The organism is Streptomyces sp. NPDC032126 (genome assembly GCF_055580085.1).
In genome coordinates this window covers 283,137-393,376 of record NZ_JBVIMA010000005.1, presented here as the reverse complement: position 1 = coordinate 393,376, position 110,240 = coordinate 283,137, and the positions used below count along the sequence as shown (strand labels likewise).

Below are 110,240 nucleotides of genomic sequence, written 5' to 3'. Positions count from 1 at the left end.
GTACACCCGCCCGGCGTCCGGCCGAGTGCCCAGCGCGCGCCGGGCCCACTCCCGCGCCGGGCCGTCCGCCGGTCGAGGGCCGCGGCCGCGCGCCGGCGCACAACGCGGTGCGGCGCGGGTACTCGGACGGCACACCAGGGAGGGAGGCCGACCGTCATGCCCCCAGCCGCCACACCCGCCACGCCCTCTGCCGCGGACCCGCGCGAGGGGCGGCGTGCCGCCGTGCACGCGGCCCGGGTGCGCGGACGGATGTCCGAGCCGGACGACGAACCGGACCTCCTGGGCCGCTATCTCGCCGCCATCGCCGCGACCCCGCTGCTCAGTGCGGAGGAGGAGGTGTGGCTCGGCCGCCGTATCGAGGCCGGGGTGGATGCCTTGCGCGAGCTGGAGCAGGCCGACACGGGCGAGCCCGCGCTGTCGCCGCGCCGGCGCCGGGAGCTGGAGGAGACGGCCCGCGACGGACAGGCGGCGAAGGACCACATGATCCGCGCCAATCTCCGGCTCGTCGTCGCGATGGCCCGACGGCACGCGCGTCGCGGGCTGCCGCTCCTCGACGTCATCCAGGAGGGCAACCTCGGTCTGATCCGCGCGGTGGAGAAGTTCGACCACACCAAGGGGTTCAAGTTCTCCACGTACGCCACCTGGTGGATCCGCCAGGCCATCGAGCGCGGGCTGGCCCGGCAGGCCCGTACGGTACGGCTGCCGCAACAGGTCGTGGAGGAACTGCACCGGCTCGCCAAGGTCGAACGGCGGCTGCGGCTGACCCACGGCCGTGAGCCGACCGTCGGGGAGATCGCGGCGGAGAGCGTCCTGACCGAGGAGCGGATCGTCTGGCTGCGCCGGGTCGGACGGGAGGCGGTGAGCCTGGACACGCCGGTGGACGACACCGGGGAGACCGTGGTCGGCGACCTCATCCCCGACACCGAGGTGCTGCGGGCCCCCGAGATCGCCGAATTCCGTGCGCTGGCACAGGAGTTGAGGGAGGCGGTCGGTGCGCTGGGGCCCCGCGAGGCGATGATCCTCAGCCTGCGCTACGGCCTCCACGACGGCCATCCCCGCACGCTTCAGCAGGTCGCCGAGCAGGTCGGTCTGACCCGTGAACGCGTGCGCCGGCTGGAGAAGCAGTCCCTCGCGCATCTGCGGCGGCCCGAGACCCGGGAACGACTGGTGGACTGGGCGGGGTGACCCCCAGGGCCGTGCACCGCCTGAGGCCTCCGTTCACCGGCACCCCGGACCCCGTGCCCCCGCCGTATATCGTCGTCCGATATCGAGGTCCGTAACGGATGGCGTTGCGGCGGGCGAGGAGCCGGGAGATGACGGACGGGACGGCGGCCGGGGCGACGGGCGGGGAGCGGGACGTCGTGCCGCGGGTGGGTCTGGCGACCATCGCCCGCGAGTGGGGGCGGATCGGCTGCATCGGCTTCGGCGGCCCGCCCACCCACATCGCGCTGCTCCGGCAGCTGTGCGTGACGCGCCGGGGATGGATCTCGGAGGCGGAGTTCGAGCACGGGATCGCCGCGGTGAACCTGCTGCCCGGCCCGGCCTCCACCCAGCTGGCGATCTTCAGCGCGTGGCGGCTGCGCGGCGCGCTGGGCGCGGTGGTCGGCGGCGTGTGCTTCATCGTGCCGGGGCTGGTGCTGATCCTGGCGCTGGCCGCGCTGTTCCTGGCCGGGGACCCGCCGCTGTGGGTGCGCGGAGCGGCGGCCGGGGCCGGGGCGGCGGTCGCCGCGGTGGCCGTACAGGCCGCGTCCGCACTGGTGCCGGCGAGCTGGAAGCGGGCCCGGGGCCGTGCCTCGACCCGGGCCCGCTGGATCGGATACGCGCTCGCGGGTGCCGCGGCGGCGGTGCTGACGGGGCCCTGGCTGGTCCTGGTGCTGGTGGCCTCGGGGCTGCTGGAGGTCGCCGTCCACGCGCGGCGCGCCGGGGCGGGTGCCGGCCGGCCGGCCGCCTGGCCGCTGGCGGTGGCCGCCCCGGCGGTCGGCGGGCTGGGGGCGCTGACCTGGGTGGCGTTCAAGGTCGGGGCGCTGTCGTACGGCGGCGGTTTCGTGATCATTCCGTTGATGCGGGGCGACGCCGTGGACCACTATCACTGGATGACCGACGCCCAGTTCCTGAACGCGGTCGCGCTGGGCCAGATCACCCCGGGGCCGGTGGTGCAGACCGTCGCCGTGGTCGGGTACGCCGCCGCCGGGGTCGGCGGGGGGCTGCTGGCCGCGGTGGCGGCCTTCACACCGTCGTTCCTGATGGTGATCGCGGGCTCGCCGCGCTTCGACGCGATCCGTACGAACGCGCGGGTGCAGGCGTTCTTCGGCGGCGCGGGCCCCGCCGTGATCGGCGCGATCGCCGGCTCGGCGATCCCGCTGGCGCTGGCCCTGTCGGAGGGTTGGCAGTACGCGGTCCTGGCCGCCGCCGCGCTGTGGCTGCTGCTCGCCCGCAGGGGTGTCGTGAGCGCCCTGCTGGGGGCGGGGGCGCTCGGGGTCGTGGCGGCGCTGGTGGGCTGGCCGGTGCCCTGATCCTCAGGCGCGGGTTCCGGCGCCTTCGTCGCCGAGCAGCTCGCGGGCCAGTTCCGCCAGGGCCCTGCGGTCGTCCGCCAGGGCCTGCTTCCCGGCCTCGGTCGCCCGGTAGACCCGCCGGGTGCGTCCCTCGACGACCCGCTGCTCGGAGACGAGCAGTCCGTCGGCCTCCAGCCGGTGCAGCGTCGGGTACAGGGTGCCGGGGCTGATGCGGTAGCCGTGGTGGGCCAGTTCCCCGGTCATCCAGGCGCCGTGGATCTCGCCCTCGGCGGCGTGGTGCAGGATGTGCAGCCGCACGGCGCCCCGTTGGAACTCCCGCACGCCGCCCACCTCCGAGCCGCCGTACCTCCGGCCGTGACGCAACCGATATCGGTCCACGATTCTATGCCGCGGGTGCCGTCCCGCCCCGGCCCAGCGCGCCTCACACCGGGTCGGGCGGGCCCCGGCGCCGGCCTCCACGAACCGGCGCCGGACGTCTACGATCCGGCGCCCGCGTCCACGAACCGGCCCCTTGACTTCGAGAGCGCTCCAGCACCTAGCGTCGGCGGCGTAGTCGAGGACCGGGTGAACGGAGACGGGCATGCGGGTGGGCGTGCACATCAACCAGTTCGGCACCTCCGCGGGCGCAGCCGCCCTGGGGGCCGAACTCGCCGCGGCCGGAGCCGCCGCGGAGGCGGCCGGGGTGAGCCGGCTGTCGGTCATGGACCACTACTTCCAGATGGAGTTCAACGGCGGCGCCGAGGAACCCATGCTGGAGGCCTATACGACCCTCGCCCACCTCGCCGCCCACACCTCCACGGTCCGCCTGGGCGCCCTGGTGACGGGAGTGACGTACCGGCATCCGGGCCTGCTCGCCAAGATCGCCACCACGCTCGACGTGCTGTCCGGCGGCCGGGCCTGGCTGGGCGTCGGCGCGGCCTGGTACGACCGCGAGCACGCGGGGCTGGGCGTGCCGTTCCCGCCGCTCGCCGAGCGGTTCGAGCGGCTGGAGGAGACGCTGCGGATCTGTCTGCGGATGTGGGACCCGGGGGAGAACGGCCCGTTCGAGGGCAAGCACTACCGGCTGGCGGAGACACTGTGCGTCCCGGCCCCGGTGAGCGCGCCGCACCCGGAGATCCTGATCGGCGGCGGGGGAGAGAAGAAGACGCTGCGGCTGGTGGCCCGCTACGGCGACGCGTGCAACCTGTTCGCCTCCTCGCCCGAGGAGGTGCGACACAAGCTGGAGGTGCTGCGCGGGCACTGCGACAGCGAGGGCCGTGCCTACGACACGATCCTCAGGACGATCACCTACACCGGCGACACGGCCGACCGGGGCGATCTCGACGGCTTCCTGCGGGACATCGCCGGCTACGCGGGGCTCGGTATCGACACGGTGATCCTCGCCCCGCGCCTGGGCGAGACCGCCGCCTGGATCGAGGGCTTCGTGGCACCCGCCGTCGAGCGACTGGCGGAGCTGGCCTGAGCCGAGCGCGGACAGGGTCGGCCCGGGGCAGGGCGAAGGGGGCCGGAGCGCGGTGCTCCGGCCCCCTTGTCACTCCTGGGCTACGACACTCAGGCGGCGACGGCCTCGTCCGCGTGGCCGTGCAGTCGGGCGATGACCTCGGTCAGCTGGGCGGCGACCTCGGCGTCGTCGACCGGGTGGGTCTCGGCGAAGCGGGTCACGGAGCCCGGGATCGAGAGCTTGAGGTCCTCGATCACCTTGCCGCCGGCGATGCCCACGGCCTTGCGGGCCTCGTCCTGCGCCCATACTCCGCCGTACTGGCCGAAGGCGGTGCCGACCACGGCGACGGGCTTGCCGCCGAAGGCGCCGGCGCCGTACGGGCGGGACAGCCAGTCGATGGCGTTCTTCAGCACGGCCGGGATGGTGCCGTTGTACTCGGGGGAGAAGAGCAGGAAGGCGTCGGAGGCCTGGGCGGCCTCACGCAGCTTGGCGGCGGCCGCCGGGACGCTGCCCTCGACGTCGATGTCCTCGTTGTAGAAGGGGATCTCGGCCAGGCCCTCGAAGAGCACGACCTCGGCGCCCTCGGGAGCGAGCTTGACGGCCGCCTCGGCGAGCTGGCGGTTGTGCGAACCGGCGCGGAGGCTGCCGACGAGCGCGAGGATGCGGACAGACATGGGAACTCCAAGGGGCTGAAACATCGCTGTTACGATCCGGACCGGGGTCCGTTTAGCTTTCTAGCACCCTAACCGGACCGCGGTCCAGTTTTGTTCCCGATGCTTTACGCTGGCTTCATGTCCAGCCCCCTGCCGCCCTTCCCGAAGCCCCAGGAGCCCGTCGACGCACAACCCTTGCTGGAGGTGGGCGCCGGCCCCGACGAGCCATGCCTGCGTGCCGACGCCGCCCGCAACCGCGCCCGGCTGCTGGACGCCGCCGCGCGGCTGATCGCGGAGCACGGCGTCGCCGGCGTGACCATGGAGGCGGTGGCCTGCGCGGCCGGGGTCGGCAAGGGGACCGTCTTCCGGCGCTTCGGCGACCGCACCGGACTGCTGATGGCGCTGCTCGACCACTCCGCGCGCACGCTCCAGGCCGACTTCCTCGGCGGTCCGCCGCCGTTGGGCCCCGGTGCGCCCCCGCTCGAACGGCTGGAGGCGTTCGGCGTGGCCGTGCTCCGCCGCTCGGCCGAGCGGCTCGACCTGGAACTCGCCGCCCAGCCGGACCCCGCCCGCCGCTTCTCCCACCCCTCGCTCCGGGCGCTGCAGCTCCACGTCACCCTGCTGCTGCGGCAGATCCTGCCGGACGCCGACTGCGAGCTGCTCGCCCAGACGCTGCTGGGCGCTCTCGACCCCGCCCTGGTCCATCACCTCACCCGCCAGTGCGGGATGCCCCTGGAGCGGCTGGAGAGCGGCTGGCTGGACCTGGTGCGGCGGGTCACGGGGGCGCGGACGCGGGGCTGAGCGCGGCGCTCGGTCGAGCACCGCGTGATGATCGTGTTCGCGCCACCGCGGGCGCGTTTCGGGTTCTCCGGCGGGAATCCGGTCGCCGCTTCTGCCAAGATGCCGTCGTCATGGTGCAGATACCGAAACCGCCCGCGCCGACGCCGCCGCCGGCCGCCCGCTCCGTGCCCACCAGCGCCGATGTCGCCCGCTTAGCCGGGGTGTCCCGCGCGACCGTCTCCTACGTCCTGAACAACACCGGCGCCGTACGGATCAGCGAACCCACCCGCCGCCGGGTCCACCAGGCCGCCCGTGAACTGGGATACGTCCCGCACGCCGCCGCCCGCAGCCTGCGCGCCGGGCACAGCCGGATGGTCCTGATGCCCGCCCCGTCGGTCCCCGCCGGCCCGCTCTACAGCCAGTTCGTGCACGACTTCCAGCAGGCCCTCAGCCGCCTCGACTACACCGTCGTCCAATACGGCGCCAGCGGACTGCACGGCGACGAGGCCGCCCGCGCCTGGGCCGAACTCAGACCCGTCGCCGTCCTGGTGCCCGGTCCCGGTATCGGCCCCGAGGGCGTCGCCGTCCTCAAGCGCTCCGGCGCCCGGGCCGTGGTGATGCTCGGCCCCGAGCGCGTCGAGGGCGCCCACACGCTCTTCCTCGACCACGAGGGCGTCGGCCGGGAGGCCGCCCGCCATCTGTACGCCCGCGGCCGCCGCCGCATCGGCGTGGTGGTGCCCCAGGAGCGCGGCATGAACATCTTCTCCCTGCCGCGCCTCGAAGGCGCCCGCGCCGCCCTCACCGGCACCGACGCCACCGTCACCCGGCTCGACCTCGCCTACACCGAGGAGTCCGCCGCCGCCCTCGCCGCCCGCTGGCCCGAGCTGGGCCTGGACGCCGTGTTCGCGTTCAACGACGAGTACGCCATGCTGGTGATGAGCGCCCTGCGGGACGCGGGCGTCCGGATACCCGAGGAGGCCGCGGTCGTCGGAGCCGACGACCTGCTGCTCGGCCGGCTGGTGCGGCCGAGGCTCAGCACGGTCCACATAGAACTGCCGTCCGGCCGTGAACTGGCCGAACTGGTCGACCGCGCGGTGCGCGCCCCGGGCGCCGTGCCCGAGTCCCGCGCCCTGCTGGCGGCCGCGGTGGTGCACCGCGACTCCAGCTGACCGCCCGAGGGGGTCCCCATGCGCACGACGGTCGGCATCATCGGCGGCGGCCCCGCCGGACTGTTCCTCGCCCGCGCGCTGCACCGCGCGGGCATGGACTGCGTCGTGCTGGAGAGCCGCACCCGGGCCTACGTCGAACAGCGCCAGCGCGCCGGGATGCTGGAGCAGGGCACCGTCGACGCCCTGCGTGAGGCGGGCGCCGCCGAGCGCCTGGACGCCGAGGGGCTGGTCCACCGGGGCATCGAGCTGCGCTTCGAGCGCGAACGCCACCGCGTCGACTTCCCCGCCCTCACCGGCGGCCGCACGGTCACCATCTACGCCCAGACCGAGATCGTGAAGGATCTCATCGCCCTCCAACTCGCCGCCGGGCCACCGCTGTTGTTCGAGGCGGAGGCCCTCGCCGTCGAGAAGCCGGAGAGTGAGTCACCCGTCGTGCGCTTCCGGTACCAAGGCCGGGAGGAGACCCTGACGTGCGACTGGGTGGTCGGCTGCGACGGCTTCCACGGCATCTCCCGTGACGCCTTCCCGGCCGGCGTCGGCCGGTCGTACGCGCATGACTACCCGTACGCCTGGCTCGGTGTGCTCGCCGAAGTTCCGCCGTCCTGCGAGGAGTTGATCTACGCCCGGCACGCGCGCGGCTTCGCCCTGCACAGCATGCGCTCCTCGCGGGTCTCCCGGCTCTACCTCCAAGTCCCGGTCGGCACCAGCCCCGACGACTGGTCCGACGAGCGCGTCTGGGACGAACTCGCCGTCCGGTTCGCCGTCGACGGCGACTGGACCCTGCGCCGCGGGCCCATCACCGCCAAGTCCGTGACCCCGATGCGCAGTTACGTCCACGAACCGCTGCGGTACGGGCGACTCCTGCTCGCCGGGGACGCGGCCCACATCGTCCCGCCCACCGGCGCCAAAGGGCTCAACCTGGCCGTCTCCGACGTCCGTCTGCTCGCCCGCGCCTTCGCCGGGCTCCGCGCCGAGGGTTCCACCCGGCTGCTCGACCGCTACTCCGAGCTGTCCCTGAACCGTGTGTGGCAGGCCACCCGTTTCTCGGACGACATGACTAGGATGTTGCACGCTCAACCAGATGGGGACGCGTTCGACCACCGGATGCAGCTCGCCCGGCTGCGCCGCATCACCGCGTCCCGCCACGCCGCCGCCGAACTGGCCGCCAACTACACGGGGCTCCCCCTCCCCACGTGAGCCCCGCGGGTCACCGAACGGAGAGCCGTCATGCCGTTGCTCGACCGCAGGACCTGGCAGTCCCGACCCCTGTCGGGAGCCGAATACGCCGTCACCGAGCCCGCCACCGGCGACACCCTCGGCACGGTCACCCTGGCCACCGCCGACGATGTCGCCCCCGCCGCCGAGGCCGCCCGCGCCGCACAGCGGGAGTGGGCCCGCGCCCCCCACTTCGTCCGGGCCGCCGTTCTGCGCAAGGCCGGCGACCTCTTCGCCGCGCACGCCGGTGAACTGCGGGAATGGCTCGTGCGCGAGTCCGGCTCCATACCCGGCAAGGCCGACTTCGAACTGCATGTCGCCGCCCAGGAGTGCTACGAGGCCGCGGCCCTCGCCTCCCGCCCGGCCGGGCAGGTCCTGCCCAGCGAGGCGCCCCGGCTGTCGTACACGCGACGGGTGCCCGTGGGCGTCGTCGGGGTGATCTCCCCGTTCAACGCCCCGCTGATCCTGTCCATCCGCTCGGTCGCCCCGGCCCTCGCCCTGGGCAACGCGGTCGTGCTGAAGCCCGACCCGCGCACGGCGGTCTGCGGCGGGCTCTCCCTCGCCGCCGTCCTCGCCGAGGCCGGGCTGCCCGAGGGCCTGTTCCACGTCCTGCCGGGCGGCCCCGACACCGGCGCCGCCCTGGTCGCCGACCCGCGCGTCCCCGTCATCTCCTTCACCGGCTCCACCGCGGCCGGCCGGGCCGTCGGCGAGGCCGCCGGACGCCACCTCAAGCGCGCCCACCTCGAACTGGGCGGCAACTCCGCCCTGATCGTGCTGGAGGACGCCGACCTCGACGCCGTCATCTCCACGGCCGCCTGGGGATCCTTCTTCCACCAGGGCCAGATCTGCATGACCACCGGCCGCCACCTCGTCCACCGCTCCCTCTACGAGGAGTACGTCGAACGGCTCGCCGCCAAGGCCGACTCGCTCGCCGTCGGTGACCCGCACCGCGACCAGGTGCACCTCGGCCCGCTCATCGACGACGGCCAACTCGCCAAGGTGCACGGGCTGGTGGAGTCCAGCACGGCCGTCGGCGCCAAGCTCGCGGCGGGCGGCACGCACGAGCGGCTCTTCTACCGGCCGACGGTCCTCGCGGGCGTCGACGACCACAGCCCGGCCTACGCGCAGGAGGTGTTCGGCCCCGTGGCGCCCGTCCGTGCCTTCGCCACCCCCGACGAGGCCGCCACGCTCGCCGCCGAGAGCGCCTACGGGCTCTCCCTGGGCATCGTCACCCGCGACACCGCGCGGGGCCTCGACCTCGCCGAACGCATCCCCACCGGCATCGTGCACATCAACGACCAGACGGTGAACGACGAGGCCGTGGCGCCCTTCGGCGGGGTCGCCGCCTCCGGCACCGGCGCCCGCTTCGGCGGCGAGGCCAACCTGGAGGCCTTCACCGACGTCCGCTGGACGACAGTGCGCGCGGACGTGGCGACCTACCCCTTCTAGCGCTCGCCCTTACGCGGACTCGGCCCCGGACTGCTGCGCCGCGATCTTCTGGCGTACCTCGTCCATGTCGAGCTTGCGCGCCTGCCCGATGACATCCGCCAGCGCGGCCTCGGGCAGCGCGCCCGGCTGTGCGAAGATCGCCACCTGGTCGCGGACGATCATCAGCGTCGGGATGGACTGGATGCCGAAGGCCGCGGCCAGCTCCGGCTGCGCCTCGGTGTCCACCTTGCCGAAGACCAGATCGGGGTTGGCCTCGGCGGCCTTCTCGTACACCGGGGCGAACATACGGCACGGCCCGCACCAGGACGCCCAGAAGTCGATCAGGACGAACTCGTTGTCCGTGACCGTCTGGTCGAAGTTCTCCTTGGTCAGCTCCACGGTGCTGCTCATGCGTGATTCCCTCTTCCCGGTGCTTCCAGCCAGGCGCTTCCCGGCATGGGACGAAGCCGTCCGCACAACACGGCCCGCGTGCGGCGTATTCCGCCTCCCTACCCGTGTGGCCTCCCGACACACCACCCACCAGACTGACCCCATGACGGAAACGGAAACCATCGCGTACGACGTCGTGGTGCTCGGGGCGGGACCCGTGGGGGAGAACGTGGCCGACCGCACGCGCGCGGCCGGACTGTCCACCGCGGTCGTGGAGAGCGAACTGGTCGGCGGCGAGTGCTCCTACTGGGCCTGCATCCCCAGCAAGGCGCTGCTGCGCCCGGTGATCGCCCGCGCGGACGCCCGCCGCGTCCCCGGCCTGCGCCAGTCGGTGCAGGGTCCCCTCGACGCCGCCGCGGTGCTCGCCCACCGCAACTACTACACCTCCGACTGGAAGGACGAGGGCGCCGCCCAGTGGCTGGAGAGCATCGGCGCCGACCTCTACCGAGGTCACGGCCGCCTCACCGGCCCCCGTACGGTCGCCGTGGGCGACACGGTGCTCACCGCCCGGCACGCCGTCGCCGTGTGCACCGGCAGTGACGCCGTACTGCCCGACCTGCCCGGACTGGCCGACGTCAAGCCGTGGACCAGCCGCGACGCGACGAGCGCGCAGCACGTGCCCGGCCGGCTCGTCGTCGTCGGCGGGGGAGTCGTCGCCACCGAGATGGCCACCGCCTGGCAGGCCCTCGGCGCGCGGGTCACCGTCCTCGTCCGCGGCAAGGGCCTGCTGAACCGCATGGAGCCCTTCGCCGGGGAACTGGTCGCCGAGGCCCTCACCGAGGCCGGCGCGGACGTGCGCACCGGTACCTCGGTCGAGTCGGTCACCCGGGAGAACGGCACGGTCGTGGTGGTCACCGACCACGGCGACCGCATCGAGGCCGACGAGATCCTCTTCGCCACGGGCCGCTCCCCGCGCACCGGCGACATCGGCCTGGAGACGGTCGGCCTGGAGCCCGGCGGCTGGCTGCCGGTCGACGACAGCCTCCGGGTGACCGGCAGCGACTGGCTGTACGCGGTCGGCGACGTCAACCACCGCGCCCTCCTCACCCACCAGGGCAAGTACCAGGCCCGCATCGCGGGCGCCGCCATCGCCGCCCGCGCCTCGGGCGTACCGCTCCTGGAGTCGGACCCCTGGGGCGCGCGCACCGCCACCGCCGACCACCACGCCGTCCCCCAGGTCGTCTTCACCGACCCGGAGGCGGCCGCCGTGGGTCTGTCCCTCGCCGAGGCGGAGCAGGCCGGGTACCGGGTGCGTGCCGTGGACGTGGAGATGTCCTCCGCGTCCGGCGCGGGCCTGTACGCCGACGGCTACCGCGGCCGCGCCCGCATGGTCGTGGACCTCGAAGAGGAGATCCTGCGCGGGGTCACCTTCGTCGGGCCCGGTGTCGGTGAGCTCATCCACTCGGCGACGGTCGCGGTCGCCGGCCGCGTCCCGATCAGCCGTCTGTGGCACGCCGTCCCGTCCTTCCCGACGATCAGCGAGGTCTGGCTGCGGCTCCTGGAGGCGTACCGGGACAACTGACCCCTCGGGCCAGGGTCGTTGCTCACAGGCCGGTCGGCCTCAGGGTGAACCAGTGCTCGTCGATCAGGACATGGACGAGGTCGGGTCCGGCGGTGGTCAGAGCGGTCACCGCCCCCGGCAGCGGCACGACGAGGGGGTCGCGATCGGGGTGGCCGGGGTCCCAGACGCGCAGGGTGTGATCCCCGCAGACGGCGACGACGAGATCCTGGCCGGGGCGGGGCAGCGCGGCCAGCTGGGTCAACTCCGTGCCGTCGTGCGCCAGTTCGCCCAGATAGCCCTTGTGCTCGCCGCCCCGCAGGTCCCACAGCTCCAGGGCGTACCCGATGTACTCCGGCTCCAGCACGGGCACCACGAGCTGCCAGTGCCCGGAGGCCGCGCCCACCGCCACCGGGTACAGGTCGAGCACGGGCACATAGGCCGTGTCGCCCAGGTGCACGGCCGTGCCGCCCGGCGGGCGGTGCAGCAGCACGGTCCCGCCGTCCGTGACCCCGGCGACCAGCGTCCGGCCCCGCGGGCGAACGCAGGGCACCGCGCGAAAGGCGGGTGCCGCCGCCGGACCGTCGAGGACCTCCACCCGGTCGCCCGGCAGCCACAGCACGGCGCCGGGCGGGGCGTCGCGGTAGCTCGCCACCAGGGCGGTCGACCAGCCGGGCGCGTGGGCGGTCCGCAGGGCTTCCACGCGCCCTTCGAGCCGCTTGAGCGCCGCCACCGACTCCCCTTCGGTGATCTCCTCGCGGGTCTCGGCGTCGACGAGCCGCAGCCGACGGCCGCGGTGCTCCACCAGGACGACCAGCGCCCGCCCGTCGGGCAGCACCAGCGGGGCCAGGTGGTCGAGCCGCTGCCCGGCCGGCCACAGCTGTTCCCGCACCCGGCCCTGGGCGTCCGTCAGCCACGCGCCACCCCTGGTGCCCGCCACGGCCAGGGTCCACGGCAGCCCGTCGAGGGGCTGCGGGAAGGCCGCGACACGGCGGGCCCGGCGGTCGTCGTAGTCCGGCTGGTCGACGGGACCGCCGCTGTCGGACGCCCACAGCCGTACCGCCCCGTCCCACCCGGCGGAGACGAACAGGTCCCCGCCCCGGCCGCCGCGCAGCGGGACGACGGCGTACGACCCGCCCGAGACCATGCGGTGCCCCTGCGTCCGCCCTTGCAGCCCCTCCCAGTCCACCGGCACCAGATGGGTTCCCGTACCCGCCCTGGAGTCGAACTCCTCCGGCAGCGCGGACATCCGGTTGGTCAGCACCCGTCGCGGCGACCCGGCGTACGGATCGACGACGGTGATCCGCGACCCCCGGCCCGCCACCGCGAGCAGCGGCCGACCGTCCCGCCCGGTGAACGGCGACAGCGCCCGCACCCCGCGCACCTTCCCCGGGATCACCTCCCGAAGGGCGAGCCGCGCCACGTCCCACACCCGCACCGTGCCGTCCTCCCCACCGGACGCGGCGAACGTCCCCTCGTCCGACGACCCGAGGAAGGCCAGCGCGTAGACCGTCCCCGTGTGCCCGCGCAGCACCCCCGCGGCCTCGGGCCCGTCCGGCGCGTCCACGTCCCAGCGGCGCACCGCGCAGTCGGCGCCCGTGGACAGCAGGAAGCGGCGTCCGTCGGGCAGCCGTACCGGGGCCAGCGCCGTCACCCGTCCCACATGGCCCCTCAGCACGGTCGCGCTCCAGTCGTCGGTGCGCCACAGCCGTATCGAACGGTCCTCGCCCGCCGAGACCAGCAGCGGCGGCCCGCCGCCCTCGACGGCGGTCAGGCACAGCACCGTGTCCGAGTGGCCGCCCAGCACGGTGACCCGGGCACCGGTGGCCAGGTCCCACACATGCAGCTCGCGACCGGCCGCCGCCACCAGCAGCCGGCGCCCCTCGGTGTCCGTCAGCCGGGTCAGCGCGGTCACGGTCTCGCGCGGGCCGCTCAGCACCATCCGCGTCTCGCTGGTGTCCGGGTCCCACAGCCGGACCGTCCCGTCACCGCCCGCCGAGGCGACCGACTCCCGTCCGTCACCCATGTCGACGGCCTGGAGAGCGAGCACCGGGCCCGAATGCCCGTGCAGCACCACGCTGAAGTCGTTCGGCGCGGTCGAGGCGGCCTTCAGCACCGCCGGGACGGCGGTGTGCGCCCGGAACCGGTCGATGAGGCCGGGCTCCTCGAACATCGCCGTCATCAGCAGCGTGCTCAGCCGCTCCGGCGGCGACTGCGCGGGCAGCCGGTGCGCCGCCCGCAGATACAGCCGGGCCACCGGCAGGGTGAACCGGCCGGGCAGGGACCGTACGGCGGCGGCGGTGCGCGTCGGGTCGGCGCTCACGAGGAAGCCGAGATCCCGCATCACCTCGGGCAGCTGCCCCGCCGCCAGCGCGTGCGCCGCGAGATGCCGGCGCAGATAGGGGTGGGCGGACCGCCAGGCGGCGGGCCCGGGTCCGGGCAGCGTGGCCAGCAGCGCCCGGGTGATCCGGGTGTGCGCGTCCCACGGCGAGGTGCCCCGGAAATGGTCGATCAGCGCCTGGTGGTAGAGCCGGTACACGGTCTGGCCCGACTCGCCCGACTCCACGACATGGAATCCGGCGTGCTCCAGCACCCAGGCGACGTCCTCGTCCCCGTACTCGACCGCACGGCCCGACAAGGCCCCCGCCAGCACCGGCCACAGGTCCCGGCGGGGCAGCCCGGCCCCCTCGGCCCAGGCCAGCGGGCGCAGCAGGTCCCGCAGCCGCTCCGGGTCGGGGGAGCGCGCGAACTCCTCGTCGAGTACGGCCGTGAGGTTGCCGGCCAGCAGCCGCTGCACGTCGGCCGGCCCCGCCGGGCCCCCGGACCGCGCCGCCGCACCCAGCACGGCACGGGTGGCGACCCGGGCGTACAGGAAGATCCCGCCGCTCGCGTCGGCGATCCGCCGCGCCCAGTCCCGGGCGAGCGCGTCCCGGCCGCGCAGCGGGGAGTGCTCGGCGCCCAGCAGCCGCCGCAGCGCGTACGCGGTGAGGTCGGCGCGGGTCTCGGGCTCGTCGTCGAGGACCGCGGTCTCGTCGGGGGCGAGCGCCCGCAGCAGCGGGCCGGTGGCGGCGGTGACCGTCGCGCCACCGGCCCGGTGCGGGCGGGTACCGACCAGCACCCGTACACCCGGCAGCTCGGCGAGCGGGCGCAGCAGGTCGGCGGCGATCGGCACCGCCTCGGCCGCCTTCGCCTCGTCCAGCCCGTCGAGGACCACCGTCACCCGTCGGCCCAGCTCGCCGACCTGCCGTACCACCTGCGCCGCCGTCAGCCAGCCGTCGCCGCGCGCGGGCAGGTCCAGGGCGTCGGCGACGGCCCGCAGACAGTCGTCGAGGTTCTTGTTGCGGCAGGACAGCGCGAGGTCGACCGAACCCAGCGGGGGCAGCGCCGAGTTGGGCGTGTCGTGGAGCGCGCCCTCGTCCTCGGCGATCCGCCGCAGCGCGGGCACGGAGAGCGTGGCGATCCGGCCGAGGAGCGCGGACTTGCCGGTGCCGGGTGAGCCGGTGACCGCGAACAGCCCGCGTTCGGCGTGCTCCAGCCAGTCGAGGACGCGCCCCAGCAGCCGCTCGCGGCCGCAGAAGTACCAGCCCGTCTCGCCGACCTCGATGCCCCGGGCCGAGAGCACCAGATGCCGGTCCACGTCCGCCGCCCGCAGCCGCCGCAGCCGCTTCGTCTCCACGTCCTCGTCCGGCACGGTGGCCGACGGATGCAGCGGGTTGCGCAGCGCCGGGACGGGCGCGCCCCGGGCGACGAAGACCGGCGCGGCGTCGCGGTCCGCCATGACGCGTGCCATGGCGTCGGCCAGCTCGTCGGACCGGATGGTCGCGTCGTGCTCGGTCCAGCGCCGGTCCTCGGGGCCGTGCCGCACCACGTGTTCCAGGGCCTCCGCGAACACCCCGTCCTCGGCGCTGTCGTAGCCGCGCGCCGAGGCGATCACCGCGAACCGCCGCTCCGGCCCCGGGGTGCTGCTGTGGTCCAGTACCGCGCACAGCTCGGCGGCGACCCGGGAGGCGGCGACGCCGCTGGCACAGCAGTCGAGGAGGATCAGCACTTCGTCGAAGTCCCGGTGCGCCAGGAACCGCGCCAGGGCCTTGGTGGTGAGCGCGCTCAGGTCGTCCAGCCGGGTGCCCGGGGAGTCGGCGGTGATCAGGAAGTGCTCGCCGGCGTCGACACAGCCGTGCCCCGTCCAGTACAGGACCAGCCGGGAGCCGCCGGCGTGCCAGGCCCGCAGCCGCCGGGTGAGGGTGAGCAGATCGCCGCCGTCGGCCAGGTCGGGCAGCTCATGGCCGTACCCCAGGGACCGGAACAGCCGGAGCAGCCGGTCGACGCTCGCGGGCACATGGCGCAGCCGGGGCCAGCTCTGGTCCTGGTACTCACCGACTCCGACCAGGACGAAACTGCCGTCGTCCGTCATGCGCGCCACCGCACTGTGGTGCTCCCCGTCGCCGTGCCCCCTGGCGTCCCGGTCAGGTCCTAGCATGTGACCTGCCGTCAACCAGGCGCATATTACGGCGGATCGGGCTACGGGGGGAATCGGTGCCGACACTTCCGGTGACGGACCTGGTCGTGGTGCTGCCCGGCATCATGGGCAGCGTCCTGGCCAAGGACGGGCGCCAGGTCTGGAACCACACGCTCGCGGTGGCCGGCCGGCACGCGCTGTCCGGGCTGGACGGGGTACGGGCGCTGACCCTGCCCCGGGACATCGGGGACGCCGACCCCGGCGACGGCGTCGAGGCCACCGGCCTGATCGAGGGCCTGCACATCCTTCCGGGCGTCTCCGCGATCGACGGGTACGGCACCCTGCTGGCCTTCCTGGAACGGCGGTTGGGCCTGTCCGAGCGGGCCGGCAACCTCCTGCCGTTCCCGTACGACTGGCGGCTCTCGGTCCGGCTGAACGCCCGCCGGCTCGCCGCCCGGGTGGAACCGGCGCTCACCGCCTGGCGGGAGCGCTGCGGAGATCCGGCGGCGCGCGCGGTGTTCGTGGCCCACTCGATGGGCGGCCTGGTGGCCCGCTACTACCTGGACGTCCTCGGCGGTCGCGCGCACACCCGCACCCTGGTCACCATCGGCACGCCGTACCGGGGTTCGGTGAACGCGCTCACCACACTGCACGGGGGAGTGGCCCCGGGGCTGGGCCGGCTGTCCGAGCCGTTCACCCGGCTCGCGCGCTCCCTGCCGTCGCTGCACCAACTGCTGCCGACCTGGCGCTGCCTGGCCGACGCGGACGGTGGGCGCTCGGCCCTGGACGGCGCCCGCGTCTCCGGCGTCGACACCGGCCTGGCCGCCGACGCGCTGCGCCTCCACGAGGAGTTGGACCGCGCCGACGGCGACGGCTACGCGCTGCACGTCTTCGGCGGCTACCGCCAGCCCACCCGCCAGTCCGCGCGGCTCACGGCCGACGGCCTCGACGGCCGGCGCGAACTCGACGGCACCGACCACTTCGGCGACGGAACGGTCCCCCGCTTCTCCTGCTTCCCGGCCCAGTCGACGGACGACTCGACCGTGCGCTTCTTCGCCCAGAAGCACGGGGCGCTGCAGAACGAACGGGCCCTGCTCACCCAGCTGGAGGCCCTGCTCACCGCGCGCGATCCGCGCGCGTTCCTCGACGGACGGCGGGAGTTGACCGTCGACGTGCCCGAGGTCGCCGATGCCGGCGAGTGCCCGGTGGAGGTGACGGCCGACGACGACCGGCTGCCGCTGTCCGTCGGAGCGCAGGACGTCGAGACGGGCCGGACCGTCCCGCCCAGAACCCTGCGCAACCACGGCGACGGCCGCTACGGCACCCGCCTGACCCTGCCGTCCCCGGGAACCTGGCGGGTGAGCGTGGGGGACCGGGTGAACGCCGGGCGCGTGCACGAGGTGACCAGCATCGTGCTGGCGGGCGGCCCGTAGCGACGGTGCGTCAGGGCCGGAGCGGGTCCGGCAGGTCGAATCCCAGGGCCGCCGCGGCCTGTTCGGGCGTCGGCTGGGCCCAGCGCTCGGCCATCGCCTGGCCGGAGGAGAGCGAGCGCAGCTCGGCCCGGTCGAGGTAGAGCAGTCCGTCCAGGTGGTCCGTCTCGTGCTGGACGATCCGGGCCGGCCACCCGTCGAACTCCTCGTCCACCGGCCGTCCGTGCTCGTCCGCACCGGTCAGCCGTACGCGCGCGTGCCGCGCCACCACGGCCTGCCAACCCGGCACGCTCAGGCAGCCCTCGAAGAACGCGGCACGGGCCGTGCCCACGGGTGCGTACGAGGGGTTCACCAGCACACGGAACGGCTGCGGCACCCGCCCCCGGGCCACCCGTACCTCCTCCGGCACCGTCGCCGGATCCTCCATCACCGCGATCCGCAGCGGGACCCCCACTTGGGGGGCGGCCAGCCCGACGCCCGGGGCCGCGTGCATGGTGATCCGCAGGGCCTCGACGAAGCGAGCGAGGAGCGCGGGGCCCAACTGGCCGTCGTAGCGCTCGGTTCCGGCGCGCAGCACGGGGTCGCCCGCGGCGACGATGGGCAGGGGGCCGCCGGGGGCGAGGAGTTCCTCGACGCGGTCGGCAAGGGACGTACGACTGCGTGGTGATGACATCGAGCCAGCATGCCACGGGGAGGGGCGGGGCGAGCGATGAACGTGTGGCGCAGGTCACTTGAGGGGGCGGGAACTCGGCGGGGATCCGGTCCGACCACTGGTGCGTCCCGGTCCCCACTCTGGAGAACCCCCGATGACCACCGTCTCCTCGATGCCCACCGACGAGGCCCCGCCACCCGCGGCCGCGCCGGCCCCCTCCCCGTCCCGCCGCATGTGGGCCCCGCTGCGGCCCCTGGTGCTGCGGCTGCACTTCTACGCCGGCCTGCTCGTGGCCCCCTTCCTGCTGGTCGCCGCCGTCACCGGACTGCTGTACGCCGGCTCGTTCCAGGTCGAGAAGTGGGTGTACGCCCATGAGATGACCGTGCCGGCGGGCGGCACCGAGCTGCCGATCTCCCAGCAGGTGGCCGCGGCCCGCAAGGCACACCCCGAGGGCTCCGTCGCGGCCGTGCGGCCCTCCCCGGAGGCCGACGCCAGCACCCGGGTACTGCTCTCCGGCGTCGAGGGGGTCGACCCCGAGCACAAGCTCGCCGTGTTCGTCGACCCGTACACCGGGGAGGTGCGCGGCGCGCTGGAGCAGTACGGGTCGACCGGTGCGCTGCCGCTGCGCACCTGGATCTCCGGGCTCCACCGCAACCTGCACCTGGGCGAGACCGGCCGCCTCTACAGCGAGTTCGCCGCGAGCTGGCTGTGGGTGATCGCCGGAGGCGGGCTGGTGCTGTGGTTCTCCCGCCGGCGGGCGCTGCGCACGGTGCGCGGCACCGGCGGGCGGCGGCGCACGCTCGGCCTGCACGGCACCCTCGGCGCGTGGGCGGCCGGCGGCTTCCTCTTCCTGTCCGCGACCGGACTGACCTGGTCGACGTACGCCGGGGCGAACATCGACGACCTGCGGGCCTCACTGCGGCAGTCCACCCCGTCCGTCTCGGCGTCCCTGTCCGGCGAATCGGGCGGCCCGGGCGGCTCCGGCGCTTCCGGGGACCCGCACGCCGAGCACGGCGGGGGCGCCCCGGCCGGCGGCGCCACGCGGGGCGCCGGCCTCGACGAGGTCCTCGCGGCCGCGCGCGCCGAAGGGCTCGGCGACCCCGTGGAGATCGTGCCGCCCGCCGACACCGGAACGGCGTACGTGGTCAAGCAGGTGGGGCGCAGCTGGCCCGAGAAGCAGGACGCCGTCGCCGTCGACCCGGCCACCGGCAAGGTCACCGACGTCCTGCGGTTCGCGGACTTCCCCGTCCTCGCCAAGCTCACCCGCTGGGGCATCGACCTGCACACCGGAACCCTGTTGGGCCTGGCCAACCAGATCGCCCTGATGCTGCTCGCGCTCGCCCTGATCCTGCTGATCGTGTGGGGCTACCGCATGTGGTGGCAGCGCGGCCGGGGTTCCGCCTTCGGCCGGCCCGTCCCGCGCGGGGCGTGGCAGCGGGTTCCGCCGTACGTCCTGGTGCCGCTGATGGCGGCGATCGCGGTCCTCGGCTACTTCCTGCCGCTGCTCGGCCTTCCGCTGGCGGGCTTCCTCGTCGTGGACGTGGTCCTCGGCGAGATCGCCCACCGCAAGGGCCGGCGCGTCTCCGGCTGACCCCGCGCACCCGTCGGGCCCGGCCTCCTCGTCGTGGAGGCCGGGCCCGCGTGGGTCTCGCCGGGTCAGATCTGTTCGAACTCGCCCGCCAGGGCCGAGGCGATGCGCAGATGCGACGCCGCCTCGTCGGCCCGTCCCTGGCGCTGGAGGGTGCGGCCCAGCATCAGCCGGGCGTAGTGCTCCACCGGGTCGCGTTCGACGATGACCCGCAACTCGGCCTCGGCGCGGACCAGCTGGGCCGAGTGGTAGTAGGCGCGGGCCAGCAGCAGCCGCGGTCCGGTCTGCTCCGGAACCTCCGCGACCAGCGCGTGCAGGACGCGGGCCGCGGCGGCGTAGTCCTTGGCGTCGAAGAACATCCGCGCCCGCTCCCAGCGCTCCGCCGGCGTGCCGTGGTCGTAGTACGTGGTGCTGGGGGCGTTGTATGTCGTGTCCACTCGTGACCTCCTTCGGCGCCGTCAACCCCGACTGTTGGTTGAATATTCCACCAACAGTTTCCCCGGGGGTCTGCCGCTCGGGGTCAGGAGGTCAGCGCGGCGAGTTCGGCGTTGGCGCGCTCGGTGACCAGGGCGAGGACACGGCCCGCCGCGGCCAGGTCCTCGGCGGGGATGCCGCCCCAGACCCGGGCGCTGAGCGGAGCGGTCTCGGCGGCGATGGTGGCGAGCAGCTCGCGTCCGGCGTCCGTGGGGCGAAGGTGCGGTCCGTCGGCGACGAGCAGCTCCTGGGCCAGCAGGTCGTCGACGGTGGCGCGGACCTCCGCCTCGGCGGCCTTGAGCGAGCCGCGCACCTGGGCGACGAGCTCGTCCGGCGTCTGCGGGGCGTCCGCGGTGATGGCGGCCCGCAGGGTGACCTGCTCCTGGAAGGTGGCGCCGTACCGGGCCAGGACGTGCTCCAGGACGCCGCGAGCGGCGTAGTGGGCGAGAGCGAGGGCGCGGGCGTCGGCGATGGGTGCGGTGGTGGTCATGTCGTCCCCTGAGTGCTGTCGTCGTTGCGTGGGTGTTCGTCGCGTGGGTCGTCGTCTGCGGCTGGATCGAGGGGTGCGTCGAGCAGGGCGGTCAGCTCTTCGGTGAACGCCCGCGTCCGTGGGTCGTCGAGCCCGCCGAGCGGTCGCAGCAGCCGCTCCAGCAGGTCGTGGACCACGGTGATGGCCTGCCGGGTGACGTCCTGGCCCCGCTCGGTGAGGGCGAGTTGCACGGCACGCGGGTCACGGGGGTCGCGGGTGCGTTCGATCAGGCCGGCCGACTCCAGGGTGCGCGCCAGCTTGGAGACGTACAGCGCCTCCAGGCCGGTGTGGTCGGCGAGCCGGCGCTGGCTGGGCCGTTCGCCGGTGCGCTGCATGCCGTGCAGTGACGCGACCAGGGAGTACTGCGCGTGGGTGAGTCCGAGCGGGGCCACCGCTCGGTCCACCGCGACACGCCACTTGTTGGCGAGCCGCCACACCAGGAAGCCGGGCGTGGGGCCCGGGGAAGCCTTGCTCATGAGGAATAGAGTACATGGCTACTATGTCCATGGCTACTATTTGATCGGCGTGGGACGGACTGACGTAACGGCCCCGGCGGGACTAGGTTTGTCGGCATGAGCAATCTTGATCGCGAGGCGGTTCCCGCCGTGTGCGGCGGCCGGGGTTTCGTCGTGGCGGAACCGGTGCGCGAACTTCTCAGCCCGCGCCGGGTGCAGCTCGGCGAGTCCACCGAGGTCCGCAGGCTGCTGCCCAACCTGGGCCGCCGCATGGTGGGCGCCTGGTGCTTCGTCGACCACTACGGCCCCGACGACATCGCCGACGAGCCCGGCATGCAGGTGCCGCCGCACCCGCACATGGGCCTGCAGACGGTGAGCTGGCTGCACGAGGGCGAGGTGCTCCACCGCGACTCCACCGGCAGCCTTCAGACGATCCGCCCGCGCGAGCTGGGCCTGATGACCTCCGGCCGGGCGATCAGCCACTCCGAGGAGAGCCCGCGGCCCCACGCCCGCCTCCTGCACGGCGCCCAGCTGTGGGTCGCCCTGCCCGACAGCCACCGGCACACCGACCCGCACTTCGAGCACCACGCCGACCTGCCGGTCGTCACCGCGCCCGGGGTACGGGCGACGCTCATCCTGGGCTCCCTCGACGGAGCGACCTCGCCGGGAACGGCGTACACCCCGATCGTCGGCGCCGACCTGACGCTGGCGCGCGGCGCGGACGTACGCCTGCCGCTGGAGCCGGACTTCGAGTACGCGGTGCTGTCCATGTCCGGCGAGGCACATGTGGACGGCGTGCCGGTGCTGCCCGGCTCGATGCTCTACCTCGGCTGCGGCCGCACCGAACTCCCCCTGCGCGCCGAGTCGGACGCGGGCCTGATGCTCCTGGGCGGCGAGCCGTTCGAGGAGGAGCTGATCATGTTCTGGAACTGGATCGGGCGGACACAGGAGGAGATCGTCCAGGCCCGCCAGGACTGGATGACCGGCACCCGCTTCGGCGAGGTGAAGGGCTACGACGGGGAGCCGCTCCCTGCTCCCGCCTTGCCGGCGACGCCGCTGAAGCCGCGGGGAAGGGTCCGCTGACCTGCGGGAACGTATCCGCGGTGGAAGGTGAGTCGGCCTACGACGAGGCGGGCAGGTCCGGGGAGCGCAGCACGAGCAGGGTGATCTCGCTGGGGGCGAAGACGCGGAACGGCGGGCCCCAGAAGCCGGTGCCGCGGCTGGTGTAGAGGAGGGTGCGGGCGCCGTGGCGGCTGAGGCCGGCGAGGGCGGGCTGGTCGATGCCGACGAGGTGGTGGAAGGGCCAGATCTGGCCGCCGTGGGTGTGGCCCGAGAGCTGGAGGTCGATGCCGGCGGCTGCCGCCCGGTCGATGAACTTGGGCTGGTGGGCCAGGAGCAGGACGGGCAGCTCGGGGTCGGCGCCGTCCAGGGCGCCGGCGAGATCGGAGCCGTGGCCGGCCAGGCCGGAGGACTCGGCGGTGACGTCGTCCACGCCGGCGACCACGAGGGTGTCGCCTCCGCGTTCGAGCAGCAGATGGCGGTTGCGCAGCGGCTCCCAGCCCAGCTCGTCCATCAGGTCGACCCAGCCCTGGGCCTCGCTGTAGTACTCGTGGTTGCCGGTGACGTAGACGCGGCCATGGGTGGCCCGCACGGTGGCGAGGGGGGTGGCCTGGGCGCGGCGGCGTTCGGCGGTGCCGTCCGCGATGTCGCCGGTGTGGCAGACCAGGTCGGCCTCCAGGGTGTTCACCGTCTCGCACACCCGTGCCGACCAGCCGGCGCGGTCGAGCGGGCCGTAGTGGGTGTCGGTGACGAGGACGACGCGGAGGCCGTCCAACCCCGCGCCCAGCCGCGGAAGTCGCACGTCGAGTCTCCGCACCCGTGGGACGCGGCGGGCCTCCGCGTACCCCCAGGCGAGCAGCACGGCGGTCACGCCGAGGACGGCCCATGTGACGATGCGGGCCCGGTCCTGACTCTCGCCGACACCGGCCACGGTCAGGGCGAGCCGCAAGAAGACGCCGAGCAGAACGGACCAGGTGAACAGCACCCAGCTCGTGCCCAGCAGGGTGTCACCGATGATCGCCGCACCGTCCTGCTGGCGCCGGCCGTGGCCGCGCACCATCGCGAGCGGCATACCGACGAGGCCGAGGACGAACAGCACGGTGCCGACCGGCGTGACGGGCAGCGGCCAGTGCTGGCCGGTGTACAGGAGCACCCAGCAGGGCACGGTCCACAGCAGGACGGGGGCGATCAAGGGAAGGTAGCGCATCAGGCGATGCAGTCGGCTCTGCCGCGGAGCCGGCGCGTCGCTGTCGGCGGGTCGGGTGTTGCTGGTATCGGTCACGCTTCGCCTCCCTGACAGGCTGCTGTCTCGCGCAGGGTATCCGGTCGCCGTTGCGCTTTCCCCTCCGCATTGCTACGACTCCGGAGCGTGAACCGACGGTCGGTGCAAAGGACTTGAGCGTCCGTGCCGGGGGCTCCGGCACCACCGGGCCCCCGGCGCCGCTCCTTCCGTGTTACCGGCGGCTCCATTTCTGGTTGCTGCCGCCGTTGCAGGTCCACAGCTCGACGAGGGCACCGTTCGCGGTGGAGCCTCCGGTCACGTCCAGGCACAGACCGGACTGGACGGCGGTGATGGTGCCGTCGCTGTTGAGATTCCACTGCTGGTTGGTGCCGCCGGTGCAGTCCCAGATGACGACCTTGGTACCCGGGGAGGTTCCGAAGCCGTAGGCGTCGAGGCACTTGTTTCCGTAGACCCGCAACTCCTTGGCGGAGGTGGGGGTCCACTGCTGGTTGGTGCCGCCGCCGCAGTCCCAGATCGCGGTCTGCACGCCGTTGGTGGTGCTCGCGCCGGGCACGTCCAGGCAGCGGTTGGAGCCGACGCCGCGCAGTACGCCGCCGCTGCCGCCTCCGGGGTTGGTGCCGGTGCCCCAGCCCCACTGGAGGCGGTCGAGTCCGGACCGGTTGTTGAGGGTCAGGGACAGGTTGGTGCCGCTGCCGTTCAGCGAGGTGATGGCGCAGGAGGCGTTGTCACAGGGACCGGGGCCCTGCGTCTGGTTGGTCTCCTTGACGCCTGTCCACAGGACGGAACCGATGCCGAGGCTGCGTACGGTGTCGCTGATGGCGTAGAGGTAGGAGATGTTGTTGGTGCCGTCCTTGGGGCCGTTGTAGTCGACGCCGGTGTTCATCGGGACGCCGAACTCGGTCAATACGGTGCGATCGGCATAGCCGCACAGGTTGTCGGTGAACTCCTTGACCCAGTCGGCCTCGGTGGTGTGGGAGATCCCGAACATGCTGTAGATGTGGAGGGACAGCAGGGTGCCGGACAGCCGGGAGTCGGCGCCGACGGCGCACAGGTTCTGGTCGGACCACAGGCCGGGGACGATCACGTGGTCACGGGGGAGGCTGGGGTAGTGCGCCAGCCAGCCGGCCTCGAAGTCGGTGAGGTCGGTGGCGTTGTAGCCGTACGGCTCGTTCATGATGTCGAAGTAGAAGTTGCTCTTCGCACCGTACTTGTTGATCATCGTGTCCCACATCGCGTAGAACGACGCGGTGTCACTGACCTTTCCGTTCTGTAGCCACGGCGCGACGATGACCTTCATGCCCAGCGCGGTGGCGGCGTCCAGCGCCGCGGTGTAGCTGCCCCACCAGGTTCCCGAGGTGGTCGCCGCGTTGAATCCCATGCGGACGGTGTTGGCCCCCAGTCCCTGGAAGCCTTTGAGGATGGCCGTGGACTTCGTGTACGTGGTGGCGTAGTCGTCCGACGTGGACAGGCCGACGGGGATGTTCGGGCCGGTGATGAAGTTGTCGTTGGGGTCCGCCCAGTTCACTCCGTGGAACTGGCTGGTGGCCGACGCCGTCGTGGCGGCCTGCACCGGAGTGGCCGCGCCGCCCGCCAGCAGTCCCAGCAGCGCCAGGGCTAAGACCGTCACTCCGGCGATCAGGCGCCGGGCCGGCAGGAGGCGGCCGCGGTGGGTGCCCGGCCGTCTTTCCGGGGCGGGGGAAGCGTTCTTCCGGTGGCGAAGCAGCCGTGTCGTCGCGACATTCACGAAGCCTCCTTGGTGTGGTGTTGCTTTGCGTTCAGTTCTGTCAGACGCCGTGCAGCTCGCGTGTGTACGGTCCCGCCGATGGCGCCGATCGATTGATTGGATGAATGCGGCGGGGTGCGTCCAGGCGACCTGCAGGGTGCGACCGAGCGTGCAACTAGCCAGAACCAGGAAGAGATTGCCTGCGGCGAACCAGAGGGTCAAGAGGTGCCGCACACAATGATGTGAGCAGACATGGGATCTATCGCTCCGGTCGGGCGTTCTTGTCTGGGCGCGTTGGGATCCGCGCGGGAGAGAGATGTCGACTTCCTTGGCAAGGGTGCCCTGCTTGGCGCGTTCGATTGTGTGCCCTCTTGGCTACTCGGCACGCTCCGCCGACGGGCGCATGCGGCCGCGGGCTGCTCGGCGTTCGAGCTTGCGCTGTTCCGCCGTAGCCCACCGTTCGGCGCGGGCCGGGTCGACGGTCGTGCCGTGGCCGACGTGGAGCCGGGCGGGCTTGAGGGCGAGCATCGCGCGGAGGCTGGCGAGGTTGGCGAGCGGGTCGTCGTGGAACGGCGGGTTGGCGGGGCGGCCCTTGAGCAGGCCCATGAAGGAGTTGGCGATCAGGTCGCCGGCCACCAGTTCCCCGTCGTCGGTGAGGACGGAGACGGAGCCGGCGGTGTGGCCGGGAGTGGGGATGATCCGGCCGTTGACGCCGAAGTCCGCGAGCCCCGTCTCGCCGTGGACCAGGAGGTCGGGCTCGAAGGGTTCGGCCTGTTCGTGGAGCTTCGGGTTTCGGGCCATCAGCCGTCCCATCGGCCCGGTGGGCAGATACGGTTCGCGTACCCGGCCGCTGCGGTAGGGGCCGAGGTCGGCGGCGTGGGCGGCGATCGGCGCGTCGGTGAGGCGGCGCAGTTCGGCGGCGGAGCCGTAGTGGTCGATGTGGCCGTGGGTGACGACGATGAGGCGGATGTCCTGCGGGTCGACACCGTGGGCGGCGACCTGTTCGGTGATGCGCCGGCCGCTGCCGGGGGTTCCGGCGTCGACGATGACCGGGTGACGGCCGAGCAGTAGGTAGGCATTGACGGCGTGCCGCCCCAGGACGGGGATGGGGATGATCTTGGTGCGGGGCAACGGCGTGCTCCTCGGGGGAGGGAGTGATGGGGGCTCATCGGGCGGTGGCGTGGGGGCGGAACCGGCGCCGGTATTCGGCCGGGGTCGCGCCCAGGCGGCGGCGGAAGGCCCGGTGCAGGGTCTCGACCGACCCGAGTCCGCTGGCGGCGGCGATGTCGGGCAGGCTGCGCGAGGACTCCTCCAGGAGACGGCGGGCCGCCTCCACCCGGACCGCCTCCAGGTAGTCGGCCGGTGTGCGGCCGGTGCAGTCGCGGAAGACCCGGGCGAAGTGGCGCACGCTCAGGTTCAGGCGGGCGGCCATGGCCTCGACCGGGATCCGCTCGGCGAGGTTGTCGTCGATCCAGCGGCGGAGTTCATCGATGCGGTCGTCGGCGCTCGCCTGGAGCGAGAGCGGCACGCTGAACTGCGTCTGGCCGCCAGGGCGTTTGACGTACATCACCATGGCGCGGGCGGCGTCGAGGGCGACCGTCGGTCCGTGGTCCTCGGCCACCATGGCGAGGGCGAGGTCCATGGCCGCGGTCACGCCCGCGCAGGTCCAGATCTGCCCGGCCCGGATGAAGATCGGCTCCGGGTCGACCGCGATGTCCGGGTGCTGGGCGGCCAGTTGGTCGGCGGTGAGCCAGTGGGTGGTGGCGGGCAGGCCGGTGAGGAGCCCGGCCTCGGCGAGCAGGTGGACGCCGGCGCACACACCGCCGACGCGGCGTGCGGCCGGGGCCGCCGTGGCCAACCATGTGACGACGTCCTGGTCGACGACGGCCTGGTGGCGTCCGTCGGCGTGATCCAGGGCGCCGGCCACGAGGAGGGTGTCGATGGCCGGTCCCACCTCGGCCAGCGACCGCGCCGCGATCAGGCTGATCCCGGCGGCGGTGGGCAGCGGGCCGGCCTGGGCGGCGGCGATCTCGACGCGGTATCCGGGTGCGTCGCCTTCCACCAGGCGGGAGGCGACGGAGAAGACCTCCGCCGGGCCGGTCACCTCCAGCAACTCGACTCCGGGGAAGGCGGCGATGACGACGGTGCGCGGTTCGGGCATGCCCCGATCCTTCCGCCGCCCCGGTCATGTCCGCAATGACGGGGTTCTGTCAGATTCGGTCATCCGCTAGGCGAGGGTGCGGCGATGCGAGGAGGTCACCGCCTGCGGGTCACGGCGGTGACCGCCGCCGCGACGGTCGCCCGGAGTTGCTGGGCATCCGCCCCGGCGCGGGAGCGCAGGTTCACACCGTGCGCGAGGAGCGCCAGGATGTCGGCCGCGGCTCCGGGGTCGACTTCTTCGGCGAGTTGCCGCCGGCGTCGGGCCGAGAGGAGCGCGGTGTGCAGGGCGTCGCGCAGCCGCTGGTGCTGGCGGTCCAGGAGGGCGCGCACCTCGGGGTCGCTGTTCTCGGTGCCGGCGTGCGCGTTGGAGACCATGCAGCCCCACCGGGCGTACTCGCCGGTGCAGCGGGTCTCGATCAGGGCGGTGAAGAAGTCGGTGACGGCCGGTAGTCCGCGGTCGTCCTCTTCGAGGCGGCTGAGGGGCGGCCGGGAGCGGTTCTGGACGTAGCGTTCGAGGGCGGCGCGGTACAGCTCCTGCTTGCCGCCGTAGGTCGCGTACAGGCTGGAGCGGCTGAGCCCGGTGGCGTTCACGACGTCCTGGATCCCGGTGGTGGCCACGCCCTGCCGCCAGAACAGCCGTACCACGGTGTCCAGGGTCGCGTCGGGGTCGAAGTGCTTGACGTCCGGCATGCGGTCTCATTCCGTCATCTTGAACTGATGGTTCCAAGATATCGCCTCGCCCATTGACGTGGAGTGCACCGCCCTCGCTATCTTGAAACGACCATTCCAAGATGATCCCTCGTGAGGAGACCCGTGAGCGTCAACGCCGAACTGCGCGCCTTCTTCGACAGCCGCCGGCAGCAGATCCCCGCGGACGTCCGCGCCGTCATGCAGCGCGCGGCCCGCGAGCTGGCCGCCTCGGGCCAGGCGGACGAGGCTCTGACCGTCGGCGCCAAGGCCCCGTCCTTCAGCCTGCCATCGGCCACCGGGGAGACCGTCGCCCTGGACGAACTGCTCGCCGACGGGCCGGTCGTGCTGACGTTCTACCGCGGCGCCTGGTGCCCCTACTGCAACATCGCCCTGCGATCCCTCCAGCAGCACCACGACGCCATCACCGCCCGCGGTGCCCGTCTGGTAGCCGTCTCGCCGCAGACCCCCGACGAGTCCTTGTCGCACGCGGAGAAGAACGAGCTGGCCTTCGACGTGCTCAGCGACATCGGCTGCGAAACCGCCCAGCGGTTCGGCCTCGCCTTCGACCTGCCGGACGACCTCGCCGCCGTCTACGAGGGCCTCGGTATCGACCTCCACCGCTCCAACGCCGGCCACGCCCGCACCCTGCCGATCCCCGCGACCTACGTCATCGACCGGGACGGCGTGATCCGCTGGGCCTTCGTCGACTCCGACTACACCACTCGCGCCGAACCGGCCGACATCCTCATCGCACTCGACAGGCTGGGCTGACAGCGCCGCCCCCAAGGGCGTCGCCCGGAGCACCGTCAGGTCGTGCAGCGGCAGGGTGGGTGTCATCAGGTCGTAAGCCCCGAACGCGTACTGCGCTCACCCTCTCCGTGTCCGCAATGCAAGACCCGTCCGGGAAGGCATTGACCGACACGGTGGACCTCTGCTGAACTCCCGTCCTATGAACCCGCGCGTGGACCTCACTCGGCGGCGCCACATCGATCTGGCGCACGCCTCCAGCGCGTCGTGTTGTCGCTGACGCGGCAAGGGATCGTCGTTTCCTTCTTCTGAGGGCTCCCCTCTCCTTCTCCCTCTCATCTGCTTCCCGTATGAGCCGGGAACTCGTATGAGCCGGGAGCCCCTTCGCGTACGCCGTCGCCGCTGCTGAGAACGCCGCTGCTCCGTGCGGTCGATCCGTGCCGCGCGGCTCCACACCCTTTCACCCAACTCGCCGTCCCCCAGCACCCCTTGGTGTGCCCATCCGCCCGGGAGGGATCCCCTCATGTCCCCATCCATCCGTAAACTCACCGCCCGCATCGGCGCGGTCGTCGAGGGCGTCGACCTCACGGCGCCCCCCGACGTCCCGACGGTCACGGCGCTGCGTGACGCCCTCAACGAACACAAGGCGATCGTCTTCACCGACGTCGACCTCGACAACGCCGGTCAGGAGCGCGTGGCCAGGTGGTTCGGCGACCTCACCACCGCCCACCCGAACGTGCCGGCCACCGACGGCACCACGCACGTCCTCGCCGTCGACAGCGCGACGTCCAAGGCCAACGAGTGGCACACCGACGTCACCTTCGTGGTCAACCCGCCGCAGCTCACCACGCTCCGGTCCATCGTGACCACGCCCTACGGCGGCCAGACCCTCATCGCCGACGCCGGTGCGGCCTACCGCGACCTGCCCGCACCGCTGCGCGCCCTCGCGGACACGCTGCGCGTCGTGCACACCAACCAGTACGACTACGCGCGCCCCGCGGCCGCCACGGCCGAACGACAGGAGTACGACCGCGTCTTCGTCTCCACGCCCTACGAGACCGAGCACCCGGTGGTGCGGGTGCATCCACTGACCGGTGAACGCGGCCTGTTCATCGGCGGATTCGCCAAACGGATCGTCGGCCTGCCGAGCGCGGACTCGGCGGACCTGCTGCGCATCCTGCAGTCGTACGTGACCCGTCCGGAGAACCTCCTCACCTGGACCTGGTCCCCGAACCAGCTGCTGATCTTCGACAACCGGATCACCCAGCACTACGCGGTGGACAACTACGACGACCACCCGCGCCGCCTCAACCGGGTCACGGTCGCGGGAGAGGTGCCGACCGGTGTCGACGGCCGCCGCAGCGTGCAACTGGTCGGCGACGCCTCGCACTACAGCAGCGCGTCGGCGGTGGCGGCATGACCGAGCTCAGCCTGAAGGCTCCCGCCGTCACCGGCGGCCCGCACGCCACGCCGACGGGCGTGCGGGAACGCGAGGTCTTCCTGCCGCGCGACGCCCGCCGCCGGACGCCGCTCAGCGCACTCCGCGACCGCCTGCGCTGGCCGCTGGGCATCTACACCACCCCGGTCGCGATCCTCCTCGCCTGGGAGATCCTCGCCCGGGCCGGAGCGGTGTCGAAGACCTACGCCCCCGCGCCGACGTCGATCGCGAAGTCCGCCGCCGATCTGTGGCGACAGGGCGTGCTCGGCCCGGACTTGGCGATCTCGCTGCAGCGGGCCGGCATCGGTCTCGCGATCGGTCTGACCGTGGGCATCGTCACCGGTGTGCTGGGCGGGCTGCTGCGCAGCGGCGAGTACCTGTTCAACGGCGTCGTCCAGGTGCTCAACACGATCCCCCTCCTCGCCGTACTGCCGCTGATGATCGTGTGGTTCGGCATCGACGAACTCACCAAGGTGCTGCTGATCTCCTTCGGCGCCGGCGTCCCGATGTATCTCAACCTGTTCGCGGCGATCCGCGGTGTCGACCAGCGGCTGATCGAGATGGCGCGCACGACGGGCGCCGGGAACTGGCGCCTGGTGACGCGCGTGCTGGTGCCCGGAGCCCTGCCCGGGTTCCTGGTCGGCCTGCGGTTCTCCCTGGCGTACAGCGTCCTCGGCCTCGTCGCCGCCGAAACGGTCAACGCCGACAAGGGACTCGGCTTCCTCATCACTCAGGGGCAGACCTACCTCCAGACCAACCAGGTCTTCGTGGGATTGGTGATCTACTCGCTCCTCGGTCTGCTCGCCGACCAGTTCGTCCGGGCTCTGGAACGGGTGCTGCTGCGGTGGCGACCCGGATATGAGGCGTCATGAGCGGCACCATCGCGTCGGAGCCCCGCCGGCGAACCGGAGCCGTCGTCGAGCAGGTGGTCCGCCGGTTCGGTGACCGGGTCGTGCTCGACCACCTCGATCTCACCATCGCCGACGAGGAGTTGGTGATCCTGCTCGGCCCCTCCGGCTGCGGCAAGAGCACCCTGCTGCGGCTGCTGGCAGGGCTCGACCGGCCCGACGGCGGGCGCGTGGAGGTTCCGGCACGGCGGGCGATCGTCTTCCAGGCCGACCGCCTGCTGCCCTGGCAGCGGGTCCTGCGCAACGTCACGCTCGGCCTGCACGGCCCCGACGCGGACGAGCGGGCCCGCGAGGTGCTCGCCGAGGTCGGTCTCCCGGGCCGTGAGAAGGCATGGCCCAAGGAGCTCTCCGGCGGCGAGGCCCAGCGGGTGTCGCTCGCCCGTGCACTGGTGTCGGAGCCCGAACTCGTCCTGCTGGACGAGCCGTTCGCCGCTCTGGACGCCATCACCCGGCTGCGCATGCACGACCTCGTCCGCGCGCTGCGCAGCAAGCACCACGCGGCCATGCTGCTGGTCACCCATGACGTCGACGAGGCGATCGCCCTGGCGGACCGCGTCGTCGTCATGAGCAACGGCCGCATCGGCGCCTCGCACGAGGTCGGCCTCTCCGCCGCGGACCGCGAGTCGAGCGCGGCCCGCGAGGAGCTCCGCGCCCGCCTCCTGGGCGACCTCGGCCTCGCCGGACAGCACTGACCTTCCCGAACACCCTCACCCAGCACAGAAAGACACGACAACCCATGCGAAAGAGAACGACCAGACTCATCGGCGCCGTCGGTTCGCTCACCCTGGCGGGTACGCTCGCCGCCTGCGGATCCTCCTCGGACTCCACCCCGCCGCTGAGCAAAGCCGTCGACGCGAGCGAGGCCCAGCACCCCGAGTGGAGCAAGTACACCTTCACCATCGGCGACAACGGCGGTGACGGCAGCCAGGAACTGGCGCGGATCACCGGCGCGTTCGACAGCGCGCCCTACAAGGTGAAGTTCGCCCGCTTCACCTACGGCCCGCCGCTCGTGCAGGCCGCCGCCTCGGGCGACATCGACCTCGGCAGCGTCGGCGACGTGCCGCCGATCACCGGCGCCGCGAAGGAGTACGGCTTCAAGGTCGTCGCGGTCAACCGCTCGCTCACGCCCACCCAGTCCAACGAGAACATCATCGTTCCCAAGGGATCGTCGCTGACGTCGCTCAAGGACCTCAAGGGCAAGAAGATCGCCGTCCCGCAGGGCAGTTCGGCCCACGGCCTGGCCCTCAACGCACTCAAGAGCGTCGGCCTCACCCCCAAGGACGTGAAGCTGGTGTTCCTGGACCCGGCGGCCGGCGCCACCGCGTTCAACACCGGCAAGGTGGACGCCTGGTCGATCTGGAATCCCCAGTCCGCGATCGCGGTCAAGAACGGCGCGCGCATCCTGGCGAAGGGCCTGCCGCCGATCGACCAGACCAGCAGCTACTACGTCGCCAGCGAGAAGTCGCTCGACGACACGACCAAGCGGGCGGCGCTCACGGACGTCCTGAAGCGGCTGGCCAGCGAGTTCGCCTGGGCGATCAAGCACGAGGACAAGTACGCCGAGGCCCTCGCCAAGGAGGAGGGCATCCCGCTCGACGACGCCAAGGCCTCCGTCAAGGCGTTCGAGACCCGCGTGACACCGGTGGAGACGTCGGACATCGCGGCCGAGCAGAAGCTCGCCGACGCCTTCCTGGAGGCAGGCCAGATCACCAAGACGGTCGACGTCAAGTCGATCACCGACAACCTTCTTCCGGCCGGCTACGACAGCTCCAAGCTGAAGGTCACCTCATGAGCGCTCCACGACGTCAACTCCATCTCAACGCCTTCCTCATGGAGGCGGGCCACCACGAGGCGGCATGGCGGCTCCCGCACAGCAACCCCCGCGCCGACTTCGACCTGCGGCACTGGATCGAGCTGGCACAGCTCGCCGAGAGCGCCAGGTTCGACTCGCTGTTCCTGGCGGACGGCCCGGCCCTCATCGGCACCGGCGAGTTCCGGCCCCCGGGCCAGCTCGAACCACTGACGCTGCTCACCGCCCTGTCCCAGGCGACCAGCAGGATCGGCCTCATCGCGACCGTGTCCTCGACCTACAACGAGCCGTACAACCTCGCCCGCCGGCTCGCCTCCGTCGACCACGTCAGCGGCGGCCGCGCCGGCTGGAACATCGTCACCTCGGCCGGCGCCGACGAGGCCGCCAACTTCGGCCTCGACGACCGCCCCGGCCACGCCGAGCGCTACGCCCGGGCGGACGAGTTCCTGAAGGTGGCCAAGGCGCTGTGGGACAGCTGGGAGTCCGAGGCCGTCGTCGCGGACAGGGCCACGGGACGCTACGCCGACCCCGCGCGCCTGCACCGGCTCGACCACCGGGGCCGCCACTTCAAGGTGGCCGGCCCGCTCAATGTCGAGCGACCGCCGCAGGGTTACCCGCTGCTCGTCCAGGCCGGCTCCTCGGAGGACGGCAAGGACTTCGCGGCCCGCCACGCCGAGGCGATCTTCACCGCCCACACGACGTACGAGCGCGCGGCCGGCTTCTACGCCGACATCAAGACGCGCACCAGGGCGGCGGGCCGCGACCCGGACGGCGTCATCGTCCTGCCGGGCATCGTCCCGTACATCGGGTCGACGGAGGAGGAAGCACGGGCGCTCGCGCGGCAGTTCGACGAGCTGCGCGTCCCGGAGTACGGACTGCGCCAGCTGGCCGCCGTGTTCGAAACCGAACCCTCCGTCTTCGAACTCGACGAGCCCCTACCGGACTTCATCCTCGCCCGGCCGAAGCTGGAGGGCTCACAGAGTCGTTCCGACCTGATCATCGAGCTCGCGGTGCGCGAGCGGCTCACGGTCCGCCAGATCATCTCCCGGCTCGGGGGCGGCCGCGGCCACTTCGAGTTCGTCGGCACGCCCGAGCAGGTCGCGGACGTGATCATCACCTGGTTCGAGGGCGGTGCGGCGGACGGCTTCAACATCATGGCGCCCGCGCTGCCGTCGGGCCTGGCGGCCTTCATCGAGCACGTGCTGCCGATCCTGCGCGGCAAGGGTCTCTTCCGAGAGGAGTACGAGGGCACGACGCTCCGTGAGCACTACGGGCTGCCGGTCCCCGCGAACCAGTTCCATGACTGACCCGCCTTGCCGGCCCGACCGGCTCCCCGGGCCCGGTCCGCGCGCGACTCCCGCCGCTTCCCCAACCTGAAGCGGCGGGAGTCCGCCCGCGCGCCCGCGCACGTCACGAGAGGAAGGCCCACGACGCCGGCGGGGCCGGTGGGCGTCCGCGATGCGGGACGGCCCTCTTGACGTCGATGCCGGGTGGATCGACACTCACTGTGGGAATCCTAGTGAACAGGTAGGGAAACATGAGGCGCCTGGAGTCGGTCACCGTCCGCGTGATCCGTTCGCCTCTTCTGACCTCCCGCCGTCACATCGATCTGCTGCGCGTCTGCAGCGCGATCAGGTCCCAGGGCTGAGCCGCGCCCGTCCCGTGCCGGCGGCGCCCCGCGAGCAGGGCTCGCACCCGCCCGGCGCCCACGGCTGAGCCGTGCTCCCTCGAAAGACGTCGCTTCCGCCGCGCGTACGTCCGCGCCCGCTCCCGGGGAGAGTCATGACCGTCACACCGCTGGCCGCCCACGCCTCCGACCGACCCGCACCCGCCTTCCGGGGCCGGATCGGCCGGGACGCGCGCAGCGGCCACTACGCCGTTCCGGGCCGCTACCGCCTGCATCTGTCGACCGCCTGTCCCGACGGCCTGCGCATCGCCATCACCCATGGCCTGCTCGGCCTGGACACCATCTGTCCCGTCACCTTCCTGCCGCCCGTCCCCGACCGCCCCGAGGGCGGCCACTCGGCGCTGCGGCCGCTGTACGAGGCCAGCGCCCACCGGTACGCCGGTCCGGCCGTCGGACCGGTGCTCAGCGACGACTGGTCCGGACGGATCGTCAGCACCCACGCCCCCGACATCATGCGCGACCTCGACCGCCGGTTCGGCGGTGACCGTCTCCCGCTCTACCCGTGCGGCGCGGAGCCGGAGATCGCGGAGGTCGAGCGGATGTGCGCGGGGGGCGTCGAACAGGCGGCGCAGCGCGCCGGATCGGCCGGCGGCGAGCCGACGGAACGCGGCCTGGCGCTGACGACGCTGCTGGAGACGCTGGGCGCCCTGGACCGCGGGCTCGACGGACGCACCTATCTGATGGGCGATCACATCACTGCGGCCGACGTCGAGTTGTGGGTCACCCTCGTCCAGCTCGACACCGTGCACCGTTACCATTTGGACGCCTCCGCCGTCCAGGGCATCGCCGGCCACCCCGCCCTGTGGGCCTACGCCCGCCGCCTGGCCGCCCACCCGGCCTTCGGCACCCACCTCGACCTCGACGGCATCCACCGCCGTCACCACGCCCGCTGCCAGGGCCTGGAGGCGGCCGGAGCGGCCGTCCAGATCCTGGACTGGGCGGCACACTCGACCCCTTGACCGTTCCACCTGGTGGACCGGCGTTGACATGTGTTCGGGCCATTGACTTAACTACGGCCCAGAACGGTCATGAGTGTCGGCGACAAGCCCTGGCTGGCTGACCGGCAACCCTCGCATCGCGGTGGGGTGCCCCAGGTGACGACCGGACCGAAGACGCTTCGGTAAGCGCGAGGCCCACAGGGCCGGAACAGTGACGGTGACTCCATGTACGCAGCTCCCAGAACGGCAGCACGCCGCTCTCCGGGCTGCGTACGGCCGTACGCGAACCCCCTCGTCGCCGATCGTGCCGTCGATCTGCTCCGCGTGAACAGCGCACTGTGTACCGCACCGGGCCGCGCCCGCTGTCGGGGCTGACACCTCCCCGCAGTCCCCGCACCCCCTGACGAACACCGCCCGCGCGGTGTGCCGTTGTCCTCCTCGCCCCGGGTACCTCGCCGTCGTTCGCGCTCCCGCGCGCCGTCGCGCTGCCGGGGTGTTCCCACCCAGCCGGAGCCCACCATGAGTGAACCCCCTGGCGCCACCGTGACCCTCCCCGAGGCACGGCCCGCCGACGAACCGCCGAAAGCCCTCACCGCCCAGCGCGTACTGCCGCTCCGACGGCCGGGACGTTGGATCGCCACCGCGGTCGTCCTCGTGCTGGTCGCCCAGTTCGCGCACGGACTGGTCTCCAACCCCTTCTACCAGTGGGACCGCTTCGGCTACTGGTTCCTGCGGCCGAACATCCTCGACGGACTCCTCATCACCCTCGAAGTCACCGCCTACAGCGCCGTGCTGGGTCTGGCCGGCGGCATCCTGCTCGCCCTGGCCCGGCTGTCGAAGAGCCCGGTGCTGCGCGCGGTCAGCTGGACCTACGTGTGGGCGTTCCGCTCCATCCCGCTCATCGTGGTGCTGATCTTCCTCTACAACTTCAGCGCCCTGTACAAGACGCTGAGCATCGGTGTCCCCTTCGGCCCGGCCTTCTTCAGCTTCGACGAGTCCCGGCTCGCCACCGACATCGCCGTCGCCGTCGTCGGCCTGAGTCTCAACGAGGCCGCCTACGCGGCCGAGGTGGTCCGCGGCGGCATCCTCTCCGTCGACCAGGGCCAGCACGAGGCGGCCTCCGCCCTCGGTCTGCCGAAGGGCTACCAGTTCCGCAGGATCGTCTTCCCGCAGGCGCTGCGCTCCATCATCCCGAACTACGTCAACCAGCTCATCGGCCTGATCAAGGGCACCTCGCTGGTCTTCTACGTGTCCCTGCTCGACCTGTTCGGCACCGCGCAGTCCATGGGCTCCACGTACCCCGGCGACATCGTGCCGCTGCTGCTGGTCGTCACCGTCTGGTACCTGATCCTGACCAGCGTCGTCTCCGTCGTCCAGTTCTACGTCGAGCGGTACTACGCCCGCGGGGCCACTCGCACCCTGCCGCCGACGCCGCTGCAAAAGCTCCGCACCGGTCTCACCGACCTGCGGGCCCGTATCCGCCGGGAGGCCGCCGTATGACCGCCAAGACGCTCGACGCCCTGGCGGACGTCGAGGCCGCCACCGTCGAGGTCCACGACGTGCACAAGTGGTACGGCACCCACCGCGTGCTGAACGGCGTCGACCTGACCGTCCGCCCCGGCGAGGTCACCGTGATCCTCGGCCCCTCCGGTTCCGGCAAGTCCACCCTGCTGCGGGTCATCAACCACCTGGAGAAGCCCGAGATCGGCTACGTCAGCATCAACGGCGAGCTGATCGGGGTGAAGCGGCAGGGCGACCGGCTGAAGGAGCTCAGCGAGCGGGCCATCCTCACCCAGCGCGGCCGGATCGGGTTCGTCTTCCAGAACTTCAACCTGTTCCCGCACCTGACGGTCCTGGACAACGTGGCCGCCGCCCCGGTCGCCACCGGCCGGCTCGGCAAGCCCGAGGCCCAGGCACTCGCGCGGGAACTCCTCGGCCGGGTCGGTCTCGCCGACAAGACCGGCGCCTACCCGCGCCAGCTCTCCGGTGGCCAGCAGCAGCGCGTGGCCATCGCCCGCGCGCTCGCCCTGCGCCCCGGCGTCATCCTCTTCGACGAACCCACCTCGGCCCTCGACCCCGAACTCGTCGGCGAGGTCCTCGCCGTCATCAAGGACCTGGCGACCAGCGGCACCACCCTCGTCATCGTCACCCACGAGATCGGCTTCGCCCGCGAGATCGCCGACCGGGTCGTCTTCATCGACGGCGGCAGGATCATCGAGCAGGGCCCGCCCTCCGAGGTCCTCGACCGGCCCCGGCACGAGCGCACCAGGGACTTCCTCAGCAAGGTCCTCTGACCCGCCGCACCCCTCGACCTCCCCCCACATCGTCCTCACCACCTCCAGCGACAAGGAACAGCCATGTCTGCCCACTTCACCCGACGCAGCCTGATACGCGGCATCACCGCGGCGACCGCCGTCGCCTCCCTGGCCACCGGGCTCGCCGCCTGCGGTGGCGACAGCGACGCGGCCACCGCGGCGAGCGACACCGCCGGCACGGTCACCGTCGGCCGGCTGTCCAACGGCGCCGCCAAGGAGACCACCCTCACGGTCTCCGAGGTGGACTCCATCAGCGCCGAACTGCCCGACGCGATCAAGAAGAGCGGCAAGCTGGTGATCGGCTCCGGCACCCTGCCCTCCGGCGCTCCGCCGCTCGGCTTCGTGGGCAGCGACCAGAAGACCCTCACCGGCTCCGAGGTCGACCTGGCCCGGCTCGTCTCGGCCGTCCTCGGCCTGCAACCCGAGGTCAAGCGATTCACCTGGGAGAACCTCTTCGTCGGCATCGACAGCGGCAAGGTGAACGTCGGCTTCTCCAACATCACCGACACCGAGGAGCGCAAGCAGAAGTACGAGTTCGCCTCCTACCGCAAGGACGACCTCGCCTTCGAGACGCTGAAGTCCTCCCCGTGGACCTTCGACGGGGACTACAAGGCTCTCGCGGGCAAGACCGTCTCCGTCGGCGCGGGCACCAACCAGGAGCGGATCCTGCTGGAGTGGAAGAAGAAGCTGGAGAGCGAGGGCAAGAAGCTCACCATCAAGTACTTCCAGGACAACAACAGCCTCTACCTGGCCCTGAACAGCGGCAAGATCGATGCCTACCTGGGCCCCAGCCCCAACCTCTCCTACCACGTCACGCAGACCGCGAGCACGCCCAACGCGACCAGGATCGCGGGCCAGTACTCCGGCGCCGGCGCGAGCCTCCAGGGGCTGATCGCGGCCACCGCGAAGAAGGGCAGCGGCCTCGCGAAGCCGCTCGCCGACGCGATCAACTACCTGATCAAGAACGGCCAGTACGCCAAGTGGCTGGCCGCCTGGAACCTCTCCAACGACGCTCTGCCCACGTCCCAGATCAACCCGCCCGGACTGCCGCTCGACAACTCCTGACCATCGTGCGCGGGGGACTCCGCCGCCGCCCCACGGCGGAGTCCCCGCGCCGGACACCCGACCCCCGCGGGCCGGCGATCCCGTACGGACCTCCAGGAAGGCATCCTCGTGTCCTCAACTCCCCCTGCTCACCTCCACCTTGCCGTCGCCCTCGACGGCACCGGCTGGCACCCCGCCTCCTGGCGCGAGCAAGTCGCCCGTCCCCGTGACCTGTTCACCGCCGCTTACTGGGCGGACCTCGTCGCCGAGGCCGAGCGCGGGCTGCTCGACTTCGTCACCTTCGAGGACGGACTCGGCCTGCAGTCCTCGCGGTACGGCGAGCCGGACGGCCGTACCGACGAGGTACGGGGCCGCCTCGACGCCGTACTGATCGCCTCCCGTATCGCGCCCCTCACTCGGCACATCGGCCTGGTGCCGACCGTGATCGCCACCCACACCGAGCCGTTCCACATCTCCAAGGCGATCGCCACCCTCGACTACGTCAGCACCGGCCGCGCCGGGCTGCGGGTGCAGATCACCGCCCGCCCGCATGAGGCCGACCACTTCGGCCGCCGTACCTTCCCGCCCATCGACCTGGAGGAACTCCAGAGCCCGGCCGGACAGGAACGGCTCACCGAACTCTTCGACGAGGCCGCCGACTACGTGGAGGTCGTGCGCCGGCTCTGGGACAGCTGGGAGGACGACGCCGAGATCCGGGACGTGGCCACCGGCCGCTTCATCGACCGGGACAAGCTGCACTATATCGACTTCGAGGGCCGGTTCTTCAGCGTCAAGGGCCCCTCCATCACCCCGCGACCGCCGCAGGGGCAGCCCCTCGTCACCTCCCTCGCTCACCAGACCGTCCCCTACCGCCTGGTGGCCCGCCAGGCCGACGTCGGCTACGTCACCCCGCACGACGCCGACCAGGCCCGCGCGATCGTCGCCGAGATCCGTGCCGAGCAGGAGGCGGCCGGGCGTGCCGGTGAACGGCTCCATGTCTTCGGCGACCTGGTGGTCTTCCTCGACGAGGACCGGGCGGCGGCGGAGGACCGCCGCGCCCGCCTGGACGCCCTCGCGGCAGAGCCGTACACCAGCGACGCACGCGTCTTCGCCGGTACACCCGCCCAACTCGCCGATCTGCTCCAGGAGTTCGCGGGGGCGGGGCTGACCGGATTCCGGCTGCGGCCCGCCGTGGCCGGGCACGACCTGCCCGCCATCACCCGGGGCCTGGTCCCCGAACTCCAGCGCCGGGGCGCCTTCCGTACCGCCTACGAGGCCGACACCCTGCGCGGCCTGCTGGGCCTGACCCGCCCCGCCAACCGCTACGCAGCCGCCGCAACCGCCTGAGCCGGAAGGACCGCACCGACATGAGCAAGCCGCTGAAGCAGATCCATCTGGCCGCGCACTTCCCGGGCGTCAACAACACCACCGTGTGGAGCGCCCCGGAGGCCGGCAGCCATATCGAGTTCAGCTCCTTCGTCCACTTCGCGCAGACCGCCGAACGCGCCAAGTTCGACTTCCTCTTCCTCGCCGAGGGCCTCAGGCTCCGCGAACAGGGCGGGAGGATCTACGACTTGGATGTAGTCGGCCGCCCCGACACCTTCACGATCCTGGCCGCGCTCGCCGCCGTCACCGAACATCTCGGCCTCACCGGCACCATCAACTCCACCTTCAACGAGCCCTACGAGGTCGCCCGCCAGTTCGCCAGCCTCGACCACCTCTCCGGGGGGCGTTCCGCCTGGAACGTGGTCACCTCCTGGGACGCCTTCACCGGCGAGAACTTCCGCCGCGGCGGTTTCCTGCCGCAGGAGGAGCGCTACTCGCGTGCCAAGGAGTTCCTGGCCACCGCCAACGAGCTGTTCGACTCCTGGCACGGCGACGAGATCCTCGCCGACCAGGCCACCGGCACCTTCCTGCGCGACGCGAAGGCCGGCTCCTTCGTCCACACCGGTCAGCACTTCGACATCCACGGCCAGTTCAACGTCCCCCGCTCACCACAGGGACGTCCCGTCATCTTCCAGGCCGGCGACTCCGACGAGGGCCGCGAGTTCGCGGCCGCCGGCGCCGACGCCATCTTCAGCCGGTACGCCTCCCTCAAGGAGGGCCAGGCCTTCTACACGGACGTCAAGAACCGCCTCGCCAAGTACGGCCGCTCCCACCGCGATCTGCTGATCCTGCCCGCCGCCACCTTCGTGCTCGGCGACACCGACGCCGAGGCGGAGGACCTGGCCAAGGAGGTGCGCCGGCAGCAGGTCAGCGGCGCCACCGCCCTCAAGCACCTGGAATTCGTCTGGAACCGGGACCTGTCGGCGTACGACCCGGAAGGGCCACTGCCCGACATCGACCCGGACGTCAGCGACGACCACATCTCCAAGGGCCGCGCGCAGGTGCGCATGTACCGGGACCCGCTGGCCACCGCGCGCGAGTGGCGGGAGCTGGCCGCCGCGAACGGCTGGTCCATCCGCGACCTGGTCATCAACACCGGCAACCGGCAGACCTTCGTCGGCTCCCCGGAGACCGTCGCCCGCACCATCAACGACTACGTCCAGGCCGACGCCAGCGACGGCTTCATCCTCGTCCCGCACATCACCCCCGGCGGCCTTGACCCCTTCGCCGACAAGGTCGTGCCACTGCTCCAGGAGCAGGGCGTGTTCCGCACCGACTACGAGGGCACCACCCTGCGCGACCACCTCGGCCTCGCGCACCCGGACGACGTCCGGGACGGACGGGCGGCGTCGTGAAGCCGATCGATCCGCCGGAAGGGCCGGCACATCGGCCGCCCTGTCCTCGACGGCACCCGAGCACCCGCGACGGCCTCCTCTGATCCCTGCCGACGACCGCAGACGACCGCAGACGACCGCAGACGAACGCCGACGAACACCCTTGATCGGAGCCTCTCGTGTCCCTCACCTTCCACTGGTTCCTGCCGACCAACGGCGACAGCCGCCACGTCGTCGGCGGCGGCCACGGCACCCCCGCCACCGCGTCGGGGCGCGACCGGCCGCCCACGGTCGCCTACCTCAGCCAGATCGCCCGCGCCGCCGAGGACCTGGGCTTCGTCGGCGCGCTCACACCGACGGGAGCCTGGTGCGAGGACGCGTGGCTGACCACCGCGATGGTCAGTCAGAACACCGAGCGCCTGAAGTTCCTGGTCGCCTTCCGGCCCGGCTTCGTCTCACCGACGCTCGCCGCGCAGATGGCCGCCACCTTCCAGCGGCAGACCGGCGGACGGCTCCTGCTCAACGTCGTCACCGGCGGCGAGAGCCACGAGCAGCGGGCCTACGGAGACTTCCTCGACAAGGACGCCCGCTACCGCCGTACCGGCGAATTCCTGGAGATCGTACGAGGGTTGTGGGAGGGCAGGACCGTCGATCTGCGCGGCGAACACCTCCAGGTCGAGGACGCGCGGCTCGCGCGGGTGCCCGACCCGGTCCCCGAGGTGTACTTCGGGGGCTCCTCGCCGATCGCGGGAGAGGTCGCCGCCAAGCATGTCGACGTCTATCTGACGTGGGGCGAGCCGCCGGCCGCGGTCGCCGAGAAGATCGCGTGGGTGCGGGCGCTGGCCGAGAAGGAGGGCCGTCGCGTCCGTTTCGGCATCCGCCTGCACGTCATCACCCGTGACACCTCCGAGCAGGCCTGGGCCGAGGCGAACCGGCTGCTGGACGGCTTCGACCCGGAGGCGGTCAGGGCCATCCAGGCGGGCCTGGCCCGCAGCGAGTCCGAGGGCCAGCAGCGCATGCTCGCCCTGCACGGCGGCGGCAGCCGTGACCGTCTGGAGATCCACCCCAATCTGTGGGCCGGTATCGGCCTCGTGCGCGGCGGCGCCGGCACCGCCCTGGTCGGCAGCCACGACGAGGTCGCCGAGCGGATCGAGGAGTACCACGCCCTCGGCATCGACGAGTTCGTGCTCTCCGGCTATCCGCACCTGGAGGAGGCGTACTGGTTCGGCGAGGGCGTCCTGCCGCGGCTTCAGGCGCGTGGCCTGTGGCGGCACCCGTACGCACAGCAGGCCGCCTCCTCCACCCAGGTGCCCTTCGCCGGCGCGGGGAGCCCGCGATGAGCTGGTGATCGGCGGGCTCGAACTCGCCATCGGGGGACGCGAATCAGCCGGAGCGGCCCCGCTATCCCTAGTTTTCCTATCGAATTACTAGGGAAGTGTTGACGGTGGTCGAAGAGGAGAGTGAGGATGATGAAGCCGACGCCTCACTGCGCGCCGCCGCACTCCGGCGCCGCCTCGCCGGACACCGCGTCGGCCTGGGTCCCCCTGAAGGAAGACGCCATGACAACAGCACTGAGGTGCGCCGACAGCCGCGGTCGCGTGAAGCGGGCCCGGGCATGACGGTGACGGCCGACGGGATCACCGACGCGGGAGCCGGGCAGACCGACTGGCTGCACGTGGCCCGTGACACGGCGGACGACCTGTCGACGGACGTGGTCGAGCGCGAACAGGCCGGCAAGGCACCGTTCGACGAGGTCGCGCGGCTGCGCGAGTCGGGGCTGCTGACGTTGCTGGCCCCGGTCGAGCTGGGGGGCGGGGGTGCGGACTGGCGCACCGCCTACGCGGTCGTCCGGACCGTCGCCGCCGCCGACGGGGCCATCGGCCATCTGCTCGGCCACCACTACGTCCTGTCCCACAGCGCCCGCTTCTTCGGCGGCCCCGCGTGTGCGGCCCGGATCGAGCGGGAGTCGACGCGGGGGCAGTGGTACTGGGGAGGCGGTATCGCCTCGCACGAGCCGCCGCTCATCCTGACGCCGACGGCGGACGGCTATCTGCTGAACGGCTATCAGAGGTCCGCCACCGGCGTCGGCATCGCCGACCGGCTGGTGGTCCGAGCCGCCCGGTACGGCACCGGTGAGCCGCTGGCCGTCCTCGTCGACCCCACCCACCCGGGTGTCGTGAGCGCCGGCAGCGGGGACACCTTCGGCCAGCGGCTGGCGACCGGCGGCGGCGTGGAGTTCGACTTCGTGCCGGTCGCGGCGGACGATGTGCTCGGCTCCCTCTCGCCGGACGAGGGCGTGCTGTCGCCCTTCGCCTCTCTGTCCGCGCCGACCGCCCGTCTGGTCTCCGTCCAGTTCTGTCTCGGCGTGGCCGAGGGCCTGCTGGCAGAGGTGCGCGAGTACGGAAGGGGCATGCGGTCCGCCTGGCAGCCCTTCTCGCCCCAGCCCTGGCCGGACAGCCCGCCGCAGGATCCGTACGCGCTGACCGCGTACGGCGAGCTCGCCGTCGTCGCGCGGGCCGCGTCCGCCCTCGCCGAGCAGGCGGTCGACGCCCTGGCGCGCGGGCTCGTACAGGGCGAGGACATCGACGACGAGGAGTGCGCGGAGATCACGGTCCTGGCGAGCGTGGCGGAGTCCGCCGCCGTCCGGGCGGCGCAGGAGATCACCACCCGTGCCCTGGACGTCATCGGCTCCGACGCCGCCTCCTCCCGGCACGGCTTCGACCGCTTCTGGCGCAACGCCCGGACGCACACCCTGCGCGAGCCCGTGGCCGTCCGGCTGCGCGAGGTCGGGGACTACTTCCTCAACGGCGCGCACCCGCCGTTCACCCTCCCCGCCTGACGGCTTGAGCGGTGACGGGGGGACACGGCGGTGATGGATAATCGGGGCATGCGGATCTCGGCGCGGGCGGACTATGCGGTGCGGGCGGCCCTGGAGCTGGCCGCGGCGGGGGACGACGCCTCGCTCAAGGCCGAGGCGATCGCGTCCGCGCAGGGCATCCCGCACAAGTTCCTGGAGGGCATCCTCGGCGATCTGCGCCGGGGCGGTCTCGTGGTCAGCCAGCGGGGCGGCAAGGGCGGCTACCGGCTCGCCCGCCCGGCGGACTCGATCGCCATCGCGGACGTCATCCGCGTGGCGGACGGCCCCCTGGTGTCGGTGCGCGGGGTGCGCCCGCCCGAGCTCTCCTACGGGGGCCCCGCGGAGTCTCTGCTGCCGCTGTGGATCGCGGTACGGGCCAACGTCCGCAAGATCCTCGGCGAGGTCACCCTGGCGCACGTGGCCGCGGCCAAGTTGCCCGACGAGGTCCTGAGCCTCGCGGAGGACCCCGAGGCCTGGACGAATCCCTGACCGTCCGGCCCGGGCATGTCATCAGCGGACGGGGGGATCCATCGTCTTCTCGGCACGGCCGGAAGGCTCCCAGGAGGGTGATGGCGTCGCCTCGGCGCCTCCTGGGAGCCCATCGGGTCCGGTGTTCGGTTACTGCGCTCCGAGGCCCGCGTCGTCGACCGCGGTCTTGCCCTCGGCCTTGAGGACCTTGTTGAGGAGCGTCAGGTCGTAGATGCCCTTCAGGTCGGGCTTCTTCAGCAGACCGGCCGTGACCGCGTGCTCCGCCTCGGTGTTGAGGGTGGAGGCCAGCGGGTCGTCGAGGAAGGTGACGGACTTCCAGGCCGGGTCGAGGACCTTGGCGGGCAGTTCCTTGCCGGACAGCTCCTTCAGCGCCGCGTTGGCGGACGCCTTCGCTCGGTCCGGGTTGGCGTTGATCCACTCATTGGTCTTCACCGAACCGCGCAGGACGGCCTCGACGACGTCCGGGTGCTCCTTGAGGAACTTCTGCGACACGATGATGTTCGTGATCACGAACTTCTTGTCGGGCCACAGCGTCGACTCGTCGAGCAGTACCTTTCCGCCCTCGGCCACCAGCTTGGACGCGGTCGGCTCCGGCACCCAGGCGCCGTCGATGGAGCCGGACTTGTAGGCGTCCGGGGTGATCTTGTTGTCGGTGCGGACGACGGAGACATCGCCCTTGCCGCTCTCGGCGTCGACCTTCCAGCCCTGCTCCGCGATCCAGTTGAGGAACGCCACGTCCTGGGTGTTGCCGAGCTGAGGAGTGGCGATCTTCTTGCCCTTGACGTCCTTCAGGGACTTGATCTTGTCCGGGTTCACGACGAGCTTCACACCGCCGGACGCCGAACCGCCCACGATGCGCAGGTTCTTGCCGTCGGACTTGGTGTAGCCGTTGATGGAGGGGGAGGGGCCGATCCAGCCGATGTCGATGGACCCGGCGTTCAGCGCCTCGATCTCGGAGGGGCCGGCGTTGAAGGTCGAGGCCTTGATCGTGGTGCCGCCGAGCTCCTTCTGGAACAGGCCCTCCTGGACGCCCACCAGGGCGGTGGCGTGGGTGAGGTTGGGGAAGTAGCCGATCTTCACCTCGTCGGCCGAGAGCTTCTTGGCGCCCGCCGCGGCCGCCGGGGTCTGCTTGCCGTCATCGGTGGAACTGGAGCCGTAGCCGCAGGCGGTGAGCAGCAGGGGGAGTGCCGCTATGGCGGCGAGGGTGCGCAGGGTGGTGAGCGGTCTTGCGGCAGACACGGGGTCGTCCTCTCAGGGCAGGAGAATGATCAAGGAGGTGTGGGGAGTGGCGTGCTGAGGTCTCGGGCCGGTCGACAGATGGCCGTGGACGTACGGCCGAAGTCGATGTGGCGACGCGAGGTCAGCACGGGCAGCACCCGGTCCGCGCAGCTCAGCGCTCCCATGGCCACCCCCTGATCCCTAGTTTTCCTACCTGGCTGGTGGGGATCGTGGCAGAACGCGGCGCCCATCCCAAGAGGGCGTTCATATGGTGGACGCGACTATCTCAAATGTCGGGATGGGTGGTGATCGGCCCAGCGTGCCGGCGGTTTTCGGCGGGACGGCAGAATGCCCGCATGACCCTTCTCCGTTGTGCAGTGCTGGACGACTATCAGGGCGCCGCCCTGACCCTGGCGGACTGGAGCCCCCTGGCCGGCCAGGTCGAGGTGCGGACACTCCGCGAGAACATCACCGACGAAGACAAGCTCACCGCCGAACTCGCCGACTGCGAGATCGTGGTGGCCATGCGGGAGCGCACGCCCTTCGGCGCGGACCTCCTGCGCCGGCTGCCCCGGCTGCGTCTGCTGGTGACCACCGGCATGCGCAACGCCTCCATCGACCTCGCCGCCGCGTCGGCCCAGGGCGTGACCGTCTGCGGCACGGCGAGCAGTCCCACCCCGCCGGTCGAACTGACCTGGGCGCTCCTCCTCGGCCTCGCCCGGCACCTCCCCGCCGAGAACCGGGCCCTGCGCGAGGGCGGCCCGTGGCAGTCGACCGTCGGCCAGGACCTGCACGGCCGGACCCTGGGCCTGCTCGGGCTCGGCAAGATCGGCACCCGGGTCGCCCGCGTCGCCACCGCCTTCGGCATGGAGGTCCTCGCCTGGAGCCAGAACCTCACCGCCGAGCGGGCGGCCGAAGCCGGAGCCCGACTCGCGGACGGCAAGGCGGACTTGCTGCGCCGCAGCGACTTCGTGTCCGTCCACCTCGTCCTGTCCGACCGCACCCGCGGGCTGCTCGGCGAGCCGGAACTGCGGGCGATGCGCCCGCACGCCTACCTGGTCAACACCTCCCGCGCCGCCGTCGTCGACCGGTCGGCGCTGCTGCGCGCGCTGAACGAGGGCTGGATCGCGGGGGCCGGCCTCGACGTCTTCGAGACCGAGCCCCTGCCCGCCGACGACCCGCTGCGCACCCTGCCGAACGTGCTCGCCACCCCCCACCTCGGCTATGTCACCGAGCGCAACTACCGCACCTTCTACACGGAAGCGGTGGAGGACATCACCGCGTTCCTCGGGGGTGCTCCCGTACGACGACTGGCGTAGGGAGTTCGCCCCGTGCGTCCCCCTTGTGTCCTTACAGGCTCAGCGCGTCCTCCGCGTTGTTCACCCACGCGGTCACGGAGTTCTTGTCCGGCGAGACGTACAGGCCGGGCGTCGACGCCTTGAGCGGTTTCTGCTCCAGGTCGGACTCCGTGTCCATGGTCATCGCGATGGAGCCGACCGTCTTCCCCTTGCCGTCGTGGGCGCCGCCCATCAGGCCGGCGTAGGCCGACGCGCCCGGCTCCAGCCGCAGCGCGTCCTCGATACCGGGGGCGGGGCCGCGCTGCGTGGCCTGTCCGTCCAGGTCGCCGAAGGTGACGATCGGGTGGCCCAGCACCCGGCACGCCTTGCCGCTCTTGTTGGTGATCTTCAGCAGGTAGCTGCTGGTGGTGGGCTCCGCCAGGTTCGCCGTGAACGTCACGTCGTACGTGCTGCACGGGAAGACGTCGTAGTCGTCCGGGGTGCCGCCACCGCTGCCGCCGGAGGGCTTCGCCGGCTTGGACGACTTCGACGACTTCGACGGCTCGGACGACTTCGCCGGCTTGGGCGGTGCGGCCGGCTTGGCCGGTGCCGAGGACGTGGTCGTGGACGGACTCGCGGTGGGCGTGGTCGTGCCCGATCCGCCCGCGGCGTCGTCCCCGGTCGGCCCGCAGGCGGTCAGGGCCGCCGCCAGCGCGGACGCGGCGGCGAGGACGACGGCGGTTCTGCGTACGGTGCTCATGTGTGTGATCCCCCGATGGAAATGGCGTGGGTCGTTCGGTCCGAACACCAGATTCCCTCGGGAGTTTCACAGCTTGGTGACAGGATCTCGCTGACTCGATCACCGTTCCGGCAAGGGCTTTCGGCCTGTCACCAGGGGTTTGCTCAGTCAGATTGACCGAAACCCCGCCCGCCGGTGCTACGGCTTGCGTCCCACCCCGCAGTACGCGTCGACGGCTACCGCGGGACCGGCCGGGTCGTCGGGCCGCCACTCGGTCACCTGCACGATGCCCGGGTCCAGCAGGTCGAGCCCGTCGAAGAACCCGGCGATCTCCCCGATGCTGCGCACGTAGTACGGCACCGCGCCACTGGCGTTGTAGGCCTCCGACGCGGCGATCATGCCCTCGCTGGTCGCGGTGCTGTCGCTGATCACCAGGTGGCTGCCCGACGGCAGGCCCGCCAGCAGCCGCCGCACCAGGTCCCGGGCCTGCGAGTGGTCGGCGACATGGCCGAGGGTGTTGAGGATCATCAGGGCGACCGGGCGGGAGAGGTCCAGGGTCCCGGCTGCGGCCTTGAGGATGCCCTCGGGGTCGTAGAGGTCGGCGTCCAGATACGCGGTCCGGCCCTCGCGGGTGCTGGTGAGCAGGGCGTTGGCGTGGGCCAGGACGACCGGGTCGTTGTCGACGTACACGATCCGGGCGTCCGGTGCCGTGCGCTGGGCCACCTGGTGGGTGTTGTCGGCGGTCGGCAGCCCGGTGCCGATGTCCAGGAACTGGCGGATGCCCGCCTCGCCGGCCAGATGGCGCACCGCTCGCCCTAAGAAGTGCCGGCTGGTGACGGCCACGTCCACGAGGCCGGGGAAGATCTCCTTGATGTGGTCCCCGATCTCGCGGTCCACCTCGTAGTTGTCCTTGCCGCCGACGAAGTAGTTCCAGAATCGGGCGGAGTGGGGCTTGGAGGTGTCGATCCGGGCGCGGGCCGCCGCGGCGTTGGAGTCCGGCATGGTTGGCTCCCATGAAGTGCTGTTGATCATTGGAGCGACCACCCTAGGACAACTTCCGCCGAGGGAAGGGAAGTTGACGCTTCATCCAAGAGTGGACCTCGGGTTTTGGCCAAAGCCTGTGCGGGGTGTCGTCAGCGGCTCGCGGGGACCGCGCTGCGGCCGACCGACGCGGCCAGCTTGCGCAGCCGGCGAAAGTCCAGCCGCGGGGACGCCTCCGGCACGCCGGGCCGGTCGCGGGGGACCCGGACGCGCAGCGCTCCGGCCGCGATGTGGCAGCGGACGGGAGCGGGCAGCCGTACGGCCTCTCCGTCGATGCCGACCTCCAGCTCCGCGCGGTCGCTGTGCACGACCACCTCGCGGGCGGTCAGCAGCGCGAGCCGCTCCGGCTCCGGATGCAGCAGCAGACCGGCGGCCTCGGCGGCGCTGTCGACCCGCAGGCCGAGCACCCCGAGCAGGCCGGAGTCGAGCCGCTCGCGGCGGCCGAGGCCCAGCGGGTCGTCCGTACGGTAGGCGTTGTTGCTCACCAGCACCGCGTGCGGATCGGCGAGCACCCTTCCCGAGGCGTGCGCGGTCAGGTGCGGCCCGCTGCGGCGGGTGAGCAGATCGGGGAGCAGCTCCAGAGCCGTGCCGATCTTGTCGCCGCGGTAGGCGGGGCTGCGGATGACCTCCGCGTACGCGCCGAACGACGCGTTGTTGACGAACGGGTGGCCGCCCGCGAAGCCCAGGTCCACGTGGAGTTCCACACCGTCGGTGAGCGCGTCGAGGCACGCGGCCGGGTCGTCGCGGTCCAGGCCGAGGTCCATCGCGAAGTGGTTGCGGGTGCCGGCGCTGATGACGAGGAAGGGGATGCCGTACTCGGCGGCCACCGAGGCGACCAGGGCCTGGGTGCCGTCGCCGCCGGCCACGCCCAGCAGATCGGCGCCCTCGCGCACGGCGGTGTGGGCGAGGGCGACGACGTCCTGCGGGCGGTCCGGGTCGAGCAGGTGCACGCGCGCGCCGAGCGCCTCGGCCCTGCCCACGAGCCCGAACCGGTCGACCTTCCCGTCACCGGAGCGCGGATTCATGATCAGGAAGGGCCGGGCGGGCGGCGGCGTCCGGTGTTCCTTCGGTCCGCGCAGGCGGCGGCCGGCGCTGTGCAGGGCGTACCGTCCGGTCCAGACGGCCAGGGCCCACAGCAGCACGGACGCGACGAGGGACCAGAGGAAGACGGTCACGAAGAGGTAGACGACGGCGGCGGGCGTGGCCAGGGCCACCGCGGCCGCCGCGACCCGGGCGGGGCCGCGGTGCGACAGGGCCCACCACGCGGCGCCCGCCGTCACCGCCACGCCGCCCAGCCCGGCGACGACGAGCAGGACGCCCGCCGTCCCGCCGTAGCCGAGCGGCAGCAGCACCGCCAGGGCGGCGGCGCCCAGCGAGACGCGGGCCGCCCACTGCTGACGCAGATGGGCCCGACCGCTCAGGTCCACGTTCACGGGTCCTCCTTCAGTTGTCGGCGACATGCTAAGAGAGCGCGGGCCGCGCCGTCCGGTTCGGGATCTTGCCGTCCACCCACTGCTGGACATAGAGTCCAGTCATCAGACGAAGAGTCCAGTCGAGGGGCGTATGGCGGACGACAAGGCCCTGGAGGCCGAGCGGGACGCGATTCTCGGGGCGCTGCGACCCGTCGTCGACGGCGTCGCGGCGACCTTCGGGCCGCTGTGCGAGGCGGTGCTGCACGACTACCGCCGGCCCGAGGCGTCCGTCGTCGCCGTCGCCGGACAGGTCACCGGACGGGCGGTCGGCGGCGCGATGAGCGAGATCGGCATGCGCCTCCTCGCCCGCGGCGACCAGGCCGCCGACGAGCTGAACTACGTCACCCGCACCGACGGCGGCAAGCTGATCAAGGCGTCGACCATGGTGCTGCGCGACTCCACCGGCGCGGTGTTCGGCGCCCTGTGCGTCAATGTCGACGTCACCGCGGTCGACCAGGTCCACGCGCTGCTCGGCGCGCTGGCCGGCACCGCCGCACGGGCCGCCGAGACCCCCGTGACGACCTTCGGCGACGACATCGACTCCGTCGTCGACGCCCTCGTCGGCCGGCATCTCGACCGGCACGACCGGACCTGGGCCGCGCTCGACCGGGAGCGCCGCGTCGCGCTGTTCCGCGGCCTGGACGAGCACGGCGTGTTCGCCGTACGGCGGTCCGTCGAGCAGGTCGCGGCCCGCCTCGGCATCTCCCGCGCCACCGCCTACACCTACCTCGCGCAGGCCAGGGCCACCGACCCCGAAGGAGCACCGTCGTGACGACCGCACCCCCGCCGATCACCCTGGGCGACGTCCGGGACGCCGCCGAGCGGCTCCAGGGCGTCGCCCACCGCACCCCCGTCCTGCGGTCCCGCACCCTCGACGCCCGCGTCGGCGCCGAAGTCCTCCTGAAGTGCGAGAACTTCCAGCGCGTGGGCGCCTTCAAGTTCCGCGGCGCCTACAACGCGGCCTCCCGGCTCACGCCCGACCAGCTCGCCCGGGGCATCGCCGCCTACTCCTCCGGCAACCACGCCCAGGCCGTCGCCCTGGCCGCCCGGGAACTCGGCACCACCGCCGTGATCGTCATGCCCGAGGACGCCCCGCGCTCCAAGCGGGAGGCGACCGCCGGATACGGCGCCGAGATCGTCACCTACGACCGCTACAGCGGCGACCGCGTGGCCATCGGCAAGGCCCTCGCGGCCGAACGGGGCCTGGCCCTGATCCCGCCCTACGAACACCCCCACGTCATGGCCGGGCAGGGCACGGCCGCCCTCGAACTCCTCCAGGACGCGGGCGAGCTGGACGCCCTGGTCGTGCCCGTCGGCGGCGGCGGGCTGATCGCCGGCAGCGCCACCGCGGCCAAGGGACTGCGGCCCGGCATCCGGGTCGTCGGCGTCGAGCCGGAGGCCGGCGACGACACCAGGCGGTCCCTGGAGGCCGGGCGGCGGATCTCCGTCCCCGTGCCGCGCACCATCGCCGACGGCCAGGCGCTGGACACGCCCGGCGAGCTGACCTTCGAGGTCAACCGGCGGCTCGTCGACGAGGTCGTCCTGGTGAGCGACGACGAGATCCGGGACGCGATGCGCTTCGCCTTCGAGCGCCTGAAGATCGTGCTGGAGCCGAGCGGCGCCACCCCGCTCGCCGCCCTGCTCTTCGGGCGCCTCGGCCCGCTTCCGCGCCGGGTCGGTCTGATCCTGTCCGGCGGGAACGTCGACGCCGAGCGCTTCGCGCGCCTGTGCGGGGCGTGAGCCCTTCGCCCGAATGGCGGCTCCGAGTGGCCGGGCGGACGATGAGGAGGTAAAGGCGGACCGTGCGGCACAGCCGGGAAGGAGGAGCGTCATGCTGGAGGTAAAGACGCTCGACAAGCCGGACGAGCGACGTGATTTCCCCCGGGGCCACCTGGAAGTGGTCCACCTGACGGGCTGCGACTTCGCCGTGGCGACCTTCGAACCGGGCTGGAAGTGGTCCGAGTCCCTCGCCTCGATCGCGGGCACGTCCAGCTGTCAGATGAACCACAACGGCTACATCGTCCAGGGCCGGATGCACATCCGCATGGACGACGGCGGCGAGCAGGAAGTGGGCCCCGGCGATGTGTTCGTGTGCTCGCCCGGACACGACGCGTGGGTCGTGGGCGACGAACAGTGCATCGCGTACGACTTCGAGGGGCAGACGGCCAAGGAGTACGGGAGGGCGACGGACTGACCGACGGCCGCTTCCGGCGCAGCCGTAGGCGCCGGAGCCCCGGTCACGGTCACACGGGGAGCAATCTCCCGACGAGAACGCCGAGTTGGCGCGCGTTGCGGCACTCGTGCATCGCGACCAGCTCGGCGTAGTCGGGTGCCGCCGAGTCGCCCGTGCCCCACAGCGCCCGAGGCTCCGGGTTCAGCCAGTGGACGCGCCGCGCCCGCCGGGCGATCTCCCGTACGGCGGCCAGGTTCGGGTCGCTCATGTTCGTCCGGGCGTCGCCGAGCACGAACACCGTGGTCCGCGGGCCCAGCGTCGTGGCGTACCGCTCCGCGAACTCGCCCAGGGAGACGCCGTAGTCACTGCTGCCGTGATAGCCGGTGATGGCCGCCTCCGCCCGGATACGGGCGCCCAGACCCGCCGGGTCGGCCACGCCGTGGTCGAGGAGACGGGTCACCTCGTCGATCCGGTTGACGAACGCGAACACCCGCACCTTGCTGAACTGGTCGTGCAGCGCCTGCACCAGCAGCATCGTGAAGTCGGAGAACCCGGACACCGAGCCCGACACATCGCACAGCAGCACCAGTTCGGGCCGGCCGGGCCGGCGCCGGCGCAGCACCGGGCGCATCGGCACCCCGCCCGTGGAGAGGGAGCCGCGCAGGGTGCGGCGCAGATCGACGCTGCCGCGCGCGGCCCGGCGGCGGCGCGCGGCCAGCCGCGTGGCCAGCTTGCGGGCCAACGGCTGGACGGTGCGCCGCAGTTCGGCCAGCCGGTCCTGCCCGGCGTACAGGAAGTCGACCCGGTCGGCGGTCGGCGCCACCGCCCGCCGCGCGATCTCGTCCCGGTCGCGCCGCTCGGCCACCCGCCGGCGCGCCTCGATCGCGACCAGCGCCCGGAAGGCGTCGATGCGCCGCCGTATCTCGTCCTCCAGCAGCCGGTCCGCGAACCCGGTACCTCCTCCGGCGCGCGCACGGACGTCGTCGCGCACCCGTGCCAGCAGCGTCTGCGGCCGCAGTCGTTCGAGGGTCTGGTACGACGACCAGCCGTCCCCGCCCGGTGAACTCCCGTAGCCTCCCATGGCGTCGACGGCCTCGATCGCCAACTGCCCCATCAGCGCACGGTCGTTGGCCGCGAGGGCTTCCGCGAGGCGGTCGCGCAGGTCGTCCCGGTCGCTGGAACCGCCCTGGGGCGCGCCGACGGCACGCGGGAAATACAGGTCGAAGACCGCGTCGAACACCTGCCGTTGACCGGCCGTGTGCAGCAGGGTCGCGGCCAGCCCCTCGCGCAGCAGCGCGCGGTCCGCGAACCCCAGGGCCTCGACCGCCTGGGCCGCGTCCACGGTCTCGCCGGTGCCGACGCGCACGCCGTGGGCGCGCAGGGCGGCGACCAGTCCGGTGAGCCGCGCGGTGGTGTCCGCCGCGCCGGCCGCATCCGTCACAGCGCGTCCAGGTCGAGCTTGGCGGCCGCCTTGAGGACGTCGTCCTGGTGCTTGAGGATCACGCCCAGGGTGTCGCGCACCACGGCCTCGTCGAGCGTGTCGGCGCCGAGCGCGAGCAGGGTGCGCGCCCAGTCGAGGGTCTCGGCGACCGACGGCAGCTTGCGGAGGTCCATCGCGCGCAGCGCGCCCACCACCCGCACCACGGACGCGGCCAGCGCCGCGTCGATGCCGGGCACCTTCAGCCGGACGATCCGGCGCTCCAGCTCCTCGTCCGGGAAGTCGATGTGGAGGAAGAGACAGCGGCGGCGCAGCGCCTCCGACAGCTCGCGGCCGGCGTTGGAGGTGAGGACGACGAAGGGGCGGCGGGTCGCGGCGATGGTGCCCAGCTCCGGAACGGTGACCTGGAAGTCGCTGAGGATCTCCAGGAGCAGCCCCTCCATCTCGACGTCCGCCTTGTCGGTCTCGTCGATGAGCAGGACCTTGGGGTCTTCGCCCCGGATGGCGGTCAGCAGGGGGCGCGGCAGCAGGAACTCCTCGCTGAAGATGTCCGTGCGCGTCTCGTCCCAGCTCTCGTCGCGGCCCGCGCTGATGCGCAGCAGCTGCTTGGCGTGGTTCCACTCGTACAGCGCGCGGGACTCGTCGACGCCCTCGTAGCACTGGAGCCGTACCAGCCGGGCGTCCGCCACCTGGGCCACGGCCTTGGCCAGTTCGGTCTTGCCGACCCCGGCGGGGCCCTCGACCAGGAGCGGCTTGCCGAGCCGGTCGGCGAGGAAGACGGTCGTCGCGACCGCCGGGGAGGCGAGATAGCCGGTCTCGGCGAGGCGGGCGGAGACGTCGTCGACGGATGTGAACAACGGGGCCTCCCGGTGGTGAGGACACGACGGCGGCCGGCCGCCGCACGACGGCCGGACACCTATCTAAGCGCTTGTTCACCGAGTCTGTCACGCGGTATCGGACCATGGCCGGCGTCTCGGCGCCCCCGCCGTCAGCGGAACGCCGCCGCGTTGCGCCGGGCCCACTCCGCGAAGTCGCGCGGGGCCCGGCCGAGGACGCGCTCCACATCGGGGCTGACGCGCCGCTCGGCGGGCGTCGGCTCACCCAGCACGGCCAGCGTGGTCTCGACGACCGGTTCCGGCATGAACGCCAGCATCTGCGCCCGTGCCTCCTCCCGGGTCTGCTCCACGAACCGGACCGGCTCCCCGAGTGCCTCCGCGATCGCGGCCGCCCGCTGCCGGGGCGTACGGCCGACCGGCCCGGTCAGCTCGTAGACCGCCCCCGTGTGTCCCTCCTCCCGCAGGGCGACGGCCGCGACCTCGGCGATGTCGGCCGGGTCGACGCCGGGCAGCGCCACGTCGGCGAAGGGCGCGGCGACCGTGCGACCGCCGCGCACCTGCTCCGCCCAGGCGAAGGCGTTCGAGTGGAAGCCGCCCGGCCGCAGGATCGTCCAGTCCAGGCCCGACTCCCGCACCGCGTCCTCGACGGCCCGCATCAGGCCCCCGTGCGACGGCGACTCCGGACGGGTCACCACCCCCAGCGAGGACAGCAGCACCACCCGGCCGACCCCGCCCGCCTTCGCCACGTCGAGCACATCGCGCGGCCCCGGCAGCGCGCCCGCCCCTCCGTCGTGCAGGAACAGCGCGTCGGCGCCGTCGAACACCGGCCGCAGGCTCTCCGGATCCGTGAGGTCGGAGCGTACGGTCCGTACCCCGTCCGGCACCTGGGCGTCCGAGATGCCCCGGGACGTCGCGGTCACCCGCTCGCCCGCCGCCGCCAGGATCCGCACCAGCTCCCGGCCCACGTTCCCGGTCGCCCCCGTCACCACGATCATGAGTAACTCCCTTGTGTACAGCATCGATTGACGGCCCATCAGGAGTGGGCCGGGGCGGTTTCCCGCCGCCGTCACCGACGCTAACATCGGGCGTATAGTAGGTACCTAGAGGAAAGTGACTTCCCTCGGAGGGACCCACGGCCATGACCACCCACGCCAAGCCGACGGCACCCGCCGCCACCGACCCCGAGCTGGCCTGCCCCATCGCGCCCGTGGTGGACATCGTGTTCAGCCGCTGGACCACCCCGATCCTGTGGACCCTGCACGCCCACGGCCGCCAGCGCTTCGTCGAACTGGAGCGCGGAATCCCGAACATCACGCCCAAGGTCCTCACCCAGCGGCTGCGCCAGCTGGAGCGCGACGGCCTCGTGGTGCGCACCTACCACCCCGAGGTCCCGCCCCGCGTCGAGTACGAGATCAGCGAGCTCGGCCTCAGCCTCGCCCCCCTCTTCGCGCACCTGGCCACCTGGGCCACAGACAACCTGGGCAGGGTCGAGCGGGCGCGACGGGAGTACGACGGGGAGCCGGCGACCGGCTGAAGGTCCCCTCGGCCCGGGGCTCCCCGTCCCTCCGCTCAGCCGACCAGCACGACCTCCAGCGTGCGCGGCCCGTGCACGCCCTCCACCCGGTCCAGCTCGATGTCACTCGTGGCCGACGGCCCCGAGATCCACGTCAACGGCCGCGTCGGGTCGAGGCGTTCGAGGGCCTGCGGCACCGAGGACACCACCTGATCGGGCACCCGGACGACACAGATGTGATGGTCCGGGACGAGCGTGATCCGGCGCCGGCCCTGGTCGGGCGAGCCGTCGAGCACGAGGGTGCCGGTCTCCGCGATCGCGAGCGCGCAGCCCGTCACCACGCTGTGCACCCGGTCGAGTTCGCCCGGGGTGCTCTCGGCACGGTCGTCGATCCGGGTGGGCCCGCCGGCCGGCAGCCACTGCGGGGGCAGCCCCGACGGCACGAGCACCGTCTCCGCATCCCGCTCGGCCAGCAACCGCCCGATCAGGGACGGCAGTTCGTCCGCCGTCGTACGGTGCACGACCGCCCGGTAGTCCGCCAGATTCTCCGCCAGCAGGTCGATCGTCTCCTCGACGCTCCGCTCCCCGTGCTGCCGCAGATAGGCGCGCTCGACCGGCCTGTCCGCGCCCGGCGCGTCGGCCAGGGCGCGTCGCACCCGGCCGAGGATCCGTTCCCTGCTGCTCACCGCACACCGTCCTTGCCGCCGTTCGTACGCTGCCACCAGTCCCGGAAGGGCTCCGCCGGCAGGGCCGGCAGCTCCCGGGTGCCGCTCCACGCCCGGCCGGGGCCGGGCAGCGAGCGGGGATGGAACCGGCGGGTGCGCGAGGCCAGCCGCTGACCCGTGCGCAGCGCCCCGGGACGCGCGAACGCCCAGCGGGCCGCCCGCATCGCCGCCCGTTCGGCCGCGTGACCCCTCGCGGGCTTCAGCACGACCTTGTTGCCGTCCCGCGTCACCGGCCCGCCCTGCGCGACCCGCTCCCGCAGATGCACCAGCACCTCGGGGATGTCGATCGCCACCGGGCAGACCTCGTAGCACGCCCCGCACAGCGACGAGGCGTACGGCAGCGAGGCGTCGATCTCGCTGGCGGTGCCGCGCAGTTGGGGGCTGAGGATGGCGCCGATCGGGCCGGGGTAGACGGAGCCGTACGCATGGCCGCCCGCCCGCTCGTAGACCGGGCACACGTTGAGGCACGCCGAGCAGCGGATGCAGCGCAGGGCCTGGCGGCCGACCTCGTCGGCGAGCGTGTCGGAACGGCCGTTGTCGAGCAGCACCAGATGGAAGGTCTGCGGCCCGTCGCCGTCGGTCGTCCCCGTCCACATGCTCGTGTACGGGTTCATGCGCTCGGCCGTCGAGGAGCGGGGGAGGGTCTGGAGGAACACCTCCAGGTCCTGCCAGGTCGGCACGATCTTCTCGATGCCGACGACCGAGATCAGGGTCTCCGGCAGGGTCAGGCACATCCGCCCGTTGCCCTCGGACTCCACCACGACCAGCGTGCCGGTCTCGGCGACCATGAAGTTGGCGCCGGAGACACCGACCTTGGCCCGCAGGAACTTCTCCCGCAGGTGCAGCCGGGCGGCCTCGGCGAGTTCGGCGGGCGTGTCGGTGAGCCCCTCGGGCGCCGGGCGGCCCCACGCGCCCATCTCGCTCGCGAAGATGTCCCGGATCTCGCCCCGGTTGCGATGGATGGCGGGGACCAGGATGTGGGAGGGCCGGTCCTTGCCCAACTGCACGATCAGCTCGGCGAGATCGGTCTCGTAGGCGCGGATGCCCTCCGCCTCCAGGGCCTCGTTGAGCCCGATCTCCTGTGTCGCCATCGACTTGACCTTGACGACCTCCGACTCGCCGGTCGCCCTGACCAGTTCGGCCACGATCCGGTTGGCCTCGTCGGCGTCCGCCGCCCAGTGGACGGTGCCGCCCGCCGCCGTGACCGACTCCTCCAACTGCACGAGGTAGCGGTCGAGATGGCGCAGCGTGTGGTCCTTGATCCGCTTGCCGGCCTCGCGCAGCTCCGCCCAGTCGGACACCTCCGCGACGGCCTTCGCCCGCTTGGCGCGGATGGTGTGCGTGGCGTGCCGCAGATTGCCGCGCAGGGTCTCGTCGCGCACCGCCTCGTGCGCGGCCGTGGGAAACGCCGGCATCCCGAGATACGTCCCGCTCATGCGGCCGGTTCCTCCTCCGTGCTCGCCAGGATCTCCGCGATGTGCACCGGGCGCATCCCGCTGCGCAGCCGGGCCATGGTCCCCCCGATGTGCATCAGACAGGAGTTGTCGGCCGCGCACAGCGTCTGCGCGCCCGTCGACTCCGCGTTGCGCACCTTGTCCGCGCCCATCGCCGCCGACACATCGGCGTTCTTCAGCGCGAACGTGCCGCCGAAGCCGCAGCACTCCTCCGCTCCCGGCAGCTCGACCAGCTCCAGCCCCTTCACCGCCCGGAGCAGCCGCCGGGGCCGGTCGCCGAGACCCAGCCCGCGCAGCCCGTGACAGGTGGGGTGGTAGGTCACCTTGTGCGGGTAGTAGGCGCCCACGTCCGTCACCCCCAACACGTCCACCAGGAACTCCGTCAGTTCGTACGTCTTCGGCACCACCGGCGCCAGCGTCGCCGCGAGAGAGTCCCCGCGCCCCTCGGCCCGGGCCCGCTCACCCATCCGCGGATACAGCTCCCGCACCATCGCCCCGCACGAACCGGACGGCGTGACGATCGCCTCGTACGCGCCGAATACATCGGAGAAGTGACGCGCCAGCGGCTCGGCCTCATGGCGGTAGCCAGTGTTGTAGTGCGCCTGTCCGCAGCAGGTCTGGGCCATCGGGAAGTCGACGTCCACACCCAGTCTGGTCAGCAGTTTCACCACGGCACGGCCGGTGTCCGGATAGAGCGTGTCGTTGACACAGGTCAGGAACAGAGCGACACGCATCGCGGCTCCTCGGGATCGATCATCGGATGAAAGCAGCCTAGCGGCGCGGGCGGGGCGTGGGGGAGACCCGTCTCACCGTGCGGCGAGCCGCGCCTCGGCCGCGCGCCACCGCTCGGTGCCGCCCTGCGGTTCGTAGCGGGTCAGCGGCTGCGTGCGGGCCAGCAGCCGGCGGGTGTCGGCGAGATCGCCGACGATGCCATGGGCCCGGGCCTGCACCAGGACGTTGCCCAGCGCGGCCGCCTCGGTCGGGCCCACCGTCACCGGCAGCCCGCAGGCGTCGGCCGTGAGCTGGCACAGCAGCGCGTTCCGGGTGCCGCCGCCCACGATGTGCACGACGTCCACGGGATGTCCGGCCAGCCGCTGGGCGTCCTCGATCGCCCGCCGGTGCGCCAGCGCCAGCGAGTCGAGGATGCAGCGGGTGATCTCGCCCCGGCTCTCCGGCACCGGCTGCCCCGAGGTCCGGCACGCCTGCGCGATCCGCTCGGGCATGTGGCCGGGGGCGAGGAACGCGGCGTCCCCCGCGTCGACCACCGACCGCAGCGCCGGCGCGCCCGCGGCCTCCCGCAGCAGCGTTCCCAGATCGGGGTCGCCCCAGGCCCGTACGCACTCCTGGAGCAGCCACAGGCCCATGATGTTGCGCAGATAGCGGACCGTGCCGTCCAGCCCCAGCTCATTGGTGAAGTTCGCGGCCCGGCTCTCCTCGGTGAGCACGGGAGCGTCCAGCTCCAGGCCGGCCAGCGACCAGGTGCCGGTGCAGATGTACGCGAATCGCTCGCCGGCGGCCGGGACGGCGGCGACCGCCGACGCCGTGTCGTGCGACCCGACGGCCGTCACCGCAACGGGACCGGTCAGCCCTGTCTCGTCCAGCACCTCCGGCCGCAACAGACCTGCGGGATCGCCCGGTTGCCGCAGCGGCGCGAACAACCCCAGGTCGATCCCGAGCCGTTCGGCGATGCCGTACGACCATCCGCGCGTCCGGGGATCGATCAGCTGGGTCGTGGAGGCATTGGTGAGCTCGGTGCCCTGTTCCCCGGTCAGCCAGTACGAGATCAGGTCCGGGATCATCAACAGGCGCCGCGCGCCGATCAGCTGATCGGCCGTCAGCTGGTACAGCGTGTTGAAGGGCGCGTGCTGGAGCCCGGTCGCCGCGTACATCTCGGCGGCCGGCACCGTCGCCCACACCTTCTCCGCCACGCCCTCGGTGCGGGCGTCCCGGTAGTGCACCGGGTTGCCGAGCAGCGCCCCGTCGGCGTCCAGCAGGCCGTAGTCCACGGCCCAGCTGTCGATGCCGACGGAGTCGACGCGCCCCGCCTCCCGAAGCCCGTCCAGCACCCCCGCGTACAGCCGCAGGATGTCCCAGCGCAGCCCCTCCGGCAGCCGCACCGGCCGGTTCACGAACCGGTGCGCCTCGGTCAGCTCCACCGAGTCCGGGCCGACCCGCCCGACCATCACCCGGCCGCTGGAGGCGCCCAGATCGACGGCGGCGTACGACTTCACGAGCGCGCTCACCGCAGGAAGGCGGCCGCGACGCCGGCGTCGACGGGGATGTGCAGCCCGGTCGTGTGGGTGAGGTCCCCGCCGGTCAGCGCGAACACCGCGTTGGCCACGTGCTCGGGAAGGACCTCCCGCTTGAGGATGGTCCGCTGGGCGTAGAACTCGCCCAGCTTCTCCTCCTCGACGCCGTAGGTCGCGGCCCGCTGGGCGCCCCAGCCCCCGGCGAAGATCCCGGAGCCGCGCACGACACCGTCCGGGTTGATCCCGTTGACACGGATCCCGTGCTCGCCCAACTCGGCGGCCAGCAGCCGCACCTGGTGGGCCTGGTCCGCCTTGGTGGCGGAGTAGGCGATGTTGTTGGGGCCGGCGAAGACGGCGTTCTTGGAGGCGATGTAGACGATGTCACCGCCCAGCGCCTGCGCGATCATCACCCGGGCCGCCTCCCGCGAGACGAGGAAGGAACCACGCGCCATGATGTCGTGCTGAAGGTCCCAGTCCCTGGCCGACGTCTCCAGCAGCGGCTTGGAGATGGAGATCCCGGCGTTGTTGACGACGAGGTCGACCCCGCCGAAGGCGAGCACGGCGGCCTTGAAGGCGTCGGCGATCTGCTCCTCGGACGTCACGTCGACGGTGACGGCGACGGCCTTGTCGGGCCCGCCCAACTCCTCGGCCACGGCGGCCGCGTTCTCGGCGTCGAGGTCGGCGACGACGACACAGGCGCCCTCGGCGACGAGCCGGCGCGCGATGGCCTTGCCGATCCCGCTGCCCGCGCCCGTCACCAGGGCGACCCGGGTCGCCAGCGGCTTCGGCTCCGGCATGCGCTGAAGCTTGGCCTCCTCAAGTGCCCAGTACTCGATGCGGAACTTCTCGGACTCCTCGATCGGCGCGTACGTGGACACCGCCTCGGCACCGCGCATCACATTGATCGCGTTGAGATAGAACTCGCCCGCGACCCGGGCGGTCTGCTTGTCCTTGCCGAACGAGAACATGCCCACCCCGGGGACCAGCACGATCGCCGGGTCGGCACCGCGCATCGCGGGGGAGTCGGGCAGCGCGTGCCGCCGGTAGTAGGCCGCGTACTCCTCGCGGTACTCGGCATGCAGCTCCTTCAGCCGTGCTACGGCCTCCGCCACCGGCACGGACGGCGGCAGGTCCAGCACGAGCGGGCGGACCTTGGTGCGCAGGAAGTGGTCGGGGCAGGAGGTGCCGAGCGCGGCGAGCCGCGGGTGCTCGGCCCGGGCGAGGAACTCCAGCACGGGCTCGGAGTCGTCGAAGTGCCCGACCTGCGGCCGGTCCTGGGACGCGAGGGCCCGGATGTACGGCGCCAGCGCGGCGGCCCGCTCCCGCCGCTCGTCGTCCGGCAGGGCCTCGTACCCGTCGAGGACGGTCCCGAACGGCTCGGCCTTCCCCTTCTCCTCAAGGAAGGCCTCGGCGGTCCGGATGATGTGCAGCGAGTTGCGTTCGCACTCCTCGGCGGTGTCGCCCCAGGCGGTGATCCCGTGCCCGCCGAGGACACACCCGATGGCCCGGGGGTTGGCCGCCTTGACGGCGGCGATGTCCAGCCCGAGCTGGAACCCGGGCCGCCGCCAGGGCACCCACACCACGTCGTCCCCGAAACACTCGGCGGTCAGCTTCTCCCCGTCGGCCGCGCAGGCGAGCGCGATCCCGGAGTCGGGGTGCAGATGGTCGACGTGCGCGGCGTCGACGAGCCCGTGCATGGCGGTGTCGATCGAGGGCGCCGCCCCACCCTTCCCGTGCAGGCAGTAGTCGAACGCGGCGACCATCTCGTCCTCACGCTCGACACCGGGGTACACGTCGACGAGCCCGCGCAGCCGATCGAGCCGCAGCACGGCGAGCCCGGCCTCGGTGAGGGTCCCCAGGTCACCCCCGGACCCCTTGACCCACATCAACTCGACGTCTCCGCCGGTCACGGGATCGGTGCCGGTGCCCTTGGCGGACGCGTTCCCGCCGGCGTAGTTGGTGTTACGGGGGTCGGCACCGAGGCGGTGAGACCGGGAGAGGAGGGCAGCAGCCTCGGGATGTACAGCCATGACGTCCAGTTCCTTCTCAACAGAGGGTGAGTGCATGTCCCTAGGGGCGCGGGGAACTGCGCGACCAGCCACAACCGGCCCGCACCCCGCAACGAAACAGATCCAGGCAGACGCTCACGCGCCCCAACCGGCCTGCTCCCCACCAACCCGCTCAGCAACGATCCGCTCGCCCCACCCGGACCGCGCATACGCGACAAGGGGCTCGGGATCCAACCCCATCTCCTCACGCACCTCCCGAAGCAACGGCCGCACATCGGTGTTGTACGCATCCATCACCACGGCATTCGCGCCCAGCACATCCCCGGCAGCCTGCGCCTCACTCAACGCCACCCGATCAACAAGGAGAGCCTTGGCCGTGGCTTCCTGCACATTCATCACGGACCGGATGATCGCCGGAATCTTCGCCTCAATGTTGTGGCACTGATCGAGCATGAACGCCACCTCGGAGGTGAACCCACCCCCACGCACGACCTCGTACATGATCCGGAACAGCTGGAAGGGATCAGCCGCCCCCACCATCAGATCGTCGTCCGCGTAGAACCGTGAGTTGAAGTCGAACCCGCCGAGCTTCCCCTCCCGCAGCAGCGTCGCGACGATGAACTCGATGTTGGTCCCCGGAGCGTGGTGGCCCGTGTCGACCACGACCTGCGCCTTCTCCCCGAGCTTCAGACAGTGGGCGTACGCGGTCCCCCAGTCCGGCACATCGGTCGTGTAGAAGGCGGGCTCGAAGAACTTGTACTCCAGCAGCATCCGCTGCCCGTCCCCGAGCCGTTCGTACACCTCCGCCAGCCCCTCGGCCAGCCGGTCCTGCCGCGCCCGAACATCGTCCTGCCCGGGATAGTTCGTACCGTCCGCGAACCACAGCTTCAGGTCGGCGGAGCCGGTCGCGTCCATGATGTCGACGCACTCCAGCAGATGATCGACGGCCTTGCGCCGCACCGCCGCGTCGGGATGGCAGATGCTGCCCAGCCTGTAGGCGTCGTCCTGGAAGGTGTTGGAGTTGATCGCGCCGAGCCGCACCCCGCGGTCCTCGGCATGTTTCGCGAGTGCGGAGTAGTCCTCCACCTTGTCCCACGGGATGTGCAGGGCCACGGTCGGCGCCACCCCCGTGAAAGCGTGCACCTGTGCCGCGTCGTCGAGTTTCTCCTGCGGGGTGCGCGGGACGCCCTCCTGGGCGAACACCTTGAAGCGGGTCCCCGAGTTCCCGTACGCCCACGACGGTGTCTCGACGGCCTGGGTCTTCAACGCGGCCTTCACCGCGGCGAGGTCGGTCACTTCGGGCTCCTGTGACATCGGTCCGGGACAGCTCCCGGATGAAACGATTCAGAACGGGAAGCTATGAGCCCACCGGGGGAGTGTCAAGCCCTGCGGTCAGGTCTTCTCTCCCTAACTCTCACGCAACCTTCGACTATCGAAAACTTTTCGAGACGGACCCATTGACGTGACATCCCCGCCATGCCTAACGTCCCGGCCATCCAGTTGAAACCTTTCACGACGCCGTGCCGGCCCGCTTCGGCCCGTTCGCGGACGTCGTCGAGGAGCCACCCATGACCCACCCGTCCGACACGGGACCGGCCCCGGTGCTGGCGCTGAGGGACGTCACCAAGTCCTTCGGCGCCGTACGCGCCCTGCGGGGCGTCTCCCTGGAGCTGTTCCCCGGCGAGGTGCACGCCCTCGCCGGGGAGAACGGCGCGGGCAAGTCGACGCTCATCAAGACCCTCGCCGGGGTGCACCGACCGGACGTCGGCCGGGTGCTGCTCGACGGTGGGCCCGTCGTCTTCCACGGCCCCGGAGACGCCCGCGACGCCGGCATCGCCGTGATCTACCAGGAGCCGACGCTCTTCCCCGACCTGTCGATCGCCGAGAACATCTTCATGGGCCGCCAGCCCCGGCGCGCCCTCGGCCGCATCGACCACCAGGCCACCCGCGCGGCGACCGCCGCCCTGATGACCCGCCTGGGCGTCGATCTCGATCCCGACCGCCCGGCGAGCGGACTGTCCATCGCCGACCAGCAGATCGTCGAGATCGCCAAGGCGCTCTCCTTCGACGCCCGCGTCCTGATCATGGACGAGCCCACCGCCGCCCTCACCGGCAGCGAGGTCGCCCGCCTCTTCGGCGTGGTGCGCACCCTGCGCGAGCAGGGCGCGGCCGTCCTCTTCATCTCCCACCGCCTGGAGGAGATCTTCGAGATCTGCCAGCGGGTCACCACCCTGCGCGACGGCGCCTGGATCGCCACCGAGCCGATCACGGGCATGACCGAGGACGACCTGGTCCGCCGCATGGTCGGCCGCGACCTCGACGAGCTCTACCCCAAGCAGGACGTCGACCCGGGCGAGGTCGCGCTCAGCGTCCGCCGCCTCACCCGCGAGGGCGTCTTCACCGATGTCTCCTTCGAGGTGCGGCGCGGCGAGATCGTGGGTCTCGCCGGACTCGTCGGCGCCGGCCGTACCGAGGTCGCCCGGGCCGTCTTCGGCATCGACCGCTGGGACGCCGGCGAGGTAGAGGTGGAGGGGCGCCGGCTCATCAACGGCGCGCCTTCCACCGCGATGGCCGCCGGGCTGGCCCTGGTTCCCGAGGACCGGCGCGCCCAGGGTCTGGTGATGGACATGTCCATCGAGCGCAATATCGGCCTCACCGGACTTCGTACGACCGTGCGGGCCGGCCTGATGGACCGGGGAGCCGAGCGCAGCCGCTCCCTCGACTGGGCGGTCAAGCTCCAGGTGAAGTACGCCCGGATCGCCGACGCCGTCTCCACGCTCTCCGGCGGCAACCAGCAGAAGGTCGTCCTCGCCAAGTGGCTGGCCACCGGCCCCCGGGTGCTGATCGTCGATGAGCCCACCCGCGGCATCGACGTCGGCACCAAGGCCGAGGTGCACCGGCTGCTCGGCGAGCTGGCCGCCGACGGCGTCGCCGTCCTGATGATCTCCTCCGACCTGCCCGAGATCCTCGGCATGGCCGACCGCGTGCTCGTGATGCACGAGGGCCGGCTCACCGCCGAGATCCCCCGCTCCGAAGCCACCGAGGAGACCGTGATGGCCGCAGCCACCGGGAGGGCCGCCGCATGACGGTGACCACTCCTGAACAGGCCTCCCTCGCCGAGGCGCCCCGGTCCAGCGGCACCCGTCTGGTCGACCGCGTCTTCAAGATGCGCGAACTCGCCATCCTGGTCGTCTTCCTGGTGATGATCGCCATCACCCAGGCCGGCAACAGCGAGTTCCTCTCCGAGCAGGGCATCAAGGACCTGCTGCTGAACGCGACCATCCTGGTGCTGGTCGCCACCGGCCAGTCCCTGGTCGTCATCACCCGCAACGTCGACCTGTCGGTCGGCTCAACCCTCGGCATCAGCGCCTTCGCCGCCGGTACCTATCTGCACGGCGGCGGCAACCCGGCGATCGCGATCGTCCTGGCGGTCCTGCTCGGCGTCGGCTGCGGGCTCCTCAACGGACTGCTCGTCAGCCTCGGCCAGGTGCCCGCCCTCGTCGTCACCCTCGGCACGCTCTACATCATCCGTGGCATCGACTCCATCTGGGTCGGCTCCCGGCAGATCACCGCGGCCGACCTGCCCGGCGGATTCGTCGACTTCGGGTCCGGCGGCGTCTCCGCGGTGCCGTATCTCGCGCTGATCGCGCTCGCCGTGCTGGTCGCCACCGCCTCCTTCCTCAAGCACTTCGGCAGCGGCCGGGAGCTGTACGCCCTCGGCTCCAACCCGGAGGCCGCCCGGCTCGCCGGCATCCCGGTGCGCAAGCGGATCCTCGCCGCGTACACCTTCTGCGGCGCTCTCGCCGGCCTCGCCGGGGCGATGTACCTGGCCCGATTCGGCAACGTCGACTCCGGCACCGGCAACGGCTACGAACTCACCGTCGTCAGCGCGGTCGTCGTCGGCGGCGTCGTCTTCACCGGCGGCTCCGGCAGCGTCTACGGAGCCGCGCTCGGCGCCCTGCTCCTCACCTCCATCAACAGCGTCCTGCCCGCGCTCGGTGTCAGCTCGGTCTGGGTGCTCGCCATCAACGGCGTCCTGCTCCTGCTCGCGATCGCCGTCGACCGGGTCGTGGCCCTGCGGGTGGCGGTCGCCCTGAAGAAGAAGTCGGCCTCCGTGACGCCGGCCGTAGAGAAGGGGAAGGCCAGTGCCTGAGTCCCTGAACCGGGCGATCCGCTGGGACACCGTCGTCGGAGCCGTCCTGATCGTCCTGCTCCTGCTGTCCTTCTCCACCGTGGACGGCTTCGGCAACGCCCTCAACCTGTCGTTCCTGATCGGCAACACCCTGCCCATCGCGCTCATCGCCCTGCCGATGACCCTGCTGGTCGTCTCCGGCGAGATCGACCTCTCGGTCGCCTCCACCGCGGGGCTGTCCGGCGCGGTGATGGGCAAGCTGTGGAACGAGGGCATGACCATCGAGACGATCATCCCGATCTGCCTCCTGCTGGGCGTGGTGTGCGGGCTGGTCAACGGCCTGCTCGTGACCCGCCTCGGGCTGCCCTCCCTCGCCGTCACCATCGGCACCCTCGCCGCCTACCGGGGCATCGCGCAGATCGTGCTCGGCTCCGACGCGGTGACCGACTTCCCCTCTCAGTACCTGGACTTCGCGGCCGGCCGCGTCGGGGACAGCTTCCTGCCGCGGGCCTTCCTGCCCTTCGTGGTGCTGCTCGTCATCGCCGTGGTGGTGCTGCACGCCACCCCGTTCGGGCGGTCGCTGTTCGCCATCGGCGCCGCCGAGGAGGCCGCGCGCTTCGCCGGCATCCGCGTCAAGCGGGCCAAGCTGCTGCTGTTCGTCACCACGGGCCTGATGGCCTCCCTGACCGGCGTCTTCTGGGCCCTGCACTACGCCAGCGCCCGCTACGACAACGCCACCGGCCTGGAACTCTCCGTCATCGCGGCGGTGCTGCTCGGCGGCATCGACTTCGACGGCGGCAAGGGCACGCTCGGCGGCGCGATCGCGGGAGTCTTCCTGCTCGGTGTGCTCCAGAACGTGATGAGCCTCCAGGACATCTCCGCCCAGAAGCAGACCGTCGTCACCGGCGTCCTGCTGGTCGTCTCCGTGCTCGCTCCCCGGGTGGCACGCCAGATCTCCGTCGCCAGGGCGGCACGGTCCGCCGGATAGGCCGTATCTCGACTGCCGGTCCGTTGTGGCTGGTCGCGCCCACGCGGCGGAGCCGCACATCGATACAGCCCCTGAACGCTCTCCCCTCACCCTCCCTCCAGAAGGACCCCGCCATGTCCAAGTCATCCCTCCGCCGTGCCTGCGTGGCCCTCGCCGCCGTCTCCTCGCTCGCCCTCGCCGCGACCGCCTGCGGCGGCACCACCAAGGAGGACGTGAAGAACGAGGGCGCCGGCTCGGCCTCCTCCGCCGGAAAGGCCGACCCGAACGCGGCCACCAAGAAGGGGCTGACCGTCGGCTTCCTGCCCAAGCAGGTCAACAACCCCTACTTCACCTCCGCCGACAAGGGCGGCGAGACGGCCCTGAAGGAACTGGGCTCCCGCTACAAGGAGGTCGGCCCGTCCAGCGCCACCGACACCTCCGGGCAGGTGAGCTACGTCAACACGCTCACCCAGCAGCAGGTCGACGCGATGGCCGTCTCCGCGCAGGACCCGGGCGCCCTGTGCACCGCGCTCAAGCAGGCCATGAGCAACGGCATGAAGGTCGTCACCTACGACTCCGACACCAAGCCCGAGTGCCGCAACGCCTTCGTCTCGCAGGCGTCCGCCGAGGACCTCGGCCGCACCGAGGTGCAGCTGCTCGCGGAGCAGATCGGCTACAAGGGCGAGATCGCGATCCTGTCGGCCGCGCAGACCGCGACCAACCAGAACGTGTGGATCGACTACATGAAGAAGGAGCTGGCCGACCCGAAGTACAAGGACGTCAAGCTGGTCAAGATCGCCTACGGCAACGACGACGCCCAGCAGTCCTTCCAGCAGACCCAGGGCCTGCTCCAGCAGTACCCGAACCTGAAGGGGATCATCTCCCCGACCACCGTCGGCATCAAGGCCGCAGCCCAGTACCTCTCGGGCTCCAAGTACAAGGGCAAGGTCAAGCTGACCGGCCTCGGCACCCCCAACGACATGCGCAAGTACGTCAAGAACGGCACCGTCGACGGCTTCGAGCTGTGGGACCCGGCGAAGCTCGGCGACCTCGCCGCCCGCACCGCCGTCGCCCTCGTCTCCGGCCAGATCACCGGCAAGGAGGGCGAGACCTTCAAGGCCGGCGACACCACGTACACCATCGGCAAGGACGGCGTGATCAACCTGGGCAAGCCCACCGTCTTCGACGCCAAGAACATCGACCGGTTCACCTTCTAGCCCCGGGGCGGTCCTTCATGCAGCGCGTCTGCTTCCTGCTCAAGGTCCGACAGGACCGCATCGCCGAGTACCGCGAACGCCACGCCGCCGTGTGGCCGGAGATGCTCGAAGCGCTCTCGGCCACCGGCTGGCACAACTACTCCCTCTTCCTGAGAGACGACGGCCTGCTCGTCGGCTATCTGGAGACCGAGGACTTCGAGGCCGCGCTCGCCGGCATGGAAGCCACCGACGTCAACGCCCGCTGGCAGGCGGAGATGGGCCCGTTCTTCGAGTCCTTGGACAGCGCCCGGCCCGACGAGGCCATGAAACCCCTCACCGAAGTGTTCCACCTGGCATGACGACGGAGCCCCCCGAGATGAGACGACGCACCCTGCTGACCGGCGCCCTCGCCGGCGCCGCGGCGACCCCCCTGCCCGCCGCGGGCACCGCCCGCGCAGCCGACCCCGGCCCCTCGGTCACCGCCCGGGGCACGACCCTGCTCGACGCGAGCGCCGTCTTCTTCGTCTCCTACGACGGCCTCGTCAACAACAACTCGTTCCAGAAGAACGGCCTGTTGACGTACCAGGGCCACCAGTACGCGACCTGGTACACCGCCACCGGCAACGCGGTCGTCGCCCGCCGCGTCCTCGGCGGCACCACCTGGTCGACCGTCACCCTCTCCCACGTCCTCAAGACCAGCGACTCCCACAACGTCATCTCCATGGGCGTCTCCCAGGTCGACGGGCGCCTGCACCTCAACATGGACTCGCACAGCGACGGCTACTTCTACGTCAAGTCCGTCGCCGGCCTCCTCGACAACCCGGCCACCACCCCCTGGACGTCGTCGGTCTTCGGCGCCGTGCGGACCACGCTCGACGGCCTCGCCCTCACCTCGCAGTTCACCTATCCCCAGTTCATCTCCACCCCCGAGGGCAGGCTCCAGCTCAGCTACCGCGTCGGCATCTCCGGCAACGGCCGCAACGCCCTCGCCGAGTACGACGGTTCGGCCTGGAAGGCGCTCGGGGAGTGGTCCGGCTCGACCGGCACCTACACCAGCTCGCACGGCACCAGCACCGCCCGCAACATGTACCTGCACGGCATCGACTACGACGTCAACGGCCGGCTGCACTCCTTCTTCACCTGGCGCGAGCAGAACGGCGCCGTCATGTGCAACAGCGGCGGCATCACCAACCACGACACCGGCTACGTCTACTCCACCGACCGGGGCCGCACCTGGCGCAACGACGCGGGCACCCTCGTCGCCACCACCGGCACCTCCGACACGGTGAACGTCACCGACGCGGGCCTGGTCGTCGACTCCCTCGACCCCGACCACTCCCTGATGAACCAGGAGAGCCAGTTCACCGACTCCGCCGGACTGCCCCACGCGATCATCAGCTACGTCCCCGGCCGCTTCGGCCAGTGCACCACGAACTACGTCGGCGACCGCACCGCCAACGGCCGCGCCTTCCATCTCCGCAAGAACGCCTCGGGCACCTGGCAGAAGACGGAGATCCCCGTCCCGCTCGGTTCCAGCCAGCGCACCAAGCTGATCCTGGACGCGTACGACAACGCCTACGCGATCTTCCCCTTCGGCCGGATCGCCGGCGCCTCGAAGGCGTCCGGATACAGCGACTGGACGCTGCTGTTCGACGGCGGCGGACTGAACGCCTTCGGCGAGGTCGTGATCGACGAACTCCGGGTCAGGGCCGACCACACCCTGTCGTTCATGTACCAGGAGAAGTCCACCGGAACCACGCCGTCGCCTCTCCACGTCGCCGACTTCGCGCTGCCCGCGTGACCCGGTCAGCGATACGGCGGCGTGACGGTAATGTGAAGCTCTCCCCGCCGTACCCCGTTCACCTGGAGGTCTGAAGCCCGATGGCCCAGTCGGTGGGTATCAAGGACGTCGCCCGCGCCGCCGGAGTCTCCGTCGGCACGGTGTCCAACGTGATCAACCGCCCGGACACCGTGGCGACCGAGACACGGGCCCGTGTCCTGTCCGCGATCGACCGGCTCGGCTACGTCCGCAGCGAGTCCGCGCGCCAGCTGCGCGCGGGGCGCAGCCGGATCATGGGCCTGCTCGTCCTCGACATGGGCAACCCCTTCTTCGTGGACGTGGCCCGTGGTGCCGAACGGGCCGCCCGGGAGGCCGGGCTCGGCGTCATGGTCTGCAACAGCGCGGAGAGCGTCGGCGAGGAGGCCGAATACCTCTCCCTCTTCGCCGAGCAGCGCGTGCGGGGCGTGCTGCTCACCCCGGCCGACGCCACCGGCCGCAACATCGACTCCTTCCGCCGCCACGGCATCCCCTTCGTGCTCGTCGACCGGGTCGCCGAGGGCACCACCGAGTGCTCGGTCTCCGTCGACGACGTCGCGGGCGGCGCGCTCGCCGTCCGCCACCTCATCGACGCCGGACACCGCTCCATCGCCTACGTCAGCGGCCCGCCCGGCTTCAACCAGGTCCGCGACCGCCGCACCGGCGCCCTGAACGCGCTCACCGAGGCGGGCCTCGGCCCCGAGCGTCTGCGCGAGCTGCCCACCGAACGCCTCGACGTGGCCGCCGGCCGCGACGCCGGCGCCCGGCTGCTCGGCCTCGCCGACCGCCCCACCGCCGTCTTCTGCGCCAACGACCTGCTCGCCCTCGGTGTCCTCCAGGCGATGTACGCGGCCGGCGTGAGCGTCCCCGACGACCTCGCCATCGTCGGCTACGACGACATCGAGTTCGCCGCCGCCGCGGCCGTCCCGCTCACCTCGGTCCGCCAGCCCGCCGTCACCCTGGGCGCCCTCGCCGCGGAACTCCTCCTGGAGGAGACCGAGGAGAGCGAGGACGGGCGCCCGCACGAGCACCGACGGGTGGTGCTCCAGCCGGAACTGGTCGTCCGACGCTCCAGCCTGTCGGCGCGCTGAGCGGCCGTTCAGTAACGGTTCATGATTCCCCGGAGTGATGGCCGCCCCCCTCTGTGCTGAACTGGGACGGCCCGCACACCCACGTCCCGGGAGCCCCGTTGACCGCGACCTACCGTCAGCCAGGCGTCGTCCTCACCGACCGCCACTTCACCGTGCCCCTCGACCACGCCGACCCGGCCGGGGAGACGATCGTGCTGTACGCCCGTGAGGTCGTCGCGAGCGACAAGGCCCACCTGGATCTGCCGTGGCTGCTCTACCTCCAGGGCGGCCCCGGCTTCGGCGCCAACCGCTTCGTCGGCCGGCAGGCCTGGCTGGGCCGCGCCCTGAAGGAGTACCGCGTCCTCCTCCTCGACCAGCGCGGCACCGGCCACTCCACCCCCGCCAACCGCCAGACCCTGCCGCTGCGCGGCGGCCCCGCCGCCCAGGCCGACTACCTCGCGCACTTCCGCGCCGACGCGATCGTCCGCGACTGCGAGCTGATCCGCCGCGAGGTCACCGGCGGCGCCCCCTGGACCGTCCTCGGCCAGAGCTTCGGCGGCTTCTGCACGGTCACCTACCTCTCCACCGCCCCCGAGGCGCTCACCGCCGCCGTGATCACCGGCGGCCTGCCCTCCCTCGACGCCCACGCCGACGACGTCTACCGCGCCGCCTACCCGCGCATCGAGCGCAAGGTCGCCGCGCACTACGCCCGCTACCCGCAGGACGTCGAGCGCGCCCGCCGCATCGCCGACCATCTGCTCACCCGGGACGTCACCCTCCCGAACGGCTACCGGCTCACGGCCGAGGCCTTCCAGTCCCTGGGCATCCTGCTCGGCGGCAGCGAGGGCAGCCACCGGCTGCACTTCCTCCTCGAAGAGGCGTTCGTGACCACCCCACGCGGCCCGGAGCTGTCCGACGCCTTCCAGGAGGAGACGCAGAGCCTGCTGTCGTACGCCGGCCACCCCCTGTACGCCCTCGTCCACGAGGCGACCTACGCCCAGGACGCCGGCCCCACCGCCTGGGCCGCCGAACGCGTCCGCCCCGAGTTCCCGCAGTTCGACGCGGCCAAGACCCTCGCGGGCGACGCGCCCCTGCTGTTCACCGGCGAGACGATCCACCCCTGGATGTTCGACTGCGACCCCGCGCTGCGCCCCTTGCGCGAGACCGCCGACCTCCTCGCCGCCCGCACCGACTGGACCCCCCTGTACGACCCGGCGCGCCTGGCGGCCAACGAGGTCCCGGTAGCGGCCGCGATCTACCACGACGACATGTACGTGGACACGGACCACTCCCTGCGAACGGCCCGAACGATCCGCGGCCTGCGCACTTGGGTGACGAACGAGTACGAACACGACGGGGTGAGGGCTGGAGGACAGCGCGTGCTGGACAGACTCTTGGCGTTGACACGCGACGAGGCTTAGAGCCCCCCGAAGGAGACGCGCCCCGAAAGGGGCGCGAGGAACTGCGCGACAAGCCCCCACCGGCCCGCAGATCACAACGGCCCCCGAGCTGGAGCTAAGGTGCGCACATGACCGAGCCGACGATCACTCAACTCGCCCCCCTGCCTGAGGATTGGCACCGAGCGCTAGCCGTCGTCGCCCACCCCGACGACCTCGAGTACGGCTGCTCCGCCGCGATCGCCGCCTGGACCGACGCCGGCCGCGAGACCGCCTACGTGCTGGCGACCCGCGGCGAGGCCGGCATCGACACCCTGGACCCCGCCCGCTGCGGCCCCTTGCGGGAGCAGGAGCAGCGGGCGAGCGCGGCCGTCGTGGGCGTGTCGAGCGTGGAGTTCCTCGACCACCGTGACGGCGTCATCGAGTACGGCACGGCCCTGCGCCGCGACATAGCCGCCGCGATCCGTCGGCACCGCCCCGAACTGGTGATCACGCTCAACCACCGGGACACCTGGGGCGGCGTCGCCTGGAACACCCCGGACCATGTGGCGGTCGGCCGGGCCACCCTCGACGCGGCCGCCGACGCGGGCAACCGCTGGATCTTCCCCGAGCTCGTCGCACAGGGCCTGGAGCCGTGGAACGGCGTGCGCTGGGTCGCCGTAGCGGGATCCGCGACCCCCACCCACGCGGTGGACGCGACGCCCGGTCTGGAGCGCGCGGTGCGGTCGCTGCTCGAACACCGCACCTATATCGAGGCGTTGACCGACGAGGAGCCCGAGCAGTATGTCAGGGGATTCCTGACCGGAGTGGCGCAGTCCGCCGGGGAGCGCTTCGGCGGTCGGCCCGCGGTCGCGTTCGAACTGTTTCCGCGCTGAGGGGGGACCACGTGGAGGACACCGACCTGCTGGCGGACCGCTTCGAGGAGCACCGCGGGCGCCTGAAGGCCGTCGCCTACCGGATGCTCGGCTCGCTCGCCGAGGCCGAGGACGCCGTCCAGGAGACCTGGCTCAAGCTCAGCCGGGCCGACACCGGTGACGTACGCAATCTGGGGGGCTGGCTGACCACGGTGATCGGCCGGGTCTGCCTGGACCTGCTCCGCTCGCGCGCCGCCCGCCGCGAGCAGCCCATGGACGACGGCCTTGACCCGCATGTGCCCGATCCGGTGATCAGCCCCCTGTCCCGGATCGACCCGGAGGCGGAGGTCCTCCAGGCCGACTCGGTGGGGCTCGCCCTGCTGATCGTGCTGGAGACCCTGGAGCCCGCCGAGCGGCTGGCGTTCGTGCTGCACGACATGTTCGCCGTGCCGTTCGACGACATCGCGCCGATCGTGGAGCGCACCCCGGCCGCCACCCGGCAGCTCGCCAGCCGGGCCCGGCGCCGGGTGCGGGGAGCCACGCCGTCGGCCGAACCCGATGTGGCCCGGCAGCGCGAGGTGGTCGACGCGTTCATGGCGGCCGCCCGCGCCGGTGACTTCGACGCGCTGCTCGCCGTGCTCGACCCGGATGTGGTGCTGCGCGCCGACTCCGGGGCGCTGGTGCGGGGCGCGGCCGCGTCGAAGGTGGTGCACGGCGCCCGTGCGGTCGCCGAACAGGCCCTGCTCTTCCGGCAGTTCGCCCCGTACGGGCGGCCGGCGCTGGTCGGCGGGGAGGTCGGTGTCCTCAACGTCGCCGAGGGCCGGCTGCTGTCCGTCATGGGCGTCACCGTGGTCGACGGCCGGATCGTCGCCCTGCACATCCTGGCCGACGAGGAGCGCCTGGCCGCTCTTCCGGTGCCGGACCTCGCCGGTCCCTGAGTCAGGCGGGGACGGCGAGCCGGCCCACGGCCCGCCCGTCGGGCAGCAGTTCACCGGTGTCGTCGAAGACGATGGTCCCGTTGCACAGCAGGCTCCAGCCCTGCTCGGGATGGGCCGACACGACGGCGGCGTCGCGGTGGTCCGGGCTGTCCGCGGGTGGGCACGCTGGCTGGTGGCTGCACATGGCCTCTCCTCGACGCGTGGCTGTCACTGCTGCCGGTCGGCTTGTCCTCAGTGATAGCGCCCTTTGTTTTCCGTTGGATGAGAGGACCCCCACAGCGCGGGAAACTCAGCGGTGAGGTCGTCGGCCGGGCATTCCGTATGCTGAACCGTATGCAAGATCAGATGGCCGGCCGGGACGACCTGCGCGGTGACTGCGGGAGCTGCTTCGGGCTCTGCTGTGTGGCCCTCCCCTTCGCCCGCTCCGCGGACTTCGCACTCGACAAGGGCGCCGGGACGCCCTGCCCCAACCTCGGGGACGACCACCGCTGCGGCATCCACGCGCGGCTGCGGCAGCGGGGCTTCACCGGCTGCACCGTCTACGACTGCTTCGGCGCCGGCCAGAAGGTCTCCCAGGTCACCTTCGGCGGCCGGGACTGGCGTACGGCACCCGCGGCCGAGGCGCGCCGCATGTTCGACGTCTTCCCGGTCGTGCGCCAGCTGCACGAACTGCTCTGGTATCTCACCGAGGCCCTCACCCTGCCCGCCGCCCGGCCGCTCCACGCCGAGCTGCGCCGCGCGCTGGACAGGACCGAGGAGCTGACCCGGCAGACCCCGGACGCGCTGGCCGACCTCGATGTCGCGGCCCACCGCCAAGACGTGAACGTCCTGCTGCTCAAGAGCAGTGAACTGGCCCGCGCCGGCATCCCGGGCAAGGGCCGGAAGAAGGAGCGCCGGGGCGCGGATCTGATGGGCGCCCGCCTCAGGGGCGCCGATCTGCGCGGCGCGAATCTGCGGGGCGCCCTGCTGATCGCCGCCGATCTCACCGGCGCCGATCTGCGCGGCGCGGATCTGATCGGGGTGGACCTGCGCGACACCGACCTCACCGACGCCGACCTGACCGGCGCGTTCTTCCTGACCCAGCCCCAGGTCAACGCGGCCCGGGGGAGTGCCGGCACGCGGCTGCCCGGCTCAGTCGCCCGCCCGGTGCACTGGACAGCGGGGCTCTGACCCGGCCGTCTCCTCTTCCTCGGCGGATCGGCGGGCCGCCGGAGCGGGGGTGCGCCGGTCCAGGTGCAGCCGCAGTCCCTCCGGCATCAGGGTGAGCCGCTCGGTCACCCGCAGCCGGTAGGCGGGGTCCGGCCGCAGCTCGTAGCGGCGCAGCAGCAGCCCGAGCACCAGCGTCGCCTCGTGCAGCGCGAACTGCCGCCCGATACAGGCCCGCGCCCCGGTCCCGAACGGCTTGAAAGTGTGCGGCGGCCGGGTACGCACGGCCGCCGCGTCGAACCGGTCGGGGTCGAAGCGCTCCGCGTCCTGGCCCCACACGTCCGGATCGCGGTGCAGCATCGCCGTCAGCACCAGCGCCCAGGCGCCCCGCCGCATCGGGTGCTCCCCGCCGAGCACGGTGTCCTCCCTGGCCTCGCGGGCGAAGGCGGGCGCCGTCGGCCACAGCCGCAGCGACTCGTCCAGGACTCGGCGGACCAGGCGCAGCCGGGCCACCTGGTCGTATCCCGGGACCTCCGCTCCGCCCCACACCCGGTCCACCTCGGCGCGGGCGCGGGCGGCGACGTCCGGGTGGCGGGAGAGGTAGTGCAGTGCGAAGGAGAGCGCGCCCGAGGTGGTCTCGTGGCCCGCGACCAGGAAGGTGATGACCTGGCGGCGCACGTTCCGCGCGGACAGCCGCTCACCCGTCTCCGGATGGGCCGTCTCCAGCATCCGGTCGAGCAGATCGCCGTTCCCGCCGCCCTCCGCGCGCCGGGCGCGCACCAACTCGTCGACGGTGCGGTTGAGGTAGGCGATGTCGGCGTCGTTCCGCCGGCGCGCGTCGCGCAGCAGGGGCAGCGCGGGCGCGGGCACGGTGTTGAGCCGTTGGGCGTAGGTCAGCGTGCCGACCATCGCGGTGACGAAGGGATGCGGCCGGGACCGCTCGAAGGATCCGAAGTCGTGCCCGAACCCGGTGCGGGCTATGGTCTCCAGCGTCAGCTTGGTCATGTCCCCGGGCACGTCCACCGACCGTCCCGCCGCCACCGCGTCGTCCCAGTGGTCGGTGAGCCGGCGCGCCGCGTCCAGCATCATCGGGTGGTACGCGGCCATGGCCTCCCGGCTGAAGCCGGGGGCCAGCACGTCATGCGCGAGCTGCCAGCTGGGCTCGTGGTTGTACGCCGTGAACAGCGCGTCCCCGACGACCGGCCGCAGATTGGCTATGCCCAGTCCCACGTGCTTGGCGAACCGGGTCTCGTCGGCGAGGTCGGCGGCCAGTCCGGCGCCCCACACGAACACGAACTCCTTACCGAACGCCCGCCGCCGGAAGATCGGTCCCAGCTGGCGGGCGTAGCGCATCGAGCCCTGGATCGGGGTCTTCCGGTTCGCGCCGACGACGTCCCCCAGCAGGGGCAGGCGGTACGGCGGGTGCGGGATGCGACGCAGTTCGGGCCAGCCCAGTTCGGCGCTGCGGAACCCCTTCGACGGCGATGCCACCATGACGCGATCTCCTTTGATCGAGCGGCGGTTCGAGCTTGTTATATGTGAGTTCAATAGGCCGCACCAGTCTGGTGCCGCTGTTGAACCGGCGTCAAGTAAGGTGCGGGTATGGCTGCGAACCAGGGTGAACGCACCCGCCGTCGGCTCAGCACGGAGGAGCGCCGGGAGCAGCTCCTGTCGGTCGGGGCGCGGCTGTTCTCGGAGAGTCCCTACGACGAGGTGTGGATCGAGCAGGTGGCCGAGATCGCCGGCGTCTCGCGCGGGCTGCTCTACCACTACTTCCCGACCAAGCGGGACTTCTTCGCGGCGGTCGTGGAGCGGGAGAGCGGGCGGATGCTGCGCATGACGGCGGCGGTGCCCGGCATCCCTGTACGCGAACAGCTCACGGCCGGACTCGACACCTACCTGGAGTACGTCCAGGCGCATGCCCACGGCTACCGGGCCTTCCATCGCGCGGACGCGGCCGGTGACCAGGCCGTGCGCCGGGTGTATCAGCGGGCGCTGGCCGCCCAGGAACGCCAGATCCTCGCCGCGCTCGCGGCGGACCCCGAGTTCGGGCCCGTCTTCGAGGAGCGGGCCGATGTGCGGCTGGCGGTGCGCGGTTGGCTGGCGTTCACCACGGCGGTGTGCCTGGAGTGGCTGCGCGGGGCCGATCTGACCAGGGAGCAGGTGCGGGAGCTGTGTGCGCGGGCCCTGCTGGGCGTCATCGCCTGACGTGGCGGCGGGCGTGGTTGGCGTGCGCCCCGATGTCCGATAGGTTAGGCAAGGCTTACCTAAGGAGGTCTGGGATGGGTGACAGGCAGGAGTGGACGGCGGCCCCGTGCGCGGCACAGCGGGCGCGGACCGTACTCGCCACCGCGTGGTCCTGCACGGTGACCGCGGACGGCGCCCGCGAGGAGTTCGTCGGCGCGCACGCCGTCGCCGAGGACGGCCGCGTCCTGCTGCGCGTGCCCGAGGACGGCGCGCTGCTCACCGCCGCGCTCTGCGCCCCGCGCGGCGAGCCCGCCGCCGTGCTGGAGTTCGCCGATGTGGCGCCCGTCCCCGTCCGGGACCGGATCCGCGCACGCCTGTGGCTGGCCGGGTGGTTCACCCCTGAGGACGACCGGCTCGCCTTCCACGCCACCCGCATGGTGCTGAAGCAGCGCTCCGGTGCCGTCGTCGTCGACCTCGACGAGTTCGCCGCCGCCGCGCCCGACCCGCTCTCCGGGGCCGAGGCCCAGCTGCTGACCCATCTCGCCGACGCCCACCCCGACGCCGTCGAGCGCCTCACCCGGCTCGTCACCCCCGACAGCCTGCACGGCGCCGTCCGCGTCCAGCCCCTCGCCGTCGACCGGCACGGACTGACCCTGCGCGTCGAACGGGCCCGCGCCCACGGCGACGTACGCCTGCCCTTCCACACGCCCGCCGACGACGTCGCCCAACTCACCGAACGCGTGCACGCCCTGCTCACCCAGGCGAGCCGCGCCGCCTGCCCGCGCGTCCTGCACTGGCAGCGCACGGACGGCGAGGGGTGAGGCGAGGGGCGAGCCGAAGCCCGCGCGCCCTATAGCGGTAGCGCGAGCCGAAGCCCGCGCGTCCTACAGTGGCAGCGCGCAGACCGCGACGGGTGAGGCGAACGGTTCGTCCGCCAGCCGCAGTTCACCGTCCTCCGCCGTGACGTGGAAGACGCTGACCGTGCTCGACCGCTGGTTCGCCGCGAACAGCAGCCGGCCGCCCGGCGCGAGGGCGATCTGGCGCGGGAAGTCGCCGGCCACCGGGACCGTCCCCAGCAGGCGCAGCCGCGCGCCGTCCGCCTCCACCGCGTACCGCGCGAGCGTGTTCGCGCCCCGGTTGGCGAGATAGGCGTGTCCCCCGTCCGGTGAGACCACCAGCTGCGCCGGGTAGTTGGTGACACCCGGGCGCGAACCCGTGGACTGCGGGGCGCCGATGGCCAGCCGGCCCGTCGAGGGATCGTAGGCGCAGACCGTGACCGTGTCGTCGGACTCGTTGGCCAGATAGGCGAACCGGCCGCCCGGATGGAAGACCAGATGGCGCGGCCCCGCGCCCGGCCGGGCGTGCGCCTGCGCGACCTCACGCAGGGTGCCGGTCCGCTCGTCCAGGCGGTAGCTGTAGACGGTGTCCGTACCCAGGTCCACGGCGAGGACATGACCGCCGTCGGGAGCGGTGACGAACTGGTGGGCGTGCGGGCCCTGTTGACCGGGGCCGGGCGCGGGCCTGCGGTGCGTCACCACGTCGGTGTGCTCACCCAGCGCCCCCGAGGCGTCGATCGGGTGCACGGCCACACTGCCGGAGCCGTAGTCGGCGCTCAGCAGCCACCGTCCCCCGGGGTGCACCGAGAGATGGCAGGGGTGCGCGCCTCCGGTGGCCCGGGTGCCGAGGATCTCGCGGTCGGCGAGCCGGACGGCGGTCACCGTGCCCCGGCTGCGCTCGTTGACCGCGTACAGGGTGCGGCCGTCGGGGTGCGCCGCGAGGTACGACGGGTCGGGGACGCCGGTGAGCGTGCCGGTGCGGGTGATCCGGCCGGAGGTCGGGTCGTAGGCGGCGATGCCGATGCCCCGGCCGCCGCCCTTGGCGGAGGTGTAGGTGCCCAGGTAGAGAGGGCGAGGGGAGGACTCCGGCGACGCGGAGGACGGCTGCGGCGCGGGAGACGTGGGGGCCGCGCCCGCAGAGCCCGGCACCGAGGGGCTGCCGGACGCCGAGCCGCCCTCCCCGCGTCGGCCCTCGCTCCCGCTCCCGTTCCCGTCACCGCATCCGGCGACGGAGACGCCCGTGGCCACCGCGGCACCGAGCGCGCCGACGAAGCGACGCCTGCTCCAGCCCCGGTGTGCCCGTGCCGCCCCGCTGCCCATGTCCGTCCCTCGGCTCGCCGCTCGTCCCATCCGCGACAGCCACCTTGACCCGTTCGGGCCCCGGAACGCAAAAGCGGCCTATCGGATGCCATCCGTCCCTGGCCGGCGCGGAGTGGCCCGGAAGGCATACGGCGCCTACCGGTCACCGTCCGCGCGGGCTGGCCTTCGGGGGGCCCGGAACGCCAAGCAGTCTGTCGGCCGCCGCCCTCCACTGGCCTGCGCGGGGACCGCCTTCAGCGGCCTACCAGTCGCCGTCCTCCACCGGCTTGCCCGGAGCGTCCTTCAGGGGGGGGTGATCTGGCCCGGTGCGGGTGGCTCCCACGGGTCGAGGTCGTCGCCGAGCCACTCGCCGACCGGCTTCACCGCGCCCAGCGTGTCCGTGGGGGCGAGATCCCGTGCGTCCTCGTCGTAGTAGTCGAACCAGGGCAGTCCCGCGCGGGTGTACGCGGCGCGGTCCACCGGCGAGGGCGGTGGGGCCTCGCCGGTGATGCGGCGCCACTCCGGGGGCGTCACCAGGTGTACGAACACCCGGCCCGCCGGCTCCTTCGCCCAGTCCTTCAGGGGCCGCTCGTCCCGGTAGACCTCCTGCCGCATCGAGCCGCCCACCCCCAGGCCCATCGCGGCGGCGGCCCGGGGCGCGGCCGGGGCGGCCCCCGGCGCGGCGGCGGCCAGGGGGGCCGGGACCGCACCGGCCACGGGCGGCGGCGCGCCGTACCCGCCGCCGAAGGCCGGCCTGGCCCGGTGCCGCTCCTGCTCACGCCACTCGGCCAGCCGGCGCTCGCTGAGCGGGAACGACTGGAGCTGGACACCGCCCCAGACCTCCTCGCCGGTGACCTGCCCCTCCACGGTCGCCCCCAGCCCCAGCGGCACGGCCACGAACTGGCGGACCGTGCCCTTGCCGGAGTTGATGCCGTCCAGCCAGGGCTGGCGGGGCAGCACCACGTAGTTCTGCGGGTGCCGGGACAGCCGGCCGCTCCACCGCTTGCCGGAGACCGCGCACACCTTGCCCACGCCGACCTGGAGCGCGGCCGGCTCGGTCGTCCCCGCGAAGCTCAGCCACATGGCCTCGCGCAGATACACCGGCAGCATCACGCCCCCGCGCGCGAGCCACTCGGCGGGCGCGGTGTCGGCGTAGTCGGAGATCCGGCGGACCGGGAACTCGCCCAGGCCCGGCGGCAGCGCATGCGTGCCCGTCTCCGGCAGCCGGAGCGTGCGCACGAAGCGCACCGCCACCCCGCCCGGCAGCCGCAGTGTGTTCCCGTCGATCCGAACGGCGCTGTCGGTCATCCCCGCGATCCCCTCCTCGTGGTGCAGGGCCCCCGTCGGGGAGGCCCGGTCGACGCCGGGCCGCACGGACCGGCGTCGTCAGAGAGAACGACCGGTGGACGCCCCGCGGTTCCGGCCGAGGCGGCCGGAAAGCATCCCCTGCAGCCGCGTCAGCCACGGCCTGCGCTCGCGCTGCTCGGCGCTGACCCGGTCCAGCTCCTCCAGGAGCCGGCGCGAGCGGTGCTCGGTGTCGAGCTCGTCGAGGATGCGGTTGACCTCGGTCAGTACGGCGCCGTGCAGCTGCCACTGGCGGGTGTCGTGCTGGAGCTGCTCCAGCAGCAGCTGGGCCAGCTTGTCGCGGGTGGTGGCCGCCTGCCGCAGCTCGGTGGTGAGCCGGGCCTCCGCCGCGTCGGCGTTGCTGCTGACGTGCGTGGTGACCAGGACCGCGAAACTGACCACCGCGTCGGCCACCTCGGTCAGCAGCTGGTCGACGGTGGCCCCGGTCTCGGCCGGGAAGAGCGGCTCGGGGTCGCGTTCCTTGGCGAGGTCGGTGAGCGAGCGGGCCAGCACGCGCAGGACGACCGTGCAGATCTCCAGCGTGTCCAGACCGGTGCGCAGCACCACCCGGTGCAGCAGACCCTCACGCACGCGTGGATTGAGCCGCAGGCTGTCCTCCGCCTGGCGCAGCGCCGCGTCGACCTCCACGATCTCGTGGTCTAGCCGGCGGGCCTCGTGCAGCTTGGCGGCGGCCTCCTCGTACCGGGTGCGGCCGGCGGCCTGCTCGCCGACGTGCAGCATCAGCTGCCGCACCCGCCGGGCCAGCCCCTCGATGGACTCGCCGGCCTCGTCCACCCATACGGGTGGCGCGAGCAGCAGGTTGCAGGCGAGTCCCACGACCGCGCCGATCAACGTTTCCACGATCCGGGCCCAGGCCGTGTCGCCGACGGTGGTGACGCCGAGCACCAGCATGGCGCTGATGGCCACCTCGGGCACGTACTCGTCGACGCGCACCAGGTGCCCCACGGCCAGCGAGGCCATGATCACCAGGGCGAGGCTCCACCAGGTCAGTCCCACCAGCTGGCTGAAGGCGATGGCGACCAGCACACCGGCCACCACGGAGTTGACCCGGCGATAGCTGTTGGTGAGCGTGGCGTACAGCGTGACCTGGACGACCAGCAGCGCGGTCAGTGGCGCGGTCAGCGGGGCCGGCTCGGGGGACAGGTGCAGGGCGACGACATACGCCACCGTCGCCGCGACAGTGGACCGCAGCGCCTGGACGACCACGGGCTCCCGGTGCCACCGCACGACCCGCGCCAGCGGCACGGCCGCCTCACGTACAACTCGCATCCCTTGGCCTGTTCCCCGTCCCCGGCGACCTCGAACGTTCCTTTGCGGACCATACCTGTCCGCAAGGGTCCGTAGATTCTTTCCAACGGCTGGAAATGCGGAACGGTCGGAAGACGACGGGGAGGAAACGCACCATGGGGAACACACGGGACATCGACGTCCTCACGCACGCGCACGCGTACCTGCGGGAGGTGGTCGCCGGGGTCCGCGAGAGCGAGTGGGGCGCACCGACGCCGTGCGACGGGTGGACGGTCCGCCAGGTCCTCAACCACGCGCGCATCGACCAGCAGGCGTACGGCCTGGTGCCGACCGGCGGCCGGCCGGACGTCGACCCGTTCAAGCCGGTCGACGCCCTCGACGGGGACCCCGTGGTCGAGCTGGAGAAGGTGCTGCGGGCGGTGGCGGACGTGTACGCCGCCTTCCCCGCCGGCGCCGAGCAGGTCTCCACCCCCCTCGGATCGCTGCCCCTGCCGATCGCCGCCGGAGCGGCGGCGCTCGACGCGGCCGTGCACGCCTGGGACATCGCCGTCGCCACCGGCCAGGACCGTCCGCTCACGCCCGAGCTGGCCGAGGCGCTCCGCCCCGCCGCCGACCAGCTGGTGGACCACCTGCGCGACGCCTACCAGGTCTTCGCGCCCGCCAGGGAGACGACCGAGGACCAGGACAGCGCGGAGACCCTGCTGGCCTTCCTGGGCCGCGACCCCCACTGGACCGGCCCCGGGGCCCGGTAGAGGCCGTCCCGCCTCACGCGTACAGCTTGTCGAGGAACGCGGACAGGTTGCCCGTCGTGCGGGCGATCTGCTCCTCCAGGGTGAGGGTCTCCTCGAAGCGCCCCCCCCGATTCCGGCACCTTCCGGCCCCGGACGTACAGCGAGCACGCGAGGTCCGTGCACATGTAGAGGCCCACCGAGTTGCCCTCGCGGCCCGCCGCCCCCGCCTTGCGGGCGGTCATCAGCGAGACCCCGCCCCCGGGGTGCGTCGTCAGGCACAGCGAGCACATGCTGCGGTGCGGGAAGCCCCGCTGGGAGGCCGGAAAACGCAGAGTGACGCCGACGAACCGCCCGTCCCGCTCGGTCACGAGGTAGCTGCGGTCGGGTGCCCCGGGATCCCGCCAGCCGAGGAAGTCGAGGTCGTCCCAGAGGCGTTCGCCGAGATCGCGCGGGACCGCCAGCCGCTTGGCCTCCCCCTGGGAGCAGTTGACGAAGGAGCCGCGGATCTCCTGCTCGGTGAGCGGGCGCATGAGGATAGCCTCCAGTGAAAGATCATCGTTCCGAAACCTAGGGGGTCTAGGTTTCGGTTTCAGCGTAGGAACACGGGGATGGGTGGGGCCAGTGGATTTCCAGGAGACGTCGTCACGCCGGGTGCGGGCGGCCGTGGAGTACGTCGGGCAGCGGGCCACCGGACCGGCCCTCGACCCGGATCTGCGCATCACCCTGAACTTCCACCCCGACCGCGCGGCCGGCGGCCTGGCGATCCTCGACGCCCTGGCCCGCGACGGCGTCTACCACTCGCAGTTCGTCACCGGCACCAGCAACGGCGGCCTCACCGCCCACCCCGGCGGCGACCGCTGGCGCTGGGAGAGCCGTATCTTCGGCGGGGCCTACGACGACGCCGACCCCGTCGAGCGGCCCGTGTACGGTGCGCTGAACTTCCGCCGCCAAGTCGTGGGCGCCGCCCCGAGGTTCGGCTCCTCGCACTTCCGGCTCACCGGCGCCGTCCTGGCCCGCGCCACCTTCTGCTATCCCGACAGCGCGGCCGAGCCCGGCGACTTCGGCACCGCGGCCCGCCTGTCCCTGATCGCCCTGGCCGAGGCGGACGAGCAGGACCCCCTCAACGACTACATCGAGGCCCAGGTGCACGGCGGCGTCGACCTCGCCCGGGACGTGGAGGCCCTCGTCCTGGACGCCTGCTACCGCGGCACCGCCGTGGAGGCCGCCGCCCGCGCCCTGCCCTGCCCCGTCGAGTGGCACCCCGGCTACCGCATCGACGTGGCCGGCCTGTATCGCCACGCCGACTACCGGGGGCGGGAGTTCGCCGACCTGGGCGCCCGTATCGCCGAGGACGGTCAGGTGGACCCGCGCATCCTCGGGAACGCCGCTCGCACCGGCCGTCATGAGCTCCAGGACCTCAAGATGGTGTGGCACACACTGGCCCGCTTCGGCGCCCCCGAGGGCGCGGGGACCGCCCGTGCCGCCCCGGCCGACCGGATCCCCGGCGCGTAGGCCGGCGTTCCGTACCCTGGACCCTGGAGCCGGTCTCTCTTGGCCCCTGGAGTCGGCCTCTCTTAGCTCACATCGTGAACTAAGGGTTGGAGGAATGTCGCGCGAGCCGTGCCCGCAGAGGTATGTTGCAGGTCGGACTGGGTACGGAGGAAGCCATATGGCGGGGCGGAACGGGCGCACGGTGCGCGATCTCAGGCGGGCCAACCGCACGGTCGTACTGCAACGCCTCTACTTCGACGGCCCGCTCAGCCGCTTCGAACTCGGCCCGGCCACCGGCCTGAGCTCCGGCTCGGTCAGCAACGTCGTCGCCGACCTGGTCGCCGACGGGCTGGTGGAGGAGGCAGGCAGCGTCGACTCCGACGGCGGCCGCCCCCGCACCCTGCTGCGCGTCGCACCCAGCAGCGGCCACATGATCGGCGTGGATGTCGGCGAGACGCGCGTCCGCGTCGAGCTGTTCGACCTGACCCTCACCGAACTGGCCCGCGCCGAACGGCCGCTGGCCCAGCGCCGCTACGAGGTCGAGGGCATCGTCGGCCACATCCGCGACGGCGTCGCCGAGGTGCTGGCCACCGCTGGCCTCGCCCCCGAACGGCTGCTCGGCGTCGGCATCGGCGTCCCCGGCATCGTCGAGCGCACGCCCGAGCGCGGAGCCGTCGTCCACGGCCAGACCATCGGCTGGGACGCCGTGCCCCTGGAGGCGCTGCTGCGCGAGGGCTCCCCGCTGCCCGACAGCGTGCCCTACTTCATCGACAACGGCGCCAAGACGCTCGGCCAGGCCGAGATGTGGTTCGGCGGCGGACGCGGCGCCGACAACGCCGTGGTCGTCCTCTTCGGCTCCGGCGTCGGCGCCTGCCTGGTCACCCCCGACGTGGAGCACGGCCGGGCCGTGGAATGGGGCCACCTCACCGTCCGCGTCCGGGGCCGCCGCTGCCGCTGCGGGGCCCTCGGCTGTCTGGAGGCCTACGCGGGAGCGGAGGCGCTCCTCGACCGCTGGCGCGAGGAGGGCGGCCGGCCGCCGGAGGACACCGACGAGGAGACCGCGCTGACCGCGATGCTCGCCGCCGCCTACCCGGCCGAGGGCGGCGCCCCCGACCCGGTCGCCCTCGCCGTGCTGGAGGAGACCGCCGAGTACCTCGGCGCCGGGCTCTCCGACCTGATCAACCTCTTCCAGCCCGAACGCATCCTCATCGGCGGCTGGGCCGGCCTCCAGCTCGGCACCCGGTTCCTGCCCGCCGTACGCCGGCACGCGATGTCGTACGCCCTGCGCCACCCCGCCGAGAAGGTCACCGTCGACCTCGGCCGGCTCGGGCCGGACGCGGTGACCGTGGGCGCCGCGATCCTCCCGCTGGCCGACTTCTTCGCCCACGGCGGCCGCCGCCCCGAGCCCGCGCCCGCCGGGCCGGCACCGGCGTGGCAGTCGGCGCTGGAGGACCGGGCGCCCCACTGAGCGGCGTTTCGCGACGCCCCGCCGAGGTACTCGCGTCTGCCTGTACGGCAGTCACCACGCCACGGAGGGAGCGGGTCGTGGCAGATCATCGCGAGGGAGCGGGTCAGGGTCAGGGCGGCGATCCGGTGCCGCGGGACATGCCGGACCAGCAGGCCGGGCAGGAAGAGGACCCCTGGGAGATCGACCAGGAGGACCACCCGGACGGCCCGGAGGACGACGTGCCCGACACCGACGAGGCGGGCACGGGCCGCCGCGGCGCCCCACACGCGGCGACGGTGAACCCCGAGCACCCAGCCCCCGAGGAGCCCAGCGCCTGAGCCCGACAGCCCGCGGCGTCCGCGGCGGCCCTTCGGCTCACTGACGCCGGCCGCCGCGACTTGGGGGCGCGACGACCGGCCCGACCGCCGTTCCGGCAGGGAGCCGGGGGTCGCGGCGACGGCGTTCCGGCTGGGCGTCGGGGCGCGCGAGCGAGTACCGCCGACGGTGCGACGACCGCCGTTCCGGGAGGGCGCCGGGGGGCGCGGGCGACCGGCGTCCCGACTGTGCGCGGCGCCCGTATTTCCGTCCGCGTCAGCGTCAGCCCACCTTCCCGCCTCACCCCACCTTCCTGCCCCGCATAGGTTCCGTCGGGGCGCCCGCGCCGGCGCGCAGGCCCTGCAGGAACTCCTCCAGTACCTCCGTCGCCGTGTGCCGCGGCCGCCAGCCCAGTTCCGTGTGTGCCCGGGTGCAGTCCATCAGGGGCAGCCGCAGGACCGCGTCGAAGAGATGCGGGGAGGCCGGCAGCAGACGCAGACCCCACGCGGCGGCGATGGCCGAGCGGGCCGCCGTCCGGGGCAGCCGCACGGGGCGGGCGTCGAGCATCTCGCCGAGCAGACCGGCGTCCACCGGCGGGTCGGCCGCCAGATTGAACGCCCCGCTCACCTCGGAGTGCACCGCCAGCCGGTACGCCTCCGCCGCGTCGTCCGTGTGCAGCGCCTGCACCCGCAGCCCGGGGATGTCCGGCAGGAACGGCAGCAGTTCGGGCCGCACCGCCGGGCCGGGCAGGAACCGCCCGCCGAAGATCCGCCGCTGCTCGCTCGCCGACTCCCGCTTGAACAGGAAAGCCGGCCGCATCCGCACGACCCGCACCGCTGGGTGCTGCCGCTCGAAGCCGTCCAGCGCCCGCTCCAGGTAGGCCTTCTCCCGGCAGTACGCGGCGTCCGGCCAGCCATGTGTCGGCCACGACTCGTCGACCGCCTCGTCCTTCGGCCCCGGCGAGTACGCGCCCACGGACGACGCGTGCACGAGCACCGGCACGTTCGCCGCCGCGACCGCCTCGAACAGCCGCATACCGCCCAGCACATTGGTCCGCCAGGTAACCGCCGGATCGTGCGTCGGCTGGAACGCCCAGGCCAGATGCACCACCGCGTCCGCGTCCGTCAGATGCCCGGAGATGTCCGCGGCTTCGACGGACAGATCCACCTCCGCCCATTCCGTCTTCGCCGGCGACCACTCGGGTGCCCGCCGTGCCAGTCCGACCACCGACTCGACCTCGGGATCCTCCGCCAGCAGCCGCACGACACTGGTCCCGACGTTGCCGGTGGCGCCCGTGACGACCACCTTGCCGCTCACCTTGATCATCTCCCGCCGTAGGCCGTGGGGAACCGGTCGAGTACCCCGGTTCCGGGCGGCGGCACGCCCGGCCGGGGACCGGACCCTGACCTCTGAGGTAATCGCGCTCCGCGACCGCCGCCGGAAGGATGAGAGACGTACCCGCCCACCGGATCCCCGGTCCATCAGGAGGACTCCCATGCCGTACTTCGCGAGCCCCGTCGACGACACCCGCCTGCACTACGTCGACCACGGACCGGCCGACGGACCCGTGATCGTCTTTGTGAACAGCGCCTACTTCGGCACCGGGATGTGGGAGTTCCAGACGGTCCCGCTGGCGGAGCGTGGCTACCGCTGCGTCGGCTTCGACCGGCGCGGGCACGGCCGCTCCGACGACGCATGGGGCGGCTTCGACCTGGACAGCCTCGCCGACGACGTCCAGGGTCTGCTCGACCACCTGGACCTGCGGGACGTCACCCTCGTCGCGCACTCCGTCGGCACCGCAGAGGCCGTGCGCTGTCTGACCCGGCACGGCGACGAGCGGGTGGCCCGGCTCGCGCTCGTCGCCGGGGTGGCGCCCGGACTGGTGCGCTCGGAGAACAACCCCGAGGGCCTCGCCCCGGAGGTGACGCGGGCGGTCGTCGACGACTTCCGGCGCGACCGGGCCGCCTTCTTCGCCGACGGCGCCCACGCGTTCTTCGCGCTCGACCGGCCCGGCAACGAACTCTCCGACGCCTACGTCCAGTCCATGGTCCGCGCCTGCCACGGAGCCACCGCCCGGGCCGGCATCGCGCTCGGCGAGCTGGTCGCCGGCCTCGACGTCGCTCCCGAACTGGCCAAGCTGGACCTGCCGGTCCTGGTGATCCACGGCACCCATGACGACTCGGCGCCGCTGGAGCTGACCGGCCGCCGCACCGCCGCGCTCGTCCCCGGCGCCGTCCTCACGGTGTACGAGAACGCCGGACACGGCCTGTTCGCCACACACGCGACGCGACTCACCGCGGATCTGGGGGACTTCGCGGCGGGCGTGGCGGCCTGATCCGGCGATCCGGAAGCCGACGACAAGAAGCCCCGACCGGACGGGGGGAGACCGGTCGGGGCAGTCGAGGTGTGGGCGCGGATGGCGGTCGCCTCTCGGCGAAAGGCTCCACAGGGCTTCAGCCGAACGATCGTCCCTGTGGGCAAAAGGTGAGGCCCGGGGACACTGTCCCATCCACACCCACGAGTTGTTCAACGGCGAACCACCACGGGGTGTTCCCGGGCCCGCGACGACACGGGGTGATCCGCGTCACCCTGGACGCGTCAGTCGTGTCACGTCCGCGCGGCCGGCTCCGGCACGCGGCCCTCCCGGGTCCAGGCGAGCAGCTCCTCGGCCGTCCACGTGGTCACCACCCGCTCCTCGGGCACCCCGCACTCCTCCGCCCGTGCGCAGCCCAGGATCTGCCAGTCCAGCTGACCGGGCGCGTGCGCGTCCGTGTCGATCGAGAAGAGCACCCCCGCGTCCACCGCCCGGCGCAGCAGCCGGCGCGGCGGGTCGAGCCGTTCGGGCCGGCTGTTGATCTCCACGGCCGTCCCCGACTCGGCGCACGCGGCGAACACCGCCTCCGCGTCGAACTCCGACTCCGGCCGCCCCCGCCCCGTCACCAGCCGCCCCGTGCAGTGCCCGAGGACGTCCGCGTGCGGATCGCGCACGGCGGCCACCATGCGGCGGGTCATCGAGCGGGCGTCCATGCGCAGCTTGGAGTGCACCGACACCACGACCAGGTCGAGCCGCTCCAGCAGCTCCGGCTCCTGGTCGAGGGAGCCGTCCTCCAGGATGTCGCACTCGATGCCGGTCAGCAGGCGGAAGGGCGCCCAGGTCGCGTTGAGCTCGGCCACCACCTCCAGCTGGCGGCGCAGCCGCTCCGGGGACAGTCCGCGCGCCACCGTCAGCCGGGGCGAGTGGTCCGTGAGCACGGCCCACTGATGGCCCAGCGCGGCCGCCGCCCGGCCCATCTCGTCGATCGGGCTGCCGCCGTCGGACCAGTCGGAGTGCACATGGCAGTCGCCGCGCAGCAGCGCCCGCAGCCGTGCGCCGCCCTCCGTGAGCGGCGCCCCCACCTCGCCCTCCAGCTTGCGCAGATAGGCCGGCTCCTGTCCGGCCAGCGCCTCGCGCACCACCTGGGCGGTCTTCGGTCCCACGCCCCGCAGCGACTCCAGGGTCCCCGCGGCCGCCCGCTCGGCCACCTCGCCCTCGGGCAGCTCCTGGAGCACCCGGGCCGCCGTACGGAAGGCCCGCACCCGGTACGTCGGCGCCAGGGACCGCTCCAGCAGGAAGGCGATCCGGTCAAGGGCCTCGACGGGATCCATCGCCACCTCCTGGCACCAGGGTTCCCCACGCGCCGGGCCCCCGCACCACGGGAAACGCCGACCATCCGTAACGGCGGGTTCCGCTCTACGCTCTATGACATGACCGAAATCGCGAGCCCCCATATCTCCCACCCACGGGTCATGGTGCTCGGGGTGCAGCCGGGCAAGCCGCCTTTCCGTATCGTGGAAATCGATGGTGAAGTGGTCGGCGAGGCGACGGCGATCACGGACGTCCTCGAGACCGCCGCCGCGTTCGGCATCACGATCCACGACCTGGACGACCCCGACGTCGTGCGGTGGGTCGGCGGCGACCGCTACACCTGGAAACCGCGCCGGCTGTGACGTCCGGGCAGACGTCCGCCCGACCGGATCCCGAGGTCAGCCCCGGGCGTGCACCGCCCGGCCCAGACGCCTGCCGAGCAGCAGATAACCGACGAGCGCGCCCGCCGTGTTGAGGATGACGTCGTCGATGTCGAAGGCGCGCCCGGTCACCAGCGCGCCCTGCGCGAACTCCACCAGCAGCATCACCACCGCGGTCAGCAGCAGCACCCGCCACACGCCCCGGGTTCCCGGCGCGACGACCGGCAGCAGCACCCCGAACGGCACGCCCAGCAGCAGGTTCCCGCCGATCTGCTTCACCGCGTCGCGCAGCTCCGGCTGGTCCAGGTAGGCGCGCAGCGAGTGACCGGGCCGCATATTGGTGTGCACCAGCGTCTCGGAGGCGGGCGACGGCTCCAGCGTCAGCCGGGCGAGCACCACGGCGAACGCCACCATCAGGGCGAAGGCGACGGCCGTCGCGAACATCCGCAGCAGCCAGGAGAAGGGCCGCAGGCGAGGACGGCGACGGCTGGACGCGGAGGCGGGTCCGCCGTTGGCGGCGGGGCGCTTACCGGTCCTGACGGCGGGTTCGCCGGTCGCGGCACGGCGCTTCCAGATCGCGGCACGGCGCTTGCCGGTCGTGGCGGCGGGCGTGTCGGTCGGGGCGGGGCCCTTGTCGGTGGCGGCACCGCGCTTCCAGAACGCCGTACGGCGTTTGCCGCTCGCGGCGGCGGGCTTGTCGGTCGTGGCGCGGCCCTTGCCGGTCCCGGCAGCGCGCTTCCCGGTCGTGGCGGCGGGCTTGTCGGAAGCGGTGGCCGGCTTGTCGGCCGTGCTTTCCGGCTTGGTGGTGCGCAGGCGTAAGGCGGTCAGTGGACGTAACCCGGAGCGGGCCATACGGGCCTCCAGCATCCTCCAGCGTTCAACTTCCCTGCGTCGTAAGGCGATTACCCGCGAACCGCACGCCCAATGCCCCCACCGCGCCGCCGGACCCGTTTCCGTTGCTGCTGTCGGGGCACTCCTGGCAGTGCCCGCGCGTGCCGTCGCCCCGGTCGGCGAGGCCGGTGCTTGGATGCCGGAGGCGGCGGGCGGAACCGAGGAGGTGGCTCGTGGACCGACGCGACAGCCTGCGCGCCCTGGGCGAACTCCTCGCCTGGTGGGCCGCGCTGGGCGTCCTCTGGCTCTTCTACATCAGCACCGTGGACACCCTGGAACTCGCCGTCGGCGCGGGTTGTGCCGCCGTCGGCGCGCTCGCGGCCCGCGCCGCGCGACGGGCGGTGACCGACCGGTGAACGGCTGGCTCCTCGCCGCGGCCGTCGTCCTGGCCGGGGGCCTGGGCGCGACCCTGTGGGGGGTCGCGACCGGCCCGCTGCGCCGCCGCGTCGTCGCCCAGAACCTGTCCACCGCCCTGGCCTGCCCGGTCCTGCTCCTGCTCTCCCAGGGCTACGACCGCCCGTCCTACGTCGATCTCGCGCTGGTCCTCGCCCTGCTGGGTCCGGTCGGCACCCTTGTCTTCGCCCGGCTGCTCGGCGACGAACTCGCCCGGGACCAGCCGCGCGCCTGGGCCGCCACCTGGGCGGCCGCCGCCGTCGGCGCGGCCGTCGTCCTGGCCCTGTGCGTGGCCGTCGGCCCCAGCCGGGCGATGGCGAAACTGCTGGTCGTCGGGGCGCTGCTGATCGGCGGCAACCTCGTCGCCTCCCGGGCGCTCGCGGGCGGCATCAGCGGGGTGCGCCGTGGCTGACACCGTCCTCGTCGTCGCCCTGCTGCTGGTCGCCGCCTGCGCGACCGCCGCCGTCGCCACCCGCGACCCGGTCCGCCAGGCCCTGGTCCTGGCCGTCCTCGGTGTCGCCCTCGCCGTCTCGTTCACCGCACTGCAGGCCCCCGACGTCGGCCTGTCCCAGCTCGCCGTCGGCTCGGCGCTGACCCCGCTGCTGCTGATGCTCACGGTCCGCAAGGTCCGCCGCCGCGCCCGCCGCAAGGACGGGGCCCGATGAACCCGCGCGTCCGGCTCTGGCTGGTCGGCACGGCCGGCGCCGCGCTCGCCGTCCTGCTCGTCGCCGCCTGTCTGCGCCTGCCCGACTTCGGCGGCGACCGCCACCCCTACGGCGACCGGGCCGTGCGCGCCGCCCTCCACCGGCGCACCGCCAACACCATCGCGTCCGTCAACTTCGACCTGCGCGCCTACGACACCCTCGGCGAGATGGCCATCCTCTTCGCCGCGGTCCTCGGCTGCGTGGTCCTGCTGCGCCAGGCCCGCGACGAACACCGGGCCGTCCCCGAACCCGCCCGGGTGGCCCCGCCCGTGCGCCGCTACGCCCTGATCGTGCTGCCCGTCGCCCTGCTCACCGGCCTCTACATCATCGCCCACGGCCAGCTCAGCCCCGGCGGCGGCTTCCAGGGCGGAGTCGTCGCGGCGACCGCCCTGCACCTGCTCTACCTGGGCGCCGACTACCGGGCGCTGGAACGGATCCGGCCCTTGGGGCGCTACGAGGTCGGCGACGCCCTGTCCGCCTGCGCCTACGTCGTCACCGGACTCGCCGCCGTCCTCGCCGGCACCGCCTTCCTCGCCAACACCCTGCTGCCGTACGGCACGTTCAACACGCTGTCCTCCGGCGGCACCGTCCCGCTGCTGAACGCGGCCATCGGCATGGAGGTCGCCTGCGCCTGTGTCGTCCTGCTCGCCCGCTTCCTGGACCAGGCCGTCGAGATCGAGAAGGAGTCCCCGAGGTGAGCCGCCCGTGATGCACGTCCTGCCCTATGTGATCGCCGTCTGGGTCTTCCTGGCCGGCTGCTACGGCCTGGCCACCAGCCGCAATCTGATCCACGCCGTCGGCTGCCTCGCCGTCTGCCAGTCCGCCACCTACGTCCTGCTGCTGGCCGTCGGCTACCGCGACGGTGCCACCGCACCCGTCTTCTCCGACGTGAAACCCGGCTCACGGCCGGTCGTCGACCCCGTGGTGCAGGCGCTCGCCCTCACCGACGTCGTGGTCGGCGCCACCGTCACCGCCCTGCTCCTCGCCCTGGTCGTGCAGATCTCCAAGCGGCACGGCACCGTCGACCCCGACGACCTCTCCGAGCTGCGCGGCTGATGCATCACCTGCTGCCGCTGCTCGTCGCCCTTCCGCTGCTCGGGGCCGGCCTGCTGGTCGCCGGGGGCCGCCGGCTGCCGCGGGTCGCCGCCGAGTCCATCGGCTGCGCGGTCTCCGCCGCCTCCGCCGCCCTCGCCCTGATCCTGCTGCTGAACTCCTCGCCGCCCATGACCGAGTGGGTCGGCGGCTGGCGGCCCGTGAACGGGGAGAGCGTCGGCATCGTCGTGATCGGCGACGGCCCCGGCCTGGGCCTGGCCGCCCTCGCCTCCCTGCTCACGCTGGCGGCACTGGCGTACTCCTGGCACTACTTCGACGAACCCCCGCGCCGCCACGCCGGTTCCTTCCCGGCGCTCATGCTGGTCTTCCAGGCCGGCATGAGCGGCTTCGCGATCGCCGGGGACCTGTTCAACGCGTTCGTGTTCTTCGAGCTGATGAGCGTGGTGGCGTACGCGCTGACCGGCTATCGCATCGACGAACCCCGGGCGGTCCAGGGCGCGTTGACGTTCGCCGTCGTCAACTCCCTGGGCGCGTACGCCATGCTGATGGGCATCGCGCTGCTGTACGGCCGTACCGGCGAACTGTCCATGGCGTACATCGGGCGCGGCCTGGACGCGCACGGCGGGCCCGACGCGCTCACGCTCGCCGCCTTCGTCCTCGTGATGACCGGGCTGCTCGTCAAGGCGGCCGCCGTGCCCTTCCACTTCTGGCTGCCCGACGCCCACGCCGTCGCCCCCACCCCCGTGTGCATGCTGCTCTCCGGGGTGATGGTCGAGCTCGGCGTGTACGGCGTCTGGCGGGTGTACGGCACGGTCTTCGCCGGGCCGGGCGGCATCCCGGCCGGCGACGTCGAGCGGGTGCTCGTCGTCCTGGGCGTGCTCACGGCGGCCGTGGGCGCGGTCATGTGCTGGTACCAGCGGCACATCAAGCGGCTGCTCGCCTACTCGACGGTCGCCCACACCGGACTGTTCCTCGTCGGCATCGGCGTCCTGAAGCCCGAGGCCGACGACGGGATCGCGCTGTATGTCATCGGCCACGCCGGTGTGAAGGCCGCCCTGTTCGCCTGCGCCGGCATCCTCCTCGACCGCTTCGGCAGCGTCGACGAGCACGCCCTCTACGGCAAGGCGCGCCGGCTGCGCGGTGTGGCCGTCATGTTCGTCGCGGGCGCCCTGGGGCTGGCCGGGCTGCCGCCGTTCGGCACCACGCTGGGCAAGGCGATCACCGAGGAGGCCGTGGGCGGGCCGCTGACGGCGCTCTACGTCGTCGTGTCGGCGGTGACCGCCGGGGCCGTGCTGCGGGTCGCCGGCCGGGTGTTCCTCGGACTCGGCCCGCGCCCGCAGGAGCACGAGGAGTACGAGACGACGGGGGCGGGGGAGCGGCCCGAGACCGAGCGGCGGCTGACCCGGGTGCCCGACACCATGACGGTCGTCCCCGCCGTGCTGCTCGCGGCCGCCGTCGCGGTCGGTGTGGCACCCGGCCTCGCCCACGTGGTCGCGCGTTCCGTGAACGAGGCCGGATCGGGCGGTGCGCCCGTCTCGGTGCACTGGACGTGGGCCGGCGCCCTGCTGGGGCTGGCCTCGACCGCGCTGGCCGTGGGCCTGGTCGCGCTCGCGTTCACCAGGCCCCGGCTGCTCGCCGTCCCGCACCGGGCGCTGCCCCTGCGGCGCCTGCAGTCCGGGCATGTCGGGGACTACGTCGCCTGGCTGCTGGTCGGCGCGGCCCTGCTGGGCGCGCTGGCCCTGCCGGGCGTGCCGCTGACCTGATCAGGCGCCGTACGTCACACGCACCTCCTTGAAGCCCAGGGAGCGCAGCAGCCCCTGGAGCATGGCTTTGGTGTTCGTCTCGGCGCGAGCGGTGAGACCGCTGTCCTTCGCGGCCTCCCCGATGTGCCGGACGGCGAGCTGCTGCACGGCCTGCTCGCTGTTGGGGTTGCCCGAGAACAGGTCGCCGAGCCGGTCGAGGAGACCGCGCTGCTTGGAGACGGCGTAGGAGCGGTCGGGGTCGAGGGCCGGTTTGGCCAGTCGCGCGTGCGGCAGCCGCAGGGTGGCCGACGTGCGGTCGTCATTGACCGTCACGTCCTTCTCGCCGAGGCTGCCGAGATCGACGTAGGCGTCCACGGTGCCCGCCCCCACGTACAGGGTGCGGGAGCCGCGGATCGCGTCGGGGAGGTACTTGGCGTCCTTCTCCAGGTCCACGACGACCTGGAAGTTGCCGGACGCCGCCTGGTAGCGGCTCATGTCCTGGATGGACTCCAGCAGGGCGGGGCCGGAGCGGTCGTGGGTCTCGGTGCCGAACAGGTCCCGCAGTCCCGCGAGGGCGAGCAGCCGGATCCCGGCGAACAGCAGCACGAGCACCAGCACCGCCGCGGTGACCGCCTTGGCCCAGCCGGGCATGCGGCCGGACATCCGCTTGATGGAAGTCGTCATACCGACGGTCCTCCTTCCTGCTGACGGGATTCCCCCCAACGCGCCGCGTAGGCAGTCTTGTTGACAACCTGTGACACCGTGGACGCGGAACGGCGGCCCGGTCGGCCGCCGGCGTCGATCGCCCCGACGCCTAGCGCGCGGCGGTCGCCCGTTTCCTCGGCGCCGGCGGATGACCGTACGTCCTGGTCACGACCGGTGCGAGGACCCTGGAGCAGGTTCGGTCATAACGAGCCCGATGTGGCCTCGGGCCGGCTCAGGGCCGCCTCCAGGTTGGGTGCGGGCGGCAGCAGCCGGGACAGCCCGGTGGCGCGCAGCACGCGCAGGGTCAGCGGATGGGAGCACACCAGGCGCAGTGCCCCCTCGCGGTCCAGCACCCGCAGCCGGGCCCGGTACAGCAGCCGCAGCCCGGAGCAGTCGAAGAACTCGACGCCGGTCAGATCGATCACCACACGCGGCGCGGATCCCCCCGTCGCCGCGTCCAGGCGCGGGACGATCTCCACCGCCGCGGCGATGTCGATCTCGCCCCGGAACTCCAGCACCGTGAACCCCCGCTCCTGCCGGACGCGCAGATACGGGGAGTCCGCGGCGGGTTCCTGCTGCACCACGATCTCGCCTCCCGGCCGCTCCAACTGGGCCCCCGCCCCAGCAAGTTACCCCCGAACGAGTGAATTGCAGCATGTTCGATTGACATATGTCCTCGAAACGCGCCGGGGTTTTCTCGTGTCGTGAGTGAAGTCCTACGACAGGGCGTGCCACGCCTTCGTCAGAGCCAGCCGGAACTGGTCGGTCTGATGCGCCGTGAGGTCGCGCACCATCCGCTCCTCCAGGTCGCGCACCGGCCCCGCGTGCCGCGCGAGCAGCTCCCGCCCGGCGTCCGTCAGCAGGATCAGGAGCTCCCGCCGGTTCCTCGGGTTGCGCTCCCGGCGCACGAGGCCGCGGCTCTCCAGGGACCGCACGAGGTCGGCGATGGACTGCGCGGTGACGAAGGAGTCCCGGGCCAGTTGGGCGGCCGACAGCCCGTCGTGCCGTTCCAGCACGGTCAGGGCGGTGTACTGCAGCGCCGTGATGCCGGACGGCTTGACCAGTTCGTCCAGGTGGGAGCGCACCACGAGCTCCACCTGCTTGACCATGTAGAGCAGGGACGGGGATGCCTTGGTTATCGGGGTGCCGGCCATGGATCGAGCGTAGAGCATTGACAGGAAACCTGTCCGTAATCAAACTGCCAATCAACAGGAATCCTGTTTGTTGAAATCTTGGCGACAACGTCGGGACGACGCTGAGGAGCGGCGATGACCACCTTCGAGACCGACCCCGGACGGCTGTTCATCGGGGGCCAGTGGCGCGAGGCCGCCGACGGGGCCCGCACCGAGGTCGTCGACCCCTCCCGGGGCACGGTGATCACCACCGTCGCCGAGGCGGGCGCCGCCGATGTCGACGCGGCCGTGCGAGCCGCCCGCGAGGCCTTCGACAGCGGCCGGTGGTCCGGGCTGAGCGGCCGGGAACGCGGCCGGATCCTGTACCGCGTCGCCGAGCTGATCCGGGAGAACGCCGACGAACTCGCCCGCCTGGAGAGCCTCGACGTCGGCAAGCCGATCACCCTCGCCCACGCCGTCGACGTCACCAACGCGGCCAACGACTACGAGTACTACGCCTCCCTCGCCTTCACCCTCGACGGCGCCACCCGCGACACCCCCCTGAACGCCCTCGCCTACACCAAGCGCGGCCCGATCGGTGTCGTCGCCGCCATCACGCCCTTCAACTTCCCGCTGATCCTGGCCGGTTCGAAGATCGCCCCCGCCCTCGCCGCCGGCAACACGGTCGTCCACAAACCCGCCGACGAGACCCCGCTCAGCGCCCTGTACATGGCCGGACTGCTCCAGCGCGCCGGCGTCCCCGACGGGGTCGTCAACGTCGTCACTGGCGCCGGCCCGGTCGCCGGCGAGGCCCTGCTGCGCCACCCGGGCATCGACAAGGTCGCCTTCACCGGCTCCACGGCGATCGGCCGGCACGCGGCGAGCGTCGCGGGGGAGGCGCTCAAGCCCGTCACCATGGAACTCGGCGGCAACGCCGCCCATATCGTCTTTGAGGACGCCGACCTGGAGAAGGCCGTCGGCGCGGTCATCAAGGGTTTCGTCTTCAACACCGGCCAGTTCTGCATGGGCGGCCCCCGTCTGCTGGTGGCCCGCTCGGTGTACCCGACCCTGCTGAACATCCTCGCCGAGGCCGTCCCCGGCGTGCCCGTCGGCGACCCCCGGGAGGCCGGGACGGTCGTCGGGCCGATGGCGGGGGAGCGGCATCTGCGCAAGGTCGAGGAGTACGTCGACCTCGCCCGCAAGGAGGGCGCCCGCATCGTCTGCGGCGGCGAGCGCCTCGACCTGAACGGCGGCTACTACTACCGGCCCACCGTGATCGCCGACCTTCCGAACGACTCCCGGGTCGTCCAGGAGGAGATCTTCGGCCCGGTCCTCACCGTGCAGCCCTTCGACAGCGAGGACGAGGCCGTCGCCCTCGCCAACTCCACGCCCTACGGGCTGGCCTCGGGTGTCCAGACCGGCAGCCTGGCCCGCGCCCACCGGGTCGCCGACCGGCTCCAGGCCGGCATCGTCTGGATCAACGACTGGGCGATGCTCGACCCGGCCGTCCCCTTCGGCGGCGTCAAGGCCTCCGGCTTCGGCCGCGAGTACGGCCCCGAGGCCCTCGCCTCCTACACCAAGGTCAAGTCGGTCGTCGTCTCGCTTGATTGAGATCGCCCGAGGAGATCGTGGGCGGAGATCGCCGGACGAGATCGTCGGCTGAGCGCGTCGGCTGAGCGCGTCTGCCGAGCCGGCCCGCGAGCCGTCCGCTGAGCCCGTCCGCCGAGCCGACCAGCGAGCCCGCTTGCGGAGTCGGCCTCCCGAGCCCGCCCGCGAGCCGGACGCCGAGCGCGGCCGAACGCGCCGACCGCGTACGCCCGTTGAGCCCGCCCGCACACGACTGGAGTTCCCGCCATGCCCCTCACCACCCGCGCCGCCGTCGTCGAGTCCGGCGGCGCGCCCTTCGCCTTCTCCGACGTCGTCCTCGACGATCCCGGCCCGCACGAGGCCGTGGTCCGCATGGTCGCCGCCGGGCTGTGCCACACCGATCTGAGCGTGGCCAGCGGGGCGCTGCCCTTCCCGCTGCCCGGAGTCCTCGGCCACGAGGGCGCGGGTGTCGTGGAGGCCGTCGGCACCGCCGTCACCGGGATCGCCCCCGGCGACCACGTCATCCTCTCCTTCACCTCCTGCGGCGACTGCCACGATTGCGCGGGCGGCCACCCCGCCTACTGCGCCACCTGGCTGCCGCTCAACCTCATCGGCGGCCGCCGCGCCGACGGCACCGCCACGATCAGCCGGGACGGCGGGGCGCTGGGCGGCCACTTCTTCGGCCAGTCGTCGTTCGCGGAGCGGGCGTTGGTGGACGAGCGCAGCCTGGTCAAGGTCGACCCGGATGTGCCGCTCGCCTCGATCGCCCCGCTGGGCTGCGGGGTGCAGACCGGAGTCGGCGCCGTGTGGAACGTACTGAAGCCGCGCACCGGCGGCACCGTCGTCGTACTCGGCGCCGGAGCCGTCGGCCTGTCCGCCGTGATGGCGGCTGCCCTCACGCCGGCCACCACGATCGTCGCCGTCGACCGGGTCGCCGAACGCCTCGAACTGGCACGGGAGTTGGGTGCCACGCACACCGTCGACCCGACCGAGGAGAGCCTGGCCGAGGCGATCCGGACGGTCTGCGGGGATCGGGGCGCGGACGGCGTCGTCGAGACCACGGGCAACGTCGGCGTCCTGCGCGCCGGCGTCGACGCGCTCGCCGCCCGCGGCACCCTGGTCGTCGTGGGGGCACCGCCCTTCGGCACCGAAGTCGCCCTGGACGTCAACGGATTGCTGTCCGGCAAGCGGATCGTCGGCCTGACCCTCGGTGACGCCGAGACGCGGAGCTTCATCCCCGCCCTGGTGGCCCTGGTGAAGCAGGGGCGGCTGCCGCTGCACCGGCTGATCTCCGCCTACCCCTTCGCCGACCTCGACCAGGCGGTGCGGGACATGCGGGCGGGCAAGGCGATCAAGCCGGTGCTCACCTTCTGACCGCCGCGTCCGATCGAACGTTTCCCGACCCTCCGGCGTCCGAGGAGCGCAAGGACGGTCGTGGGAACAGGGGGCGGGCATGCGCAGAGGGCTCGTGACGGGAACGGTGCTGGTGGCCGTGGCGGCGGTGGGGTGCGGGACGGGCGGCGGACCGGACGTCGTGGTCGAGGGCACCCCACCCGCCTCGCCGTACCCGGGACCGCTGGACATCCCCACCCGCAGCGTGGACGGCCACACACCGCAGGCCCTGCGCGAGGTCTCCGGTGCGGCGGGCCGCGCCCTGGAGTGCGACGGCGAGATCTACGAGGGCGGCGGGCCCGACGGCTGGAGCGAGCGGGACGGCGGCGACACGCCGGAGGAGGGGCTGGCACTCTACTTCGACCTGTTCGTCCCCGAGGTGCCCCGCGGCGGCTACCGCGAGGAGCGCCGCGACGGGGACCGCGTGCTGTACTCCTTCGACGTCGGGGGCCGGACCAAGGTGGCGGTCGTGGTGGCCAAGGACCAGCGCGGCCGGCCCGGTTGGGGCCCGGAGACCAACGCCTCCTGCGACCCCTCCGAGTTCCCGGCGGCCTTCACCGACGAGCAGGGGTACGAGATCTGGACCGACCGCGGGGGAAGACGGCTGCCCGTCGCCGAGATCCAGACCTCGGCCGGACCCGAGCACTGCGGCTGGCAGAGCGCCCGCTTCCTGTCCCTGGGCCGGGACCCGGGCGGCCGCACCTACGTTCGCGATCCCGAGGGCGTCCTCGAACCGGGCATGCTGACGGCGCCGTACGACGGCCACGCCCGCCTCCCGTCCGACGCCCGGGACACCGGATACCGGCGCGAGGACCGGCAGTTGTGGCTGACCGGCGACCGCGCCACGGCGTACGTCCGCACCCCCGACGGCGTCGAGGCGTGGCCGGCGCTGAAGGAGGGCGTGGGCTGTCTGTGACGACGGCCCGGTCGTCGGGTCAGCGGCTGGCGTGCAGCGCGACCAGCAACTGCCAGACCTGGTCCGCGATCTCCGCCGGGGTGGCCTCCAACTGCCCGTGCAGCCAGTCCGCCAGCACCCCGGCGAACGTGGCGGCCACCGCCGAGGCGACCAGCGGAGCGTCCGCCGCCCCCGCGCGCGTGCGCTCGCGCAGGCTGTACTCCCGCAGATCCCGGTGCAGCACCAGGCCGAGGGGCCCGCCGCCGCCCGGGGCGAGCAGCGCGCGGTACAGCCCGGCGTGCGGGGTGAGCGAGGCGAAGAACTCGGCCAGCGCGGCCGGCGCCCGCACCGGGTCGGGCCGGCCCTGCCAGGCGTGCAGCGCCTCCACGGCGTCGCGTACGACATCGGCGCAGGCGTCGACCGCGAGCGCCTCCAGGTCGGCGTAGTGCACGTAGAAGGTGGCCCGGCCCACGCCCGCCCGGCGCACCAGCGCGGCCACGCCGATCTCCTCCAGCGGGCGCTCGGCGCACTCGTCGAGGAGTGCGGCGCGCAGCCGGGCCCGGGTGCGGGCGGCGCGGGGATCCTCGGGCGCGGCGCGGGTCACTGGGCGATCAGGACGGCGGCCAGGGCGATGGCGCCGGGCAGGGCCTGGGCGGCGAGGATGCGGACGTTGGCGGTGATCGCGCCGTACACGCCGGCGACGATCACGCAGGCGAGGAAGAACACCTGGGCCCGGAACCCGGTCGGATCCCCGGCGACGAGTCCCCAGATCAGCCCGGCCGCCAGAAAACCGTTGTAGAGCCCCTGGTTGGCGGCCATGGGCGCGGTGGCCCGGGCCATCTCCCGGTCGAACCCGTGGAACGACATCCCGGGCTTCTTCTGCCACAGGAACATCTCCATGACCAGGATGTACACGTGCAGCGCGGCGACCAGTCCCACCAGCACGTTCGCGACGATCTCCATCGATTCCCTCACCCTCACTTCTTGGACAGGTGTCCACTATAGCTGGACAGCTGTCCATGACGGACAGGTGTCCAAGAAGTCAGGCGCTCCCCGGTCCTCGACGCAGGCGCAGCGCCCGCAGGGCCAGCTGGATCTCGAACTGGGCCGTCGGGTCGTGAAGCTGGGCGCCGAACAGCTCGTCCAGCTGGCGCACGCGGTAGCGGACCGTCTGCGGATGGACGGCGAGCCGGTCGGCGACCTCGTTCGCGTTGCGGGTCGAGCTCAGCCAGGTCAGCAGCGTCTCCGCGAGGCGCTCGCGCTGGGGCGGGCGGACCTGTCGCAGCGGGCGCAGCCGACGGTCGGCGAGGGCGTCGACGAGCGCCTCGTCGCGCAGGAGCAGCAGCGTGGACAGATGGTCCTGGCAGCGCACCAGACCGGTGCCCGGCAGGACGCCCCGGCGCATCAGATCCAGCGCCTCCGTCGCCCAGCGCAGCGACCGCGCGCCCTCCCGGAGTCCCACGGTCGGTCCCATCGCCGCCCGCAGCCCCTGCACCGTCCCGGCCACCGCCCGCGCCCGTCCGGGCCCCTCCGGGTCCGACACCACCAGCACCGCGGGCTGCCCGTCGAACCGTGCCAGGAACTCCGGCGGCACGATCGGCCCGACCGCGCCCGAGGCACCGGCCCCGCCCAGGGCCCCCACCGTGCTCCACGTGCCGGCGCCCCCCACCGCCCTCCGAGCACCGCCCGTCCTCGCCCCCCTCCACGCGCCGCCGCCCGCCCCTGCCCCCGGCCCCTCGCTCCACGCTCCCGCCGTCCCCGTCGGCCCGGCGTCGATCGCCACCACCGCCAGTTCCCTCGGCACCGGCCAGCGCGCGCTGTGTGCCAGGTCCGCGATCGCCTCCGCCGACGCCGGTGGATCCGCCGTGAGCAGGTCGATCAGTCGCGACCGCCGCTGGCGCAGCTCCCCGGCCGCGTGCAGCCGCGCCTCGGTGTAGCCCGCGGTCGTCGCGGCCGCCATCTCGTCCAGGTGCACGAACAGCGCCTCGCCGAACGCCGCCAGCACCTTCCGCGGCAGCAGGTCGGCGTCGACCAGCGCGTTCACCCGCCGCCACGTCACCCGCGCGCCGAGCCGCAGCGCCGACTGGAAGGCGTCGAGGCTGCGCCCCTCCTCGGCCTCACCGCGCCCGATGCGCTCGTACGTCGCCTGCACCGGCTCCCAGTCCCGGTCCGGATTGGCCATCCGCTCCAGGAACCCGCGCAGCGCGTGGTCCACACCCCGGTGCACCCCCTGCATGTACGTGTCGTCGGCGGGACGCGCGTACTCCGGGATCTCCGTGCGGATCGCCTCGACGACCTCCTCGGTGATGTCGGCGAAGTACGGTCTGAGATGGGCGTGCAGCCCCGCCGGCAACTCCTCGAACGGGCCGCGCGCCCCCTGCTCCACCCCTGCGGCTCTCTTCGGCACGGCCGTGACGATACCGGCCGGTAACACGCGGGTCTCATCACCTTCGCACAGTCACGGGGGCCGGAGTTGTCACTCCCGGACAACGCCGAACGGCAGCGCGCTCCCGCCGCCCCGGCCACACTGGTGCCATGACCACAGAACCCGCCCGCACCGCGAAGCAGCGCAAGCTCGACACCCTCCACCGGCTGGAGCACGACGTCGACGCCTGGGTCGCGACGGCCGCCGAGGACGGTTCGGCCCCCTACCTCGTCCCGCTCTCCTTCGTCTGGGACGGCGCCACCCTGCTCTTCGCCACCCCGGCCGACAGCCCCACGGGCCGCAACCTCCGTACGACGGGCCGGGCCCGCATCGGGATCGGGCCGACCCGGGACGTCGTCCTGGTCGAGGGCACCGCCGAGGCCGTGGCGCCCCACGACCTCCCCGAGGAGGACGCCGAGATCTTCGCCGCGCAGACCGGCTTCGACCCGCGCGAACTGGCCACGCCCTACCTGTACTTCCGCGTCCACCCCCGCCGGATCCAGGCATGGCGCGAGGCGAACGAACTCGACGGCCGGGAGGTCATGCGAGGCGGCGCCTGGCTCGTGACCGACTGACCCGCCCCGCGGGCCCCTACTCCCGGCTCTCCTTCTCCTTCGGATCCTTGGCCGGCCACACCCCCGTCGACCGCTCGATGGCCTTCGCCCCCGTGCGGTCCGCGGCGGTGCGCACCACCGCGAAGATCGCGCCCTGGATCGCCGCGGCCAGCAGGACCTCGCCCCAGCCGCGCTCGCGGTCCAGCGGATCGGGGGCGTCGTCCTCGTGCCGCAGCACCTGCCACGTCCTGCGGAAGGCGTACGCCGCCAGCGCCCCGCCCGCCCAGCCGAACATGAAGCCGACGGGCTGGTAGACGAGGGGGAGCTTCCGCTTCTTGGCCTTCTTCGCCACCTGCGCCTCCTTGTGTGTACGTACGATCATCGGCCAGGCGCGGACTTCGCGCCGCCGGACGACGGGACCCGGGCGGGAATTTCCTCTCGGGGCCGCCCCCGCGCCGGCACCTCCTCGCCCGCGCGCACCGGCCCGGGCGGTGTCCCGTCCCCGAACGGCCGACCGCCGAGTTCCTCCCGGTGGTGCGGGGTGAGCCAGCCGGACAGGTCCGGGCCGAGCGGCACGATCCCCGTCGGATTGATCCCGGTGTGGACCCGGTAGTAGTGCCGCTTGATGTGGTCGAAGTCGACGGTGTCGCCGAAACCGGGCGTCTGGAAGAGATCGCGGGCGTACGCCCACAGCACCGGGTTCTCCGTCAGCTTCCAGCGGTTGCACTTGAAGTGGCCGTGGTAGACCGCGTCGAAGCGGACCAGCGTGGTGAACAGCCGGATGTCCGCCTCGGTGATGGTGTCGCCGACCAGATAGCGCCGCCCGCCGAGCCGGGAGGCGAGCAGTTCCAGCCGCCGGAACAGCGCCCCGCACGCCGCCTCGTACTCCGCCTGTCCGCTGGCGAACCCGGCCCGGTACACCCCGTTGTTGACGTCCTCGTAGACCTCGGCCATCACCGCGTCGATCTCCTCCCGCAGCGGCTCCGGGTAGAGGTCCGGCGCCCCGGGCCGGTGCAGCTCGCGCCACTCCGTCGCCAGGTCGAGGGTGATCCGCTGGTAGTCGTTGGTGACGAGCCGCCCGCTGGGCACGTCCACCACGGCCGGCACGCTGACCCCGCCGGGATGTCCCGGCTCCCGCCGGTCGTACGCCTCGCTCAGCAGCCGTATCCCGAGGACGGGATCACGTCCGTCGGGGTCCAGGGTGAAGCGCCAGCTGCGGTCGTCCTGGACGGGGTCGGCGACGGCCATCGAGAGCGCGTCCTCCAGGCCGAGCAGCCGCCGGGACACCACCGCCCGGCTCGCCCAGGGGCAGGCGCGGCTGACGACCAGCCGATAGCGGCCGGCCTCCACCGGCCAGCCGTCCCGGCCGTCCGCCGTGATCCGGTCGGTGAAGTGGCTCTTCGACCGCTGGAAGCTCTTGTGCCCGTACGCCGCGTTGCCGCCGTCCCCGCCGCTCATGGGTCCTCCCGGTAGTGGTGCCCGTGCCTGCCTGCCTTGCTTCCCGTGTTCCCGCGCCACGGCGCCCGCCGTGTTCCCGGAGCCCCTCCCCGCGCCGCTTTTCCGGGTTCCCTTGTCCCCGCGTTCCCCGTTTCCCGCCGACGGCACGGTGTGAGCGTGCCGGTCCGGGGCAGTCGACGTGAGTGGGCGGGACATCTGGGAGCGGGCGGCGCGGGGCCGAGGGGCACCGGGCCGATCGGCGGACGCGTGTCACCGTGCTGGTCGCCCTCGCGGCCAATCTGCTGATCGCGGCCGCCAAGGCGGTCGGAGGCCTGCTCGCGGGCTCGCCCGCCCTGCTGTCAGAGGCCGCGCACTCCGTGGCCGACAGCCTCAACGAGGTCTTCCTGCTCGCCGCCCTGCGCCGCAGCCGCCGCCCAGCCGACCGCCGCCACCCCTTCGGCTACGGCAAGGAACGCTTCTTCTGGTCGCTGCTCGCCGCCGTCGGGATCTTCGTCATGGGCGGCTGTTTCTCCTTCTTCCAGGGCTTCGAGGCCTTGCACGGCGGCGCCGAGGAGAAGTTCAGCGGCTATGTCGCCGGCCTGATCGTGCTCGGCGTCGCCTTCGTCGCCGAGGGCGTCTCGCTGCTGCGGGCCCTGCACCAGGTGCGCGGGCAGGGCGGCATCGCGCGTCTGCGCGACCCGGCGCTGCGCACGGTCGTCGCCGAGGACGGTACGGCGGTGCTCGGCGTGAGCCTCGCGGCCGCCGGCATGGCCCTGCACATGGTCACCGGACAGGTGGTGTGGGAGGCGGCGGCGTCGCTGGCGATCGGCGCGCTCCTCGTCTGCGTCGCCTACGGCCTGGGCCGCGAGGCCCGTGACCAGCTCATCGGAGAGGCCGCCGACCCCGAGGCGAGCGACCGGATCCGGTCGCTGCTGGAGGCCCAGCCGGAGATCGACAGCGTGGAGGCGCTGTACACCATGAAGACGGGGCTGGACTCGGCGCTGGTGGCGGCCCGCGTCGACCTCGTGCCCGGTCTGGACAGCGAGCGCGTCGAGGAGGTGGCCGACCGCATCAAGGACGCCGTCGCCGAGGCCGTCCCGCAGGCCGGCGAGATCTTCCTCGACGTCACGGACCGGCCCACGGGCCAGGAACGGGAGAGCCCCGCCGCGACGGGGGAGCGCGGCGGGGCCTGACCCTCGTGTGCCCGACGCACCGGGGTTCATGCGTTCGGGACACGCATTTTTCTACGAAGCTTTTGGTACGAAGCTTTTTCTACGAAGCGTTCGGCTCCAGGACGAAGACGGGGATCTCCCGGTCGGTCTTCTTCTGGTAGTCGGCGTACGGCGGATAGGCGGCGACGGCCCGCTCCCACCACTCGGCCTTCTCCGCGCCGGTGACCTCACGGGCCGTCATGTCCTGCTTGACGGGGCCGTCCTGGAGCTCGACCAGCGGTTCCGCCTTGATGTTGTGGTACCAGACCGGGTGGGTCGGGGCCCCGCCCTGGGAGGCGACCACCGCGTACCGTCCCTCGTGCTCGACGCGCATCAGCGGCGTCTTGCGGATCTTCCCGCTGCGGGCGCCGCGCGTCGTCAGCAGGATGACGGGGAGTCCGGTGTCCCGCAGCGTCGTCCCCTTCGTCCCGCCGGAACTCTCGTACAGCTCCACCTGGTCCCGCACCCACTGGGTCGGGCTGGGCTCGTACTCGCCGTCGAGCGGCATGGCATCCGTCCCTTTCGTCGTCTTCGTCGTCGCCTTCGGTGCCGTCGGTTCTCCGGACCGACCGGCAGCGGCTTCAACACCAAGTGCTTCAGGATTCATCCATCGCCGGGTTCCCGGTCGGACACCCACCACGCCCGTCCCTACAGCACGATCCGCACCGCCAGCGCCGCGATCACCCCGCTCGACACCAGCGCCGTCACCAGCCGCCCCTTCTCCCCGGTCAGGGCCCGCCCCAGCAGGGCGCCGCCTCCGGCGAGCAGCACCTGCCAGCTCGCCGAGGCGGCGAACGCGGCCAGCACGAACACGCCCTGCTCCGGCGGGCGGACGGCGTCCGAGCCGTCGGAGCCGAGCACGAGGGCGGCGAAGTAGATCACGGTGGTCGGGTTGAGGAGGGTGATCCCGAGCAGACCGAGATAGGCCCGGGGCGGGCTGGGCGGGGGAGGGGTCGATCGGGTGGTGACGCGCTGATGTGCCCGGTGGGCCCGTACGGCCGTGATCGCGCACCGGGCCGCCAGCGCGAGCAGCGCCAGCGCCGAGGTCCAGCGCAGCGGCTCCAGCGCCGGGCGCAGTGCCGCGGCGAGCGCGGAGCCGCCGAGGGTGGCCGCGAGGGCGTAGAGGCCGTCGGCGGTGGCCACGCCGAGTGCGGCGCAGACGCCGGTGCGCAGGGAGGTCCGGGCGGTGAGGGAGACGAGATAGGTCGCGACCGCGCCGACGGGCACGGCGATGCCGTAGCCCGCGACCAGGCCCGCGACGAGCGCGGCCGTCACCGGCGGACGGGATCGGGCCTCCGGGGGCCGCCGGGCTGCTGCTGCCGCTCCGCCGGACGGGCGGTGGCGGACAGCACGGGCAGCGGGGCGTCGTAGGAAGTCATGGCCGGATCCTGCGGGTCGCCGCAGGCCCGTGGCAAGCGGATTTCGCCGCCGCCGGACGGGCCCGGCCCCTTCGGCCGGAGCGGAGAGTTCCGGCCAGAATGCCCCATTCGGGCGATCTGGCCGAACTGGGCGCCCCATTCATAGGTGTACAGGGCATCTAATGAGGGCCGGTACGACACCCCCCAACGTCTGCGAGGTCTGCCATGACGGACACCACGGCACCCGTGGCGTACCCCCAGGACCGCACCTGCCCCTTCCACCCGCCGACGGGCTACGACCCCCTGCGCGCCGGCCGGCCCCTCACCCGCGTCACCCTCTACGACGGCCGGGACGCCTGGCTGGTCACCGGGCACGCCCTCGCCCGCGCCCTCCTTGCCGACCCCCGGCTGTCGTCCGACCGCACCCGCCCCGGCTATCCGGCCACCGCGCCCCGCATCGCCGCCCTGCGCGACCGCACCACCGCCCTGGTCGGCGTCGACGACCCCGCCCACCGCGACCAGCGGCGGATCCTGGCCTCCGCCTTCACCCTGAAACGCGCCACCGAACTGCGCCCGTCCATCCAGCGCGTCGTCGACGGACGGATCGACGCGCTGCTCGCCCAGGGGCCCCCGGCCGACCTCGTCGGCACCTTCGCGCTGCCGGTGCCGTCGATGGTGATCTGCGCCCTGCTCGGCGTGCCGTACACCGACCACGGCTTCTTCGAAGAGCAGTCGCGACGGCTCCTGCGCGGCCGCGATCCGGAGGGAGCGCGCGACGCCCGCGCCCGGCTCGACGCCTACCTGGGTGAGCTGATCGACCGCAAGAGCCGTGAGCCGCGGGGCCCCGGCGTGCTCGACGCCCTGGTCCACGAGCAGCTCCGCGAGGGCGCGGTGGACCGGGAGGAGGCGGTCGCGCTGGCCCTCGTCCTGCTGGTCGCGGGACACGAGACGACCGCCAACATGATCTCCCTCGGCACCTTCACCCTCCTCCAGCACCCCGAGCGGCTGGCCGAACTGCGCGCCGACCCGGCCCTGCTGCCCACGGCCGTCGAGGAGCTGCTGCGCCTGCTGTCCATCGCGGACGGCCTGATGCGGGTCGCCACGCGGGACATCGAGGCGGACGGCGTGACCATCCGGGCCGGCGAGGGCGTGGTCTTCGCGACCTCCGTCATCAACCGCGACGAGAGCGCCTACCCCGACCCCGACCGCCTGGACTGGCTCCGGCCCGCCCGTCACCACGTCGCGTTCGGCTTCGGCATCCACCAGTGCCTCGGGCAGAACCTCGCCCGCGCCGAGCTGGAGATCGCCCTCGGCACCCTGTTCGACCGGCTGCCCGGCCTACGGCTGGCCGTGCCCGCCCACGAGATCCCCTGCAAGCCCGGCGACACGATCCAGGGGATGGCAGCCCTCCCCGTGACCTGGTGAGAGGCACCGTCCATGCGCATCGACATCGACCGGGACATCTGCATCGGCGCCGGACAGTGCGCCCTGGCCGCCCCGGGCGTCTTCACCCAGGACGACGACGGCTTCAGCACCCTCCGGCCGGGCCGCGAGGACGCCGCGGCCGACCCGATGACCCGGGAAGCGGCCCGCGCCTGCCCGGTCGCCGCGATCAGCGTGACGGACTGAGTGTCTCGT

The 110,240-nt window shown here is 72.6% G+C and carries 107 protein-coding genes, 2 pseudogenes and 1 riboswitch; of the genes and pseudogenes, 64 read left to right on the top strand and 45 right to left on the bottom strand.

Annotated features, from left to right (window positions below):
- Positions 1–156 precede the first annotated feature (156 nt).
- Positions 157–1,185 (top strand): sigma-70 family RNA polymerase sigma factor, encoded by a 1,029-nt coding sequence (locus ACZ5NW_RS21250; RefSeq protein WP_468745418.1) that lies wholly within the window; start codon positions 157–159, stop codon positions 1,183–1,185.
- A 128-nt stretch (positions 1,186–1,313) separates the two neighbouring features.
- Positions 1,314–2,513 (top strand): chromate efflux transporter, encoded by a 1,200-nt coding sequence (chrA, locus tag ACZ5NW_RS21245; protein WP_468745417.1) that lies wholly within the window; start codon positions 1,314–1,316, stop codon positions 2,511–2,513.
- Positions 2,514–2,516: 3 nt separating this feature from the next.
- Here chrA and ACZ5NW_RS21240 read toward each other — a convergent pair whose 3' ends face one another.
- On the bottom strand, positions 2,517–2,834 hold the full coding sequence (locus ACZ5NW_RS21240; RefSeq protein WP_468745416.1) for an Rv3488 family transcriptional regulator: 318 nt from the start codon (positions 2,832–2,834) through the stop codon (positions 2,517–2,519).
- A 259-nt stretch (positions 2,835–3,093) separates the two neighbouring features.
- Between ACZ5NW_RS21240 and ACZ5NW_RS21235 the strand changes: the two genes are divergently transcribed.
- Complete coding sequence (locus ACZ5NW_RS21235) at positions 3,094–3,975, top strand: LLM class F420-dependent oxidoreductase (protein ID WP_468745415.1); 882 nt, start codon at positions 3,094–3,096, stop codon at positions 3,973–3,975.
- Positions 3,976–4,064: 89 nt separating this feature from the next.
- Here the strand turns inward: ACZ5NW_RS21235 and ACZ5NW_RS21230 are convergent, their stop codons facing one another.
- A complete protein-coding gene (locus ACZ5NW_RS21230) occupies positions 4,065–4,628 on the bottom strand; it encodes an NAD(P)H-dependent oxidoreductase (RefSeq protein ID WP_468745414.1) in 564 nt (187 codons plus the stop codon).
- Positions 4,629–4,727: 99 nt separating this feature from the next.
- Here ACZ5NW_RS21230 and ACZ5NW_RS21225 point away from each other — a divergent pair, with 99 nt between their 5' ends.
- The 4 genes from ACZ5NW_RS21225 (at position 4,728) to ACZ5NW_RS21210 (ending at position 9,220) form a co-directional block, all read left to right on the top strand.
- Complete coding sequence (locus ACZ5NW_RS21225) at positions 4,728–5,408, top strand: TetR/AcrR family transcriptional regulator (RefSeq protein ID WP_468745413.1); 681 nt, start codon at positions 4,728–4,730, stop codon at positions 5,406–5,408.
- A gap of 110 nt (positions 5,409–5,518) precedes the next feature.
- Positions 5,519–6,556: a LacI family DNA-binding transcriptional regulator gene (locus ACZ5NW_RS21220; protein WP_468745412.1), complete on the top strand. Its 1,038-nt coding sequence runs from the start codon at positions 5,519–5,521 to the stop codon at positions 6,554–6,556.
- Positions 6,557–6,574: 18 nt separating this feature from the next.
- Complete coding sequence (locus tag ACZ5NW_RS21215) at positions 6,575–7,753, top strand: 4-hydroxybenzoate 3-monooxygenase (protein ID WP_468745411.1); 1,179 nt, start codon at positions 6,575–6,577, stop codon at positions 7,751–7,753.
- Positions 7,754–7,783: 30 nt separating this feature from the next.
- Positions 7,784–9,220, top strand: a complete 1,437-nt coding sequence (locus ACZ5NW_RS21210) for a benzaldehyde dehydrogenase (protein ID WP_468745410.1) — start codon at positions 7,784–7,786, stop codon at positions 9,218–9,220.
- Positions 9,221–9,229: 9 nt separating this feature from the next.
- On the opposite strand, the gene trxA is transcribed toward ACZ5NW_RS21210, so the two are convergent.
- Complete coding sequence (gene trxA / locus ACZ5NW_RS21205; RefSeq protein WP_468745409.1) at positions 9,230–9,610, bottom strand: thioredoxin; 381 nt, start codon at positions 9,608–9,610, stop codon at positions 9,230–9,232.
- A 142-nt stretch (positions 9,611–9,752) separates the two neighbouring features.
- On the opposite strand from trxA, the gene ACZ5NW_RS21200 reads away from it, so the two are divergent.
- On the top strand, positions 9,753–11,171 hold the full coding sequence (locus ACZ5NW_RS21200) for a dihydrolipoyl dehydrogenase family protein (RefSeq protein ID WP_468745408.1): 1,419 nt from the start codon (positions 9,753–9,755) through the stop codon (positions 11,169–11,171).
- Between the two features lie 22 nt (positions 11,172–11,193).
- On the opposite strand, the gene ACZ5NW_RS21195 is transcribed toward ACZ5NW_RS21200, so the two are convergent.
- Positions 11,194–15,558 carry a hypothetical protein gene (locus tag ACZ5NW_RS21195; RefSeq protein ID WP_468745407.1) on the bottom strand — a complete coding sequence of 1,455 codons (4,365 nt, stop codon included), beginning with the start codon at positions 15,556–15,558 and terminating at the stop codon, positions 11,194–11,196.
- 122 nt (positions 15,559–15,680) lie between these two features.
- Here ACZ5NW_RS21195 and ACZ5NW_RS21190 point away from each other — a divergent pair, with 122 nt between their 5' ends.
- The gene (locus tag ACZ5NW_RS21190) at positions 15,681–17,036 is read left to right on the top strand and encodes a lipase/acyltransferase domain-containing protein (protein WP_468745406.1); all 1,356 of its coding nucleotides are present in this window, start codon (positions 15,681–15,683) and stop codon (positions 17,034–17,036) included.
- 10 nt (positions 17,037–17,046) lie between these two features.
- Here the strand turns inward: ACZ5NW_RS21190 and ACZ5NW_RS21185 are convergent, their stop codons facing one another.
- Positions 17,047–17,706: a peptide deformylase gene (locus ACZ5NW_RS21185; RefSeq protein WP_468745405.1), complete on the bottom strand. Its 660-nt coding sequence runs from the start codon at positions 17,704–17,706 to the stop codon at positions 17,047–17,049.
- Positions 17,707–17,839: 133 nt separating this feature from the next.
- Here ACZ5NW_RS21185 and ACZ5NW_RS21180 point away from each other — a divergent pair, with 133 nt between their 5' ends.
- The gene (locus ACZ5NW_RS21180) at positions 17,840–19,276 is read left to right on the top strand and encodes a PepSY-associated TM helix domain-containing protein (RefSeq protein ID WP_468745404.1); all 1,437 of its coding nucleotides are present in this window, start codon (positions 17,840–17,842) and stop codon (positions 19,274–19,276) included.
- A 65-nt stretch (positions 19,277–19,341) separates the two neighbouring features.
- Here the strand turns inward: ACZ5NW_RS21180 and ACZ5NW_RS21175 are convergent, their stop codons facing one another.
- The 3 genes from ACZ5NW_RS21175 to ACZ5NW_RS21165 form a co-directional block, all read right to left on the bottom strand.
- Complete coding sequence (locus ACZ5NW_RS21175) at positions 19,342–19,632, bottom strand: tetratricopeptide repeat protein (RefSeq protein ID WP_468745642.1); 291 nt, start codon at positions 19,630–19,632, stop codon at positions 19,342–19,344.
- Between the two features lie 161 nt (positions 19,633–19,793).
- The gene (locus tag ACZ5NW_RS21170; protein ID WP_468745403.1) at positions 19,794–20,237 is read right to left on the bottom strand and encodes a MarR family transcriptional regulator; all 444 of its coding nucleotides are present in this window, start codon (positions 20,235–20,237) and stop codon (positions 19,794–19,796) included.
- Positions 20,234–20,752, bottom strand: coding sequence for a MarR family winged helix-turn-helix transcriptional regulator (locus tag ACZ5NW_RS21165; protein ID WP_468745402.1), 519 nt, complete (start codon positions 20,750–20,752; stop codon positions 20,234–20,236). Before ACZ5NW_RS21165 ends, ACZ5NW_RS21170 begins: the two co-directional genes overlap by 4 nt.
- Positions 20,753–20,848: 96 nt before the next feature.
- Here ACZ5NW_RS21165 and ACZ5NW_RS21160 point away from each other — a divergent pair, with 96 nt between their 5' ends.
- A complete protein-coding gene (locus ACZ5NW_RS21160; protein ID WP_468745401.1) occupies positions 20,849–21,814 on the top strand; it encodes a pirin family protein in 966 nt (321 codons plus the stop codon).
- A 37-nt stretch (positions 21,815–21,851) separates the two neighbouring features.
- Here ACZ5NW_RS21160 and ACZ5NW_RS21155 read toward each other — a convergent pair whose 3' ends face one another.
- From ACZ5NW_RS21155 to ACZ5NW_RS21135, 5 genes are all read right to left on the bottom strand, one after another.
- Positions 21,852–23,072, bottom strand: a complete 1,221-nt coding sequence (locus ACZ5NW_RS21155; RefSeq protein WP_468745400.1) for a metallophosphoesterase — start codon at positions 23,070–23,072, stop codon at positions 21,852–21,854.
- A gap of 172 nt (positions 23,073–23,244) precedes the next feature.
- Positions 23,245–24,660 (bottom strand): RICIN domain-containing protein, encoded by a 1,416-nt coding sequence (locus ACZ5NW_RS21150; protein ID WP_468745399.1) that lies wholly within the window; start codon positions 24,658–24,660, stop codon positions 23,245–23,247.
- Positions 24,661–25,131: 471 nt separating this feature from the next.
- Positions 25,132–25,887 (bottom strand): MBL fold metallo-hydrolase, encoded by a 756-nt coding sequence (locus tag ACZ5NW_RS21145; protein WP_468745398.1) that lies wholly within the window; start codon positions 25,885–25,887, stop codon positions 25,132–25,134.
- Between the two features lie 34 nt (positions 25,888–25,921).
- On the bottom strand, positions 25,922–26,917 hold the full coding sequence (locus ACZ5NW_RS21140) for a GlxA family transcriptional regulator (RefSeq protein WP_468745397.1): 996 nt from the start codon (positions 26,915–26,917) through the stop codon (positions 25,922–25,924).
- A 95-nt stretch (positions 26,918–27,012) separates the two neighbouring features.
- Entirely contained in the window at positions 27,013–27,606 is a 594-nt protein-coding gene (locus tag ACZ5NW_RS21135) for a TetR/AcrR family transcriptional regulator (protein WP_468745396.1), read from the bottom strand.
- Positions 27,607–27,729: 123 nt separating this feature from the next.
- Between ACZ5NW_RS21135 and ACZ5NW_RS21130 the strand changes: the two genes are divergently transcribed.
- From ACZ5NW_RS21130 to ACZ5NW_RS21055, 16 genes are all read left to right on the top strand, one after another.
- Positions 27,730–28,377 (top strand): peroxiredoxin-like family protein, encoded by a 648-nt coding sequence (locus ACZ5NW_RS21130; RefSeq protein ID WP_468745395.1) that lies wholly within the window; start codon positions 27,730–27,732, stop codon positions 28,375–28,377.
- 499 nt (positions 28,378–28,876) lie between these two features.
- Complete coding sequence (locus ACZ5NW_RS21125) at positions 28,877–29,773, top strand: TauD/TfdA dioxygenase family protein (RefSeq protein ID WP_468745394.1); 897 nt, start codon at positions 28,877–28,879, stop codon at positions 29,771–29,773.
- Complete coding sequence (locus tag ACZ5NW_RS21120) at positions 29,770–30,663, top strand: ABC transporter permease (protein WP_468745393.1); 894 nt, start codon at positions 29,770–29,772, stop codon at positions 30,661–30,663. Before ACZ5NW_RS21125 ends, ACZ5NW_RS21120 begins: the two co-directional genes overlap by 4 nt.
- Positions 30,660–31,391 carry an ABC transporter ATP-binding protein gene (locus ACZ5NW_RS21115; protein ID WP_468745392.1) on the top strand — a complete coding sequence of 244 codons (732 nt, stop codon included), beginning with the start codon at positions 30,660–30,662 and terminating at the stop codon, positions 31,389–31,391. Before ACZ5NW_RS21120 ends, ACZ5NW_RS21115 begins: the two co-directional genes overlap by 4 nt.
- 44 nt (positions 31,392–31,435) lie before the next feature.
- The gene (locus ACZ5NW_RS21110; protein ID WP_468745391.1) at positions 31,436–32,491 is read left to right on the top strand and encodes an aliphatic sulfonate ABC transporter substrate-binding protein; all 1,056 of its coding nucleotides are present in this window, start codon (positions 31,436–31,438) and stop codon (positions 32,489–32,491) included.
- Positions 32,488–33,816 carry an LLM class flavin-dependent oxidoreductase gene (locus ACZ5NW_RS21105; protein WP_468745390.1) on the top strand — a complete coding sequence of 443 codons (1,329 nt, stop codon included), beginning with the start codon at positions 32,488–32,490 and terminating at the stop codon, positions 33,814–33,816. Before ACZ5NW_RS21110 ends, ACZ5NW_RS21105 begins: the two co-directional genes overlap by 4 nt.
- Before the next feature lie 230 nt (positions 33,817–34,046).
- Positions 34,047–34,157, top strand: coding sequence for a putative leader peptide (locus ACZ5NW_RS21100; RefSeq protein WP_468745389.1), 111 nt, complete (start codon positions 34,047–34,049; stop codon positions 34,155–34,157).
- A gap of 134 nt (positions 34,158–34,291) precedes the next feature.
- Entirely contained in the window at positions 34,292–35,155 is an 864-nt protein-coding gene (locus tag ACZ5NW_RS21095) for a glutathione S-transferase C-terminal domain-containing protein (RefSeq protein WP_468745388.1), read from the top strand.
- 65 nt (positions 35,156–35,220) lie between these two features.
- A riboswitch (SAM riboswitch) is annotated at positions 35,221–35,329 on the top strand.
- A gap of 324 nt (positions 35,330–35,653) precedes the next feature.
- Positions 35,654–36,634 (top strand): amino acid ABC transporter permease, encoded by a 981-nt coding sequence (locus tag ACZ5NW_RS21090; RefSeq protein WP_468745387.1) that lies wholly within the window; start codon positions 35,654–35,656, stop codon positions 36,632–36,634.
- A complete protein-coding gene (locus tag ACZ5NW_RS21085; RefSeq protein WP_468745386.1) occupies positions 36,631–37,428 on the top strand; it encodes an amino acid ABC transporter ATP-binding protein in 798 nt (265 codons plus the stop codon). Before ACZ5NW_RS21090 ends, ACZ5NW_RS21085 begins: the two co-directional genes overlap by 4 nt.
- A 63-nt stretch (positions 37,429–37,491) precedes the next feature.
- Positions 37,492–38,514, top strand: coding sequence for a transporter substrate-binding domain-containing protein (locus ACZ5NW_RS21080; protein ID WP_468745385.1), 1,023 nt, complete (start codon positions 37,492–37,494; stop codon positions 38,512–38,514).
- Positions 38,515–38,622: 108 nt separating this feature from the next.
- On the top strand, positions 38,623–39,840 hold the full coding sequence (locus ACZ5NW_RS21075; RefSeq protein ID WP_468745384.1) for an LLM class flavin-dependent oxidoreductase: 1,218 nt from the start codon (positions 38,623–38,625) through the stop codon (positions 39,838–39,840).
- Between the two features lie 20 nt (positions 39,841–39,860).
- On the top strand, positions 39,861–41,234 hold the full coding sequence (locus ACZ5NW_RS21070; RefSeq protein ID WP_468745383.1) for an NtaA/DmoA family FMN-dependent monooxygenase: 1,374 nt from the start codon (positions 39,861–39,863) through the stop codon (positions 41,232–41,234).
- Positions 41,235–41,392: 158 nt separating this feature from the next.
- On the top strand, positions 41,393–42,553 hold the full coding sequence (locus ACZ5NW_RS21065) for an LLM class flavin-dependent oxidoreductase (protein ID WP_468745382.1): 1,161 nt from the start codon (positions 41,393–41,395) through the stop codon (positions 42,551–42,553).
- Positions 42,554–42,828: 275 nt separating this feature from the next.
- Positions 42,829–44,052 carry an acyl-CoA dehydrogenase family protein gene (locus ACZ5NW_RS21060; protein ID WP_468745381.1) on the top strand — a complete coding sequence of 408 codons (1,224 nt, stop codon included), beginning with the start codon at positions 42,829–42,831 and terminating at the stop codon, positions 44,050–44,052.
- Between the two features lie 48 nt (positions 44,053–44,100).
- Positions 44,101–44,559, top strand: coding sequence for an RrF2 family transcriptional regulator (locus ACZ5NW_RS21055; RefSeq protein WP_468745380.1), 459 nt, complete (start codon positions 44,101–44,103; stop codon positions 44,557–44,559).
- Between the two features lie 129 nt (positions 44,560–44,688).
- Here the strand turns inward: ACZ5NW_RS21055 and ACZ5NW_RS21050 are convergent, their stop codons facing one another.
- Positions 44,689–45,798 carry an ABC transporter substrate-binding protein gene (locus tag ACZ5NW_RS21050; RefSeq protein WP_468745379.1) on the bottom strand — a complete coding sequence of 370 codons (1,110 nt, stop codon included), beginning with the start codon at positions 45,796–45,798 and terminating at the stop codon, positions 44,689–44,691.
- A gap of 335 nt (positions 45,799–46,133) precedes the next feature.
- Between ACZ5NW_RS21050 and ACZ5NW_RS21045 the strand changes: the two genes are divergently transcribed.
- Positions 46,134–47,096: a D-2-hydroxyacid dehydrogenase family protein gene (locus ACZ5NW_RS21045; RefSeq protein ID WP_468745378.1), complete on the top strand. Its 963-nt coding sequence runs from the start codon at positions 46,134–46,136 to the stop codon at positions 47,094–47,096.
- Between the two features lie 31 nt (positions 47,097–47,127).
- Here ACZ5NW_RS21045 and ACZ5NW_RS21040 read toward each other — a convergent pair whose 3' ends face one another.
- The 3 genes from ACZ5NW_RS21040 to ACZ5NW_RS21030 all read right to left on the bottom strand — a co-directional run bounded on the left by ACZ5NW_RS21040 (position 47,128) and on the right by ACZ5NW_RS21030 (position 50,267).
- On the bottom strand, positions 47,128–47,814 hold the full coding sequence (locus tag ACZ5NW_RS21040) for a DUF4232 domain-containing protein (protein WP_468745377.1): 687 nt from the start codon (positions 47,812–47,814) through the stop codon (positions 47,128–47,130).
- 177 nt (positions 47,815–47,991) lie between these two features.
- Positions 47,992–48,795 (bottom strand): SAM-dependent methyltransferase, encoded by an 804-nt coding sequence (locus tag ACZ5NW_RS21035; protein WP_468745376.1) that lies wholly within the window; start codon positions 48,793–48,795, stop codon positions 47,992–47,994.
- A gap of 131 nt (positions 48,796–48,926) precedes the next feature.
- Positions 48,927–50,267 carry a diacylglycerol/lipid kinase family protein gene (locus ACZ5NW_RS21030; protein WP_468745375.1) on the bottom strand — a complete coding sequence of 447 codons (1,341 nt, stop codon included), beginning with the start codon at positions 50,265–50,267 and terminating at the stop codon, positions 48,927–48,929.
- Positions 50,268–50,397: 130 nt separating this feature from the next.
- On the opposite strand from ACZ5NW_RS21030, the gene ACZ5NW_RS21025 reads away from it, so the two are divergent.
- From ACZ5NW_RS21025 to ACZ5NW_RS21015, 3 genes are all read left to right on the top strand, one after another.
- The gene (locus tag ACZ5NW_RS21025; protein ID WP_468745374.1) at positions 50,398–51,078 is read left to right on the top strand and encodes a helix-turn-helix transcriptional regulator; all 681 of its coding nucleotides are present in this window, start codon (positions 50,398–50,400) and stop codon (positions 51,076–51,078) included.
- A complete protein-coding gene (locus tag ACZ5NW_RS21020) occupies positions 51,075–52,046 on the top strand; it encodes a pyridoxal-phosphate dependent enzyme (RefSeq protein ID WP_468745373.1) in 972 nt (323 codons plus the stop codon). The genes ACZ5NW_RS21025 and ACZ5NW_RS21020 overlap by 4 nt, the downstream gene beginning before the upstream one ends.
- A 91-nt stretch (positions 52,047–52,137) precedes the next feature.
- Entirely contained in the window at positions 52,138–52,500 is a 363-nt protein-coding gene (locus tag ACZ5NW_RS21015) for a cupin domain-containing protein (protein WP_468745372.1), read from the top strand.
- A gap of 49 nt (positions 52,501–52,549) precedes the next feature.
- Here ACZ5NW_RS21015 and ACZ5NW_RS21010 read toward each other — a convergent pair whose 3' ends face one another.
- The 3 genes from ACZ5NW_RS21010 to ACZ5NW_RS21000 form a co-directional block, all read right to left on the bottom strand.
- Positions 52,550–53,920: a vWA domain-containing protein gene (locus ACZ5NW_RS21010; protein WP_468745371.1), complete on the bottom strand. Its 1,371-nt coding sequence runs from the start codon at positions 53,918–53,920 to the stop codon at positions 52,550–52,552.
- Positions 53,917–54,774, bottom strand: a complete 858-nt coding sequence (locus ACZ5NW_RS21005) for an AAA family ATPase (protein ID WP_468745370.1) — start codon at positions 54,772–54,774, stop codon at positions 53,917–53,919. The genes ACZ5NW_RS21010 and ACZ5NW_RS21005 overlap by 4 nt, the downstream gene beginning before the upstream one ends.
- 131 nt (positions 54,775–54,905) lie before the next feature.
- Positions 54,906–55,748: an NAD(P)H-binding protein gene (locus tag ACZ5NW_RS21000; protein WP_468745369.1), complete on the bottom strand. Its 843-nt coding sequence runs from the start codon at positions 55,746–55,748 to the stop codon at positions 54,906–54,908.
- A 143-nt stretch (positions 55,749–55,891) separates the two neighbouring features.
- On the opposite strand from ACZ5NW_RS21000, the gene ACZ5NW_RS20995 reads away from it, so the two are divergent.
- On the top strand, positions 55,892–56,287 hold the full coding sequence (locus ACZ5NW_RS20995) for a winged helix-turn-helix transcriptional regulator (protein WP_468745368.1): 396 nt from the start codon (positions 55,892–55,894) through the stop codon (positions 56,285–56,287).
- Between the two features lie 35 nt (positions 56,288–56,322).
- Here the strand turns inward: ACZ5NW_RS20995 and ACZ5NW_RS20990 are convergent, their stop codons facing one another.
- The 6 genes from ACZ5NW_RS20990 to rhaI form a co-directional block, all read right to left on the bottom strand.
- A complete protein-coding gene (locus ACZ5NW_RS20990) occupies positions 56,323–56,952 on the bottom strand; it encodes a LutC/YkgG family protein (RefSeq protein WP_468745367.1) in 630 nt (209 codons plus the stop codon).
- Complete coding sequence (locus ACZ5NW_RS20985) at positions 56,949–58,427, bottom strand: LutB/LldF family L-lactate oxidation iron-sulfur protein (protein WP_468745366.1); 1,479 nt, start codon at positions 58,425–58,427, stop codon at positions 56,949–56,951. The genes ACZ5NW_RS20990 and ACZ5NW_RS20985 overlap by 4 nt, the downstream gene beginning before the upstream one ends.
- Positions 58,424–59,179: a (Fe-S)-binding protein gene (locus tag ACZ5NW_RS20980; RefSeq protein ID WP_468745365.1), complete on the bottom strand. Its 756-nt coding sequence runs from the start codon at positions 59,177–59,179 to the stop codon at positions 58,424–58,426. Before ACZ5NW_RS20980 ends, ACZ5NW_RS20985 begins: the two co-directional genes overlap by 4 nt.
- 72 nt (positions 59,180–59,251) lie before the next feature.
- Complete coding sequence (locus tag ACZ5NW_RS20975) at positions 59,252–60,688, bottom strand: rhamnulokinase (protein WP_468745364.1); 1,437 nt, start codon at positions 60,686–60,688, stop codon at positions 59,252–59,254.
- Positions 60,685–62,724 carry a bifunctional aldolase/short-chain dehydrogenase gene (locus ACZ5NW_RS20970; protein ID WP_468745363.1) on the bottom strand — a complete coding sequence of 680 codons (2,040 nt, stop codon included), beginning with the start codon at positions 62,722–62,724 and terminating at the stop codon, positions 60,685–60,687. Before ACZ5NW_RS20970 ends, ACZ5NW_RS20975 begins: the two co-directional genes overlap by 4 nt.
- Positions 62,725–62,838: 114 nt before the next feature.
- Positions 62,839–63,999: an L-rhamnose isomerase gene (rhaI, locus tag ACZ5NW_RS20965; RefSeq protein WP_468745362.1), complete on the bottom strand. Its 1,161-nt coding sequence runs from the start codon at positions 63,997–63,999 to the stop codon at positions 62,839–62,841.
- A gap of 272 nt (positions 64,000–64,271) precedes the next feature.
- Between rhaI and ACZ5NW_RS20960 the strand changes: the two genes are divergently transcribed.
- The 10 genes from ACZ5NW_RS20960 (at position 64,272) to ACZ5NW_RS20915 (ending at position 75,073) form a co-directional block, all read left to right on the top strand.
- Positions 64,272–65,789, top strand: coding sequence for a sugar ABC transporter ATP-binding protein (locus tag ACZ5NW_RS20960; RefSeq protein ID WP_468745361.1), 1,518 nt, complete (start codon positions 64,272–64,274; stop codon positions 65,787–65,789).
- Complete coding sequence (locus tag ACZ5NW_RS20955) at positions 65,786–66,856, top strand: ABC transporter permease (RefSeq protein ID WP_468745360.1); 1,071 nt, start codon at positions 65,786–65,788, stop codon at positions 66,854–66,856. The genes ACZ5NW_RS20960 and ACZ5NW_RS20955 overlap by 4 nt, the downstream gene beginning before the upstream one ends.
- Positions 66,849–67,823, top strand: coding sequence for an ABC transporter permease (locus tag ACZ5NW_RS20950; RefSeq protein ID WP_468745359.1), 975 nt, complete (start codon positions 66,849–66,851; stop codon positions 67,821–67,823). Before ACZ5NW_RS20955 ends, ACZ5NW_RS20950 begins: the two co-directional genes overlap by 8 nt.
- 113 nt (positions 67,824–67,936) lie before the next feature.
- A complete protein-coding gene (rhaS, locus tag ACZ5NW_RS20945) occupies positions 67,937–69,019 on the top strand; it encodes a rhamnose ABC transporter substrate-binding protein (RefSeq protein ID WP_468745358.1) in 1,083 nt (360 codons plus the stop codon).
- Positions 69,020–69,036: 17 nt separating this feature from the next.
- Positions 69,037–69,357 carry an L-rhamnose mutarotase gene (locus ACZ5NW_RS20940; protein WP_468745357.1) on the top strand — a complete coding sequence of 107 codons (321 nt, stop codon included), beginning with the start codon at positions 69,037–69,039 and terminating at the stop codon, positions 69,355–69,357.
- 17 nt (positions 69,358–69,374) lie between these two features.
- A complete protein-coding gene (locus ACZ5NW_RS20935; protein WP_468745356.1) occupies positions 69,375–70,799 on the top strand; it encodes a BNR repeat-containing protein in 1,425 nt (474 codons plus the stop codon).
- Between the two features lie 80 nt (positions 70,800–70,879).
- The gene (locus ACZ5NW_RS20930) at positions 70,880–71,905 is read left to right on the top strand and encodes a LacI family DNA-binding transcriptional regulator (RefSeq protein ID WP_468745355.1); all 1,026 of its coding nucleotides are present in this window, start codon (positions 70,880–70,882) and stop codon (positions 71,903–71,905) included.
- A 98-nt stretch (positions 71,906–72,003) separates the two neighbouring features.
- Complete coding sequence (locus ACZ5NW_RS20925) at positions 72,004–73,305, top strand: alpha/beta fold hydrolase (RefSeq protein ID WP_468745354.1); 1,302 nt, start codon at positions 72,004–72,006, stop codon at positions 73,303–73,305.
- A gap of 107 nt (positions 73,306–73,412) precedes the next feature.
- Entirely contained in the window at positions 73,413–74,156 is a 744-nt protein-coding gene (locus tag ACZ5NW_RS20920) for a PIG-L deacetylase family protein (RefSeq protein WP_468745353.1), read from the top strand.
- A gap of 11 nt (positions 74,157–74,167) precedes the next feature.
- Positions 74,168–75,073: a sigma-70 family RNA polymerase sigma factor gene (locus ACZ5NW_RS20915; RefSeq protein ID WP_468745352.1), complete on the top strand. Its 906-nt coding sequence runs from the start codon at positions 74,168–74,170 to the stop codon at positions 75,071–75,073.
- Between the two features lies 1 nt (position 75,074).
- On the opposite strand, the gene ACZ5NW_RS20910 is transcribed toward ACZ5NW_RS20915, so the two are convergent.
- Positions 75,075–75,257 carry a DUF5999 family protein gene (locus tag ACZ5NW_RS20910; RefSeq protein WP_468745351.1) on the bottom strand — a complete coding sequence of 61 codons (183 nt, stop codon included), beginning with the start codon at positions 75,255–75,257 and terminating at the stop codon, positions 75,075–75,077.
- Positions 75,258–75,406: 149 nt separating this feature from the next.
- Here ACZ5NW_RS20910 and ACZ5NW_RS20905 point away from each other — a divergent pair, with 149 nt between their 5' ends.
- The gene (locus ACZ5NW_RS20905) at positions 75,407–76,243 is read left to right on the top strand and encodes a pentapeptide repeat-containing protein (RefSeq protein ID WP_468745350.1); all 837 of its coding nucleotides are present in this window, start codon (positions 75,407–75,409) and stop codon (positions 76,241–76,243) included.
- Here ACZ5NW_RS20905 and ACZ5NW_RS20900 read toward each other — a convergent pair.
- A complete protein-coding gene (locus tag ACZ5NW_RS20900) occupies positions 76,205–77,713 on the bottom strand; it encodes a cytochrome P450 (protein ID WP_468745349.1) in 1,509 nt (502 codons plus the stop codon). The two genes, ACZ5NW_RS20905 and ACZ5NW_RS20900, sit on opposite strands and share 39 nt — an antisense overlap.
- Before the next feature lie 108 nt (positions 77,714–77,821).
- Between ACZ5NW_RS20900 and ACZ5NW_RS20895 the strand changes: the two genes are divergently transcribed.
- Both ACZ5NW_RS20895 and ACZ5NW_RS20890 read left to right on the top strand, forming a co-directional pair.
- Positions 77,822–78,427: a TetR/AcrR family transcriptional regulator gene (locus ACZ5NW_RS20895; RefSeq protein WP_468745348.1), complete on the top strand. Its 606-nt coding sequence runs from the start codon at positions 77,822–77,824 to the stop codon at positions 78,425–78,427.
- A gap of 74 nt (positions 78,428–78,501) precedes the next feature.
- On the top strand, positions 78,502–79,227 hold the full coding sequence (locus ACZ5NW_RS20890) for a DUF2470 domain-containing protein (RefSeq protein ID WP_468745347.1): 726 nt from the start codon (positions 78,502–78,504) through the stop codon (positions 79,225–79,227).
- A 63-nt stretch (positions 79,228–79,290) separates the two neighbouring features.
- On the opposite strand, the gene ACZ5NW_RS20885 is transcribed toward ACZ5NW_RS20890, so the two are convergent.
- The 3 genes and pseudogenes from ACZ5NW_RS20885 to ACZ5NW_RS20875 form a co-directional block, all read right to left on the bottom strand.
- Positions 79,291–80,592 (bottom strand): lactonase family protein, encoded by a 1,302-nt coding sequence (locus tag ACZ5NW_RS20885; protein ID WP_468745346.1) that lies wholly within the window; start codon positions 80,590–80,592, stop codon positions 79,291–79,293.
- A gap of 211 nt (positions 80,593–80,803) precedes the next feature.
- Positions 80,804–81,849, bottom strand: a pseudogene (locus tag ACZ5NW_RS20880) (hypothetical protein).
- Between the two features lie 78 nt (positions 81,850–81,927).
- Positions 81,928–83,175 (bottom strand): FUSC family protein, encoded by a 1,248-nt coding sequence (locus ACZ5NW_RS20875; RefSeq protein WP_468745345.1) that lies wholly within the window; start codon positions 83,173–83,175, stop codon positions 81,928–81,930.
- 134 nt (positions 83,176–83,309) lie between these two features.
- Between ACZ5NW_RS20875 and ACZ5NW_RS20870 the strand changes: the two genes are divergently transcribed.
- Positions 83,310–83,906 (top strand): TIGR03086 family metal-binding protein, encoded by a 597-nt coding sequence (locus tag ACZ5NW_RS20870; protein WP_468745344.1) that lies wholly within the window; start codon positions 83,310–83,312, stop codon positions 83,904–83,906.
- 13 nt (positions 83,907–83,919) lie between these two features.
- On the opposite strand, the pseudogene ACZ5NW_RS20865 reads toward ACZ5NW_RS20870, so the two are convergent.
- Positions 83,920–84,415 (bottom strand): annotated as a pseudogene (locus tag ACZ5NW_RS20865) (FBP domain-containing protein).
- A 121-nt stretch (positions 84,416–84,536) separates the two neighbouring features.
- Here ACZ5NW_RS20865 and ACZ5NW_RS20860 point away from each other — a divergent pair.
- The 3 genes from ACZ5NW_RS20860 to ACZ5NW_RS20850 all read left to right on the top strand — a co-directional run bounded on the left by ACZ5NW_RS20860 (position 84,537) and on the right by ACZ5NW_RS20850 (position 87,161).
- Positions 84,537–85,397: a DUF3626 domain-containing protein gene (locus tag ACZ5NW_RS20860; RefSeq protein ID WP_468745641.1), complete on the top strand. Its 861-nt coding sequence runs from the start codon at positions 84,537–84,539 to the stop codon at positions 85,395–85,397.
- 157 nt (positions 85,398–85,554) lie between these two features.
- On the top strand, positions 85,555–86,844 hold the full coding sequence (locus ACZ5NW_RS20855) for an ROK family protein (protein ID WP_468745343.1): 1,290 nt from the start codon (positions 85,555–85,557) through the stop codon (positions 86,842–86,844).
- 77 nt (positions 86,845–86,921) lie between these two features.
- Positions 86,922–87,161 carry a hypothetical protein gene (locus tag ACZ5NW_RS20850; protein ID WP_468745342.1) on the top strand — a complete coding sequence of 80 codons (240 nt, stop codon included), beginning with the start codon at positions 86,922–86,924 and terminating at the stop codon, positions 87,159–87,161.
- Between the two features lie 277 nt (positions 87,162–87,438).
- Here ACZ5NW_RS20850 and ACZ5NW_RS20845 read toward each other — a convergent pair whose 3' ends face one another.
- A complete protein-coding gene (locus tag ACZ5NW_RS20845) occupies positions 87,439–88,464 on the bottom strand; it encodes an SDR family oxidoreductase (protein WP_468745341.1) in 1,026 nt (341 codons plus the stop codon).
- A gap of 169 nt (positions 88,465–88,633) precedes the next feature.
- On the opposite strand from ACZ5NW_RS20845, the gene ACZ5NW_RS20840 reads away from it, so the two are divergent.
- Entirely contained in the window at positions 88,634–89,473 is an 840-nt protein-coding gene (locus ACZ5NW_RS20840) for an alpha/beta fold hydrolase (protein ID WP_468745340.1), read from the top strand.
- 272 nt (positions 89,474–89,745) lie between these two features.
- Here the strand turns inward: ACZ5NW_RS20840 and ACZ5NW_RS20835 are convergent, their stop codons facing one another.
- Positions 89,746–90,783, bottom strand: coding sequence for a PHP domain-containing protein (locus tag ACZ5NW_RS20835; protein ID WP_468745339.1), 1,038 nt, complete (start codon positions 90,781–90,783; stop codon positions 89,746–89,748).
- A 99-nt stretch (positions 90,784–90,882) separates the two neighbouring features.
- On the opposite strand from ACZ5NW_RS20835, the gene ACZ5NW_RS20830 reads away from it, so the two are divergent.
- On the top strand, positions 90,883–91,125 hold the full coding sequence (locus tag ACZ5NW_RS20830) for a hypothetical protein (RefSeq protein ID WP_468745338.1): 243 nt from the start codon (positions 90,883–90,885) through the stop codon (positions 91,123–91,125).
- A gap of 36 nt (positions 91,126–91,161) precedes the next feature.
- Here ACZ5NW_RS20830 and ACZ5NW_RS20825 read toward each other — a convergent pair whose 3' ends face one another.
- Positions 91,162–91,614, bottom strand: coding sequence for a VanZ family protein (locus tag ACZ5NW_RS20825; RefSeq protein ID WP_468745640.1), 453 nt, complete (start codon positions 91,612–91,614; stop codon positions 91,162–91,164).
- Positions 91,615–92,207: 593 nt separating this feature from the next.
- Between ACZ5NW_RS20825 and ACZ5NW_RS20820 the strand changes: the two genes are divergently transcribed.
- From ACZ5NW_RS20820 to ACZ5NW_RS20795, 6 genes are read left to right on the top strand one after another with little or no spacing between them, the layout of a single operon-like run.
- Entirely contained in the window at positions 92,208–92,390 is a 183-nt protein-coding gene (locus ACZ5NW_RS20820) for a hypothetical protein (RefSeq protein ID WP_468745337.1), read from the top strand.
- The gene (locus ACZ5NW_RS20815) at positions 92,387–92,839 is read left to right on the top strand and encodes an MrpF/PhaF family protein (protein ID WP_468745336.1); all 453 of its coding nucleotides are present in this window, start codon (positions 92,387–92,389) and stop codon (positions 92,837–92,839) included. Before ACZ5NW_RS20820 ends, ACZ5NW_RS20815 begins: the two co-directional genes overlap by 4 nt.
- Positions 92,832–93,092, top strand: coding sequence for a hydrogenase subunit MbhD domain-containing protein (locus ACZ5NW_RS20810; protein ID WP_468745335.1), 261 nt, complete (start codon positions 92,832–92,834; stop codon positions 93,090–93,092). Before ACZ5NW_RS20815 ends, ACZ5NW_RS20810 begins: the two co-directional genes overlap by 8 nt.
- Entirely contained in the window at positions 93,089–93,829 is a 741-nt protein-coding gene (locus ACZ5NW_RS20805; protein ID WP_468745334.1) for an MnhB domain-containing protein, read from the top strand. The genes ACZ5NW_RS20810 and ACZ5NW_RS20805 overlap by 4 nt, the downstream gene beginning before the upstream one ends.
- Positions 93,830–93,839: 10 nt before the next feature.
- The gene (locus ACZ5NW_RS20800; protein WP_468745639.1) at positions 93,840–94,187 is read left to right on the top strand and encodes a sodium:proton antiporter; all 348 of its coding nucleotides are present in this window, start codon (positions 93,840–93,842) and stop codon (positions 94,185–94,187) included.
- Positions 94,187–95,947, top strand: a complete 1,761-nt coding sequence (locus ACZ5NW_RS20795; protein ID WP_468745333.1) for a complex I subunit 5 family protein — start codon at positions 94,187–94,189, stop codon at positions 95,945–95,947. Before ACZ5NW_RS20800 ends, ACZ5NW_RS20795 begins: the two co-directional genes overlap by 1 nt.
- Here the strand turns inward: ACZ5NW_RS20795 and ACZ5NW_RS20790 are convergent, their stop codons facing one another.
- The 3 genes from ACZ5NW_RS20790 to ACZ5NW_RS20780 all read right to left on the bottom strand — a co-directional run bounded on the left by ACZ5NW_RS20790 (position 95,948) and on the right by ACZ5NW_RS20780 (position 97,785).
- Positions 95,948–96,610 carry a DUF4230 domain-containing protein gene (locus tag ACZ5NW_RS20790; protein ID WP_468745332.1) on the bottom strand — a complete coding sequence of 221 codons (663 nt, stop codon included), beginning with the start codon at positions 96,608–96,610 and terminating at the stop codon, positions 95,948–95,950. It lies immediately after the preceding gene.
- A gap of 221 nt (positions 96,611–96,831) precedes the next feature.
- Positions 96,832–97,212 carry an anti-sigma factor antagonist gene (locus ACZ5NW_RS20785; RefSeq protein WP_468745638.1) on the bottom strand — a complete coding sequence of 127 codons (381 nt, stop codon included), beginning with the start codon at positions 97,210–97,212 and terminating at the stop codon, positions 96,832–96,834.
- A gap of 135 nt (positions 97,213–97,347) precedes the next feature.
- Complete coding sequence (locus tag ACZ5NW_RS20780) at positions 97,348–97,785, bottom strand: MarR family winged helix-turn-helix transcriptional regulator (protein WP_468745331.1); 438 nt, start codon at positions 97,783–97,785, stop codon at positions 97,348–97,350.
- 114 nt (positions 97,786–97,899) lie between these two features.
- Here ACZ5NW_RS20780 and ACZ5NW_RS20775 point away from each other — a divergent pair, with 114 nt between their 5' ends.
- The 3 genes from ACZ5NW_RS20775 (at position 97,900) to ACZ5NW_RS20765 (ending at position 101,638) form a co-directional block, all read left to right on the top strand.
- Positions 97,900–99,354: an aldehyde dehydrogenase family protein gene (locus ACZ5NW_RS20775; protein WP_468745330.1), complete on the top strand. Its 1,455-nt coding sequence runs from the start codon at positions 97,900–97,902 to the stop codon at positions 99,352–99,354.
- A gap of 243 nt (positions 99,355–99,597) precedes the next feature.
- On the top strand, positions 99,598–100,704 hold the full coding sequence (locus ACZ5NW_RS20770) for an NAD(P)-dependent alcohol dehydrogenase (protein ID WP_468745329.1): 1,107 nt from the start codon (positions 99,598–99,600) through the stop codon (positions 100,702–100,704).
- 79 nt (positions 100,705–100,783) lie between these two features.
- Positions 100,784–101,638 (top strand): hypothetical protein, encoded by an 855-nt coding sequence (locus ACZ5NW_RS20765; protein WP_468745328.1) that lies wholly within the window; start codon positions 100,784–100,786, stop codon positions 101,636–101,638.
- A 19-nt stretch (positions 101,639–101,657) separates the two neighbouring features.
- On the opposite strand, the gene ACZ5NW_RS20760 is transcribed toward ACZ5NW_RS20765, so the two are convergent.
- The 3 genes from ACZ5NW_RS20760 to ACZ5NW_RS20750 all read right to left on the bottom strand — a co-directional run bounded on the left by ACZ5NW_RS20760 (position 101,658) and on the right by ACZ5NW_RS20750 (position 104,024).
- Positions 101,658–102,221: a TetR/AcrR family transcriptional regulator gene (locus ACZ5NW_RS20760; RefSeq protein ID WP_468745327.1), complete on the bottom strand. Its 564-nt coding sequence runs from the start codon at positions 102,219–102,221 to the stop codon at positions 101,658–101,660.
- Positions 102,218–102,580 (bottom strand): DUF1304 domain-containing protein, encoded by a 363-nt coding sequence (locus tag ACZ5NW_RS20755; RefSeq protein WP_468745637.1) that lies wholly within the window; start codon positions 102,578–102,580, stop codon positions 102,218–102,220. Before ACZ5NW_RS20755 ends, ACZ5NW_RS20760 begins: the two co-directional genes overlap by 4 nt.
- Before the next feature lie 79 nt (positions 102,581–102,659).
- Positions 102,660–104,024, bottom strand: coding sequence for a PucR family transcriptional regulator (locus ACZ5NW_RS20750; RefSeq protein ID WP_468745326.1), 1,365 nt, complete (start codon positions 104,022–104,024; stop codon positions 102,660–102,662).
- Between the two features lie 128 nt (positions 104,025–104,152).
- Between ACZ5NW_RS20750 and ACZ5NW_RS20745 the strand changes: the two genes are divergently transcribed.
- Positions 104,153–104,617 carry a pyridoxamine 5'-phosphate oxidase family protein gene (locus ACZ5NW_RS20745; RefSeq protein ID WP_468745325.1) on the top strand — a complete coding sequence of 155 codons (465 nt, stop codon included), beginning with the start codon at positions 104,153–104,155 and terminating at the stop codon, positions 104,615–104,617.
- A gap of 16 nt (positions 104,618–104,633) precedes the next feature.
- Here the strand turns inward: ACZ5NW_RS20745 and ACZ5NW_RS20740 are convergent, their stop codons facing one another.
- The gene (locus ACZ5NW_RS20740) at positions 104,634–104,948 is read right to left on the bottom strand and encodes a DUF4235 domain-containing protein (protein ID WP_468745324.1); all 315 of its coding nucleotides are present in this window, start codon (positions 104,946–104,948) and stop codon (positions 104,634–104,636) included.
- A 26-nt stretch (positions 104,949–104,974) separates the two neighbouring features.
- Complete coding sequence (locus tag ACZ5NW_RS20735) at positions 104,975–106,054, bottom strand: glutathione S-transferase family protein (protein WP_468745323.1); 1,080 nt, start codon at positions 106,052–106,054, stop codon at positions 104,975–104,977.
- Between the two features lie 182 nt (positions 106,055–106,236).
- Here ACZ5NW_RS20735 and ACZ5NW_RS20730 point away from each other — a divergent pair, with 182 nt between their 5' ends.
- Positions 106,237–107,226 carry a cation diffusion facilitator family transporter gene (locus ACZ5NW_RS20730; RefSeq protein ID WP_468745322.1) on the top strand — a complete coding sequence of 330 codons (990 nt, stop codon included), beginning with the start codon at positions 106,237–106,239 and terminating at the stop codon, positions 107,224–107,226.
- 79 nt (positions 107,227–107,305) lie between these two features.
- Here the strand turns inward: ACZ5NW_RS20730 and ACZ5NW_RS20725 are convergent, their stop codons facing one another.
- Both ACZ5NW_RS20725 and ACZ5NW_RS20720 read right to left on the bottom strand, forming a co-directional pair.
- Positions 107,306–107,752, bottom strand: coding sequence for a nitroreductase family deazaflavin-dependent oxidoreductase (locus tag ACZ5NW_RS20725; RefSeq protein WP_468745321.1), 447 nt, complete (start codon positions 107,750–107,752; stop codon positions 107,306–107,308).
- Positions 107,753–107,892: 140 nt separating this feature from the next.
- Positions 107,893–108,519, bottom strand: a complete 627-nt coding sequence (locus tag ACZ5NW_RS20720; RefSeq protein ID WP_468745320.1) for a LysE family transporter — start codon at positions 108,517–108,519, stop codon at positions 107,893–107,895.
- Positions 108,520–108,827: 308 nt separating this feature from the next.
- Here ACZ5NW_RS20720 and ACZ5NW_RS20715 point away from each other — a divergent pair, with 308 nt between their 5' ends.
- Positions 108,828–110,027: a cytochrome P450 gene (locus ACZ5NW_RS20715; RefSeq protein WP_468745319.1), complete on the top strand. Its 1,200-nt coding sequence runs from the start codon at positions 108,828–108,830 to the stop codon at positions 110,025–110,027.
- Positions 110,028–110,039: 12 nt separating this feature from the next.
- Positions 110,040–110,231 (top strand): ferredoxin, encoded by a 192-nt coding sequence (locus ACZ5NW_RS20710; RefSeq protein ID WP_468745318.1) that lies wholly within the window; start codon positions 110,040–110,042, stop codon positions 110,229–110,231.
- Positions 110,232–110,240 lie beyond the last annotated feature (9 nt).

What these genes read in the sequence shown, in the direction of transcription:
- ACZ5NW_RS21045 (WP_468745378.1), top strand. Translation starts at nt 46,134, where the DNA reads ATGACCCTTCTCCGTTGTGCAGTGCTGGACGACTATCAGGGCGCCGCC.
- ACZ5NW_RS20835 (WP_468745339.1), bottom strand. Translation starts at nt 90,783, where the DNA reads ATGGATCCCGTCGAGGCCCTTGACCGGATCGCCTTCCTGCTGGAGCGG.
- ACZ5NW_RS21160 (WP_468745401.1), top strand. Translation starts at nt 20,849, where the DNA reads ATGAGCAATCTTGATCGCGAGGCGGTTCCCGCCGTGTGCGGCGGCCGG.
- ACZ5NW_RS20775 (WP_468745330.1), top strand. Translation starts at nt 97,900, where the DNA reads ATGACCACCTTCGAGACCGACCCCGGACGGCTGTTCATCGGGGGCCAG.
- ACZ5NW_RS21185 (WP_468745405.1), bottom strand. Translation starts at nt 17,706, where the DNA reads ATGTCATCACCACGCAGTCGTACGTCCCTTGCCGACCGCGTCGAGGAA.
- ACZ5NW_RS20910 (WP_468745351.1), bottom strand. Translation starts at nt 75,257, where the DNA reads ATGTGCAGCCACCAGCCAGCGTGCCCACCCGCGGACAGCCCGGACCAC.
- ACZ5NW_RS20790 (WP_468745332.1), bottom strand. Translation starts at nt 96,610, where the DNA reads ATGACGACTTCCATCAAGCGGATGTCCGGCCGCATGCCCGGCTGGGCC.
- ACZ5NW_RS20755 (WP_468745637.1), bottom strand. Translation starts at nt 102,580, where the DNA reads ATGGAGATCGTCGCGAACGTGCTGGTGGGACTGGTCGCCGCGCTGCAC.
- ACZ5NW_RS20875 (WP_468745345.1), bottom strand. Translation starts at nt 83,175, where the DNA reads ATGCGAGTTGTACGTGAGGCGGCCGTGCCGCTGGCGCGGGTCGTGCGG.
- ACZ5NW_RS21040 (WP_468745377.1), bottom strand. Translation starts at nt 47,814, where the DNA reads ATGAGCACCGTACGCAGAACCGCCGTCGTCCTCGCCGCCGCGTCCGCG.
- ACZ5NW_RS21215 (WP_468745411.1), top strand. Translation starts at nt 6,575, where the DNA reads ATGCGCACGACGGTCGGCATCATCGGCGGCGGCCCCGCCGGACTGTTC.
- ACZ5NW_RS20905 (WP_468745350.1), top strand. Translation starts at nt 75,407, where the DNA reads ATGCAAGATCAGATGGCCGGCCGGGACGACCTGCGCGGTGACTGCGGG.
- ACZ5NW_RS20725 (WP_468745321.1), bottom strand. Translation starts at nt 107,752, where the DNA reads ATGCCGCTCGACGGCGAGTACGAGCCCAGCCCGACCCAGTGGGTGCGG.
- ACZ5NW_RS21195 (WP_468745407.1), bottom strand. Translation starts at nt 15,558, where the DNA reads ATGACGGACGACGGCAGTTTCGTCCTGGTCGGAGTCGGTGAGTACCAG.
- ACZ5NW_RS20765 (WP_468745328.1), top strand. Translation starts at nt 100,784, where the DNA reads ATGCGCAGAGGGCTCGTGACGGGAACGGTGCTGGTGGCCGTGGCGGCG.
- ACZ5NW_RS21035 (WP_468745376.1), bottom strand. Translation starts at nt 48,795, where the DNA reads ATGCCGGACTCCAACGCCGCGGCGGCCCGCGCCCGGATCGACACCTCC.
- ACZ5NW_RS20780 (WP_468745331.1), bottom strand. Translation starts at nt 97,785, where the DNA reads ATGGCCGGCACCCCGATAACCAAGGCATCCCCGTCCCTGCTCTACATG.
- ACZ5NW_RS20855 (WP_468745343.1), top strand. Translation starts at nt 85,555, where the DNA reads ATGGCGGGGCGGAACGGGCGCACGGTGCGCGATCTCAGGCGGGCCAAC.
- ACZ5NW_RS21210 (WP_468745410.1), top strand. Translation starts at nt 7,784, where the DNA reads ATGCCGTTGCTCGACCGCAGGACCTGGCAGTCCCGACCCCTGTCGGGA.
- ACZ5NW_RS20805 (WP_468745334.1), top strand. Translation starts at nt 93,089, where the DNA reads ATGAACCCGCGCGTCCGGCTCTGGCTGGTCGGCACGGCCGGCGCCGCG.
- ACZ5NW_RS21000 (WP_468745369.1), bottom strand. Translation starts at nt 55,748, where the DNA reads ATGATCGTGGTGACGGGGGCGACCGGGAACGTGGGCCGGGAGCTGGTG.
- ACZ5NW_RS21250 (WP_468745418.1), top strand. Translation starts at nt 157, where the DNA reads ATGCCCCCAGCCGCCACACCCGCCACGCCCTCTGCCGCGGACCCGCGC.
- ACZ5NW_RS21095 (WP_468745388.1), top strand. Translation starts at nt 34,292, where the DNA reads ATGACCGTCACACCGCTGGCCGCCCACGCCTCCGACCGACCCGCACCC.
- ACZ5NW_RS20840 (WP_468745340.1), top strand. Translation starts at nt 88,634, where the DNA reads ATGCCGTACTTCGCGAGCCCCGTCGACGACACCCGCCTGCACTACGTC.
- trxA (WP_468745409.1), bottom strand. Translation starts at nt 9,610, where the DNA reads ATGAGCAGCACCGTGGAGCTGACCAAGGAGAACTTCGACCAGACGGTC.
- ACZ5NW_RS20960 (WP_468745361.1), top strand. Translation starts at nt 64,272, where the DNA reads ATGACCCACCCGTCCGACACGGGACCGGCCCCGGTGCTGGCGCTGAGG.
- ACZ5NW_RS20870 (WP_468745344.1), top strand. Translation starts at nt 83,310, where the DNA reads ATGGGGAACACACGGGACATCGACGTCCTCACGCACGCGCACGCGTAC.
- ACZ5NW_RS21120 (WP_468745393.1), top strand. Translation starts at nt 29,770, where the DNA reads ATGACCGAGCTCAGCCTGAAGGCTCCCGCCGTCACCGGCGGCCCGCAC.
- ACZ5NW_RS20895 (WP_468745348.1), top strand. Translation starts at nt 77,822, where the DNA reads ATGGCTGCGAACCAGGGTGAACGCACCCGCCGTCGGCTCAGCACGGAG.
- ACZ5NW_RS20715 (WP_468745319.1), top strand. Translation starts at nt 108,828, where the DNA reads ATGACGGACACCACGGCACCCGTGGCGTACCCCCAGGACCGCACCTGC.
- ACZ5NW_RS21105 (WP_468745390.1), top strand. Translation starts at nt 32,488, where the DNA reads ATGAGCGCTCCACGACGTCAACTCCATCTCAACGCCTTCCTCATGGAG.
- ACZ5NW_RS20885 (WP_468745346.1), bottom strand. Translation starts at nt 80,592, where the DNA reads ATGGGACGAGCGGCGAGCCGAGGGACGGACATGGGCAGCGGGGCGGCA.
- ACZ5NW_RS21025 (WP_468745374.1), top strand. Translation starts at nt 50,398, where the DNA reads ATGGCGGACGACAAGGCCCTGGAGGCCGAGCGGGACGCGATTCTCGGG.
- ACZ5NW_RS21115 (WP_468745392.1), top strand. Translation starts at nt 30,660, where the DNA reads ATGAGCGGCACCATCGCGTCGGAGCCCCGCCGGCGAACCGGAGCCGTC.
- ACZ5NW_RS20890 (WP_468745347.1), top strand. Translation starts at nt 78,502, where the DNA reads ATGGGTGACAGGCAGGAGTGGACGGCGGCCCCGTGCGCGGCACAGCGG.
- ACZ5NW_RS21220 (WP_468745412.1), top strand. Translation starts at nt 5,519, where the DNA reads ATGGTGCAGATACCGAAACCGCCCGCGCCGACGCCGCCGCCGGCCGCC.
- ACZ5NW_RS20995 (WP_468745368.1), top strand. Translation starts at nt 55,892, where the DNA reads ATGACCACCCACGCCAAGCCGACGGCACCCGCCGCCACCGACCCCGAG.
- ACZ5NW_RS20970 (WP_468745363.1), bottom strand. Translation starts at nt 62,724, where the DNA reads ATGGCTGTACATCCCGAGGCTGCTGCCCTCCTCTCCCGGTCTCACCGC.
- ACZ5NW_RS21100 (WP_468745389.1), top strand. Translation starts at nt 34,047, where the DNA reads ATGAGGCGCCTGGAGTCGGTCACCGTCCGCGTGATCCGTTCGCCTCTT.
- ACZ5NW_RS21135 (WP_468745396.1), bottom strand. Translation starts at nt 27,606, where the DNA reads ATGCCGGACGTCAAGCACTTCGACCCCGACGCGACCCTGGACACCGTG.
- ACZ5NW_RS21090 (WP_468745387.1), top strand. Translation starts at nt 35,654, where the DNA reads ATGAGTGAACCCCCTGGCGCCACCGTGACCCTCCCCGAGGCACGGCCC.
- ACZ5NW_RS21180 (WP_468745404.1), top strand. Translation starts at nt 17,840, where the DNA reads ATGACCACCGTCTCCTCGATGCCCACCGACGAGGCCCCGCCACCCGCG.
- ACZ5NW_RS21070 (WP_468745383.1), top strand. Translation starts at nt 39,861, where the DNA reads ATGAGCAAGCCGCTGAAGCAGATCCATCTGGCCGCGCACTTCCCGGGC.
- chrA (WP_468745417.1), top strand. Translation starts at nt 1,314, where the DNA reads ATGACGGACGGGACGGCGGCCGGGGCGACGGGCGGGGAGCGGGACGTC.
- ACZ5NW_RS21055 (WP_468745380.1), top strand. Translation starts at nt 44,101, where the DNA reads ATGCGGATCTCGGCGCGGGCGGACTATGCGGTGCGGGCGGCCCTGGAG.
- ACZ5NW_RS20745 (WP_468745325.1), top strand. Translation starts at nt 104,153, where the DNA reads ATGACCACAGAACCCGCCCGCACCGCGAAGCAGCGCAAGCTCGACACC.
- ACZ5NW_RS20770 (WP_468745329.1), top strand. Translation starts at nt 99,598, where the DNA reads ATGCCCCTCACCACCCGCGCCGCCGTCGTCGAGTCCGGCGGCGCGCCC.
- ACZ5NW_RS21085 (WP_468745386.1), top strand. Translation starts at nt 36,631, where the DNA reads ATGACCGCCAAGACGCTCGACGCCCTGGCGGACGTCGAGGCCGCCACC.
- ACZ5NW_RS21175 (WP_468745642.1), bottom strand. Translation starts at nt 19,632, where the DNA reads ATGTTCTTCGACGCCAAGGACTACGCCGCCGCGGCCCGCGTCCTGCAC.
- ACZ5NW_RS21225 (WP_468745413.1), top strand. Translation starts at nt 4,728, where the DNA reads ATGCTTTACGCTGGCTTCATGTCCAGCCCCCTGCCGCCCTTCCCGAAG.
- ACZ5NW_RS20795 (WP_468745333.1), top strand. Translation starts at nt 94,187, where the DNA reads ATGCATCACCTGCTGCCGCTGCTCGTCGCCCTTCCGCTGCTCGGGGCC.
- ACZ5NW_RS20940 (WP_468745357.1), top strand. Translation starts at nt 69,037, where the DNA reads ATGCAGCGCGTCTGCTTCCTGCTCAAGGTCCGACAGGACCGCATCGCC.
- ACZ5NW_RS20955 (WP_468745360.1), top strand. Translation starts at nt 65,786, where the DNA reads ATGACGGTGACCACTCCTGAACAGGCCTCCCTCGCCGAGGCGCCCCGG.
- ACZ5NW_RS21235 (WP_468745415.1), top strand. Translation starts at nt 3,094, where the DNA reads ATGCGGGTGGGCGTGCACATCAACCAGTTCGGCACCTCCGCGGGCGCA.
- ACZ5NW_RS20900 (WP_468745349.1), bottom strand. Translation starts at nt 77,713, where the DNA reads ATGGTGGCATCGCCGTCGAAGGGGTTCCGCAGCGCCGAACTGGGCTGG.
- ACZ5NW_RS20935 (WP_468745356.1), top strand. Translation starts at nt 69,375, where the DNA reads ATGAGACGACGCACCCTGCTGACCGGCGCCCTCGCCGGCGCCGCGGCG.
- ACZ5NW_RS20985 (WP_468745366.1), bottom strand. Translation starts at nt 58,427, where the DNA reads ATGAGCGGGACGTATCTCGGGATGCCGGCGTTTCCCACGGCCGCGCAC.
- ACZ5NW_RS20735 (WP_468745323.1), bottom strand. Translation starts at nt 106,054, where the DNA reads ATGAGCGGCGGGGACGGCGGCAACGCGGCGTACGGGCACAAGAGCTTC.
- ACZ5NW_RS21200 (WP_468745408.1), top strand. Translation starts at nt 9,753, where the DNA reads ATGACGGAAACGGAAACCATCGCGTACGACGTCGTGGTGCTCGGGGCG.
- ACZ5NW_RS21015 (WP_468745372.1), top strand. Translation starts at nt 52,138, where the DNA reads ATGCTGGAGGTAAAGACGCTCGACAAGCCGGACGAGCGACGTGATTTC.
- ACZ5NW_RS21140 (WP_468745397.1), bottom strand. Translation starts at nt 26,917, where the DNA reads ATGCCCGAACCGCGCACCGTCGTCATCGCCGCCTTCCCCGGAGTCGAG.
- ACZ5NW_RS21110 (WP_468745391.1), top strand. Translation starts at nt 31,436, where the DNA reads ATGCGAAAGAGAACGACCAGACTCATCGGCGCCGTCGGTTCGCTCACC.
- ACZ5NW_RS20830 (WP_468745338.1), top strand. Translation starts at nt 90,883, where the DNA reads ATGACCGAAATCGCGAGCCCCCATATCTCCCACCCACGGGTCATGGTG.
- ACZ5NW_RS20845 (WP_468745341.1), bottom strand. Translation starts at nt 88,464, where the DNA reads ATGATCAAGGTGAGCGGCAAGGTGGTCGTCACGGGCGCCACCGGCAAC.
- ACZ5NW_RS21080 (WP_468745385.1), top strand. Translation starts at nt 37,492, where the DNA reads ATGTCTGCCCACTTCACCCGACGCAGCCTGATACGCGGCATCACCGCG.
- ACZ5NW_RS21170 (WP_468745403.1), bottom strand. Translation starts at nt 20,237, where the DNA reads ATGACCACCACCGCACCCATCGCCGACGCCCGCGCCCTCGCTCTCGCC.
- ACZ5NW_RS20930 (WP_468745355.1), top strand. Translation starts at nt 70,880, where the DNA reads ATGGCCCAGTCGGTGGGTATCAAGGACGTCGCCCGCGCCGCCGGAGTC.
- ACZ5NW_RS20710 (WP_468745318.1), top strand. Translation starts at nt 110,040, where the DNA reads ATGCGCATCGACATCGACCGGGACATCTGCATCGGCGCCGGACAGTGC.
- ACZ5NW_RS21060 (WP_468745381.1), top strand. Translation starts at nt 42,829, where the DNA reads ATGACGGTGACGGCCGACGGGATCACCGACGCGGGAGCCGGGCAGACC.
- ACZ5NW_RS21230 (WP_468745414.1), bottom strand. Translation starts at nt 4,628, where the DNA reads ATGTCTGTCCGCATCCTCGCGCTCGTCGGCAGCCTCCGCGCCGGTTCG.
- ACZ5NW_RS20800 (WP_468745639.1), top strand. Translation starts at nt 93,840, where the DNA reads ATGCACGTCCTGCCCTATGTGATCGCCGTCTGGGTCTTCCTGGCCGGC.
- ACZ5NW_RS20920 (WP_468745353.1), top strand. Translation starts at nt 73,413, where the DNA reads ATGACCGAGCCGACGATCACTCAACTCGCCCCCCTGCCTGAGGATTGG.
- ACZ5NW_RS21125 (WP_468745394.1), top strand. Translation starts at nt 28,877, where the DNA reads ATGTCCCCATCCATCCGTAAACTCACCGCCCGCATCGGCGCGGTCGTC.
- ACZ5NW_RS21165 (WP_468745402.1), bottom strand. Translation starts at nt 20,752, where the DNA reads ATGAGCAAGGCTTCCCCGGGCCCCACGCCCGGCTTCCTGGTGTGGCGG.
- ACZ5NW_RS20980 (WP_468745365.1), bottom strand. Translation starts at nt 59,179, where the DNA reads ATGCGTGTCGCTCTGTTCCTGACCTGTGTCAACGACACGCTCTATCCG.
- rhaS (WP_468745358.1), top strand. Translation starts at nt 67,937, where the DNA reads ATGTCCAAGTCATCCCTCCGCCGTGCCTGCGTGGCCCTCGCCGCCGTC.